The 103,418-nt window shown below is 64.1% G+C and carries 104 protein-coding genes and 2 pseudogenes (1 of these 106 running past the window's edge); 50 read left to right on the top strand and 56 right to left on the bottom strand.

Annotated elements, in window-relative coordinates:
* From ACQ5ID_RS08325 to cydC, 3 genes are all read left to right on the top strand, one after another.
* Positions 1-1,015 carry the 3' portion of a M20/M25/M40 family metallo-hydrolase gene (locus tag ACQ5ID_RS08325; RefSeq protein WP_429911986.1) on the top strand. 437 nt of this gene lie to the left of the window's left edge, so only the last 1,015 of its 1,452 coding nucleotides appear in the window; the start codon falls outside the window, past its left edge; it ends in the stop codon at positions 1,013-1,015.
* Between the two features lie 98 nt (positions 1,016-1,113).
* Positions 1,114-2,799, top strand: coding sequence for a thiol reductant ABC exporter subunit CydD (gene cydD, locus ACQ5ID_RS08330; protein ID WP_429911987.1), 1,686 nt, complete (start codon positions 1,114-1,116; stop codon positions 2,797-2,799).
* A complete protein-coding gene (gene cydC / locus ACQ5ID_RS08335; RefSeq protein ID WP_429911988.1) occupies positions 2,796-4,529 on the top strand; it encodes a thiol reductant ABC exporter subunit CydC in 1,734 nt (577 codons plus the stop codon). The genes cydD and cydC overlap by 4 nt, the downstream gene beginning before the upstream one ends.
* A gap of 3 nt (positions 4,530-4,532) precedes the next feature.
* Here the strand turns inward: cydC and ACQ5ID_RS08340 are convergent, their stop codons facing one another.
* The gene (locus ACQ5ID_RS08340) at positions 4,533-4,769 is read right to left on the bottom strand and encodes a hypothetical protein (RefSeq protein ID WP_429911989.1); all 237 of its coding nucleotides are present in this window, start codon (positions 4,767-4,769) and stop codon (positions 4,533-4,535) included.
* 153 nt (positions 4,770-4,922) lie between these two features.
* On the opposite strand from ACQ5ID_RS08340, the gene ACQ5ID_RS08345 reads away from it, so the two are divergent.
* Positions 4,923-5,873: a radical SAM protein gene (locus ACQ5ID_RS08345; RefSeq protein WP_429911990.1), complete on the top strand. Its 951-nt coding sequence runs from the start codon at positions 4,923-4,925 to the stop codon at positions 5,871-5,873.
* 6 nt (positions 5,874-5,879) lie between these two features.
* Here the strand turns inward: ACQ5ID_RS08345 and ACQ5ID_RS08350 are convergent, their stop codons facing one another.
* Positions 5,880-6,881, bottom strand: coding sequence for a 2'-deoxycytidine 5'-triphosphate deaminase (locus ACQ5ID_RS08350; protein WP_429911991.1), 1,002 nt, complete (start codon positions 6,879-6,881; stop codon positions 5,880-5,882).
* Positions 6,882-7,034: 153 nt separating this feature from the next.
* Between ACQ5ID_RS08350 and apaG the strand changes: the two genes are divergently transcribed.
* The 3 genes from apaG (at position 7,035) to ACQ5ID_RS08365 (ending at position 10,370) form a co-directional block, all read left to right on the top strand.
* Positions 7,035-7,427: a Co2+/Mg2+ efflux protein ApaG gene (gene apaG / locus ACQ5ID_RS08355; RefSeq protein WP_371393473.1), complete on the top strand. Its 393-nt coding sequence runs from the start codon at positions 7,035-7,037 to the stop codon at positions 7,425-7,427.
* Positions 7,428-7,451: 24 nt separating this feature from the next.
* Positions 7,452-8,906, top strand: coding sequence for a TrkH family potassium uptake protein (locus ACQ5ID_RS08360; protein WP_429911992.1), 1,455 nt, complete (start codon positions 7,452-7,454; stop codon positions 8,904-8,906).
* Positions 8,907-8,990: 84 nt separating this feature from the next.
* The gene (locus ACQ5ID_RS08365; RefSeq protein ID WP_429911993.1) at positions 8,991-10,370 is read left to right on the top strand and encodes a TrkH family potassium uptake protein; all 1,380 of its coding nucleotides are present in this window, start codon (positions 8,991-8,993) and stop codon (positions 10,368-10,370) included.
* A gap of 10 nt (positions 10,371-10,380) precedes the next feature.
* On the opposite strand, the gene ACQ5ID_RS08370 is transcribed toward ACQ5ID_RS08365, so the two are convergent.
* Genes ACQ5ID_RS08370 through ACQ5ID_RS08380 form a run of 3 tightly spaced genes read right to left on the bottom strand, consistent with a single transcriptional unit; the run spans position 10,381 to position 13,437 of the window.
* Complete coding sequence (locus tag ACQ5ID_RS08370; RefSeq protein WP_429911994.1) at positions 10,381-11,349, bottom strand: Hsp33 family molecular chaperone; 969 nt, start codon at positions 11,347-11,349, stop codon at positions 10,381-10,383.
* Positions 11,350-11,371: 22 nt separating this feature from the next.
* Positions 11,372-12,556 (bottom strand): aspartate aminotransferase family protein, encoded by a 1,185-nt coding sequence (locus tag ACQ5ID_RS08375; protein ID WP_429911995.1) that lies wholly within the window; start codon positions 12,554-12,556, stop codon positions 11,372-11,374.
* Positions 12,557-12,591: 35 nt separating this feature from the next.
* Positions 12,592-13,437 carry an ABC transporter permease gene (locus ACQ5ID_RS08380; RefSeq protein WP_429911996.1) on the bottom strand — a complete coding sequence of 282 codons (846 nt, stop codon included), beginning with the start codon at positions 13,435-13,437 and terminating at the stop codon, positions 12,592-12,594.
* A gap of 243 nt (positions 13,438-13,680) precedes the next feature.
* Here ACQ5ID_RS08380 and ACQ5ID_RS08385 point away from each other — a divergent pair, with 243 nt between their 5' ends.
* Positions 13,681-14,238, top strand: coding sequence for a GcrA family cell cycle regulator (locus tag ACQ5ID_RS08385; protein ID WP_429911997.1), 558 nt, complete (start codon positions 13,681-13,683; stop codon positions 14,236-14,238).
* 74 nt (positions 14,239-14,312) lie between these two features.
* Here ACQ5ID_RS08385 and phoB read toward each other — a convergent pair whose 3' ends face one another.
* The 6 genes and pseudogenes from phoB to ACQ5ID_RS08415 form a co-directional block, all read right to left on the bottom strand.
* On the bottom strand, positions 14,313-14,999 hold the full coding sequence (gene phoB, locus ACQ5ID_RS08390) for a phosphate regulon transcriptional regulator PhoB (RefSeq protein WP_429911998.1): 687 nt from the start codon (positions 14,997-14,999) through the stop codon (positions 14,313-14,315).
* An 11-nt stretch (positions 15,000-15,010) separates the two neighbouring features.
* On the bottom strand, positions 15,011-15,727 hold the full coding sequence (gene phoU, locus ACQ5ID_RS08395) for a phosphate signaling complex protein PhoU (RefSeq protein WP_429911999.1): 717 nt from the start codon (positions 15,725-15,727) through the stop codon (positions 15,011-15,013).
* A 53-nt stretch (positions 15,728-15,780) separates the two neighbouring features.
* A pseudogene (gene pstB, locus ACQ5ID_RS08400) lies at positions 15,781-16,610 on the bottom strand (phosphate ABC transporter ATP-binding protein PstB).
* Positions 16,604-18,343 carry a phosphate ABC transporter permease PstA gene (pstA, locus tag ACQ5ID_RS08405; RefSeq protein ID WP_429912000.1) on the bottom strand — a complete coding sequence of 580 codons (1,740 nt, stop codon included), beginning with the start codon at positions 18,341-18,343 and terminating at the stop codon, positions 16,604-16,606. The pseudogene pstB and the gene pstA overlap by 7 nt, the downstream one beginning before the upstream one ends.
* Positions 18,336-20,039 (bottom strand): phosphate ABC transporter permease subunit PstC, encoded by a 1,704-nt coding sequence (gene pstC, locus ACQ5ID_RS08410; RefSeq protein ID WP_429912001.1) that lies wholly within the window; start codon positions 20,037-20,039, stop codon positions 18,336-18,338. The genes pstA and pstC overlap by 8 nt, the downstream gene beginning before the upstream one ends.
* A 130-nt stretch (positions 20,040-20,169) precedes the next feature.
* Entirely contained in the window at positions 20,170-21,609 is a 1,440-nt protein-coding gene (locus ACQ5ID_RS08415; protein ID WP_429912002.1) for a sensor histidine kinase, read from the bottom strand.
* A gap of 190 nt (positions 21,610-21,799) precedes the next feature.
* On the opposite strand from ACQ5ID_RS08415, the gene ACQ5ID_RS08420 reads away from it, so the two are divergent.
* The 7 genes from ACQ5ID_RS08420 (at position 21,800) to ACQ5ID_RS08450 (ending at position 30,633) form a co-directional block, all read left to right on the top strand.
* Positions 21,800-23,170 (top strand): efflux transporter outer membrane subunit, encoded by a 1,371-nt coding sequence (locus ACQ5ID_RS08420; RefSeq protein ID WP_429912003.1) that lies wholly within the window; start codon positions 21,800-21,802, stop codon positions 23,168-23,170.
* A 27-nt stretch (positions 23,171-23,197) separates the two neighbouring features.
* Positions 23,198-24,478 (top strand): efflux RND transporter periplasmic adaptor subunit, encoded by a 1,281-nt coding sequence (locus ACQ5ID_RS08425; protein WP_429912004.1) that lies wholly within the window; start codon positions 23,198-23,200, stop codon positions 24,476-24,478.
* Between the two features lie 27 nt (positions 24,479-24,505).
* Positions 24,506-27,715, top strand: coding sequence for an efflux RND transporter permease subunit (locus tag ACQ5ID_RS08430; RefSeq protein WP_429912005.1), 3,210 nt, complete (start codon positions 24,506-24,508; stop codon positions 27,713-27,715).
* A gap of 133 nt (positions 27,716-27,848) precedes the next feature.
* Positions 27,849-29,936, top strand: a complete 2,088-nt coding sequence (locus ACQ5ID_RS08435) for a M13 family metallopeptidase (RefSeq protein WP_429912006.1) — start codon at positions 27,849-27,851, stop codon at positions 29,934-29,936.
* 146 nt (positions 29,937-30,082) lie between these two features.
* A complete protein-coding gene (locus ACQ5ID_RS08440; protein ID WP_371393448.1) occupies positions 30,083-30,214 on the top strand; it encodes an entericidin EcnAB in 132 nt (43 codons plus the stop codon).
* A gap of 82 nt (positions 30,215-30,296) precedes the next feature.
* A complete protein-coding gene (locus tag ACQ5ID_RS08445) occupies positions 30,297-30,425 on the top strand; it encodes an entericidin (protein ID WP_371393447.1) in 129 nt (42 codons plus the stop codon).
* Positions 30,426-30,504: 79 nt separating this feature from the next.
* Positions 30,505-30,633: an entericidin A/B family lipoprotein gene (locus ACQ5ID_RS08450; protein WP_429912007.1), complete on the top strand. Its 129-nt coding sequence runs from the start codon at positions 30,505-30,507 to the stop codon at positions 30,631-30,633.
* 81 nt (positions 30,634-30,714) lie between these two features.
* On the opposite strand, the gene ACQ5ID_RS08455 is transcribed toward ACQ5ID_RS08450, so the two are convergent.
* Positions 30,715-31,029, bottom strand: a complete 315-nt coding sequence (locus ACQ5ID_RS08455) for a hypothetical protein (protein ID WP_429912008.1) — start codon at positions 31,027-31,029, stop codon at positions 30,715-30,717.
* Between the two features lie 148 nt (positions 31,030-31,177).
* On the bottom strand, positions 31,178-31,498 hold the full coding sequence (locus ACQ5ID_RS08460; protein WP_429912009.1) for a hypothetical protein: 321 nt from the start codon (positions 31,496-31,498) through the stop codon (positions 31,178-31,180).
* A 320-nt stretch (positions 31,499-31,818) separates the two neighbouring features.
* On the opposite strand from ACQ5ID_RS08460, the gene ACQ5ID_RS08465 reads away from it, so the two are divergent.
* Complete coding sequence (locus tag ACQ5ID_RS08465) at positions 31,819-32,826, top strand: calcium/sodium antiporter (protein WP_429912010.1); 1,008 nt, start codon at positions 31,819-31,821, stop codon at positions 32,824-32,826.
* Between the two features lie 5 nt (positions 32,827-32,831).
* Here ACQ5ID_RS08465 and ACQ5ID_RS08470 read toward each other — a convergent pair whose 3' ends face one another.
* The 11 genes from ACQ5ID_RS08470 to lgt all read right to left on the bottom strand — a co-directional run bounded on the left by ACQ5ID_RS08470 (position 32,832) and on the right by lgt (position 41,223).
* Complete coding sequence (locus tag ACQ5ID_RS08470; RefSeq protein WP_429912011.1) at positions 32,832-33,038, bottom strand: hypothetical protein; 207 nt, start codon at positions 33,036-33,038, stop codon at positions 32,832-32,834.
* 6 nt (positions 33,039-33,044) lie between these two features.
* Positions 33,045-33,917 carry an enoyl-CoA hydratase-related protein gene (locus ACQ5ID_RS08475; protein WP_429912012.1) on the bottom strand — a complete coding sequence of 291 codons (873 nt, stop codon included), beginning with the start codon at positions 33,915-33,917 and terminating at the stop codon, positions 33,045-33,047.
* Entirely contained in the window at positions 33,914-34,318 is a 405-nt protein-coding gene (locus ACQ5ID_RS08480) for a DUF3224 domain-containing protein (protein ID WP_429912013.1), read from the bottom strand. Before ACQ5ID_RS08480 ends, ACQ5ID_RS08475 begins: the two co-directional genes overlap by 4 nt.
* Positions 34,319-34,465: 147 nt before the next feature.
* Positions 34,466-35,563: a redox-regulated ATPase YchF gene (gene ychF, locus ACQ5ID_RS08485; RefSeq protein ID WP_429912014.1), complete on the bottom strand. Its 1,098-nt coding sequence runs from the start codon at positions 35,561-35,563 to the stop codon at positions 34,466-34,468.
* An 85-nt stretch (positions 35,564-35,648) separates the two neighbouring features.
* Complete coding sequence (locus ACQ5ID_RS08490; protein ID WP_429912015.1) at positions 35,649-36,038, bottom strand: type II toxin-antitoxin system VapC family toxin; 390 nt, start codon at positions 36,036-36,038, stop codon at positions 35,649-35,651.
* The gene (locus ACQ5ID_RS08495) at positions 36,035-36,286 is read right to left on the bottom strand and encodes a type II toxin-antitoxin system VapB family antitoxin (RefSeq protein ID WP_429912016.1); all 252 of its coding nucleotides are present in this window, start codon (positions 36,284-36,286) and stop codon (positions 36,035-36,037) included. Before ACQ5ID_RS08495 ends, ACQ5ID_RS08490 begins: the two co-directional genes overlap by 4 nt.
* A 69-nt stretch (positions 36,287-36,355) precedes the next feature.
* Positions 36,356-36,955, bottom strand: a complete 600-nt coding sequence (gene pth, locus ACQ5ID_RS08500; protein ID WP_429912017.1) for an aminoacyl-tRNA hydrolase — start codon at positions 36,953-36,955, stop codon at positions 36,356-36,358.
* Positions 36,956-37,079: 124 nt separating this feature from the next.
* The gene (locus ACQ5ID_RS08505) at positions 37,080-37,721 is read right to left on the bottom strand and encodes a 50S ribosomal protein L25/general stress protein Ctc (protein WP_429912018.1); all 642 of its coding nucleotides are present in this window, start codon (positions 37,719-37,721) and stop codon (positions 37,080-37,082) included.
* A gap of 154 nt (positions 37,722-37,875) precedes the next feature.
* Positions 37,876-38,808 carry a ribose-phosphate pyrophosphokinase gene (locus ACQ5ID_RS08510; protein ID WP_429912019.1) on the bottom strand — a complete coding sequence of 311 codons (933 nt, stop codon included), beginning with the start codon at positions 38,806-38,808 and terminating at the stop codon, positions 37,876-37,878.
* A gap of 116 nt (positions 38,809-38,924) precedes the next feature.
* Positions 38,925-40,052, bottom strand: coding sequence for a class I SAM-dependent methyltransferase (locus ACQ5ID_RS08515; RefSeq protein WP_429912020.1), 1,128 nt, complete (start codon positions 40,050-40,052; stop codon positions 38,925-38,927).
* A 271-nt stretch (positions 40,053-40,323) separates the two neighbouring features.
* A complete protein-coding gene (gene lgt / locus ACQ5ID_RS08520; protein WP_429912021.1) occupies positions 40,324-41,223 on the bottom strand; it encodes a prolipoprotein diacylglyceryl transferase in 900 nt (299 codons plus the stop codon).
* Between the two features lie 114 nt (positions 41,224-41,337).
* Between lgt and ACQ5ID_RS08525 the strand changes: the two genes are divergently transcribed.
* From ACQ5ID_RS08525 to proC, 3 genes are all read left to right on the top strand, one after another.
* A complete protein-coding gene (locus ACQ5ID_RS08525) occupies positions 41,338-41,643 on the top strand; it encodes an accessory factor UbiK family protein (RefSeq protein ID WP_429912022.1) in 306 nt (101 codons plus the stop codon).
* 102 nt (positions 41,644-41,745) lie between these two features.
* On the top strand, positions 41,746-42,246 hold the full coding sequence (locus tag ACQ5ID_RS08530) for a YbjN domain-containing protein (protein ID WP_429912023.1): 501 nt from the start codon (positions 41,746-41,748) through the stop codon (positions 42,244-42,246).
* Positions 42,247-42,257: 11 nt separating this feature from the next.
* Positions 42,258-43,118 carry a pyrroline-5-carboxylate reductase gene (proC, locus tag ACQ5ID_RS08535; protein WP_429912024.1) on the top strand — a complete coding sequence of 287 codons (861 nt, stop codon included), beginning with the start codon at positions 42,258-42,260 and terminating at the stop codon, positions 43,116-43,118.
* A gap of 9 nt (positions 43,119-43,127) precedes the next feature.
* On the opposite strand, the gene ACQ5ID_RS08540 is transcribed toward proC, so the two are convergent.
* From ACQ5ID_RS08540 to ACQ5ID_RS08570, 7 genes are all read right to left on the bottom strand, one after another.
* Positions 43,128-44,441, bottom strand: coding sequence for an ATP-binding protein (locus tag ACQ5ID_RS08540; protein WP_429912025.1), 1,314 nt, complete (start codon positions 44,439-44,441; stop codon positions 43,128-43,130).
* Between the two features lie 10 nt (positions 44,442-44,451).
* Positions 44,452-45,168, bottom strand: coding sequence for a response regulator (locus tag ACQ5ID_RS08545; RefSeq protein WP_429912026.1), 717 nt, complete (start codon positions 45,166-45,168; stop codon positions 44,452-44,454).
* A gap of 97 nt (positions 45,169-45,265) precedes the next feature.
* Positions 45,266-46,627: a protoglobin domain-containing protein gene (locus ACQ5ID_RS08550; RefSeq protein WP_429912027.1), complete on the bottom strand. Its 1,362-nt coding sequence runs from the start codon at positions 46,625-46,627 to the stop codon at positions 45,266-45,268.
* A gap of 106 nt (positions 46,628-46,733) precedes the next feature.
* Positions 46,734-47,321: a CDP-alcohol phosphatidyltransferase family protein gene (locus ACQ5ID_RS08555; RefSeq protein WP_429912028.1), complete on the bottom strand. Its 588-nt coding sequence runs from the start codon at positions 47,319-47,321 to the stop codon at positions 46,734-46,736.
* A gap of 10 nt (positions 47,322-47,331) precedes the next feature.
* Complete coding sequence (uvrC, locus tag ACQ5ID_RS08560; protein ID WP_429912029.1) at positions 47,332-49,206, bottom strand: excinuclease ABC subunit UvrC; 1,875 nt, start codon at positions 49,204-49,206, stop codon at positions 47,332-47,334.
* A 71-nt stretch (positions 49,207-49,277) separates the two neighbouring features.
* Positions 49,278-49,697: a dihydroneopterin aldolase gene (gene folB / locus ACQ5ID_RS08565; protein ID WP_429912030.1), complete on the bottom strand. Its 420-nt coding sequence runs from the start codon at positions 49,695-49,697 to the stop codon at positions 49,278-49,280.
* Positions 49,698-49,735: 38 nt separating this feature from the next.
* Complete coding sequence (locus ACQ5ID_RS08570) at positions 49,736-50,083, bottom strand: 6-pyruvoyl trahydropterin synthase family protein (RefSeq protein WP_429912031.1); 348 nt, start codon at positions 50,081-50,083, stop codon at positions 49,736-49,738.
* 110 nt (positions 50,084-50,193) lie between these two features.
* Here ACQ5ID_RS08570 and ACQ5ID_RS08575 point away from each other — a divergent pair, with 110 nt between their 5' ends.
* The 3 genes from ACQ5ID_RS08575 to ACQ5ID_RS08585 all read left to right on the top strand — a co-directional run bounded on the left by ACQ5ID_RS08575 (position 50,194) and on the right by ACQ5ID_RS08585 (position 53,807).
* Entirely contained in the window at positions 50,194-50,958 is a 765-nt protein-coding gene (locus ACQ5ID_RS08575; RefSeq protein WP_429912032.1) for an SDR family oxidoreductase, read from the top strand.
* An 84-nt stretch (positions 50,959-51,042) separates the two neighbouring features.
* Positions 51,043-52,287, top strand: coding sequence for a multidrug effflux MFS transporter (locus ACQ5ID_RS08580; protein ID WP_429912033.1), 1,245 nt, complete (start codon positions 51,043-51,045; stop codon positions 52,285-52,287).
* A 68-nt stretch (positions 52,288-52,355) separates the two neighbouring features.
* Positions 52,356-53,807, top strand: coding sequence for an esterase/lipase family protein (locus ACQ5ID_RS08585; protein ID WP_429912034.1), 1,452 nt, complete (start codon positions 52,356-52,358; stop codon positions 53,805-53,807).
* Here the strand turns inward: ACQ5ID_RS08585 and ACQ5ID_RS08590 are convergent.
* Complete coding sequence (locus ACQ5ID_RS08590) at positions 53,804-54,697, bottom strand: 23S rRNA (adenine(2030)-N(6))-methyltransferase RlmJ (protein WP_429912035.1); 894 nt, start codon at positions 54,695-54,697, stop codon at positions 53,804-53,806. The two genes, ACQ5ID_RS08585 and ACQ5ID_RS08590, sit on opposite strands and share 4 nt — an antisense overlap.
* 131 nt (positions 54,698-54,828) lie before the next feature.
* On the opposite strand from ACQ5ID_RS08590, the gene ACQ5ID_RS08595 reads away from it, so the two are divergent.
* Positions 54,829-56,328: a S10 family peptidase gene (locus ACQ5ID_RS08595; RefSeq protein WP_429912036.1), complete on the top strand. Its 1,500-nt coding sequence runs from the start codon at positions 54,829-54,831 to the stop codon at positions 56,326-56,328.
* Here the strand turns inward: ACQ5ID_RS08595 and ACQ5ID_RS08600 are convergent.
* The 8 genes from ACQ5ID_RS08600 to ACQ5ID_RS08635 form a co-directional block, all read right to left on the bottom strand.
* Positions 56,325-56,984: a hypothetical protein gene (locus tag ACQ5ID_RS08600; RefSeq protein ID WP_429912037.1), complete on the bottom strand. Its 660-nt coding sequence runs from the start codon at positions 56,982-56,984 to the stop codon at positions 56,325-56,327. The two genes, ACQ5ID_RS08595 and ACQ5ID_RS08600, sit on opposite strands and share 4 nt — an antisense overlap.
* A 42-nt stretch (positions 56,985-57,026) precedes the next feature.
* Positions 57,027-57,557, bottom strand: coding sequence for an adenine phosphoribosyltransferase (locus tag ACQ5ID_RS08605; protein ID WP_429912038.1), 531 nt, complete (start codon positions 57,555-57,557; stop codon positions 57,027-57,029).
* Between the two features lie 62 nt (positions 57,558-57,619).
* Positions 57,620-58,504, bottom strand: coding sequence for an S-methyl-5'-thioadenosine phosphorylase (locus tag ACQ5ID_RS08610; protein ID WP_429912039.1), 885 nt, complete (start codon positions 58,502-58,504; stop codon positions 57,620-57,622).
* Positions 58,504-59,112 carry a GrpB family protein gene (locus ACQ5ID_RS08615; protein ID WP_429912040.1) on the bottom strand — a complete coding sequence of 203 codons (609 nt, stop codon included), beginning with the start codon at positions 59,110-59,112 and terminating at the stop codon, positions 58,504-58,506. The genes ACQ5ID_RS08610 and ACQ5ID_RS08615 overlap by 1 nt, the downstream gene beginning before the upstream one ends.
* A 105-nt stretch (positions 59,113-59,217) precedes the next feature.
* Positions 59,218-60,021, bottom strand: coding sequence for a cytochrome c1 (locus tag ACQ5ID_RS08620; protein ID WP_429912041.1), 804 nt, complete (start codon positions 60,019-60,021; stop codon positions 59,218-59,220).
* A gap of 14 nt (positions 60,022-60,035) precedes the next feature.
* On the bottom strand, positions 60,036-61,322 hold the full coding sequence (locus tag ACQ5ID_RS08625; RefSeq protein WP_429912042.1) for a cytochrome b: 1,287 nt from the start codon (positions 61,320-61,322) through the stop codon (positions 60,036-60,038).
* Between the two features lie 14 nt (positions 61,323-61,336).
* Positions 61,337-61,954, bottom strand: coding sequence for a ubiquinol-cytochrome c reductase iron-sulfur subunit (petA, locus tag ACQ5ID_RS08630; RefSeq protein ID WP_429912043.1), 618 nt, complete (start codon positions 61,952-61,954; stop codon positions 61,337-61,339).
* 234 nt (positions 61,955-62,188) lie between these two features.
* Positions 62,189-62,698, bottom strand: coding sequence for a PaaI family thioesterase (locus ACQ5ID_RS08635; protein ID WP_429912044.1), 510 nt, complete (start codon positions 62,696-62,698; stop codon positions 62,189-62,191).
* Between the two features lie 105 nt (positions 62,699-62,803).
* On the opposite strand from ACQ5ID_RS08635, the gene ACQ5ID_RS08640 reads away from it, so the two are divergent.
* Positions 62,804-63,421, top strand: coding sequence for a TetR/AcrR family transcriptional regulator (locus ACQ5ID_RS08640; RefSeq protein WP_429912045.1), 618 nt, complete (start codon positions 62,804-62,806; stop codon positions 63,419-63,421).
* 228 nt (positions 63,422-63,649) lie between these two features.
* Here ACQ5ID_RS08640 and ACQ5ID_RS08645 read toward each other — a convergent pair whose 3' ends face one another.
* Entirely contained in the window at positions 63,650-65,098 is a 1,449-nt protein-coding gene (locus tag ACQ5ID_RS08645; protein WP_429912046.1) for a sulfotransferase, read from the bottom strand.
* Between the two features lie 181 nt (positions 65,099-65,279).
* Here ACQ5ID_RS08645 and hemF point away from each other — a divergent pair, with 181 nt between their 5' ends.
* Positions 65,280-66,188 carry an oxygen-dependent coproporphyrinogen oxidase gene (hemF, locus tag ACQ5ID_RS08650; RefSeq protein WP_429912047.1) on the top strand — a complete coding sequence of 303 codons (909 nt, stop codon included), beginning with the start codon at positions 65,280-65,282 and terminating at the stop codon, positions 66,186-66,188.
* 13 nt (positions 66,189-66,201) lie between these two features.
* Here the strand turns inward: hemF and ACQ5ID_RS08655 are convergent, their stop codons facing one another.
* The 5 genes from ACQ5ID_RS08655 to ACQ5ID_RS08675 are packed head-to-tail and all read right to left on the bottom strand — an operon-like array spanning position 66,202 to position 70,475.
* On the bottom strand, positions 66,202-67,689 hold the full coding sequence (locus tag ACQ5ID_RS08655; protein WP_429912048.1) for a hypothetical protein: 1,488 nt from the start codon (positions 67,687-67,689) through the stop codon (positions 66,202-66,204).
* On the bottom strand, positions 67,689-68,933 hold the full coding sequence (locus ACQ5ID_RS08660; protein WP_429912049.1) for a CCA tRNA nucleotidyltransferase: 1,245 nt from the start codon (positions 68,931-68,933) through the stop codon (positions 67,689-67,691). The genes ACQ5ID_RS08655 and ACQ5ID_RS08660 overlap by 1 nt, the downstream gene beginning before the upstream one ends.
* Positions 68,917-69,282 carry a hypothetical protein gene (locus ACQ5ID_RS08665; RefSeq protein ID WP_429912050.1) on the bottom strand — a complete coding sequence of 122 codons (366 nt, stop codon included), beginning with the start codon at positions 69,280-69,282 and terminating at the stop codon, positions 68,917-68,919. The genes ACQ5ID_RS08660 and ACQ5ID_RS08665 overlap by 17 nt, the downstream gene beginning before the upstream one ends.
* Before the next feature lie 15 nt (positions 69,283-69,297).
* Complete coding sequence (locus ACQ5ID_RS08670) at positions 69,298-69,930, bottom strand: CoA pyrophosphatase (RefSeq protein ID WP_429912051.1); 633 nt, start codon at positions 69,928-69,930, stop codon at positions 69,298-69,300.
* A complete protein-coding gene (locus tag ACQ5ID_RS08675; protein ID WP_429912052.1) occupies positions 69,930-70,475 on the bottom strand; it encodes a DUF1285 domain-containing protein in 546 nt (181 codons plus the stop codon). The genes ACQ5ID_RS08670 and ACQ5ID_RS08675 overlap by 1 nt, the downstream gene beginning before the upstream one ends.
* A 103-nt stretch (positions 70,476-70,578) precedes the next feature.
* Here ACQ5ID_RS08675 and ACQ5ID_RS08680 point away from each other — a divergent pair, with 103 nt between their 5' ends.
* From ACQ5ID_RS08680 to ACQ5ID_RS08700, 5 genes are read left to right on the top strand one after another with little or no spacing between them, the layout of a single operon-like run.
* Positions 70,579-71,577 (top strand): AAA family ATPase, encoded by a 999-nt coding sequence (locus tag ACQ5ID_RS08680; RefSeq protein ID WP_429912053.1) that lies wholly within the window; start codon positions 70,579-70,581, stop codon positions 71,575-71,577.
* Positions 71,578-71,588: 11 nt separating this feature from the next.
* The gene (locus tag ACQ5ID_RS08685; protein ID WP_429912054.1) at positions 71,589-72,476 is read left to right on the top strand and encodes a DUF58 domain-containing protein; all 888 of its coding nucleotides are present in this window, start codon (positions 71,589-71,591) and stop codon (positions 72,474-72,476) included.
* A complete protein-coding gene (locus ACQ5ID_RS08690; RefSeq protein WP_429912055.1) occupies positions 72,476-75,229 on the top strand; it encodes a DUF4159 domain-containing protein in 2,754 nt (917 codons plus the stop codon). Before ACQ5ID_RS08685 ends, ACQ5ID_RS08690 begins: the two co-directional genes overlap by 1 nt.
* Complete coding sequence (locus tag ACQ5ID_RS08695; protein WP_429912056.1) at positions 75,226-77,280, top strand: hypothetical protein; 2,055 nt, start codon at positions 75,226-75,228, stop codon at positions 77,278-77,280. The genes ACQ5ID_RS08690 and ACQ5ID_RS08695 overlap by 4 nt, the downstream gene beginning before the upstream one ends.
* Before the next feature lie 50 nt (positions 77,281-77,330).
* Entirely contained in the window at positions 77,331-78,671 is a 1,341-nt protein-coding gene (locus ACQ5ID_RS08700) for a mechanosensitive ion channel family protein (protein WP_429912057.1), read from the top strand.
* Between the two features lie 8 nt (positions 78,672-78,679).
* On the opposite strand, the gene ACQ5ID_RS08705 is transcribed toward ACQ5ID_RS08700, so the two are convergent.
* Together ACQ5ID_RS08705 and ACQ5ID_RS08710 are read right to left on the bottom strand one after the other, a co-directional pair.
* Positions 78,680-79,246, bottom strand: a complete 567-nt coding sequence (locus ACQ5ID_RS08705) for an HNH endonuclease (protein ID WP_429912088.1) — start codon at positions 79,244-79,246, stop codon at positions 78,680-78,682.
* Between the two features lie 275 nt (positions 79,247-79,521).
* Complete coding sequence (locus ACQ5ID_RS08710) at positions 79,522-80,196, bottom strand: alpha/beta hydrolase (RefSeq protein WP_429912058.1); 675 nt, start codon at positions 80,194-80,196, stop codon at positions 79,522-79,524.
* A 111-nt stretch (positions 80,197-80,307) separates the two neighbouring features.
* Between ACQ5ID_RS08710 and gluQRS the strand changes: the two genes are divergently transcribed.
* Positions 80,308-81,219: a tRNA glutamyl-Q(34) synthetase GluQRS gene (gluQRS, locus tag ACQ5ID_RS08715; RefSeq protein ID WP_429912059.1), complete on the top strand. Its 912-nt coding sequence runs from the start codon at positions 80,308-80,310 to the stop codon at positions 81,217-81,219.
* The gene (locus ACQ5ID_RS08720; protein ID WP_429912060.1) at positions 81,212-82,165 is read left to right on the top strand and encodes a DMT family transporter; all 954 of its coding nucleotides are present in this window, start codon (positions 81,212-81,214) and stop codon (positions 82,163-82,165) included. The genes gluQRS and ACQ5ID_RS08720 overlap by 8 nt, the downstream gene beginning before the upstream one ends.
* Here ACQ5ID_RS08720 and ACQ5ID_RS08725 read toward each other — a convergent pair.
* Positions 82,140-82,766: a TetR/AcrR family transcriptional regulator gene (locus tag ACQ5ID_RS08725; protein ID WP_429912061.1), complete on the bottom strand. Its 627-nt coding sequence runs from the start codon at positions 82,764-82,766 to the stop codon at positions 82,140-82,142. The two genes, ACQ5ID_RS08720 and ACQ5ID_RS08725, sit on opposite strands and share 26 nt — an antisense overlap.
* Positions 82,767-82,986: 220 nt before the next feature.
* Between ACQ5ID_RS08725 and ACQ5ID_RS08730 the strand changes: the two genes are divergently transcribed.
* The 6 genes from ACQ5ID_RS08730 to ACQ5ID_RS08755 all read left to right on the top strand — a co-directional run bounded on the left by ACQ5ID_RS08730 (position 82,987) and on the right by ACQ5ID_RS08755 (position 87,183).
* Positions 82,987-83,193 (top strand): twin transmembrane helix small protein, encoded by a 207-nt coding sequence (locus ACQ5ID_RS08730; protein ID WP_429912062.1) that lies wholly within the window; start codon positions 82,987-82,989, stop codon positions 83,191-83,193.
* A 23-nt stretch (positions 83,194-83,216) separates the two neighbouring features.
* Positions 83,217-83,789: a cob(I)yrinic acid a,c-diamide adenosyltransferase gene (locus ACQ5ID_RS08735; RefSeq protein ID WP_429912063.1), complete on the top strand. Its 573-nt coding sequence runs from the start codon at positions 83,217-83,219 to the stop codon at positions 83,787-83,789.
* Between the two features lie 130 nt (positions 83,790-83,919).
* On the top strand, positions 83,920-84,522 hold the full coding sequence (locus ACQ5ID_RS08740) for a YceI family protein (RefSeq protein ID WP_429912064.1): 603 nt from the start codon (positions 83,920-83,922) through the stop codon (positions 84,520-84,522).
* 291 nt (positions 84,523-84,813) lie between these two features.
* Entirely contained in the window at positions 84,814-85,563 is a 750-nt protein-coding gene (locus ACQ5ID_RS08745) for an electron transfer flavoprotein subunit beta/FixA family protein (protein WP_429912065.1), read from the top strand.
* Between the two features lie 2 nt (positions 85,564-85,565).
* Positions 85,566-86,507 carry an electron transfer flavoprotein subunit alpha/FixB family protein gene (locus ACQ5ID_RS08750; protein WP_429912066.1) on the top strand — a complete coding sequence of 314 codons (942 nt, stop codon included), beginning with the start codon at positions 85,566-85,568 and terminating at the stop codon, positions 86,505-86,507.
* Positions 86,508-86,667: 160 nt separating this feature from the next.
* Positions 86,668-87,183 (top strand): hypothetical protein, encoded by a 516-nt coding sequence (locus tag ACQ5ID_RS08755; RefSeq protein ID WP_429912067.1) that lies wholly within the window; start codon positions 86,668-86,670, stop codon positions 87,181-87,183.
* Positions 87,184-87,315: 132 nt separating this feature from the next.
* Here ACQ5ID_RS08755 and ACQ5ID_RS08760 read toward each other — a convergent pair whose 3' ends face one another.
* Positions 87,316-87,924: a TlpA family protein disulfide reductase gene (locus ACQ5ID_RS08760; RefSeq protein ID WP_429912068.1), complete on the bottom strand. Its 609-nt coding sequence runs from the start codon at positions 87,922-87,924 to the stop codon at positions 87,316-87,318.
* A 29-nt stretch (positions 87,925-87,953) separates the two neighbouring features.
* Between ACQ5ID_RS08760 and argH the strand changes: the two genes are divergently transcribed.
* From argH to ACQ5ID_RS08775, 3 genes are all read left to right on the top strand, one after another.
* Positions 87,954-89,375, top strand: a complete 1,422-nt coding sequence (argH, locus tag ACQ5ID_RS08765) for an argininosuccinate lyase (RefSeq protein WP_429912069.1) — start codon at positions 87,954-87,956, stop codon at positions 89,373-89,375.
* Between the two features lie 3 nt (positions 89,376-89,378).
* Positions 89,379-89,603, top strand: coding sequence for an LPS translocon maturation chaperone LptM (lptM, locus tag ACQ5ID_RS08770; RefSeq protein WP_429912070.1), 225 nt, complete (start codon positions 89,379-89,381; stop codon positions 89,601-89,603).
* 89 nt (positions 89,604-89,692) lie between these two features.
* Positions 89,693-92,131 (top strand): DUF4175 domain-containing protein, encoded by a 2,439-nt coding sequence (locus ACQ5ID_RS08775; RefSeq protein WP_429912071.1) that lies wholly within the window; start codon positions 89,693-89,695, stop codon positions 92,129-92,131.
* A 10-nt stretch (positions 92,132-92,141) separates the two neighbouring features.
* On the opposite strand, the gene ACQ5ID_RS08780 is transcribed toward ACQ5ID_RS08775, so the two are convergent.
* Entirely contained in the window at positions 92,142-92,840 is a 699-nt protein-coding gene (locus tag ACQ5ID_RS08780) for a DUF3426 domain-containing protein (RefSeq protein ID WP_429912072.1), read from the bottom strand.
* Positions 92,841-92,954: 114 nt separating this feature from the next.
* Between ACQ5ID_RS08780 and ftsE the strand changes: the two genes are divergently transcribed.
* The 5 genes from ftsE to ACQ5ID_RS08805 all read left to right on the top strand — a co-directional run bounded on the left by ftsE (position 92,955) and on the right by ACQ5ID_RS08805 (position 97,100).
* Positions 92,955-93,677 carry a cell division ATP-binding protein FtsE gene (gene ftsE / locus ACQ5ID_RS08785; RefSeq protein ID WP_429912073.1) on the top strand — a complete coding sequence of 241 codons (723 nt, stop codon included), beginning with the start codon at positions 92,955-92,957 and terminating at the stop codon, positions 93,675-93,677.
* Complete coding sequence (locus ACQ5ID_RS08790) at positions 93,674-94,564, top strand: cell division protein FtsX (protein WP_429912074.1); 891 nt, start codon at positions 93,674-93,676, stop codon at positions 94,562-94,564. The genes ftsE and ACQ5ID_RS08790 overlap by 4 nt, the downstream gene beginning before the upstream one ends.
* A gap of 75 nt (positions 94,565-94,639) precedes the next feature.
* On the top strand, positions 94,640-95,254 hold the full coding sequence (locus tag ACQ5ID_RS08795; RefSeq protein WP_429912075.1) for a YdcF family protein: 615 nt from the start codon (positions 94,640-94,642) through the stop codon (positions 95,252-95,254).
* A gap of 20 nt (positions 95,255-95,274) precedes the next feature.
* Entirely contained in the window at positions 95,275-96,003 is a 729-nt protein-coding gene (locus ACQ5ID_RS08800; RefSeq protein WP_429912076.1) for a lysophospholipid acyltransferase family protein, read from the top strand.
* On the top strand, positions 96,000-97,100 hold the full coding sequence (locus tag ACQ5ID_RS08805) for a DUF2125 domain-containing protein (protein WP_429912078.1): 1,101 nt from the start codon (positions 96,000-96,002) through the stop codon (positions 97,098-97,100). The genes ACQ5ID_RS08800 and ACQ5ID_RS08805 overlap by 4 nt, the downstream gene beginning before the upstream one ends.
* Here ACQ5ID_RS08805 and hisC read toward each other — a convergent pair.
* Entirely contained in the window at positions 97,090-98,181 is a 1,092-nt protein-coding gene (hisC, locus tag ACQ5ID_RS08810) for a histidinol-phosphate transaminase (RefSeq protein ID WP_429912079.1), read from the bottom strand. The genes ACQ5ID_RS08805 and hisC overlap by 11 nt on opposite strands.
* Positions 98,178-98,957, bottom strand: coding sequence for a class I SAM-dependent methyltransferase (locus ACQ5ID_RS08815; RefSeq protein WP_429912080.1), 780 nt, complete (start codon positions 98,955-98,957; stop codon positions 98,178-98,180). The genes hisC and ACQ5ID_RS08815 overlap by 4 nt, the downstream gene beginning before the upstream one ends.
* A gap of 110 nt (positions 98,958-99,067) precedes the next feature.
* Here ACQ5ID_RS08815 and gloB point away from each other — a divergent pair, with 110 nt between their 5' ends.
* The gene (gene gloB / locus ACQ5ID_RS08820) at positions 99,068-99,832 is read left to right on the top strand and encodes a hydroxyacylglutathione hydrolase (RefSeq protein ID WP_429912081.1); all 765 of its coding nucleotides are present in this window, start codon (positions 99,068-99,070) and stop codon (positions 99,830-99,832) included.
* On the top strand, positions 99,832-100,290 hold the full coding sequence (locus tag ACQ5ID_RS08825; protein ID WP_429912082.1) for a cupin domain-containing protein: 459 nt from the start codon (positions 99,832-99,834) through the stop codon (positions 100,288-100,290). The genes gloB and ACQ5ID_RS08825 overlap by 1 nt, the downstream gene beginning before the upstream one ends.
* Positions 100,291-100,300: 10 nt before the next feature.
* Here the strand turns inward: ACQ5ID_RS08825 and ACQ5ID_RS08830 are convergent, their stop codons facing one another.
* Positions 100,301-100,981: a DUF4908 domain-containing protein gene (locus ACQ5ID_RS08830; protein WP_429912083.1), complete on the bottom strand. Its 681-nt coding sequence runs from the start codon at positions 100,979-100,981 to the stop codon at positions 100,301-100,303.
* Between the two features lie 137 nt (positions 100,982-101,118).
* Positions 101,119-101,841 carry a beta-ketoacyl-ACP reductase gene (locus ACQ5ID_RS08835; RefSeq protein ID WP_429912084.1) on the bottom strand — a complete coding sequence of 241 codons (723 nt, stop codon included), beginning with the start codon at positions 101,839-101,841 and terminating at the stop codon, positions 101,119-101,121.
* A 196-nt stretch (positions 101,842-102,037) separates the two neighbouring features.
* On the opposite strand from ACQ5ID_RS08835, the gene phaR reads away from it, so the two are divergent.
* Both phaR and ACQ5ID_RS08845 read left to right on the top strand, forming a co-directional pair.
* Positions 102,038-102,628, top strand: coding sequence for a polyhydroxyalkanoate synthesis repressor PhaR (phaR, locus tag ACQ5ID_RS08840; RefSeq protein ID WP_429912085.1), 591 nt, complete (start codon positions 102,038-102,040; stop codon positions 102,626-102,628).
* A gap of 159 nt (positions 102,629-102,787) precedes the next feature.
* Complete coding sequence (locus tag ACQ5ID_RS08845; RefSeq protein ID WP_429912086.1) at positions 102,788-103,099, top strand: hypothetical protein; 312 nt, start codon at positions 102,788-102,790, stop codon at positions 103,097-103,099.
* Positions 103,100-103,244: 145 nt separating this feature from the next.
* Here the strand turns inward: ACQ5ID_RS08845 and ACQ5ID_RS08850 are convergent.
* Positions 103,245-103,418, bottom strand: a pseudogene (locus ACQ5ID_RS08850) (hypothetical protein); the annotation flags it as partial.

A 103,418-nucleotide genomic window follows, 5' to 3' on the forward strand; every position in this document is an offset into this window, starting at 1 on the left:
CGCGCTCGACATGAAGGGCTTCCTCGTGATGCTCATCGCCGCGATGGAGACCCTGCTGGAAGAGGGCTTCACCCCGGAGCGCACCATCCATATCGGGCTTGGCCATGATGAGGAGGTGGGCGGCACGGGAGCGATTGCCATGGCAGAGCGGCTGGAGACGCAAGGCCGCCGCGCCTGGTTCGTGCTGGATGAAGGCGGCACCTCGCTTGAGACCTTCCCGATGACGGACGGGCCTGTCGGCCTGATCGGCGTTGGCGAGAAGGGCTTTCTCTCCGTCGAGATCACCGCGCGGGCGCGCGGCGGGCATTCCTCCGCCCCGCCCCCGGAAACCGCCATTGGCCTGCTGTCGCGCGCGGTCAACGCCATTGTCGACAATCCGTTCGAGCACCGCATCGACCATCCCGTGCCGGACATGATGCGCGCGCTCGCCCCGGAAATGGACGGAATGGCGGGCTTCGTGATGGCGCGCCCGGTCCTCTTTGGCTCGGTCCTGCGCGGCCAGATGATGGAAGATGACGCGACCAGAGCCACGATCGGCACCACCATCGCGCCGACCATCATCACCGGCGGCACGGTCGCCAATGTGCTGCCGCAGGAGGCGCGCGCGACCATCAATCTGCGCCTGCACCCGCGCGACAGCGCTGAGAGCGCGCTTGCCCATATGCGCGGCGCGGTCCGCCATCTCGACGGCGTGACGATAGAGCCGGTAGGCCGTATCTCCGATGCGCCGCCGATCAGCGCCACCTCTGGCCGGGCATGGGAGATCATTGCGGGCGCAGCGTTAAGCCATCTGCCCGAAGGCGCGCCGGTCGTGCCGAACCTCCTGACGGCGGCCACGGACTCGCGCGCCTTCAAGGATGTGGCCGACCATATCTACCGCTACGCGCCCATGCGCATGGAGATGGATGATCTCTCGCGCATTCACGGCGATAATGAGCGCATCCGCATCGACGCCCTGCCCGGCATGGTCAGCTATTTCCGCACCGTGATCTCGCAGGCCGGGATGGAGGGGTAGCGCCCCTCTGGCAATTCTGGGCGGCTTCGCTAGACAAAGGCCCCTGAGACGCTGCGCCGCAGGGCGCGGGCGAGCGATATGCGTGATTAACGAGGCCGATGAGCAATCCTGCCCTCACAGCTGAAGACCGGCGTGCGCTGGGCGGCCTTCTCTCCACATGGGGGCAGGCCGGGCGCGGACCGTCGCTGGCCGCGAGCGCGGCAGGCATTGCGCAGTACGGCCTCTTTATCGGCTTTGCCGGCTTTGCCGCCAGCGCGATAGCCAATCTCGTCAATGGCGAGGATTTTCTCACCCCCGCCCTGTTCGCTGCCCTGTTCGCGTTTGCCCGCGCAGGCGCCCAAGCCTTCGAGACGCGCGCAGGCTTTGAGGCTGCTGCGCGGGTGAAGGCCCATGTGCGGGGCGAGGCGGCGCGCGCGCTCGCCGCCAAGGGCCCCGCCTTCACCGAACGGCTGGAGACGGGCGCAGCCGGCTCCGCCCTCACCGACGCGGTGGAGAAGCTGGAAGGGTATTTCGGGCGCTACCGCCCGCTCATGCCGGTCATCGCGGGCGCGCCCATATTGATGGTCGCCGCCGCCTTCACCCAGAGCTGGGTGGTGGGGATGCTGTTCATCATCACCGCGCCCCTGTTGCCGCTTTTCATGGCGATTGTCGGCGGCGCGGCGGCAGCGGCCAGCAAGGACCAGATCGCGGTGCTCGCCCGCCTCGCCGGGCGCTTCAATGACCGGCTGCAATCGCTCGCTTTGCTGAACGCGTTCAACGCCGCGCCGCGCGAGCGCGAGGGCCTCGCCGCTGCATCAGAAGATTTCCGCCAGCGCACGATGAAAGTGCTCCGGCTCGCCTTCCTCTCCTCTGCGATTCTGGAATTTTTCGCGGCCCTCTCGGTCGCGGCCATCGCGGTCTATGTCGGCTTCTCCCTACTGGGGGAGATGCCCTTCGAAACCGGCGAAACTGTCACCCTGCGCGAGGGGCTGTTTGTCCTTATCCTGGCACCGGAATTCTACATGCCGCTGCGGCGTTTATCCGCCGCCTATCACGACCGCGCCGACGCCGAAGCCGCCGCCGGGACTATAAAACCCCTGCTGGAATACCCGAAATCGGGTGTTTCCATAGTACCGTCCGCCCCCTTTCATACCTCACCCTCTCTGGACCTTACCCGCGTCTCGTGCGTGTACGAAGGTGGGCGCAAGGGGTTGAATCCCATCACGCTTTCGATTCCGGCGGGAAAGGTCAGCGTTTTGTGGGGTCCGTCGGGCTCGGGCAAGTCCACACTCCTCAAAATCCTGATGGGTTTTGCGCCTCTATCCTCCGGCGCGGTGCGGATAGACGGCGAGGCGATGGAGGCTCCGCTGGCCGGGCGCGCAGGCTGGATTGGCCAGAACCCGCGCCTGTTTCACGGCTCTTTGCGGGATAATATCACCCTGCATGACGGCTCTATCCCGGCAGAGATGATTGAGCGCGCGGTGGCAGAGGCCGGCGTCGCGGACTTCCTTATCCACCTGTCGGACGGTCTCGACACCCCCCTTGGCGAACGCGGATTTGGCTTGTCTGGCGGGCAGATACAACGAGTAGCTCTCGCGCGGGCGCTCGCCCGCGACATGAAACTTGTCCTCATGGACGAGCCGACCGCCCATCTCGATGGCGAGGCGGAGGCCCGCTTCCTGGAAGCACTTCTCTCCAACAAAAATGGGCGGACAATCCTCATCGCTACCCACAGCCCGGCCGTGCGCGCGATTGCCGACGAGGTGTTCGAGATCGCCGAGTTGCAAGAGGGCGGAGCGCCATGAAAACGCTCGCCTTTTTCCTTGCCCTCGCCCGGCCTGACCGCTGGTGGCTGCGCGCCGGGGCCGTGCTCGCCATCCTCACTTTGCTGGCCGGAATCGGACTTTTATCCCTGTCGGGATGGTTCATAACCGCCGCCGCTATCGCCGGTGCGGCGGGGCTGGGGCGCAGTTTCAACTATCTTTTTGCATCGGGCGGTGTGCGCGGATTTGCCATGGCACGTACCCTCGGGAGATATGCCGAGCGGCTGGCCACGCACGAGGCCACTTTCCGTATCCTCGCGCGCCTGCGCCTGTGGGTGTTTGACCGGGCCGCACCGCTAGTGCCTGCAGGGCTGGGCGGCTTGCGCGCAGGCGATCTTCTCTCGCGCGTGACCGGCGATGTCGATGCGCTCGACGGGCTCTATCTTCGGCTGGTAACCCCGGCGCTATCCGCGCTTTTTGGCGCGCTGGCAGTGGTGCTTATCCTCGCATTCACGGCCCCGGCGGCGATATTGCCCGTGATCGGGCTTTTTATCCTCTCTGGTGTGGGCCTGCCTCTCCTCGCGGCAAAACTTGGCCAGTCCGCCGGAGAAAATGTCACGCAGTCTGCCTCCGATACCCGTTCAGAGGCCGCTGACCTGATCGCCGGCATGGCAGAGCTCAAAGCCTATGGCGCTGAAACGGAAGTGCTTTCGCGCCTCGATAGGGCCAGCGACAGCTGGATCTCCGGCCAGCGCCGCCTTGCGGGACTGGCGCTGATGAATACCGCCGTACTCGCCTTTGCCGGTCCGGCCAGCTTCGTGGCCGGTTTCCTCAGCGCGGCGGCATCGGGCGCATCGCCGCCTTTGGCTGCATTGGCAGGCTTTATTGCCTTTGGATTATTCGAGGCGGCCGCCCCGCTTGTCCTCGCCGGGGAGCAGTATGGACGCACGCTCTCTGCCGCCAAGCGCCTGAAAGCGCTCGATGATCTGCGCCCTGCAATGGAAGAACCGGACACGCCTCTCCCCCTGCCCGATGGCCATGATGTGGTGTTCAGCTCGGTCGGATTTACCTATCCCGGCGGCCAGTCCCGCCCCGCCCTGCAAGATGTCAGCTTCACCCTGCCCGAAGGCGGGCGGGTAGCCCTTGTGGGCGCTTCGGGGTCTGGAAAGTCGAGTATTATCCGTTTGCTGATGGGCTTTTATGCTCCGGATAGCGGGGATATCCAGCTTGGCGGGACTGATCTTGCCGCCCTTGGCCCTGCGCGGACAAGGGAGCGTCTATCCCTTGTCGATCAGCGCGCCGATCTGCTCTCCACCACGGTGCGGGCGAACCTTCTGCTGGCCCGCCCCGACGCGACAGAAAGCCAGCTCTGGCAAGCCCTTGAGCAGGCCAGAGCCGCCGATTTCGTGCGCGCTCTGCCCGATGGATTACTGACCTGGATTGGCGAGGAGGGCCGCCTGGTATCCGGCGGACAGGCAAGGCGCATCGCGCTCGCCCGCGCCTTCCTGCGTGATGCGCCCGTCATGCTACTCGATGAGCCGACCGAAGGGCTGGACAGCCGGACAGAGGCCGAATTCCTCGACGCGCTCGATGCCTGGCTGGATGCAGACCCGCGCCGCTCTGTCCTCATCGTCACCCACCGCCCGGCCTTGCTGGCGCGGGCGCGCGAGGTGCTCGTGATGGAGCATGCCCGCATCGTCCAGACCGGCAGCGCAGACGCGCTGGCGGCTGAAGACGGAGCCTTCAACCGCCTGTTTGCAAAGCGGCTTTAGCCGCTACTCGCTGCGCCAGAACATCCACCAGGGATCAGGCTCAGGCTGGTGAATGCCCAGCCATTCGCGCACCTGCAGTATGGCAGGCGACAGGCGTTCCCACGCCGGGACATGGCCAATTATCCATGCATCCGCCGCCGGCCAGAACACCGAGAGCAGGAAAGCGCCAAGGAAAATCGTGACCACAATGGTCAGGATAGGCTTGAACACATCCCCGATAAATTTGAACAGACCGCCCATAAGGACCTCCCCCTGTCTATCTCTCCACCCTAACCGTTTCCTGGCTGAATGGGGAGTGAAAGCCGGAAAACTCCACGCGCTTTGCCATGGCCCAGCCGCCCTGCTAGCGTCCAGCGTTGATCCGCCACCGCACACCGGCACGTAGAAAGCCTTATGACCCAGACGCTTGCCGCTTCCAGCCCTGCACCCTTCACCGACCCGGATATCACCGCGAAGGGCGAGGTGCGCGCCAGCGTGACGTTTGACAGATTGCAGACGCTCTGGGTGCTGACCGGTACTTTGTGCAACATCGCCTGCACCCACTGCTATATCGAAAGCTCGCCGGATAATGACCGGCTTGTCTACATAAGCCCGGACGAGCTGGAGCCCTATCTGGACGAGGTGAATGCGCTGGTCTCAGGGCCCATCGAGATCGGCTTTACCGGGGGAGAACCCTTCCTCAATCCCCAGATGGCGGGGCTGGCCGAAGCGGCGCTGCGCCGCGGGCATCGCGTCCTCATCCTCACCAATGCCATGCGGCCGATGATGCGCCCGCGCGTGCAGACCGAGTTGCTGGATCTGCAGGCCCGCTATCCGGGGCAGATAACCCTTCGCATCAGCCTCGATCACTACACATCAGACGTGCACGATGCAGAGCGCGGAGAAGGCGGTTTCGCTGCCACGCTTGAGGGCATTAACTGGCTGAGTAAAAACAGGTTTTTGCTCGCTCTGGCAGGCCGCCAGATGACCGAAGAAACCATGGCGCAGGCGCGTACCGGCTATGCCGCCCTGATCGCGGCGCACGGGTGGGATATCGATGCGGCCAATCCGGCTGAGATGGTGATCTTCCCGGAGATGGACCCGGAAGGTTCTCCGCCGGAAATCACCGTCGATTGCTGGGGCATTCTGGGTAAAAATCCGGCCGATATCATGTGCGCGTCCAGCCGCATGATCATCAAGCGCCGGGGGGCTGAAAAACCCTCCGTGGCCGCCTGCACCCTCCTGCCCTATGACCCGCAATTTGAACTGGCGCAGACCCTCACCGAGAGCCTTAACCCGGTGAAGCTGAACCATAAATTCTGCGCGCAATTCTGCGTGCTCGGCGGAGCAAGCTGCTCAGCTTAGGACAGCTTAAGCCTTGAAATGCTTGCCGAGTTTCAGGCCCTGACCCTGATAGTTGGAGCCGTTCACGCCATAGGCTGAACCGATTTTTCCTGCCATCGGCTCATGGACCAGACGGGCCACGGCCTGACCATGTTCCAGGATGAAAGGCACGTCGCGCCCCCTCACCTCCAGCACGGCCTTTGCCGGTGCGCCCAGGCCGAAACCGGGATCGAAAAACCCGGCATAATGGGCGCGGAATTCCCCTATTTCCGGCGCAATCGGCGCCATCTCGGCCGCATCGGCGAGCGGTATCTCTACCGCTTCGCGTGAGGCCAGAATGTAGAACTCCCCCGGATCGAGCACGATCTGCCCGCGCGGCGCATAGAGCGGTTCCCAGAAATCGAGCGCCGCATGCGCGCCAATCCGGCTTAAATCCACCAGCGGGCTATGGCGCTTGGCCCGCCAGCCGACAGGCGCATTGCCCGCCGCCTGCAGATCCACGCTAAGCACCTGGGAAAGCCCGGCTTTAAGCGCGCCCCGGCGCAGCCGCACCTGCACCAGCCGGTCGCCCGGACGGGCAAGGATGGAGAAGGTGCGCGGGGAAATTTCCACCCAGAGCGGACCGGAATAGCCCGCTGGCAGCTGGTCGAACGCGGCTGAATTATTCCCGATGACACGGGTAAAGACATCCAGCCGGCCGGTGGAGCTTTTCGGGTTCATCGCCGCGCTCAAATCTCCCGGCAAAGAGAGGCTCTCCATCAGCGGGACAAGATAGACGCAGCCCGTCTCCAGCACCGCTCCGCCCGTCAGCTCGATCTCGTGCATGACAAGGCCGGAGGCCAGACAGTCGTCCACGGTCCTGTTGGGGCCCGGCAGGAAGCTCGCCCGCAGGCGGTAAGCCTTTGTTCCAAGGCGCAGATCAAGGCTTGCAGGCTGTATCTGGCCGTCCTCGATATCCGGCGCGGCAATGGCTCCGGAGGAGACCAGAGCGGCAAGGTCGAGATCGGTCAGGATACCGGGCTTGGACATGGGAAAGGCGCGACTCACCAAGAGGGATAGAGGGCGCACCGTTCCGCATGGCGGCTGGGTTTGCAATGGCGCTGGCAGGCTTACCTGCGCGAAACCCCTTGAGCGTTGGCACCAGGAGGTGTCTCATCCTGTCCAGAGGAGTTTTACACCGCCATGTACATGCTGGAGACCGAAGGCGTCATCATCCGTGTCGAGCCGGATTATCTGGAAACAGAATCCGAGCCGGACGAGAACCGCTATATCTGGTCCTATACCGTCGAGATTGAAAATTCGGGCGCTGCTCCGGTGCAGCTGATGACACGCGAATGGCGGATAACCGATGCCAAGGGCCGCACCCGCGTGGTCAAGGGCGAGGGCGTGATCGGGGAAAAGCCGGTTATCGCCCCGGGAGAGTGCTTCCGCTATACATCGGGCGCGCCCCTGCCCACGCCGTCGGGCTTTATGAGCGGCCAGTACGAGATGCGCCGGGCGGACGGAGCCATGTTCAATGCCGCCATTCCCTCCTTTGCGCTCGACAGCCCCTTCATGCCGGCCACGCTGCATTAGGCTGGCGCGCCGAAAGGCTGCCGCGTGAGCATCTATACCCGCACCGTCATCTTCATTCTGGGCGTGCTGCTCGCCGCGCTGGGCGCAGCCATGCTGGTGCCGGCCATTATCGATCTCAATGTGGATGCTGAATCGGCGCACGCCTTTTTCGGTTCGGCGGTGCTGTGCGGATTCATCGGCGGCATCATGACGCTGATGGGCCGGGGTGACGGGTTCGATCTTGATGCCAGAGGCGCGATCCTGGTCACGTCCGGCTCGTGGATTGTGCTGGGTCTGGCCGCATCTATCCCGCTGCATCTGGCCGGTATCGGCATGAGCTGGACCGATGCCATTTTCGAGTCCGTCTCCGGCATCACGACTACAGGGGCAACCGTGCTGTCCGGCCTGCAGGACCTGCCCGCAGGCGTATTGATCTGGCGCGCCATCCTGCAGTGGATTGGCGGCATAGGCATCATCGTCACGGCGATGGCTATCTGGCCGGTTCTGGGCATTGGCGGCATGCAGCTTTTCCGGCTGGAAAGCTCTGACAAGGTGGACAAGGCGCTGCCGCGCGCCGGCGAGATCGCGGGCGCGGTGGGTCTGATCTATCTGGTGCTGACCTTTGCCTGTTTTATCGCCTATGGCTTTGCCGGGATGAACGCATTTGATGCGGCAGCCCATGCCATGACGACGGTGGCGACAGGCGGATTTTCAACCAGCGACGCCTCGATCGGCGCGTGGGCCCATGAGGGCGCAGATCTCGTGGCACTGGTCTTCATGATATTGTCCGCCCTGCCCTTCCTGGTGTTTCTGCGCGCGCTGCAAGGGCGCCCGGACCGGATACTCAACGATCCGCAGGTGCGCGCCTTCCTGATCCTGGTATTTGTCGCCTGCGCGGGCCTGACACTGCTCCTGCTGGCCAACGATGTGGATACTGGCGAGCTGCCCGCCTGGCGCGCGGCCGCCGTCAACGCGGTCTCGGTGATGACCGGCACCGGCTATGGCAGCGCGGATTTCGCCGCATGGGGCACCATGCCGGTCATGGTCTTCTTTATCCTGATGTTCGCAGGTGGATGCGCAGGCTCAAGCACCTGCTCGATCAAGGTATTCCGTCACCAGATCGCGGCTTCCGCGATGCTCACCTATCTGCACCGCTATGCCCGCCCGCGCGCGGTGCGCTCGGTGCATTACGATGGCAAACCGGTGCCGGAAGCAACCGTGCGCTCGGTGCTCGGCTTTGTGTTCCTGTTCTTCGGAGCGTTTGCCGTATCGGCAGTCCTGTTATCACTGATCGGGCTGGACCCGGTGACGGCGCTGTCAGGCGCTGCGACCACCATCGCCAATGTCGGCCCCGGCCTTGGCGACATCATAGGCCCGGCCGGCAATTTCCAGCCTTTGCCCGATGCCGCCAAATGGGTGATGAGCTTCACCATGCTGGTCGGCCGGCTGGAAGTGCTGACCATGCTGGCCCTGTTCACGCCCGCCTTCTGGCGCGGGTGAGCGATATGTCTGGACACAGCCGGCAGAAGGTATAAAACGCGCGCCGCTTGCCGGGGCATAACCGGCGTTGCAACGGGGTCTGCGTTGGCAGATTCATCTTCCAGCCTGAAACGGCGCGCGCTTCGCGTCTGGGCAGGCATCTGGGTGCCGGTGAAGCTCTTCTTCAAGAAAGCGGATGCAGCCCAGCTCCTTCTCGCAGGGTATCTCTTTTACATGCTGGCAGGCTGGGGACTGTTGTCTCTGCCCATCGCCCAGGCGGTGCCGGTCAGTGCGCTCGACAATTTGTTCATTGCCTCGTCAGCCGTCTCCACGACCGGGCTGGTGACCGTCGATCCCGGCAGCAGTTACACCCTTTTCGGTCAGATTATCATTCTGCTGCTGATCCAGCTGGGCGGCATCGGCTACATGACCTTCGGGTCGTTTCTCGTGCTGTCCTTGTCGCACCGCTGGACGCGCTTTCGCGAAACGGTGACACGCGCTGCCTTCCCGCTGCCCTCAGACTTCGACGCGGCAAGGTTCATCCGCCGTGTGGTCTATTTCACGCTTGCCGTAGAGGCTGTGGGCGCGTTGCTGCTATGGCCAATGTTCGCCGATGCCGGTGTCGATAATGCGCTCTGGAGCGCGATATTCCATTCTGTCTCGGCCTTCTGCACCGCCGGATTCAGCCTGTTTCCCAACAGTTTTGAAGACTTCACCGGCCATGCAGGGATCGTCTTCACCATATCGGCGCTCAGCTATCTGGGTGCTATCGGTTTCATCGTGATGACGACGCTTTTTGAGCGGCTGACGCGCAAGCGGAAGTCGCTGGGGTTCACATCAACGGTGATCCTGTCGATCACGGCGAAGTTTGCTGTCATCGGCACGGTGATCCTGTTTGTCGCCGAACCCGGCATCGCTGCACTCGAACCGGCGGAACGCCTGATGGCGGCTTTCTTCCAGGTCATGACGGCAAGCACGACGGTGGGGTTCAACACCGTGCCTATTGGCAATCTTGGAATGGCTGTGCTGATGGTGATGTTCTTGTTGATGATTTTTGGCGCATCTCCGTCAGGAACGGGGGGCGGCCTGAAATCCACTACGCTGGCGGCACTAGTGGGCCTGATGCGTAGCGTCTTCAAGCGCCGCGACACCATCACCTATATGGGCCGGGAGATTTCCGAGGACCGTGTCCACCAGGCGAGCGTCAGCTTCGGATTCTACTTTCTTGTGTTGGCCATCGCCCTGTTCGTGCTGTTTCTCACCGAGGCAGGCGCGAGCTTTGAAATGGTGGTGTTTGAGGCGATTTCGGCCCTCGGGACGGTTGGCTTGTCGATGGGACTGACCGGCGAGCTGAGTGCGCTGGGCAAGCTCATGGTCATCCTGCTCATGCTGATCGGACGGGTTGGCATTCTCACATTCGGCCTCGCCATCGTGGCGCGTGACCGGAACGCGGCAGATAAATCGGACAACGAGCTGGTAATGTAGCCAGAAGGCCCTACCCCGCAGCGTCGATCTCGGCTTCGGTGAAGCGCCAGTCGCGATTGCAATACTCGCACGTCATCACGACCGCACCGTCCTTGATCATGTCGTCACGGTCCTCTGCCGGGAAGCCCGCCAGGATGCGCGCCAGCCGCTCACGCTCGCACGTACAGCGCTTCAACACAGGCTTTGAGGGCTGCAGGCGCACGCCGTCCTCATGGAAGAGCCGGTAGAGCAGGCGGCCAGATGAGACGCCGGGGTCCAGCAATTCGTCGTCTTCAACCGTATCGAAAAGCACCTGCGCATCAGCAAAGGCATGCGCATCGTGACCGCGCGCATCATCACCGGCAATGCGCTGCAATATCGCGCCGCCCGCCCGCCAGCGTGTCTTGCCGCCGCTGAGCATTTCCTGTCCAACAGCCAGACGGATGCGCGTCGGAACCTGTTCGGACTGGGCAAAATAATGCTCCGCACACGCCGCCAGCGTCGGGCCATCCAGTGCCACAACGCCCTGATAGCGGTCCATGTCCGAACCCTGATCGATGGTCATGGCGAAGGCGCCCGAACCCAGCAGGCGCTCGGCGCCGGGGCGCGGGCCGTGCTCGGCCTCCAGCGCGGCCACGCGCTCCGCATCATAGCGGGCAAAACCGCGCACGCCTTCGCCGACGGCATAGTCGGCCACAACAAAACTGACCGCGCCCTCGCCGCCCAGCCCGCCGGGATTGGAGTTGGCACCGCTGGCCTGCACGATCAGGCGGCCTTCAAACTTGAGGGAATCCCCGATCAGCACCGCCAGCAATACCGCCTCGCCCAGCAGGGCTGCGACGGCAACCGGCAGATCATGCGCGGAGAGAATTTCGTCCACGACCGGGCCGAGCCGCACCACACGGCCCGATACGGGCCGTTTCTCCAGCTGGAAAGCGGCTACAATATCATCCTTCCGGCCCAGAGCATCCGGGCCGGAGCCAAGCGTGTTCTCGTCCATGCTGCGCCTTGCGTATTTTCGCCTAGCCCTGTTCAAGCACGGCGAGGGCCTTGTCCAGCGCCTCTACCGCCTGACGGGCGTGAGCTTCCTCAATGATGAGCGGCGGAGCCATACGGGCCACATTATCACCCGCCGCACCGATCAGCAGATGGTGATCGCGCGCGTGCTTTGCCAGTGTCTTGTTCACATAGCCCGTTTTCAGCTTCAGACCGACCAGAAGACCCTTGCCGCGTACCTCTTCAACCTTGGCAGAATGGGTATCGGCCAGGCCATGCAGCTGCTGGTGCAGGAAATTGGACACGTCCACGACATGCTCCATGAAGCCCGGCGCAGTCAGCTCGTCATAAACGACATTGCCGACGGCCATGGCCAGCGGATTACCGCCAAAAGTGGAGCCATGCGTGCCGACCACCATGTGGGCACCGGCCGCCTCTGTCGTCAGGCAGGCCCCCATCGGGAAACCGCCGCCTACCCCCTTGGCAACGGCCATGATGTCGGGCGCAGCGCTGCCCGCCCATTCATGCGCCCACAGCTTGCCGGTACGCCCTGCCCCGCACTGCACCTCGTCATAGATCAGCAACAGGCCATGCTCGTCGCACAGCTCGCGAAGCCCGCGCAGACACACATCCGGCAATGCGCGCACGCCGCCCTCGCCCTGAACAGGCTCGACAAGGATGGCAGCGGTTTCTTCGGTGATGGCGGCTTTTACAGCGTCGTGATCGCCGAAGGGAACGGAGTCAAACCCTTCCATGCGCGGGCCGAAGCCTTCCAGATAGGCCGGATTGCCGCCCGCATTGATGCCGCCATAGGTGCGGCCATGGAAGGCGCCGGTGAAGGTGATGATGCGGTAGCGGTCAGGCCGGCCATTGACGAAGTGATAGTGGCGCGCGGTCTTGATCGCGCACTCGATCGCCTCGGTGCCTGAATTGGTGAAGAAGACGCGGTCGGCAAAGCTGTTCTGGCAGTATTTCGCCGCCAGCTCGTGCTGCCCCGGCACGGTGAACATGTTGGAAGTGTGCCAGAGCTTGTCGGCCTGACTTTTAAGGGCAGCAACAGCCTTGGGATGGGCGTGGCCCAGCGCGTTCACCGCGATACCGGAGATGAAATCGAGATACTTCTCGCCACTGCGCTCGATCAGAAAGACGCCTTCGCCGCGCTCGAAAATCTGCGAGGGCGGGGCATAGGTGTCAAAAAGCGGTGTCGGCATGGACGTCTCTCCGGCAAAAAATAGTGAAGGATAATCTAGGTTCTCAGCCGCCAGCCGGACCGCAACACGCCATAGCACGCGACGAGAAGCGCGGCATTGATGACCAGCGTCATGGCGACACCAACTGCGATATTGCCGTCGGCATAACCGATGAAGCCGTAGCGGAATCCGTCAATCAGATAGAAGAACGGGTTGGCATGGCTGATGGTCTGGAACGGCTCGGGCAGGATCGAGATCGAATAGAACGTGCCCGACAGGAAGGTCAGCGGCATGATGATGAAATTGGTGATGACGGCGAGGTGATCAAATTTCTCCGCCCACACCCCGGCAATCACGCCCGCCATCCCCAGCATGGCCGCAGCCCCGACACCAAAAAACACGATCGCCCACACATGGGACACCGGCACGGACGCAAACGGCATGATGACCAGCGCAGAGGCGGCCGCGACCATCACGCCGCGCGTTATCGCTCCGCCAATGAAGGCCGCCGCCAGCTCGCCCGCAGACAGAGGCGGCATCAGGAAGTCGACCGTATTGCCCTGCACCTTGGCCACGATCAGCGAGGAGGATGAGTTGGCAAACGCGTTGTTCAAAAGCCCCATCATCACCAGGCCGGGGGCCAGAAAGACTACAAAGGGAAGCCCGCCCGGTGCCTCGCGCGTGACCCCGATGGCGAGCGAAAACACCATCATGTAGAGCAGGGTCGTGGCGACCGGGGCGGCTACCGTCTGGAAGCTGACCTTCAGGAAGCGGCGCACTTCCTTCTTGTAGAGCGTCCACAGGCCCAGCCAGTTGATCGCGCCGATCGCGCGCGGCTGCGGCGGCACCGGCCCGGCAAGGCTGGTCTTCACCGCATCGCTCTGGCTGGACGTGTCTGGCATGACCGGACCCTTTTCGCCTCGTTCTGGCTGGTTGCTGGAACCCCTCTAGCACGGTCTGGCGGCGCGATGCGAGTGCACAGCACGGAAGTTTTCCACGTCCGAATCAGCGCCGCATCTTGTGCTCTCAGAACCCGCCGATACTGTATTTCGTGTCTGACCCCAAGATATAGGGTGTGCCGGCATGGCCGCCATCAATCCCTTGGGGTCCAATACTGTAGCGTATAAGGCGAGGAGCGCACCGCCATGGCATGGACTGACGAACGGGTGGAAACCCTGAAGAAACTGTGGGCAGACGGTCTGAGCGCCAGCCAGATCGCCAAACAGCTAGGCGGGGTAACCCGCAATGCCGTGATCGGCAAGGTGCACCGCCTTGGCCTGTCCGGCCGGGCTGCGCCCTCGCGCCCGACCCGGCGTGTGGCTGCGCCCAAGCTGGCACCAAGGCCACGTACGGCCTCCACTCCATCGCAGGCAAATGCGAAAGCCAAGACGGCCAATGGCAGCGAGCCGGCTATTGTGCGCGCTCCGGCCCCTGCGCCCGTTCCGGTGGAGCCGCATGTCCTGCCCTCTGGCGATTACGCCACCGTGCTTACCTTGCGCGAAGGCATGTGCAAATGGCCGGTCGGTGACCCGGCTGATGCATCTTTCCGCTTCTGCGGCCACAAGACCACACCGGGTCAGGCGTATTGCGAAGCCCATTCGCAAATGGCCTACCAGCCCCAGGCCAAGCGCAAGCGCAAGCCGGCTGAGGATGCGCGCGCTGTACTGGACAGTCTGGCATCCGGGCGGCGGGCGAATTTCTAGCACCTGCAACCTCGCCAATTAGAAAAGCCCGGCTCAATGAGCCGGGCTTTTTCGTCACGGCATGGCACCCGGACCTATTCCGCGTTCAGCGCATAGCCTGCGGAGCGAACGGTGCGGATCGGGTCGGTTTCGCTGCCGCTATTGAGCGCCTTGCGCAGACGGCCCACATGCACATCGACCGTGCGCGCTTCCACATAGACATCCGAACCCCACACCGCATCGAGCAATTGCTCGCGCGAGAACACCCGGCCGGGATGCTGCATGAAATAGTCGAGCAGGCGGAACTCGGTCGGACCCAGATGGATGTCCCGTCCGGCCCGCGATACGCGGTGCGCCACACGGTCAATCGCAATCTCGCCGACGACCACCTTGTCATCGGCAAGGCCCGGACGGATACGGCGCAGTATGGCCCGCACCCGTGCGAACAGCTCGTTCATCAGGAACGGCTTGATGATGTAATCGTCAGCGCCGGTATCAAGGCCGCGGATACGGTCGGCTTCCTCGCCGCGCGCTGTCAGCATGATGATCGGGATATTGCGCGTCTCCTGACGCCCGCGCAGGCGGCGGCACACCTCGATGCCCGATACTTTCGGCAGCATCCAGTCCAGCAGGATGATGTCGGGCTGGCGCTCATCGACAAGGATCATCGCCTCCTCGCCATCGGCGGCCACCGTGACGCGGAAACCTTCCTTCTTCAGATTGTACTGAAGCAGTTCGGCCAGCGCATCTTCATCCTCAACGACCAGAACATGCGGTTGCATGGCAGTGTTCCCTAGCTTGCGCCGCTTTCAAGCGGCGTGCCCTTGGGCCGTTCGGCCGTAAGCTCGCTGCCCGTAACGGCATAGTGAACCAGCTCGGCGATATTGGTGGCGTGATCGCCCACCCGCTCGAGATTTTTGGCAATGAAGAGAAGGTGCGTACCCGGACCGATCAGCTGGGAGTCTTCCGCCATGCAGGTCAGAAGCTCGCGGAAGAGCGAATTATAATGCTCATCGACATCATCATCGCGTTCCCAGACACCGACCGCGCCGGCAATCTCGCCGCTCACATAAGCGTCGAGCACTTCATGCAGATGGCGCTGGACCAGCCGGCCCATGCGTTCGACAGACTTGGTGAGCGCCAGCGGCTCCGCCTCGTTGAGCGCGCGCGTGCGCCGGGCGATATTCTTGGCCAGATCACCGACGCGTTCCAGATCGGTCGATATCTTCAGCGCCGCGATGCAGACGCGTAAATCCCACGCCAGAGGCTGGCGCAAGGCCAGAAGGCGGATGATCTGCCGCTCCACGTCGCGCTGCAGCACATCGATGCGCTTGTCGCGCTCGGCGACTTCCAGGGCGAGATCGCTGTCGCGGGTGATGATGGCGTCAATCGCATCGGAGATCATGCTTTCGGCCAGTCCGCCCATGGTCGCAACCGCGGCGGAAAGCTGTTCGAGCTCCTCGGAGAAGGCTTTGACGATGTGATGACCGTGCTGTGCCGGGCTATTCATGGCGATTACCTTTTTGCGGAGCAAAAGCGCTCCATGGTCAGGCGGCCGGCTGCTTACCCGAAGCGGCCGGTAATGTAGTCCTGCGTGCGGCGGTCACGCGGGTTGGTAAATATCTCCTCGGTCGGTCCGTACTCGACCAGATGCCCGAGATGGAAGAAGGCCGTCATCTGTGACACCCGCGCAGCCTGCGCCATGGAGTGGGTCACGATGATGAGGCAGTAATTCTCCCGCAGCTCGTCAATCAGCTCCTCAATGCGCGCGGTGGCGATCGGGTCCAGCGCCGAGCAGGGCTCGTCCATCAGGATCACTTCCGGGTTAACCGCAATGGCGCGCGCAATGACCAGACGCTGCTGCTGGCCGCCGGAGAGCGAGTTTCCGGGCTGGTCGAGCCGGTCGGCCACCTCATCCCACAGACCTGCCTTTTTGAGCGAGGTTTCGACAATACCGTCCAGCTCATCCTTGCCGGACGCCAGGCCGTGAATACGCGGCCCATAGGCAACATTGTCAAAAATGCTCTTCGGGAACGGGTTTGGCTTCTGGAACACCATGCCTACCCGCGCGCGCAGCAGGACAGGATCAACGCCGCGATCGTTTACCTCTTCACCGTCAATCCGGATCGAGCCGTGAACCCGGGCCGTATCGATCGTGTCATTCATACGGTTGATGCAACGCAGGAAAGTCGACTTGCCACAGCCCGACGGACCGATAAACGCCGTTACCGAGCGGTCACGGATATCCAGATTAATGCCGTGCAGCGCCTGTTTCTCGGCGTAGAACACCTCCACGCCGGAGGCAGCCACCTTCACGGGATGGCTGCTCTCGGCGGGGTGGTAGACCGTGTTGCCGGTGTGCGTGGGGGCGGCAGAATCTGCCATCTCACCATCTCCGTTCGAAACGGCGGCGCAGGATGATTGCAACCGCATTGAAAATGATCATCAGCGTCAGCAGCACCAGAATGGCGGCGGCTGTACGCATCTCGAAAGCGCGCTCGGATGCGCCCGACCACAAGAAGACCTGGACCGGCATCACCGTCGAAGGCTGGGTAAGCCCTGACAGGCCAAGCGAAGGCGCATCGGCCACAAAGGCTACCATGCCGATCATCAGGAGGGGCGCGGTCTCGCCCAGCGCCTGCGCCAGCCCGATGATCGAGCCTGTCAGTATGCCCGGCATGGCCAGCGGCAGAACGTGCTGGAACACCGCCTGGGTACGCGACGCGCCAACGCCCAGCGCCGCTTCCCGGATGGAGGGCGGCACCGCCCGCAGCGCCGCGCGCGAGGAAATGATCACAGTGGGCAATGTCATCAGCGCCAGCACGAAGCCCCCGACCAGAGGCGCGGAGCGCGGCATGCCGAACGTGTTGATGAACACCGCCAGACCCAGCAGGCCGAACACGATGGACGGCACGGCAGCCAGATTATTGATATTGACCTCGATAAAGCCCGTCAGCCGGTTCTTCGGCGCGAACTCTTCCAGATAGATCGCTGTACCGACACCAATCGGCACGGCCAGCAGCATGGTGACCAGCATGGTCAGTATCGAACCGATAAACGCACCCATCACGCCGGCCAGCTCAGGCTCGCGGCTATCGGCATTGAGGAACAGATTGGTGTTGAAGCGGCGCTCCACCATGCCGCGCTCTTCAAGCGCCCTGGCGTAGACAGCCTGCTGATCGGTGATGCGCCGCCCTGCCGACGGTGTCTCGATGACCCACTCGTTCCAGCTGCCCGACGGCTCTGCGCTCTCCAGCGGCAGGAGAACCCGCCCCTCGGCCTCGCGGCCATCAGCAGTCAGGGCCGAAACGGCAACCACCCCGCCATTGACCCGGATCAAGAGGCTCGCCGTACGCGGGCCAAGCGCGATACGGGATTCAGGATCGATCACGGCGTCAAACCGGGCCGCCTCATCGCGCGCACGCCGGGCTGCCGCCAGCCCCGCTTCACGCGCATCACGGCTGGCAGCGTTTGCCGCTTCGGCTTCCAGGCGCGCAGCGCGGGTCAGCAGCACATCGCGCTGTGAACTGGCCTGCTGGCGGATGCGCGCAATGGCATTGGCAAAGGCAGGCGTATCCGATGACAGGGTGACATTGCCTGCTACGCCGTCGGCCTGGATAGTGCCGCTGCCCGCCGAAATATGCTCATCGACGGTGATGCCCTTCAGATAGAGATCGATCTCGTGATTGGCGGGCATTGTGACATTGATCGTGGTGCCGACCAGCGACGGATCGGCAATGACACGGTGCATGACCGACGCCGCGTTCAGCCCGCTATAGAGCCCGAAGAGCTCGCGCAGATCGCTGCGCGAGGAGGCGGCCGGAAACTCCGATTGCAGGGCGCGCTGGATAAGCTGGTTATAGCTGCCCCGGCGCAGCGAGGCTTCGCTCATATCGCCGCGCGGGTCGGCAACGCTCTGCTCCAGCGTTACCGGCAGGGTAATGACATAATTGGTGAAGGCACCGCTTGCCTGCAGCGTGATAGTGCCCAGAAGCACACCCAGAAATGTAATGGCAAGCGCAATTGCGCCCACGCCAAAGGCGCGGAACCGGCCTTCGGCACGGTGCCGGCGCGCGAGCCGCTGGCGGACCGCTTCGGCTATCGCTGGGCGGGGCGCGTCAGTCATATTTTTCCCGATAGCTCTTCACCACGCGCAGCGCGATGATGTTCAGGATCAAGGTGAGCACGAACAGGACCAGACCCAGCGCAAAGGCGGAGAGCGTCTTGGGACTGTTGAACTCCTGGTCACCGGTCAGAAGCGTGACGATCTGGACGGTGATGGTCGTCACTGACTCAAGCGGATTGGCCGTCAGATTGGCCGCCTGACCCGCCGCCATCACCACGATCATGGTCTCGCCCACCGCGCGCGACACCGCCAGCAGCAGCGCGCCGACAATGCCCGGCAAGGCGGCTGGAAGAACAACATGGCGGATGGTTTCAGACTTGGTCGCGCCCATCGCATAGGCACCATCACGCAGCGATTGCGGCACGGCGTTGATGACATCATCGGACAGCGAGGACACGAACGGGATGATCATCACGCCCATCACCAGACCGGCCGACAGGGCGCTCTGGGTCACCGCATCCTCATAGCCGAGGAAGAGCGCAAAATCGCGCAGGAGCGGCCCCACGGTCAGCAAGGCAAAGAAGCCATAGACCACGGTCGGAACGCCGGCGAGAATCTCCAGCACGGGCTTGGCCCATGCCCGTACCCGGCTATCGGCGTATTCCGACAAATATATCGCGGCAAACAGGCCGACCGGCGCTGCGACCATCATGGCAATCAGCGTGATGAGGGCCGTACCGGCAAATAGCGGCACCGCGCCGAACGAGCCGGACTGGCCTATCTGGCCGGGACGGATGGCGGTCTGGGGGCTCCACTGCGTACCGAACAGGAAGTCGAACACCCGCCAGTCGATGGAGGCAAAGAAGCGCAGGCTCTCAAACAGCAGCGAGAAGACGATGCCAAGCGTCGTCAGGATCGCAATCAGCGAAGCGAGCGCAAGCGCCGCAGAGATGACCCATTCAACCCGGTTGCGCGCCCGGAATCGCGGCGCCAGATGGGTGCGGGCAAAGACCAGACCCGCCAGAGCCAGGGCCAGCGCGCCAAGGCTTGCACCCCACAGAATGCTCGAATGAACCGGGCTCAGCCCATCGGCAACGGCGCGCAGCTCCGGCGTGTCACGGCTCGACAGGCCATCACCAAAGGCCAGTGCCCGCGCATCGGCGAGAAAGACCTCGCGTTCCTGAACAGGCAGACGCGAGAACTCGAACCCGGCGCGTGCCAGCGCATGATCGTCTGCTTCCGGTACAGCCTGCAGGATGTCACTGGCGATAACGTCCTCGCGGGCATCACGGGTAAAGCGCGCATCGTCCTGTGCGAACTGAAATTCATCCTGACGCGCGCGCAAGGCCGCCACGGCGTCGGACTGCACGCCTTCAGCGGCAATCACGGCTTCTGCTTCATCGCGAAGTGCGGCCATTTCACCGTCAAGCCGGGCAATCTCAGCGATCGCATCAGACCAGACTTCATCGCTGGCCAGAGCCAGCTCATAGCGCGCCTGCAGCGGCTCGGCGGCCCGCTCCATCTGGCCAAGCACAATCGTGTTGACGAGCATCGTGCCGGCCAGCGCGTAGGCGGCGAGGAAGGCAAAGCCCGGCAGGCCCGCCCACAGCGCTACGTAGTAGCCGTGATAGCTGGGCAGCGAGTGGAGGCGCTTATCGTCCTGTTCGGCAAGCGCAAGCGCACGGCTGCGCCCGGCAAGAAAGCCGGTGGCCGTGAGCACGAGCAGCGCCAGTGCCGTGAAAAGGGACAATTGCATCTACGACCTCGTACGGCAGATGCATTGCTAGCCACACCTGCCGGTTAGCGGCGCAAACTGGCGCGGATCGATCACCCAAATATGACGGTTGGATTACAGTTTTGCGACAGCGCCGGGCGCAGCCGGGGGATTACTCCGCTTCCGCCTCCGGCACACTGGCCGCCACAACGGGCTGGGCCGGGCTGGCAGCCTTCACCGTTTCTGCAGGTTTGGGCAGGAACACCGAAAAGACCGAACCTGTATCTGGCGCGCTTTCCACACTGAACCCGCCCCGGTGACGGGTAATGATGTGCTTGACGATGGCCAGGCCCAGCCCGGTTCCCGCCGTCGGGCCGCTCTTCTGCCCGTCGACCCTGTAGAAGCGCTCAGACAGGCGGGGCAGGTAGCGCCGGTCAATGCCTGCCCCGTGATCGCGCACGCGCAGCACGCCATAGCGCTGGCGCGGGTCAATGGGCGGACCGGCCAGCAGCAGGCGCGCGCTTTGCGGTGCCAGTCGTTCAGGTGCGTGCTCGGCGACATCCCGGGCGCAATTGTCCAGCGCCTCGATAGCGACCACAGCCCCTTCGGGCGAATACTTGATGGCATTCTCGACGAGGTTCTCCACCACCTCGTAAACCTGGTCACGATCACCCGTGATCCGGGCGGGTTCATCGGGAAGTGACAGCTCGAGCGTGATGGCGCGCGCATCGGCCATGGGCCGCAAACTGTCCACCACATCGCGTGCGATGGATGCGAGATCTGCCTCGCCCGATGGTGGCAAATGCTCGTTCATCTCCACCCGGCTGAGCGAGAGCAGATCATCGATCAGGCGGCGCATCCGGTCGGTCTGCTCACGCATGATGGTCAGGAAGCGCTCCCTTGCCTCGTCATCGTCACGCGCAGGCCCGCGCAAAGTGTCGATAAAGCCGGACAGAGAGGCCAGAGGCGTGCGCAATTCGTGACTGGCATTGGCCAGGAAGTCGGCGCGCATGCGCTCGGCCCGCTTTGATGAGGTTTCATCAGCCAGCACCAGCATCGCACGCCACGGCATCGGCCCGGCTACCGGCATGCGCAGCGGTTCCACAAAGGCGCGCACATGGCTTTCAATCGGCGCAAGGCTGGCATATTCCACAACCGCGCCGCGTTCCCCGCGCAGGGCCGCGCTGACCGCTTCAAGCACACGTGGCTGACGCAGCGAGTTCGACAATAGCCCCCCTTCAGCGCCAAGAGCCAGAAAGGCGCGCGCGGCCGGATTGGCGCGCTCTATGCGTCCGCCCGGACCGATCAGAAGGACCGGGACGGCGATCTTCTCCAGCATGACATCGGCAGACTCAAGCTCGCTGGAATGGACCGGGCGCGGCATCTGCACCGCAGACCGGGGCGAAACCCGGGTCACGGCTGTGAGAAAATAGACAAAGGCGAGCGCGGAAAAGGCGAGCGATGCGGCCAGCCATGCGCCCGGCGCAAGCACGCCGCCGACCAGCAGAACAAGCAAAACCAGCAGACCCAGCAGCGCCGTTATGACAATATCACGCCGCCGGGGCCGGTCCGGCGTGGCAGGTGTTCTGGCCGCTGGTTTCTCGTTTGCCATCTGCCGGTCTTAGCACGGGTTTTTGACGGCTCAATGTGAGCCGCGCACGAAATCTCGCACAGGGGCGACAAGATGAATTTTCTGTAATTCGAGATATTTTTAGCGTTTTTCGATAAACTTTTGTTGACATTCGCATAGTCGCCTCTAGGGTGCCGCCATCTTGAACCATCATCAAAAGAAGGAATCCCGGGTGCTCCGGTATAGCCTCATACTCTCCTCCTCCCTGATCGTTGTGGCGTGCGCTGGCACGCCGCAGCTCTCCGTCGCGCCCGATCTGGCCCTGCCGGACACCTATGTCAGCGCGCCTGACGCTGCCGGCCCGCAGGAAACTGACTGGGTTAGCGCCCTTGGCGATGAGGCTCTCGCGGGCCTCGTCGCAACCGCGCTGGCAAGCAATCCGGATCTGGCAGCCGCACGCGCCAATACAGAAGCCGCAAGAGCTTCGGCGCGCGCTGGTCAGGCCCCGCGCCTTCCCTCCGTCGATATCGGTACGACGGCAACGACCCGCCCCGCCGGCGAGGTCTACTCAGCCGGGCTGGACGTCAGCTGGCAGGCCGATGTCTGGGGGCGTATCTCCAATCAGGCCCGCGCCAGCGCGCTCAGCGCTGAAGCTGCCGAGGCCGATTATGCCGGCGCAGAGCTGTCCATTGCCGCCAGTGTCGCCAGAGCCTGGTTCGCTCTGACCGAAGCCCGGTTGCAGCGCGAGCTGTCAGAGCGCGATGTCGATACCCGCCAGCGCCAGCTGGACATTGTCGAGCGGCGCTTTGTCCGCGGTGTTGTGCGGTCTTCTGATGTACGTACGGCGCGATCCGCGCTTGCCAGTTCGCGCGCCACGCTTGCCCTTCGCCAGCGCGCCGAACGCGAGACCGCCCGCAACCTTCAGACCCTGCTGGGCGCCTACCCTGATGGAGATGTTGCGCCGGGCGCCGAGCTGCCAATGCTCGCCCCGCTGGCCTCTCCGGGTACACCGGGCGCGCTTATCAGCCGCCGTCCCGACATCGTGGCCGCTGAATTCCGGCTGGCTGCGGCGGGCTTTTCCGCCGAAGCAGCCCGCAAGGCGCTCTACCCGTCACTGTCGCTGACCGCTTCCTATTCGGGGCAGACGAGCGAATTTTCAGACCTGTTCTCCGCCTCCACCCTGGTGGAAAGCCTGACAGCGTCGCTTACCGCCCCGATATTCCGGGCAGGCGCGCTGCGTGCTGAACGCGACCGGACCGCTGCCTTGGCACGCGCTCAGGCCGCGTCTTACGTCAACACCAGCCTCACCGCCCTGCGTGAGGTTGAAAATGCGCTGACCGCCGACGGCCTGCTGGCCGACCGGGTATCGGCGCTGGAAACAGCAAGGGAAGAGGCGCAGGCCGCCCTTCAACTGGTCGAGCGTCAGTATGCGAGCGGGGTCGGCACCATTTTCGAACTCATCGATGCGCAGACCCGCCTCATCCAGGCCGAAGCCCAGCTGATAACGGCCCGGCGCGAACGCATCGACAATCGCATCGCCTTGCATCTTGCCATAGCCGGACCGTTCAGCGCGCCGGCCGGGCTCATCCCGTCAGAACAATAATAAGAATACGTCTTCAAGAGGTTGGTCATGTCAAAAACTACCGGACGCTTCCTGCTCATCGGCTTGCCGATACTCATTATCGCGGGATTTGTTGCCCTGTTCGTCATACTGGGCGCCACCCAGCCGCGGCCCGAGCGTGAAACGCCGGTACCCCGGCCCGCCGCCGTCTTCGTGGCCGAGGCTGTTCAGAGCCCGGTCCGTCTCATGGTCAGCACGCAAGGCGAGGTGTCTCCCGTCACCCAGATCGGCCTGGTCGTGCAGGTTTCCGGGCGCATCGCCTATGTGAACCCCAGCTTCACGCAAGGCGGGTTCTTTGAGGAAGGCGAGGTGCTGGTGCGCCTGGAGGACGAGGATTACCGCCTCGCCGTGATCCGCGCCGAAGCACTGGTGACACAGCGCCGCCAGGCCCTGATCCGCGAGGAAGCCGAAGCCCAGCTCGCGGCCGAGGAATGGCGCGCCATCGGTGACGGTGACGCGTCTGCCCTGACATTGCGTGAACCGCAACTGGCAGACGCCCGCGCCCAGCTGGCCGGTGCGGAGGCATCGCTGCGCGAAGCCCGGCTGGCACTGGCGCGCACCCGCATTACCGCTCCGTTCAACGGCCGTGTCCGCGAAAAGCTGGCAGACCTCGGCCAGTATGTTGGTCCCGGCGCGCGGATTGGCGAGATATTCTCCACCGACACCGCCCAGGTGCGCCTGCCCTTTACCGATAGCGAGCTTGGCCGGGCCGGTATCCCCGTTGCCTTCCGCGCAGACAGCTTCGAGACCGCCCCTGCCATCACGCTGGGCGCCAGTCTCGGCGGTGCCTGGCGCGAATGGGAGGGCCGTATCGTGCGCACTGACAGCAGCATCGATCCGCAAACCCGCACGCTCTACGCCATTGCCGAAGTGGCCGATCCTTTTGGTGCAGCTGCTGAAGCTGCCGGCGCGCCTCTCGCCATGGGTCTGTTTGTCGACGCCCAGGTACCCGGACGCGCGCTCGAGAGCGCGATCACCCTGCCACGCAGCGCATTGCGCGGTGCTGACCAGGTACTGGTCGCCAGACCGGATGGTACCTTGTCGGTGAGGACGGTGCAGATCGTCGAGAGCCGCCCTGAAAGGCTGGTCGTCGCCAGCGGGGTCGAGGCCGGTGAATATGTCGTCACCTCGCCGCTGCGCGGCGCTGCCGAAGGGATGCGCGTGCGCGCACTCGACGGCAATGGTGAGCCGATATTCCCCGATAGCGAAGATGCTGAAACGCCCGGCGCAAACGGCGACCCGCAAACCACCGGCACTGACACTGCCTCGTCTGTAGCCAGCGCTGACTAGAACGCCGCTGCGAAGGATCTGAAAATCATGGTCGAACGTCCCGACGAAAAGCCCCATCGCGGCCTGCTGGCCTGGTGGGCCGGCAATTCCATTGCTGCCAACCTGCTGATGGTCATCGCCCTGGTGGGCGGCATCATCGGCTACTCGCAGATCCAGCGGGACGATAACCCCGCTGCCTCGTTCGCCGGGGCCACTGTTTCGGTGGCCTGGCCGGGGGCCTCGCCGCAGGAGATCGAAGAACAGATCATCCTGCGCATCGAAGAGGCGATGACGGCTGTTGACGGCGTGCGCCGCATTACCGCGACAGCGGTGGAAGGCAGTGGCTGGGTCAATATCGAAGGCAACAGCACGGTTGACCCCAAAGTGTTCCTCGACGCGGTCAAACTGCAGGTGGATTCCATCAACAACCTGCCGGTCGACGCCTTCCAGCCGCGCGTCGTGCAATGGCAGGCGCAAAGCCAGATCGCCGGCATCGCCATTCACGGCAATATCGACCGGCGCGAGCTGCAGCGTATTGCACGCGAAATCCGCAACGAGCTGTCAGCGGCCATACCCGATGCCGCCGCAGTGAATGTCCAGGCGCGCCTGCCCGAGGAGGTCTCGGTTGAGATCTCCGAAGAGAATATGCGCCGCTACGGCATCACGATTGCCGAGCTGTCACGCGCCATCTCCACCAGCTCGCTCAACCTGTCTGCAGGTTCGGTACGCACCGATCTGGGCGATGTGCGCTTTGCCGCGCGTCAGCTGGCAGATACCGCCGACGAGTTCGGCAATATTGTCGTGCGCCAGACCCCCGGCGGCGGCGTCATCCGCGTGCGCGACGTCGCCACGGTGATTGACGGACTTGAGGACCGCCCCTTCCAGGCGACCTTCGACGGCGAGCCGATGGTGCTCCTGACGCTGATGTCGACCGGCAATTCTGACGTTATCGACGTCTCAAACCAGCTCTCCGCCTATATCGAACGCAAGCGGCGTGACCTGCCGGAGACCGTTTCCATCTCGGAATGGTGGGACGGGGCCGATCAGTTCAACTCGCAGCTGACCGTCATCGGTAGCTCGGCCCTGCTCGGCCTCGCGCTCGTGCTGGTCATCCTGATCCTGTTCCTGCGTCCGATTGTGGCCTTCTGGGTGACGATCGGTATCGCGACGGCCTTTGCCGGCGCCTTCATGCTGCTGCCGCTTATCGGCGTGACACTCAACTTCCTGTCACTGTTTGCCTTCCTCATCGTGATCGGGGTTGTCGTCGATGACGCGATCATTGTCGGGGAGAATATCCACAACCGGGTGGAACGCGGCGAAGAGGGCCTGACCGCAGCGGTGGTTGGCGTCCAGATGGTGGCCAAGCCGGTCGTGTTCGCGGTCATCACCTCGATGATGGCGTTCGCGCCCTGGATGATGCTGTCCGGGCCGGAAGTGCAGTTCACCCGGCAGATATCGCTGGTGGTGATCGCGGCGCTGACCTTCTCGCTGATCGAAGCCTTCCTGATCCTGCCTGCTCACCTGGCGCATATCCGGCCGCAGGAGCCCAAGGGCATTTCAGGCCGTTTCATCCGCTTCCAGGCGAAGATTGCTGACAGCCTCGTCTGGTTCTCCCGCCACGCTTACGGGCCGTTCCTGGCGCTGTCCCTGCGCCATCGCTATGCGACATTTGCCGTCTTTATCGGCCTGTTCGCGCTGGCAATCGTGCTGATGAACACGGGCAGGGTGCCGTTCCGCTTCATGCCGGAAATTGAAAGCGACCTCATCCGGGTGAATATCGTGCTTGCCGAGGGCACGCCCTGGCAGCGCACCGATGAAATCCGCGAACGGCTGGAGGCGGCGCAAACCGTGATCCAGAACGCATACCGGGAAGAATTTCCAGGCGAGATAGACGTTATCCGCAACCGCTCCACACTGGCCACGCAAGGCCAGATCCGGGCGTGGATCAATCTTGCGCCGCCAGAGTCGCGGCCCGGACGGCTCGCCTCCGCCGACATTGCCCAGCGCCTGCGTGACGAGCTGGGTGCGATACCCGATGCAGAGGAAATCAACTTTGACGCGACACTCAACGAGGTTGGACCGGCCATCGACTTTGCCATCAACCATCCCGACATCGACATTTTGCGCTTGGCCGCCGACGAGTTGAAAGAGGCACTGCGCGGCTTCCCGGCGACCTATGATGTCGTCGATAATCTGCAGACGGCCGCGGACGAACTGCGCCTGGTCCTGCGCCCCGACGCGCAGGCACTGGGCCTGACACTGACCGATGTCACCCAGCAGGTTCGCCAGGCCTTCTATGGCCAGGAGGTCCAGCGCCTGCCGCGTGGCGGCGAGGATGTCAGGGTGATGGTGCGCTATCCCAGAGAGGCGCGCGAGAGCCTTGATGCCATAAATCAGGTGCGTATCCGTACACCCGATGGCCGCGAAATACCGCTGGCTGCCGTCGCGGACGCGGAGTTTGCCCCCGGCATCAACCGCATCCAGCGCCGCGAACGCCAGCGCACGGTGCGCGTCAGCGCCGAGGTCAGCGATCCTGATGCGGCACGCGCCATTCGCCGCCAGATAACCGAGGAGTTCTTCCCCGAATGGCAGGAACGCTATCCGGGCGTGTCGGTCGGTGCCATCGGCCAGGCCGAGGGTGAGGCGGAGTTTCTTGGCGAAATCGTGGTCCTGCAGATCATCATGATCGGCATGATGTACGTGCTGCTGGCGGTTGCCTTCCGCTCCTACGCCCAGCCCTTGCTAATTATGACAGCCATACCCTTCGCCTTCGCCGGCGCGGTGTTTGGCCATATGTTGCTGGGCGTGCCCTTCGCGCTGTTCTCGATGTTCGGTGTCGGGGCCGCAGCCGGTATCGTCATCAACGACAATCTGGTGCTGGTGGACTTCGTGAACCGGCTGCGCGAACGCGGCGTGGGTGCCTTCCAGGCTCTCGTGGATGCGGGCGTCCAGCGGTTCCGGCCCATCCTTCTGACGACCGTGACGACCTTCATCGGCGTGCTGCCGATGATTGCGGAACGCTCCACTGCGGCGCAATTCCTCAAGCCCATGGTCGTATCACTCGGGTTTGCCGTGATCTTCGCCCTGTTCCTGACCCTGTTCATGGTGCCTGCGCTCTACGCGATCGGCGTGGACATCAAACGCACCGTGCTCTCGCTCTGGACGGGCGAGAAGCGGGCCGGCATCGGGTCGGGCTATGAAGGCGATACCAGCGGCACTGACGTCGATATCGGCCAGGTCCAGCAACCCGCCGAATAGACCTGCAACCGGCCATGGCGGAGCGCACAAACTGCGTCCCGCCATGGCCATCAGGGTCAGTGCCGCCTAGCTTTTCGCTAGTTATCAAGGACGGACCGGCCTTCTTGTAACCGGTCCGAAAGGGGAAACCGAGATGAAACACTTCCTTCTGGCAGGGTGCTGCATGGCCGTGCTGATGGCATGCGACACACAAGGAACAGCCAGTAGTGACGGCGCAGACGATGCTGTCGTGGCTGAAACCACTGAAGCGCCTGGCGAGCCGCGTTTTGGCACGTTCGGCTTTGACACGGCCGGCATGAACGCTGACGTCGCGCCCGGTGATGATTTCTTCGCCTACGCCAACGGTGTCTGGGCCGAAACCACCGAAATCCCGTCCGACCGCGCGCGCTATGGCGTGTTTGACATGCTGGCTCTGGAAGTCGAGCAGCAGGTGCGCGACGTCGTTCTGGAAGCGGCTGAGTCCGGTGGCCCGGCCGGCTCCAACGCGCAGCTGATCGGCGATCTCTACGCCAGCTGGATGAACGCCGACGCCATCGAGGCGCGTGGCCTGGACCCGGCCCGGCCCTGGCTCGACACTATCGCAGCAGCGGAGAGCTTCGAGGACATTGCCGCTCTCATGGCGCAACGCGACTATCACGCGCCTTACTGGGTAGCGATCAGCCCCGATCCGGAAAATCCGGAAGTCTATGTGATGCGTACCGGCCAGTCGGGCCTGGGCCTGCCCAGCCGCGACTACTACCTGCTCGACACCGGACGCTTCCCTGAATACCGCGATGCCTACCGCGCCTATATCGCGCAGATTTTCCAGCTGGCCGGCATGCCGGACGGCGAAGCACGCGCGCAGCAGATCCTCGATCTTGAAACCGCGCTGGCTGAGGCGCACTGGACCCGCGAGGATTCGCGCGATGTCACGCTGACCAATAACCGCATGAGCGTGGAGGACTTCTTCGCGCTGGCACCGGAGCTGAACCTGCAGGCGGCGCTGGAGACGCGTGGCCTGCCGGCCGAGGGCGAGATTGTCGTTGCCCAGCCAAGCGCGATTACCGATGCCGGGGCGCTTCTGGCGCAGGCCGATACAGAGCTTCTGCAAGCCTGGCTGAGCTTCCACTTCATCTCGGCGCGGGCATCCTGGCTGCCGTCCGCCTTCGATCAGGCGAACTTCGAGTTTTTCGGGCGCACGCTCAGCGGCACCGAGGAACAGCGCACGCGTGAACTGCGCGGTGTGCAGCTGGTCAATGGCGCGCTCGGCCATCCGGTCGGACAGGTCTATGTCGAGCGTCACTTCCCGCCGGAGGCCAGCCGCCAGATGGATGAGCTGATCCAGAACCTGGTGGACGGCTTCCGGGGCCGCCTGGAACGTCTTGAGTGGATGGATGAGGAGACCCGCGAACAGGCTCTGACCAAGCTGTCCACCTTCGAGCCGCGCATCGGCTATCCGGAAATCTGGAATGAGTATGACGGGGTGGAAATCCGGTCCGAGGACCATTTCGGCAACCGCCAGCGCCTGTCCGATTTTGCCTGGGCAGAACAGCTTCGCCGCTTCCCCGATCCGGTCGACCGGCGCCTGTGGAGCTGGCCGCCGCAGATCGTCAACGCCAGCTATAATCCGCTGATGAACCAGATCACCTTCCCGGCGGGCATTTTGCAGGCACCCTTCTTTGACATGAATGCCGATCCGGCAATGAATTATGGAGCCATTGGCGCCGTCATCGGCCACGAAATCGGCCACGGCTTTGACGATAATGGCCGCCGTTTCGACGCCGAGGGGCGCATTCGCGACTGGTGGACGCAAGAGACCAATGACCGCTTCGTGGAGCGCTCTGACCGCCTTGTGGAGCAGTATAACAGCTTCTGCCCCTTCCCCGATGAATGCGTGAACGGCCGCGTGGCGCTCGGCGAGAATATCGGCGATCTGGGCGGCATGCAGATGGCCTATGAGGCCTATCGCAACTATGTCGCGGAGAACTATCCGGACGGCGAAGCGCCGGTGATTGACGGCTATACCGGCGATCAGCGCTTCTTCCTGGCCTGGGCGCAGGTCTGGCGGACCCTGTTCCGCGACGATGCGCTGCGCGCCCAGCTGGCCACCGGCCCGCACTCTCCGGGCATGTACCGCGTCAATGGCGTCGTGCGTAATCTGGACGCCTGGTACGAGGCGTTTGGCGTAACCGAGGAGCACGAGCTCTACCTGCCGCCAGAAGAGCGCGTACGCATCTGGTAGTACGGGCAGACCCGCCCGATATGGCAAACGCCCGGCCCGCTGCGGCCGGGTGTTTTGCTATTGCCCGGCAGGAGGCGCGTTAGCCTTTTGTCCACCATCGGCAGGCAAAACGGAACGAGGGACCTGTTTTTCCGGGAATCAAAGCAATGACGAGAGCGCTTGCATCTGCCCTGCTTGCCGGAGCGCTGCTGCTCGCCCTGACCGCGTGCAATACGATTCAGGGCGTTGGCCGCGACATCACCCGCGTCGGCGAGTTTCTTGACGACGTGACCCAGTAAAAGGGCGGGGCCAAATCCGGCCTCTGTGCGTATACTTCCAGCGTGCCTGGCCGCTCATGGCCTTCATTATGGAGATCACACGATGAAACGGATGCTTATGGCAGCTGCCCTGTCCATGCTGACGCTGGGCCTTTCAGCCTGCAACACCATTCAAGGTGTCGGCCGTGACATAACCCGCACCGGCGAGGTGCTTGAGGACGTCACGAGCTGATCTGGGAGCCAAATCGCGCATCGGGCGTTACCGGTCTACACGCGGCATCACAAAGCCGGTTGTAGACAGGAGACATTCGATGCGTGAGACCCTTCAGATTATGAGCGTGGCCGTCATGGTTTTCGTCCTGGCTGCCTGCAACACGGTCCAGGGTGCAGGGCGGGACATCCAGCGGACCGGCGAAGCCATCGAAGACGCGGGCAACTAGGCCAAAAAGCGTTTTCCATAACCCACGAAAGAGGGCGGCTCCAACGGGCGAGCCGCCCTTTTTTCTGGCCGGGTCCCGCGGCTAGTCCCGGCGCATAAGCGGGCGCACCGCAATCGTGAACGAGGTCGCAAACAGGGCAATGATCACCCGGGCGATAATCGTGAAGAACACCAGCGTAAACTGCGGTTCACTGGTCCACTGGCGCAGTGCCGCCCGGTAGGTCGGCGGCAGATCGGTACTGGTAATGAAGCGGTAGACGACGCCCGACGCGTCCTGAACCACCAGCAGCCATGACGGCTGAAACAGCGCAAAACTGACCAGCAGGATCGGTGCCAGAATCGCCGACAGGGCCAGCGTCATGGATGCGGAAAACGGGCGCAGAAGCAGGCGGTTCATGTCAGATAACTCCCTCAGACTGTCCGGGCTGGCGGCAATCATCCCCTCATGCCGCTCATCCGTCCCTTGCCCGCAGCTTAACAAACATGAAAGGACCCGTCGCCTGTAAAGACGACGGGTCCTTCAATACGCAACTGACCGCCTGAACCTACTCGGTACGGGTAATAACCATTTCCGAACCGTCGGCGCTCCATTCGTCTGTCGTCACACTCTCACCAACCTCGCCTGGCTCGAACGGATTGCAGACCGGCTCAGCGTCCGTGGTAATGCAAAGTGTGCCGTCCTCGAAGGTCCAGCTGCCTTCCTGACCCAGCGTGTTGGTCATCGATCCATCGGCGTGAAATGTCGTCGAGTAGGTGACATCCGCTGATGGGATGCTGATCTCGTAGACATGGCCATCCGGCCCGTCAGCGAATGACAATCCGGCAAGGCCCAATGCGGCCACAACACCTGCTGCAAACGTTTTCATGCTTTCCTCCCCGACTGGTTTCTTTTTTACCGTTCCACCTGGACGGCGTGCGCTTATGGTTAACACACTGACCGGCGAGTCAACCGGAAACAGGAAATTGCGGTACGGCGGACTGGTGTGAGTATGCAACGCACGCTATAGACGGCTTGAAACAGTCCAGCTTGCCCGGTGGCGGGCTGCAGAGCAGACAATTGGAGCAGACCTCATGGCCGCACTTATCGCCCTTGGCCTTTGCTTTGGCCTTTTCGCGCTTTTCAACCTGATCGAGTTCAAGCGCCTCGATTAGGGCCTGAAGGACAGCCCCCGGCTCCGGAGCGATCATGTCCGCCACGCTTCTTGATGTGCTGCTACTGATTGTCGGCATCATCATCATTCTGTTCGGTGGCGACTATCTGGTGCGCGGCGCGACCGCCGTGGCCAAGCGTACCGGTGTGCCATCGCTGCTGATCGGCCTGACAATTGTCGCCTTTGGCACCAGCGCGCCGGAAATGGTGGTCAGCGTATTTGCCGCGATTGCCGGTTCGCCGGGCCTTGCCGTGGGCAATATTGTCGGTTCCAACATCGCCAATATCTTCCTTGTGCTGGGCCTGCCTGCGCTGATCGCGGTGATGGGCACCACTGCCAAGGGCGTGCGCACCAATGCACTGATCGCGCTGGCCGCCTCCCTGCTCTTCATCGCCCTGTGCTGGGACTGGGAGGCAAATGCGCCGGGCGCGCTGAGCCTTCTGGAAGGCGCGGTGCTGACCGGCCTGATAATCGCCTATATCGTCTATCTCGGCTTCGTGGCCATGGGTTCACGTGACGATCCCATGGTGGCCGAGCTGACCGGCGTGGACTCCATGGAGGGCCTGCCCAAATCCGCGCTCGGCATCGGCTTCAGCCTGATCGTCGGCCTTGTTGCCCTACCCATCGGGGCCAATCTGATCGTGGAAGGCGGCGCGAGCCTCGCCGTCACGCTGGGCGTCTCTGAAGCCGTCATCGGACTGACGCTTCTGGCCATCGGCACATCGCTGCCCGAACTGGCCACATCGGCCGTTGCCGCCATACGCCGTCAGGCCGACATGGCGATCGGCAATGTCATCGGCTCCAACATCTTCAACATCTTCGCCGTGGGCGGCATTACCGGCCTGGCCGCAGGCGGATTTGCCGGCGGCGTATCCATTGATCCCGGCTTCTTCCAGCTGGATTTGTGGGTGTTCCTCGCCAGCGCGGTCTTCGTGACGGTGCTGGTGTTTTCGCGCAGGCCCATGGGCCGCACGACCGGCGCAACCCTGCTGCTCATCTATGCGGCCTATATCGCTGCCCTGCTGTATTTCACGCTCGGCTAGCGGCCTTAACGGTCCGGGCCGATCCGGTAGTGCTGGCCTATCACCATGAGCGTGCCGAGCGCGCCAGCGATCAGTAGCCCGATCCCGGTCCACAGCTCCCAGCCCATCAGTATCACGGCCACAAGACCCACAATTCCCAGATCGAGCGGCAGCGTCCAGATCAGGATGCGGCGAAAGAGCTCGCGTTCAGAGGTGTTTTTCCCGTCCGCCATGACAGCTCAATACTCCGGTTCAGAGCCGTAGGGCCAGCCCGGCGGCAGATCTGCGGGCATCTGGCCGGGGAAGGCGGGGGAACGCTTCTCCAGAAAGCTCATCACGCCCTCACGTGCGTCCTCACTCATGCCCCGGCGCAATATCGCCCGGCTTTCCAACCGGTGCGCGTCCATGGGATGGGATGCGCCCAGCATCTGCCACGCCAGATAGCGGTTCATCGATACCGATACCGGGGCCGTGGTCTCAACAATCAGGCGCGCGCGCTCATAGGCGCGCTCCAGCACCTTGTCTGCTGGCACCAGCTCGCTGACGAGACCCTTCTCCAGCGCTTCTTCGCTCATGAAGGTGCGCCCCGTCAGCCCCCAGTCAAGCGCCGTCTCGATGCCCACCACGCGCGGCAGGAACCAGCTGGCGCAGCCATCCCAGGCAATACCGCGCTTGGTGAAGGGATAGGCCATCTTGGCGCCTTGAGCGGCGATGCGGATATCCATGGGCAGGATCATCGTCGCGCCAATACCGACCGCCGCGCCATTAATGGCCCCGATCACCGGCTTGGCAGAATTGAAGATGCGCAAATTCAGCATGCCGCCGGAATCGCGCCATTTGGGATCGGTCTCGTCGAACGCGCCGCTGGTGGCGGCCTGGGCGACAGCGTTGAACGTCTCCGCGCCGGTAGAGAGATCCGCGCCTGCGCAGAACGCTTTGCCTGCGCCCGTCACGATCACACAGCGCACATCCGGGTCAGCATCGCTCACATCAAACGCGGCAATAAGCTCGCGGCCCATCTCGTGGGTGAAGGCGTTCATCGCCTCCGGCCGGTTCAGCGTGATAAGCGCGATATGGTCCGCGACGGCGTAGGTGATGGTGGAATAGCTCATGGATGCTCCCCGGACGGCAGTGTGTACTCCAGCGTGTAATTATGTGCGCCCTCAACGATATCGAGCAGAAACTCGCCTGCAATGCCGGTGAGCCCACCTGCGCCTGAACCCGGCACGATGGTGATGGAGAGCGATTGCGCGCCCCCATCCATCACCCCGCGATGGACCAGCGAGAATGCCCCTTCCCGCCCCTCAAGGCGCCCTTCCAGACGCTCGATGAGCACATAGGCACCTGACCCGGCTTGCGCATCGAAAAGGCCCAGCATCTCGCCTGAGGCGCCGCCTTCAAACCCGCCGGTGAACGTTTTGGTGATCGCATAGCGCGTGTGGTGGCCGGGCTCTGCCTCGCCTTGCGGCTCCAGCTGAACGGTGAAACTGCCGGTAGCGGTGTGGGTGGTCATGGCTGCGTCCTCTGCCTGCGCGGCAGGAAAGAGGAGGCAAAGCGTTGCCGCCAGACCTGTCAGCTTCCAGATCATCCTTCCCTCCCGCCTGTTTTTCTTGCGGCAAGGATGGGCGGCGCGATGAAATGTGTAAAGCGGCGGAGCAATCTAGACGTTGAACTTGAACAGCAGCACATCGCCGTCCTGCACAACGTACTCCTTGCCTTCCTGGCGCAGCTTGCCGGCCTCGCGCGCACCCGCCTCGCCACCCAGCGCCACATAATCGTCAAAGGCGATGGTTTCAGCCCGGATGAAGCCCTTTTCAAAATCGCCATGGATCACGCCCGCCGCACGCGGAGCCTTCCAGCCCTTGCGGATCGTCCAGGCGCGCGCCTCTTTCGGCCCGGCGGTGAAATAGGTCTGCAGGTCCAGCAGGCGGTAGCCGGCATGGATCAGACGGTTGAGGCCCGGCTCGGCAAGCCCCAGCGATTCCAGATATTCGGCGCGCTCATCCGCGTCCAGCAGGGCCAGCTCGGCCTCGATCTTGGCAGAAATGGTCACGCAGACCGCGCCTTCTTCGCCCGCACGCTTTTCCACCGCCCGGCTCATTTCATTGCCGGTCGCGGCGCTCTCCTCGTCCACATTGGCGATGAAAAGCACCGGCTTGGAGGTGAGCAGCTGGAGCATGCGCCATTCGCGGCGCTGGTCGTCTGGCACCTCGGCAAAGCGGGCGGGCTGGCCTTCGCGCAGCTTGTCCAGAGCAATGTCGATCAACGACACTTGCGCCTTGGCGTCCTTGTCGCCGGACTTGGCCTTCTTCTCCACATTGGCGCGGCGCTTTTCCAGGCTCTCCATGTCGGCGAGCATCAGCTCGGTCTCGACCGTCTCGAAATCGGCCAGCGGATCGACCTTGCCAGCCACGTGGGTCACATCGTCATCGACAAAGCAGCGCAGCACGTAAACGACGGCGTCCACCTCGCGGATATTGGCCAGAAACTGGTTGCCAAGCCCCTCGCCCTGGCTGGCCCCCTTCACGAGGCCGGCAATATCCACAAAGCTCATCCGGGCGGGAATGATATTGGCCGAGCCAGCAATGGCCGCGAGCTTTTCAAGGCGCGGCTCAGGCACCGCCACATCGCCGACATTCGGCTCGATCGTGCAGAACGGATAATTGGCCGCCTGCGCCGCCGCCGTCTGGGTGAGCGCGTTGAAAAGCGTCGATTTGCCCACGTTCGGCAGGCCGACAATACCGCATTTGAAGCCCATGGATGGCCCCTGTCTTTTAGAAGGATTTACGAAGCTGGCGTGGGGTTAGACGCGTGGGGGTCCAGCGTCAATGGAGCGGATGTTGTCAGGCGCGGATCACGTCTGTATGCGCGAAATCCCCGCCCTTGAACAATAGAGGTTCGCCGGTGCTTGTCGCCAACGCATAGGCAAAGCAGTCACCCAGATTGAGCTGGGCAGGATGACCTGACCCTTTTCCGTAAAGCCGGTAGGCCCGCCGCGCAATCGCCCCCTGTTCGGCATCAATCGGGATCAGCGCAAGCCCCAGCTCGTCCACGAGGCTGTCGAACGCCGCCACACTGTCGGGTACGCCCTGCCGCTCCACGCGGATCGTCACTTCCATCCAGTTGATGACGGACATTTTTGGCCTGGGATCAGCGATGATCTGGTCGAGGAAGTCCGGTCCCTCAGCCTCGCGCAGGACAATGGCGAGGACGGCAGAGGCGTCCACGATCATTTCGGCAGGCCGATCTCGTCATAGTAGAGGTCACCATGATCAGCGGAGTGACCACTGCCCTCCATCCCGGCCGCCACACGTTCTACCAGCGCCCTGATGCGGTCCTGACGGGCTGCCTCGCCGCGTTCGGCGCGGGCAATTTCAGCCTCCAGCGCGGCACGCACGGCATCCGTGATCGTCTGGCCCTTAAGCTCGGCGAGCTTGCGGGCCAGCGCATCGGTTTTCGGATCCTTGATGCTCAGCGTCATGGGGCAACCTATATCGCGAATCAGGTTGCCTGGCGAGTCTGGCGCCGCGAAGGCATCGCTATTGAGCGCTTACTCTTCCGCCACGCCCGGAGCGGGAGCAAGATGCGTCACGCGGGTCTGGAAGGCGTCAAACTCACCGCCTGCCAGCAGCGGGAAGCTGCGGGCGATGGCATCGGTCAGCGCTTCAAACCAGACGGCATCAGCCTTGGGAAAATCGGAGAGCACATAATTGGTGACCATGTTCTTGTCGCCGGGATGACCAATGCCGATGCGCCCACGCCGGAAATCCGGGCCGATATGGGAGGCAATCGAGCGGATACCGTTATTGCCGCCATGCCCGCCGCCAGCCTTCAGGCGGAACTTGCCGGGCGCCAGATCCAGCTCGTCATGGAAGACCGTCACCGCCTCCGGGCCGACCCGGTAGAAATCCGCCGCCGCGCGCACCGCAAGCCCTGAATTATTGTAATAGGTCAAAGGCTTCATCAGCAGGGCCTTTTTCGGCCCGGCAATGGTCTGCACCAGACCCTCGCTGATCGCGGCCTGAAACTTCTCCCGCCACGGGCCAAAGCCATGCATGGCGGCAATTCCATCCAGCGTCATGAAGCCCGCATTATGGCGGTTCTTCAGGTATTTGCTTTCCGGATTGCCCAGACCGGCAATGATCAGCATGTCATGCCCCTTGCGAGCCTGCCCGGCGCTGGCCGGTCATGAAAAAGGCGGCTGCAGGTCATCCCGCGCCGCCTTTTTAAGATATCAGACGCCCGGCGGCATGGAGCCGCCAGCGCGAAGGCGACTATTCCTCGTCGCCCTCGGCCTCGTCCGCTTCGACTTCCGTCTCGGTATCTTCGCCTTCGACCTCATCCTCGATCACAGCGCGCGAGCCTTGCACGGTGGCGACGGTGAAGTCCCGGTTGGTGATGACCGGTTTCACACCGTCAGGAAGCGTGACGCTGGAAATGTGGATGGAATCGCCAATGTCGTAGCCGGAAAGGTCGACAACGATCTCGCTGGGGATATTGCCAGCCTTGCAGCGGATCTCGATATCGTGGCGCACGATGTTCAGAACGCCGCCGCGCTTGATGCCCGGAGATTTCTCGTCATTGATGAAGTGCACCGGCACGTTCAGCGTGATGACCGAGTTTTCTTCCACACGGTAGAAATCGATATGGACCGGCTCGTCCGTGACGGGGTGGAACTGGATGTCGCGCGCGATGACGGGCTGGCGCTCGCCCTTGTGCTCGATATCGACCATGTTGGCGATCAGCTTGCCCGTGCCGATGGCTTTCACCAGCTCGTTGCGCTTCACGCTGATGGCGACAGCGCCGCGCGGGCCACCATAAAGGATACCGGGAACCAGGCCGGAGCGGCGCGCTTCGCGGGCGCCGCCAGTGCCGGTGCGCTCACGCACCTCAACGGAAACAACAATATCACTCATGGGGTCCGGTCCCTGTGGTAAATTCTGGTTTCAAACGCGTTCGCCGCCTGCAGGCGGGCGGCGCTCAAGCGAGCGCGGGCTATTAGCCGGTTTTTGCACGCCGCGCAACAGGGTGCAGTGAGTCTTGTTGGCCCTGCCCTCTTGCGGGCAACACCTAGTCAAACAGCTTGGAGACGCTTTCCTCGTTGGCGATGCGCCGGATCGCCTCGGCCAGAAGCGGCGCGATGGAGACGGCGCGCAGCTTGGAGCAAGCGGCTGCCTTGTCGGTAACATCGATGGAATCGGTCACCACCAGTTCCTTCAGCACCGAATCCTTGATCCGGCTGGTGGCCTTGCCCGACAGAACGCCGTGCGTGATATAGGCGGAAACCTCGGCAGCGCCCTCATTCTTCAGGGCGGCAGCGGCATTACACAGCGTGCCGCCACTATCGATGATGTCGTCAAAGATAATGCAGCGGCGCCCCGCCACATCACCGATAATATTCATCACCTCGCTCTCGCCAGCCTTCGGGCGGCGCTTGTCGACAATGGCGATGTCAGCGCCGAGGCGCTGGGCCAGCGCGCGCGCACGCACCACACCGCCAACGTCCGGCGAGACGATCATCAGGTCTGATGTGTCGTAATGCTTGCGGATATCCTGCTCGAAGACCGGCGTGGTGAAGAGATTATCGGTCGGGATATCGAAAAAGCCCTGTATCTGCCCGGCATGCAGGTCCAGCGTCAGCACGCGGTCGGCTCCGGCCTTGGCGATCAGATTGGCCACCAGCTTGGCGGTGATCGGCGTGCGCCCGCCGGTTTTGCGGTCCTGCCGTGCATAGCCAAAATAGGGGATGACAGCCGTGATCCGCCGCGCACTGGCCCGCGAGAGCGCATCCATGCAGATCAGCAGCTCCATCAGATGGTCATTGGCGGGCTTGGAGGTCGACTGGATGAGGAACACGTCCTCGCCGCGCATGTTTTCCTCAACGCGCACAAACAGCTCGCCATCGGCGAAGGTCTCGATCTCGACATTGGAGAGCGGCGCATCAAGATAATTGGCTATGGCACGGGCCAGGGGCCGGTTTGCGTTGCCGCTCATCAGTTTCATTGCGAAGAATCCCCTCGGACGCTGGCCGTGATGGGCGCGCTCATAGCAGACCCCAGGCGGTATCGAAAGCGGCTGCCAGCGTGTTTGTACACCGCGCGCCATGCCCCGTACACGGATTATCCGGGCCATGGCTCCAGACCGGGCGGGGCGGGCATGCCCGGCGCGCTAAGAGCTATCACCTTGAACAGAACGCCCATCTCCTCGTCCGCCGTCAGCCGGTGAAGCTGACGCGCGATTGTGCCGCGCTGGTCTGGCCGGGATGCGGCCAGCGCGGCGGCGCGCTGTTCCATGCCCAGACTTTTCAGGAACGCGCCCTGTTCCACCGGACCATACACATCCAGCCCCGCGGCACGGGCGCGCTGCGCCAGCGTGTCGAAGTCCACCCGCGCGGTCAGGTCCGCTGTACCCGGCGCGTCCAGCGGGTCCACTTTCTGATGAGCGCGTATCGCCTGCAGCGTATCGCCCGGCTCGGACACCGAAGGTCCGTAATCGATGAACAGGGCATGGCCGGGATGGTCTGCAAAGCGCGCAGCCAGCGCGTCCACCACTTGCGCATCGCCGGGGCGCAGCTCCACCAGCGCGCCGTCAGGGTTTGCGCGCAACGCCTCTGGTATGAAGGGGTCGTCCTCAGCGATGACCGGCCCGGTCACGAAGGCAAGGCGATCCTCATCATCCGGGTGCAGCCCCACGCAGCGTTCACGCCACTGACCCTCCACCCGCACGGCCTGACGCACAGGCAGGCAATCGAGAAACTCATTGCCGAAAATGATTCCCGGGCCTGCCGGAACGGTTTCGAGGCTTTTGGCCCACCCCACCGGCACGCCCGCCCTCGCCAGCGTCTGGCCCTGCACCATTTTTAGCGCGGCGCTGGCCTCGACCAGGCTGACTTTCAGGGCATCGGCAAAGCCCGGCACGGCCCGCGCAGCGCGCAGCGTGTCGGCCATCATCGTGCCCTTGCCCGGTCCCAGCTCGGCCAGAACAAGGCTTTCAGGCGACCCCATATCCTGCCAGCACTGCGCCGCCCACAGGCCCAGAAGCTCGCCAAACATCTGGCTGATCTCCGGCGCGGTCACAAAGTCCGCCCCCGCCCCGATAGGATCGCGCGTCGCGTAATAGCCAGCCATCGGGTCAAAGAGCGCCTCCATCATAAAGACAGAGACCGGCAGCGGGCCTTGCGAGGCGATGCGCGCGCGCAAGTTCGATGCGATGCGCGCCGCCGGGTTGAAATCATCCGCTTCAGTCACCGTTAGGGCCTGTCCTCATAAAGGTTTCGGGCGTGACGCGTGGCGGATTTAGTTGCTGACAAGGAGAGACGGCTGCCGTGGAGCATCCCTCCACAAGGACGGCTCGACGCGGTCAGGGGCGAAATCCGCCGCGCCTCGAAGAGGTATGGCGAAAATCGTTCACTCTTGCGTCGCAGTCCCCCGAAAGGGGAATGCCCTTCCATCGGGCCTGCTCCTGATAGTGAACCATTTTCGCGCATATCACGCTCCAAACCCTTTATGAGGACAGGCCCTAACCCGCTCTGGACCGGGATTTCTTGCGCTCAGGGCGCGCCTCGCCTGGCGTGGAAACAGGCGGTGCCTTGAGCGCACGCCAGATGAGATAGACACCGGCGGCAATCATCGGCACGCACAAGAGCATGCCCATGGTGACATAGCCCTGCAGCGCATCGGGCATATGCCGGTCCGGCTCGCGGAATATCTCCACGAACGCGCGGAATACGCCATAACCGGCAAGGAACACGCCGGTGACAAGACCGGGCCGGGAGAGCGCCCGGAAACGCCAGATCAGGAAGGCGATGAGCGCCAGCAGCACCGCGCCTTCCAGGAACGCCTCATAGAGCTGGCTGGGATGGCGCAGCGCGCACAGCGGATCATCGGCAAAGCGCATCGCCCAGGGCAGGTCAGGCGCGGGCCGGCCCCACAGCTCGCCATTGATGAAATTGGCCAGACGCCCCAGCAGGAGGCCGATGGGCGTCGCCGCCGCGACGGCATCCGATACGTTAAGGAGTGGGATTTTCCACAACCGTGCGGTGACGATCATGGCCAGCATGACGCCGATCAGACCACCGTGGAAGCTCATCCCCCCTTCGGTGATGCCGGTGATGACCCAAAGCGGACGCTCCCACAGGGCGCTCGTCTGGTAGAAGAGGACATAGCCGATACGGCCGCCCACAATGACGCCGACCATCACCCACAGCATCAGCTCCTCGACATAGGCGCGGTCCATCGGCGCGGCCTTGGGGCTGGCATGTGTAGTCCACAGGCGCGGCCGGGCAATCAGCTTGAGAACGTAAAACAGGCCGAGGAAAAACCCCGCGATATAGGCCAGCGCATACCAGCGCAGCGCAAACGGGCCGATCTCGAAGATGACAGGATCAATCAGGTCGAAACTCGCGGGGCACAGGGCCATGTGGCGTATCGTCTCCAGAGCGGCGTTAACGGTGAAATCTGCGGGGCGGACATTGCGTTGGACGGGCCGAAGGGCCTATATCCTGACCTCTATACCAGCAAGGACCGTCTTGTCATGCAGACGCGCAACCCCGTTTTCACTGATCTGGCCGACCTGATGACCGATGCCTTTGGCGCGGCCCGTGCCGCGGGCGATGAGGCGCGCTCGGTTTTCCGGGCGCAGGCCGAACGCGTGGCTGCGGACATGGATCTGGCGTCCGGCGACGAAGTGCGCGCCTTGCAGGCAATCATCGCCCGGCAGGGCGAGGAAATCGAATCACTCAAAGCCCGTCTGACCGCGCTGGAGGGCAAAAAGCCTGCTCCCTCGCGCGCGGCGGCGGCGTCGAAGCGCAAACCCGCTTCGAAAAAGGCTTCCAGCTGAACGGCTTAATTTCAAACCCTTGCACACCGTTGCGCAGTGTCCCCGGAGCGGCTTACCGTCGTTCAACGGGACGATACCGGCATGTGCTCTGAGGGAGGCGCAATGATGGATCTGCATACCGAAACCTACATTCAGACGATTGATCCGCTGGAAAGCGTGGAGCAGGCGGTGATCGCCGAGCAATACGCCTATGAGCGCGATGATACCGAGCTGCACATGGCCGTACCCGGCGAATGGCGCGACCATCAGGTCTGGTTTACCTGGCGCCCTGAACTGGACGTGCTGCATGTGTGCGCCAGCCTCGAGCTGAAAACGCCGCAGGCGCGCTTCCGCGAGGTTTGCGAGCTTGTCACCCGTCTCAATGAACGCCTCTGGCTTGGCCATTTCGATGTCTGGGCCGAGGATGGCTCGGTCGTGTTCCGCCATGCCCTGTCGCTGGCGGGCGGCGAAACGGTGAGCCCGGCGCAGGCCGCTGCCCTCATCGTGGCAGCACGTGAGGCGGGTGAGCGGCTCTATCCGGCTTTCCACTACCTTGTCTGGGGGGGCAAGAGCGTTGAGGAGGCCGTGGCCGCCGCGATGTTTGACACGGCCGGAGAGGCGTGAAGAGCAGAGACATGCCCGTTATTGATGAACCTACAGGCAAGGTCGCGCTTATCGGCGCTGGCCGGATGGGACTGGCTTTAGCCGCTGGCTGGCTGCGGGCGCGCCGGGGCGGACTGGATTCCGGCACGCTTATCATCGTCGAGCCCAACCCGTCAGATGAGCTTGAAGAGCTTGCCAGCAAGTACGCGATCAAGGTGGTACCCACGCTGACCAAGGCCGCCGCCTCAGGTCTCGACCGCGTGGTGCTGGCGGTAAAGCCGCAAGCCCTGCCTGCGCTGGGTGAGGATCTGGCCGGAAAACTGCCCCGCGATGCGCTGATTATCTCCATCCTCGCCGGAGCGGGGTTGATCGGCCTTGGCCGCCTGTTTCCCGGCCATCCCATTGTGCGCGCCATGCCCAACACGCCCGGTTCCATCGGCAAGGGCATTTCCGTCGCGATCTCCAATGTCGAAGCCGATCCGGCCCATTTCCGTGCGGCTACAGATGCCTTGCTGAAAGTGCTCGGCAGCGTGGAATGGGTTGAAGACGAGCGCATGATGGACGCCGTGACGGCCGTCTCCGGCTCCGGCCCGGCCTATGTGTTCCTGATGTGTGAGGCACTGGCCCGCGCTGGCGAGGCCGAGGGCCTGCCCGCAGACCTCGCAGAGAAGCTCGCCGTGGCCACCGTGGCCGGGGCTGGCGCTCTGCTGGAAGACGGCCACAAGCGCAAGACGGCAGACGCCGCAGCCTTGCGCCGCGCTGTCACCTCACCCGGCGGCACCACACAGGCCGCGTTGGATGTGATGATGGCCGGTGGCGGCCTGCCCATGCTGGTGCGTAATGCGGTGTCAGCCGCCGAACGCCAGTCACGCAAGCTCGGCAGCACGTTCTAGTATCCGGCTCTAGGCCGGTATCCATAAAACGGCCTTCAGCCCGCCCAGCTCGCTCTTTTCCATAAACACGTCGCCGCCATGCGCGCGGGCCGCATCACGGGCGATGGCGAGCCCAAGCCCGACCCCGGTCTTGTTGCTGTTGCGCGACGGATCAAGGCGGCTGAAGGGCCGGAAAGCCTCTTCGTACAGCTCTGGCGGAACGCCCGGCCCGTCATCCTCGACCCGGAACTCGATCCGGCCGCCGGTATCAACCAGCGAAAGGGCCACCGTCTGCCCGTGCGCCACCGCGTTATTGACAAGGTTCGAGACCGCCCTTGTCAGCGTGCCGGGCCGCACTTCGCGCGTCAGAACCTGCGGGATGTCCAGCGCAATCTCATGACCTGCGCGCCCGGCCTTGGCCGCCAGTGTCCGGCACAGCTCTGCCAGATCGGTATGTTCGCTTTCCTCGCCGCTCTGGCCGCGCGCAAAGGCCAGATACTCGTCCAACGCCATTTCCATCTCGGCAATGTCCTGGATCGCCGCCTCACGATCCGGGCCGGCCGGCATCATGGCGAGCTGCAGACGCAGGCGCGTCAGCGGCGTGCGCAGATCATGGCTGACACCTGCCAGAAGCGCCGTCCTCTGCTCCACATACCGCACAAGCCGCTCACGCATGTCGATGAAGGCGGTCGCAGCCTGACGCACCTCGCGCGCACCAGCGGGGCGGAAGCCCGCCGTATCCTGCCCGCGCCCGAAGGCTTCGGCGGCAGCGGCAAGGCGCTGGATGGGTTTGGCCTGATTGCGGATGAAGATGATCGAGACTGCGCTGAGAAGCGTGGACGCACCGACAATCCACAAGATGAAGATATGGCCCGTAGTGGCAAAGGCACGCTCGCGCGACGCGATGAAGCGCAACACGCCTGCATCCACCTGCACGCGTATGTCGACATATTCAGGATAGCGCGTGGTATCGAACCAGAACTCGTTATCCAGCCGGGCGGTGAGTGCCCGGCGCAGGGATCTGTCGAGCGCCCGGAAGAAGGCTGTCCGCCGGCTTACGGGCAGAACATCACCCTCGCGCAGATCAACTGACAGGCCGACGGTTTCAAACGCGAGATTGGCAACCGGATCAATTCCTTCCGGCCCTGCGCGTTCAACCAGCGCGGTGATCATCGCCACGTCGCCTGCAACGCTTTCCGACAGGCGCGCCGTCACAGTCTGCCAGTGTTCCTCGAAAAAGGACCAGGTTACCGCCACCTGCATGATCGCAACCGGCAGCACGATGATAAGCAGTGAACGGCCAAACAGGCTCGTCGGCAGATAGCGCTTTAACCCGAACCGCATGAACCCGCGCTCACTTTCCTGCCGGTGCCTCAAAGACCGGCTCGGCCACCAGCTTATAGCCTTCACCGCGCACCGTCTGGAGGAAAACAGGATTTTTCGGATCGTCCTCGATCTTGCGGCGCAGCCGCGTCATCTGCACGTCAATGGCGCGCTCGCCAGCGCCGCCGGCAGCACGCTCAGACAGAAGATAGCGATCAACAGGCTCTCCGGGCGACTGGGCCAGCGCGCTCAGCAAGGCCGCCTCCCCGCCCGTCAGGCGCACACGGGTCTCACCCTGCATCAGCTGGCCGGTTTCCAGCTCGAAAATCCAGCCGCCGAACCGCACACGCTTTGCCCCCTGCTTCTTGGGGATCATGCGCCGCAATATCGCCTGTACGCGCAAGATCAGCTCTTCAGGTTCAAACGGCTTGGCCAGATAGTCATCCGCCCCCAGTGACAGCCCCTTGATGCGGTCTTCAGGCTCGCCGCGCGCAGTGAGCAGCAGAATCGGGCAATCATGCGCCTGACGCACGGCGCGGGTCAGCTCAAACCCGTCCATGCCGGGCATCATCACGTCCAGAATGAGGATGTCGAAGCTGAGCGAACGCAGCATGGACAGCGCCTTGTCGGCGTTGGGCGCCGCCGAAACGCGAAATCCGCGCTCGCGCAAAAAGCGGCTCAGAAGCGTGCGGATACGGTCATCATCATCGACGACGAGTATATGGGTTTCAGGTGGCAGGCCGGTCATCCTCGCTCCGCTTTGCCAGCAAAGTCTGAAGGCAAGGATGGACCGGTTTGGCCATGCCACAAAGTGGCAGGATGTTACGCAGCATTTCAGTCCGGCTTCACGCGGCGCGGATGCGCTCCAGGAAGCGGCTGACATCACCGCGCAATTGCTCGGCCTGACGGCCCAGCTCACCTGATGCATTGACCACCGCGTCTGCTGACTGGCTGGTCTCACGCGCGCCGGACAGCACTTCGGTGATGGTCTGGGAGACCATGCCGGAGCTTTCGGCTGACTGGTTGGTATTGCGCTCGATCTCGGCTGTTGCCGCGCTTTGCTCCTCAACCGCAGCCGAGATGGACGCCGACACGCCGGTCACCTGCTCGATGGAGCCGGACACCGCCTCGATAGCCTTCACCGCTGCATTGACCACCTCCTGCACGCTGGTGATCTGGCCGGAGATTTCCTCGGTGGCCTTGGCGGTCTGCGCAGCCAGAGACTTCACTTCGGAGGCAACAACGGCAAACCCCTTGCCGGCTTCACCTGCGCGCGCCGCCTCAATGGTGGCGTTGAGGGCCAGCAGATTGGTCTGTTCGGCAACCGTCTCGATCAGGCTGACAATCGTGCCAATGCGTTCGGCGGCGGCAGAAAGCTCCGCCATGGTTTCGGCTGTGCGCCGGGCCTCGTCACGCGCCTGGGAGGACGCGCCGGCCGCCTCGCCGGCCCGCTGGGATATCTCGCCAATGGCGCGGGTAAGCTCGCCTGCGGCCTGCGCCACGGTCTTGGCCGCGGTGCTGGCTTCTTCGGACGCAGCGGCCACGCTGGAGGAACGCTCTGACGTGCCTTCAGCCGTTTGCGCCATCGCCTTGGCTGTCGTTGACAGCTCTTCGGATGCTGCCGCTACGGAAGACACAATAGCCGAAACCGTCTTTTCAAACTCGTCCGCGAGCGCGTCGCGTTCAGCCGCCTTGGCCGTCGCCGCACATGACTCGATGGTGGACATGCACAAATCCATATCCAGCATGGTCGCTTTGACAAGCGTATCCAGAACAGCCTCAAGCTGCTCTTCCTTGCCACGATTGCGAATCGGACTTTTGCCCGACAGCGAGCGGCGGGTAATGGCTCGCACCAGCCCGCCAAGAATTTTTGCGTACCCGCCAAAATACCAGGCAGGTTTCAGGCCGAGGCGCGCATGCGTCTCGCCAATACGCCTTACTGAGTCCAGATAGTCCTGCCCGTAATCAGCCGCACAGATGCGCAGCCAGTGCTCAAGCTGCTTCTGGCGGGCATGGCTGCGCATCTCCGCACTCTTGAACATCACGTCCACTTCAGGGTGCTTGGAGATATCCAGATAGAACTGGTCCAGGATCGCGGGCAGCTCTGCTTCAACCAGCGGCCTCGCAGCGCGCAACCGCTCACGGTCAGCATCCGAAAAGCTGAGAAATTCGAAACGTTCGGTCAAGTCGACAATCGCCATGCTCATGGAAACACTCCGCCTTTTCAGGCGGCTGAGCCGCACACTCGACCGCCATGGTGAAGAAACCATGAACGTAGTTAACAACTACTAAACCATGTGACATAAAATATGCCTACTTCAGGTTGTTTTTTAGCGCTGCCCGCAGATAGGGTATCGCGCTCCACACCGTCAGCGCCGCACACAGCCACACCCCGCCCACCCAGATATAGAACCAGTCCGCCACATCAACGAAACCCATCGCTATCAGAACGAAGGGAAGGGCCACCACAATCATGGTCAGGGCTGTCTTGGCCTTGGCATCATTGGTGACGGCATAGGCCCCATCGCTGCGCGGCGGCCCAGCCAGGCGCACGCCCGTGACGATGATATCGCGCAGCAGGATGATACCGACCGGAACGGCCAGCGCCGGATTGCCTCCGGCGATGAGCGTGTAGGCCACCAGATAGGCACCGGTCAGCACCTTGTCGGCTATCGGATCGAGCAGGGCGCCAAGTGAGCTGGCTGCGCTGAAACGCCGCGCCAGCCATCCATCAAGCCAGTCGGTGAGCGCTGCCGTCACGAAAATCAGTCCGGAAAGCACTGCGTAGAAAACGGCTGTCTCCTCCAACGCCGCGCCTGCGCTCTGCAAGAGCAGCCACGCGCCCACGATACCGCCAACGCCGCGCAGCACCGTGACCAGATTGGGAATGTGGCGCAGCATGGTCTGGCTCCTAACCCTGCTCGTGGAAATGGTCGTAGATCTTGCGGGCCAGCGCCTTTGAAACGCCTTCGACAGCCTCAAGATCCGCAAGGTTCGCCCGCGAGACAGCCCGCGCCGATCCGAAATGCTTTAAAAGCGCCGCACGGCGTGAGGCCCCGATCCCGGCAATATCATTGAGCGGATTGTCCTTGATCGCCCGGCTGCGCGCGGCCCGGTGGCCGGTGATCGCAAACCGGTGAGCCTCATCGCGCAGGCGTTGCAGATAGTAGAGCACCGGGTCATTGGCCGGCAGGCGGAAGGGCGCTTTGCCCGGCATGTAGAAATCTTCGCGGCCTGCATTCCTGTCCGGCCCCTTGGCGACAGCGGCCAGCGGAATATCGGCCATGCCCAGCTCCTCCATCACGGCCATCGCCGCTGAAAGCTGGCCCTTGCCGCCATCGACCAGAACGAGACCCGGCACGGGCGCGCCTTCTTCGCGCTCTTTTGCCAGCCGTGAGAAGCGGCGGCGGAGCATGGCGGCCATCATGGCAAAATCATCGTTCGTGGCCGCATCCCCGCCCTTCATGTTGAAGCGCCGGTACTGGGATTTCTCCAGCCCTTCCGGGCCAGCGACAATCATCGCGCCCAGCGCATTGGAGCCCTGAATGTGGGAGTTGTCATAGACCTCGATCCGCTCCGGGCGGGCTTCAAGGCCAAACACGCGCGCTACGCCATCGAGAAGCTGGGCCTGACTTTTGGATTCCGCCAGCGTGCGGCCCAGCGCCTCGCGCGCATTGGTCATCGCCTGATCGACGAGCTGGGTCTTGCCGCCGCGCTGGGGTTTACGGATTTCGACCGCGTGGCCCGCCCTCAAGGACAATGCCTCGCCCAGCAGTTCGCGCTGGTCAGGCTCGTGGGAGACCAAGATGAGCGCGGGCGCAGGCTTGTCCTCATAGAACTGCGCAATGAAGGCGCCGAGCACGTCTTCAGGCCCCGCCTCGGCATCATGGCGCGGATAGAAGGCGCGATTGCCCCAGTTCTGGCCCGCCCGGAAGAAGAAGACCTGCACACAGCTTTTCCCGCCCTCCTGATGGACGGCAATGACATCGGCTTCCTCTATCCCGTCAGGATTGATGCCCTGACTGGTGGTGACGGCGGCAATCGCGCGCAGCCGGTCCCTCAGCCTGGCCGCACGCTCGAAATCCAGTGCTTGCGATGCCTCCTCCATGTCGGCCTGCAGGCGTTCACGCAAAGCGCCCGAACGCCCGCGCAGGAACTCGCGCGCCTCGCCCACCAGCTCATCATAGCGCTCAGGACTGATGAGATCGACGCACGGCCCGGCACAGCGCTTGATCTGGTAGAGCATGCAGGGGCGCGAGCGCGCCTCGAACACGCTGTCAGTGCAGGTGCGCAACAGGAACGCTTTTTGCAGCGTGTTGAGCGTGTGATTGACCGCGCCTGCCGAGGCGAAGGGCCCGAAATAATCACCCTTCATCTTGCGTGCGCCGCGATGCTTGGTCAGCTGGGCAGAAGGGTGTTCGGTGCGGATGAGGATGTAGGGAAAGGATTTGTCATCGCGCAATATGATGTTGAAGCGGGGCTTTAGCCGCTTGATGAGATTGGCTTCCAGCAGCAGCGCCTCGGTCTCGGTCGCCGTGACGACAAACTCCATGCTGGCCGTCAGCGCGATCATCAGCGCGATGCGGTTATTATGCCCGCCGGACTTGGCATAGTTCGACACGCGCGATTTCAGCTGGCGCGCCTTGCCCACATAGAGCACCTCGCCATCGGCGCCATACATGCGGTAGACGCCGGGCTTCATCGGCAGGCGCTTGACGTAATCGGCAATCACCTCCGGCCCGGAACGCGCGTTCGCCTCGCTGGCGCGGCCGGGCGCGTCGTGCATGTCGGTGGGCGGTGTATCAGGTCGGTTTGCGCGGGCCATGACCCAACAGATAGGCGAGAATCGCGCCCTCGTCAGCGCCAGCGCTCATAGCTGACACCCACTGAAGCCGCATCATCGAGCGCGGTCAGCTTGTCGACTTTAAGCGCGATACGCACGATACGCGGATCGGAAAACATCGTGTCGGCCAGCGCCTGCGCAAGATCTTCGAGCAATTCGTGATGCTGGCGGCCCACCACCTGACGCACGGTTTCTGCCAGCGCCGCATAATTGACCGCATGGCCCAGATCGGCCTCCGGGTGAACCGCTTCGCTGGCAACTTCCGCTTCCAGGCTGACGGTGATCGGCTGCTTGCGGCCATGCTCGCTGGCATAGACGCCCACTTCCGCCTCAAGGCGCAAGCCCTCCACGCGCACGCTCAGCCGCTCACCGGCAAGGGCGTGTTCGGAGCGGGGCCGTGCCGCCGCGTCGGCAGGGGCAAGCGTCGGTTTCATGTAAGGTTTCCGTCCCGGTATCGGCAGGTGAATGCGGCTCAGACGAGCTCTCGTACCACTTCATAGCCGAGAGTGGGCCGGGCAACCGAAACTTTTCTCAGTCCGGGCCAGAGCGGAGTGAGGCGCTGCGCCACAAAATCGGCAATCGCCTCCATGGACGGACCAGCCAGTCCCTCCACCTCGTTGAGGAGGGCATGGTCCAGCGGCGCAGCCGCTGTGGACAGATCCTCGCGCAGCCGGTCAAGGTCTTCCACGCCCGGCTCGGCCTGCACCCAGGCACGCACCAGATAGGAATGACCGTGGATCTGGCGGCGCGCATCATCCTCCGCCCCGAACGGGGTGAAGTGTGCAGCTTCGATATTCACCTGGGCAGAAATAAGCATCATGGCGCGCGCTCTATACTGCGAAGGGCGGTGCAAGGTAAGCCCTGCCCGCAGGTCGGGGCTTTCAACCGCGCCCGCAAGGTATAGTTTCGCGCCAGATGCAGGAGCATGACATGGCAAAAGGCAAGGGAACAGCGCTGGTAACCGGCGGCGCAAAGCGCATCGGGCGGGCTTTTTGCGAAGCGCTGGCCGAGGACGGCTATGCAATCGCCATCCACTGTAATCGCTCAACCGATGATGCAGAGACACTGGCACGCACCCTTCGGGCCAAGGGCGTAAAGGCTGGCGTGTTCGCCGCCGACTTTTCCGATGGTGCAAACGCCGAAGCGCTGATGGAGGAGACCACCAATGCCATGGGGCCGGTCAGCCTGCTCGTGAACTCCGCCTCGATCTTTGAAGAAGATAGCGTGGAGACGGTGAGCGCCCAGAGCTTCCGGGCGCATATGGAGGCCAACACGCTGGCGCCTGTCCTGCTCTCGAAGGCGTTCGCGGCACAAGCCCCGGAAGGCGCGATGATCTTCAACCTGCTCGACTACAAGCTCTTCAATATCAACGCCGATTTCTACTCCTACACCATCTCCAAGGCAGCGCTGAAAGCCGTGACGGAGATGCTGGCACGCGCACTTGCCCCGCGTATCCGCGTCAATGGGGTGGCACCGGGCCTGACCCTGCCCAGCCCCTATCACGACGAGGCCACATTCGAGCGCCTGCACAATGACAATCCGCTTCAATGCGGACCGACGCCGGACGATCTGGTGCGCACGCTGCGCTGGTTCCTCGCCACGCCCTCGGTGTCGGGGCAGATCGTGTGTGTCGATGGCGGCCAGCATTTCGACCCGCGCCTGACGCGTGACGTGTTCGGCGCGCTTGGCAGCTAGCGGCTCGACGGAACCCTCCGCACTGCCTAACTAGAGGGTTCGGGCGTGGCTGGTCTTGCGTCCCTCATCTTGTGGACGAATACCGTGGCCCTCTCCTCCCCCGATCCGAAGCGCCCGACGCTTGGCATGGCCGAGCTTATCGCGATGACGAGCGCGCTGATGGCGCTCAATGCGCTGTCCATCGACATCATGCTGCCTGCCCTGCCCGATATTGGCCGGGCCTTTGATGCGATGGGCAATGAGCGCCAGCTGGTCATCACCTCCTATGTGCTCGGCTTTGGCCTAGCGCAGATATTCTACGGGCCGCTGGCCGATGCGCTCGGCCGGCGCACGGTTTTGCTGATCTCGCTGGGCGCGTACTCGCTGGCGACGCTGCTGTGTCTGGCCGCGCCTGACTTTGGCTGGATGCTGGCCGCACGCGCGCTGCAGGGCGCAGCGGCTGCCGGTACGCGCGTGATTGCTACCGCCGTCGTGCGTGACCTCGTTTCCGGGCGCAAGATGGCGCAGATCATCTCCATCGCCATGACCTTCTTCATGGCCGCGCCCATTCTCGCGCCGGGTCTGGGCCAGGCCATCCTGCTCATCGCCAGCTGGGAATGGATTTTTGCCGCCCTGCTGGCGGGCGGCGCGCTGCTCTGGGGCTGGATGCTGGTACGCCTGCCTGAAACGCTCAGCCCCGAGAACCGCATCCCGGTACGGCTCGGATCAGCGGCGAAGAATTACTGGCTGGCAGCCAGCAACCGCATCACGCTCGGCTACATGATGGCCGCGGCCTTCATCTTTGGCGGGCTGTTTGCCTTCATCGCGACGTCCGAGCAGGTGATGGGCGAGCTTTACGGGCTGGAAGTGTGGTTCGCGCTCGCCTTTGCCGGCATCGCGGCGGGTCTGGCCGTTGCCAACATCATCAATGCGCGCATCGTCCAGCGCTATGGCATGCGCCGGATTTCCCACTGCGCCATCATCGCCTTCATCATCATCAATGGCGGGCATGCGCTCTATGCGCTGATATCCGAGCCGCCCTTCTGGCTGTTCTACCCGCTGCTGACGCTGGGCATGATGCTGTTCGGGATGATGGGGGCCAATTTCTCTGCTCTTGTCATGGAGCCTGCAGGCAAGCGCGCGGGCACAACGTCCGCGCTCTACGGATCGGTGACAGCGATTGGCGGGGCTGTCCTTGGTTCGCTCATTGGCCAGTCCTTCAACGGTTCGGTCTTTACCCTGCTGGCGGGCATGGCAGGGCTTGGCGTCGCCGCCCTCGTGATCGTGGCAATTACCGAGCGTGGTCAATTGTTTGGCGTAGGTGAGACCGAGCTGGACGCCCCCGGCTAGCGGAAATCTGTCCGCAGGGGGTGTTTTCAGGCATAATATGGGCGGGTTCACCGATGCGGAGACCCGCCATGCCGACCCGTCACGTACTCACTGTTCACGGCTGGAGCGCCCGCGACACATCGATGCAAAAGCTCGCCGGATTCCTCGGCGGGCAGGGCTTTGCCGTGGAGCATGTCTGGCTGGGCGGCTACCCCTCCATGGCCGACGAGGTGCATCTGGCCGACAGTGCTCGGCGGCTGGGTCAGCTTGTCAGGGAGATGCAGGCCGATGGCAGGCTGGGTCCGCACTTCCATGTCGTCACCCATTCCACCGGCGCGCTGGTCGTGCGCCAATGGCTCGCCTTCGAGCATGCCAGCGGCGGCGCGCCGGTTGATAATCTCGTCATGCTGGCGCCGGCCAATTTCGGCTCGCCGCTGGCGGTGATGGGCCGCTCGGCGCTGGGGCGGCTGATAAAGGGGTTTGGCAACAGATTCCAGACCGGCACCGAATTCCTGCACGCGCTGGAACATGGCTCCGAGCTGCAGGAACGCCTCTCCCTCTCTGACCGGCTATCGCGCGATGGCGACCGGAAGAGCGTGTTCAGCGAGGCAGGCACACGCCCCTATGTCATCACCGGCCTCGATGTCTTCCGGCCGATGGGCATTCTGGGCGAAAGCGCGTGGGACGGCACGGTGCGCGCCGCCAGCGCCCATATCGACCCGCAAGGCGTGACGGTTGATTTCAGCCAGCGCGGCGATGACGGCCTGCCCTCGCGGCGCTTATGGACACGGCGCGGGCCGGACAGCACCGCCTTTGCCGTGCTGCCCGACCGCCACCATCTCAACATCACCGAACCCTCAGAGCGCGGCGATACCGGCGCAGGGCGCCTCGGACGGATGATCCTGCAGGCCCTGCGCACCGATGACGCCATTGGCTACCGCCAGGTCCGCGATGACTGGAAAGCGCTCAACGCCGCCACCCGCACCCTGGTCCAGCCCGGTGCCGGAGCCAGCCGCGCCAGTCTCGACTCCGAAGAGGAGCTGGGTCCGGACGCCTTTAACGAGCATTACCAGATCGTGTTCTCGGTACGCGATGATACCGGCCTGCCGGTCAATGATTATTTCGTCTGGCTGACCATGCCCACCGAGAACGAACTCGCCTCGGGTCTGGGTGCATCCGTTTCAAAGCCCGAAGAATACGCGCTGCGCCACGTGCTCAAGAAAGTGCATGTGAACCGGCGCGATGCCTCGCGGCGCGTCTTCCATATCGACCGGCGCGAGCTGATGAAGCAGGGCGGGCTGAAATCAGCGATGACGCCGGCCCGCCTGCCCCTGCTGGCTGCGGGCCTGTCCGCCCCGGCACCGGGCAGGCTCATCAGCTATTTTGAACGCGGCGATGCGATGGGATCGGGCCTCATCCCGCTGCGCAGCCTGACCGGCGACGGAGAACAATTCCTGAAACGCTATGCCACCCATTTCATCGAGGTCATCGTGCCAAGACAGCCCGATGAGAGCGTGTTCACGGTGCGCGCGAGTGGCTAGCCTGCCCAGCTCGCCGCCATCTCGTCGGTCACAATGCCATCGAGGCGCCAGCCTGCGCCCTCACCCTGTCTGAGCACCTCGCATAGCCAGGGCATCAACACCAGCAGATCGGCTTCCAGCGTGTGGGGCGGGTTGATGATGACAAGGCCCGCACCAGCGAGCTTGCCCTCGCTTTGAAGATCACGCACCCACATATCGGCGCGCAGAATGGATGACGGCTCCACATCGCGCTCCGTGACCAGCCACTCGGCCAGCCCCTCATCGAACCGGTCGAGCGACCAGAGATCCTTCATCGGCCGCCAGAAGATGAAGGTGCCTGTCGGCCAGCGCTCCAGCCCCTTCATCGCAGCCTCGGCAAGGCGCACGAACTCGTCGCGGCCTTCGAAGGGCGGATCGATGAGGACCAGGCCCCGCTTCTCGCGCGGCGGCAGCAGGGCCTTGAGCGCCTTGTAGCCGTCGCGCTGCTCCACCTTCACCCGCGCATTGAGCGCATAGCGCTTGTCGAGCGTCTTGGAATCCGCCTCGTGCAACTCGCACAAATGCACCCGGTCCTGCGGACGGATCAGCCGCGCGGACACTTCCGGGGAGCCGGGATAGGCGGTGAGGTCTGCGCCCGTATTCATCGCCTTGATGATACGCAGCAAGGGCGTGAGCACGCGCTCCACATCGCCGGGACAATCCGCCTCCATCACACGGCCAATACCCTGTTGCCATTCCGGGCTGCGCCGGGCGGCATCGCTGGTCAGATCGTACGCCCCGATCCCGGCATGGGTATCGATGACGGCAAACGGCTTGTCCTTGCGTTTCAAATGCTCAAGGCACAGCGCCAGCACGCCATGCTTGAGCACATCGGCAAAGTTTCCGGCATGAAAGGCGTGACGATAGTTCATGGGATGAGCTTCTAGGCGGGCAGGCGAGGCCACGCAATTGTGAACGCACAGGTCCATTGACGCACCGGGCATCACCGCTAGCCTTCCCGGCGGAACACACGGCACGAAGCCGGTTCGGGGAGATCACACACATGATAAAACAGTTTGCAGCAGGGCTTGCAGCCCTTGTCCTTGGCGTTTCCGGCGCTGCCGCACAGGCGCCCGACACGGCCAATGATCCGCGCGAGCCGCGCGTGTTTGAAAGCCGCGGCGAAGTTACCGCCAATGGCCAGCGCGTGCGCTACCGGGCCATCGCCGGCGAGACCTTCCTGCGCGATGAGAACGGCGCGGCAACGGCGGCCATCTTCTCCACCAGCTATATCCGCGAGGGCGTGTCTGACCCGCGCACCCGGCCCGTAGCCTTCATCTTCAATGGCGGGCCGGGCTCGGCGTCGCTCTGGCTGCATATGGGCGTGTTCGGCCCGGTTCATCTGGTCCTGCCCTCCGAGGCCGAGGACGATGGCGCAGCGCCCTATGATATCCGCTCCAACCCGCACTCACTGCTCGATTCAGCCGACCTTGTTTTCATCGACCCGGTCGGCACCGGCTATAGCCGCACGCTGGGCGATGCCGATCCGGCCCAGTTCTGGGGCGTCAATGAGGATGCGCGTTCTCTGGGACAGTTCATCCGCATCTGGCTGACCGAGAACCGGCGCTGGAACTCGCCCAAATACCTGATGGGCGAAAGCTATGGCACGACGCGCATCGGCGCGCTGATGAACGAGATGGAGCTCGGCTGGAACAATGTCGCCTTCAACGGCGTGGTGCTGATCTCGGTCGTGATGGAGATGGCCAATGCCCGGCCCGATAATCCGCTGGGCCTGACCGGGCTGCTGCCGGGCTATGCCGCCACCGCCTGGTATCATAACCGCGTGGACCGCTCCGCCTGGAATAATGATTTCACCGCCTTCCTGCGTGATGCGCGCGACTTTGCCACTGACGAGTTCCTGCCCGTCCTCCTGCGCGGACATGATGTGGACGAAGCCCGCTTCAACGCCACAACCATCCGCATGGCGGAGCTGACCGGCCTGTCCACCGACTATCTGCGTTCAGCCAGCCTGCGCGTGCCTTTGAACCGCTTCCGCACCGAGATATTGCGCGAGGACGGCCGCAGCGTGGGCCGGTTTGATTCCCGCTTTGCCGGGCTGGAGCCGGACTCACTGCGGGAGAACCCCGAAGGCGATCCGTCCGGCTATGGAATCTCGGCGGGCTACACGGCGGCCATGCGCGAGCACTATACCCGCAATCTCGGCGTCAACATTCCAGACACCTATGTGACGCTCGGCGGCGTGCGCGACTGGAACTGGAATGCGGGCGAGGCCGGGGGCAACAACTCCTACCTCAACACCTCGATCTGGCTGGAGCGCGCCATGCGGCAGAACTCCGATCTGCGTGTGCTGGCCACCAATGGCATTTACGATCTCGCCACGCCCTTCTTCGGCACCGAGATGACCTTCAACCGGCGCACCTATGACCAGGACCGTGTGACGCTGACCTATTACGAGGCCGGGCACATGATGTATCTGCACCACCCGTCCATCGAACAGCTCGCCCGCGATGTGCGCGAGTTTGTGGCAGCGGGTGCGCGTTAGCGGCGCGGCTTCCGCGTAAGGTCCGCGACCGCCGCAAGGCCGGTCAGGACCAGAAAGACGGCCATGCTTGTCATGGCAAGTTCTTCTGCGCTGGCAGGCGGTTCACCCAAGAGGTGGATCGCCTCCAGCGCGAAGAGTACCGCCACCAGCACAAACGGCCAGATGCGCCCGATCAGGCCCTTCGCCTGTGTGACGCGCAGGTAGAAGATCAGCCCGGCCAGAACGAGCGCCACCTCCAGCCCCAGCGCCAGAGGAAGATTGTCCCACAGGCCAAAGCCCGCCATCGGCCCGCCCGGCCAGAGCAGCAGGTCCGGCGCGTGCACGATCAGATCCAGAAGCCAGTGGGAGAAGCTGGCACCCGCCACCAGCAGGCCGCCAGCCAGGCGTGCTTTCCGGGCGATGAGCCCATAGGCCAGACCCAAAAGGGCCGACAGCGCGAGCGCGCCCGGCAATGAGTGCGTATAGGGCATGTGGTGCAGGTCGAGCGGGCTCATCGCGGTAAAGCCCGGCACGATGCGCACCTGCTCGATCCCGGCAAGGATCAGCACACCCCACACCACGTCGATGAATTGCACCGCGAAGAACAGCGCCCAGAGCGGCACGGTTCTGACGAGCGCTGGCGCAGCCAGAGCCGGACCATAATGGCCTATGAACATGGTGCGCCCTCCCCTGATCGCCAGACCGGGGAAGAATAAGACCTAATGCCCGTCGAAGGCCACAAGAGTCGCGACCGGCACGTCCAGCGCGCGCAGGCGCTCCACGCCGCCCAACTCTGGCAGATCCACCACGAAGGATGCCCCTTCAACATGCGCGCCGGCCCGGCGCAGCAGCTTTACCGCCGCTTCTGCCGTGCCTCCGGTGGCAATGAGATCGTCAACCAGCAGGACACGCTCACCGGCGGCAACCGCGTCGGTGTGCATCTCCACCTCGTCCGTGCCGTATTCCAGCTCATAAGACTGGCCGATCGTGTCGAAGGGCAGCTTGCCCTTCTTGCGGATCGGCACAAAGCCGATGGAGAGCTGGTGGGCGATGGCCCCGCCGAGAATGAAGCCACGCGCCTCGATACCGGCAATCCTGTCGATCTTGGTACCCGCGTGTGGCGCGATCATCGCGTCAATGGCCGCCCGGAAGGCCCGCGCATCGCCCAGCAGGGTGGTGATGTCGCGAAACATGATGCCGGGCTTGGGATAGTCCGGGATCGTACGGATCGCTGCCTTGATATGGTCCATGAAGCCCCCCCTTGGGCCGGCTGGAATGACGGGCACATGGTTCGTGCCTGCAGGAAGCCGCGTCAAGCGCGCGATAGCACGCGCCCGGCAATGGTGGACAGCCGGGCGACCAGATCAGGATCACGGTGTTCAGGCGCGGTGATGATGGCGTGATCGAGCACGCTTCCAATCCCGGCCGGGTCGGGCGTGCGCTCCTGCCCGGCCATCACCGAGGTGAGGGCTGAAATCAGGTCATGGGCGCGGCCGCTGTTTTCGCCCATCACTTTGAGGATATCGTTGATATCAACATCGGAATCGGCTTCCCGCCAGCAATCATAGTCGGTGACCATGCACACGCTGGCATAGGGTAGCTCCGCTTCACGCGCGAGCTTGGCTTCGGGCATGTTGGTCATGCCGATCACATCCACACCCCAGCCGCGGTAAAGGCGGCTTTCGGCGCGGGTGGAAAATTGCGGGCCTTCCATGGCGAGATAGGTGCCGCCCTCAACGACATTCTCCACGCCTGCCTTGCGCGCGGCGTCGGCGGCCATGGCAGACAGGCGCTTGCAGACCGGGTCGGCCATCGGAACATGAGCCACGCAGCCCGGCCCGAAGAAACTTTTCTCGCGGGCATAGGTGCGGTCCACATACTGGTCCACGACAACGAAAGCGCCCGGTGCCAGCTCCTCCTTCATGGAGCCGCAGGCCGACAGGGACAATATATCCGTCACGCCTGCCCGCTTCAGGGCATGGATATTGGCCCGGTAATTGATCGCGCTCGGCGACAGGCTATGGCCCTTGCCGTGACGGGCGAGAAACACCAGCTCCACGCCATTGAGCCGTGCGCGCACCAGCTGGCCGGACGGCGAACCCCAGGGCGTTTCCACCGTCTGGCGGCGTACATCCTCCAGCCCGGACAGCTGATAGAGGCCCGACCCGCCGATAATCCCCAACACCCAGCCCGTCATTACTCGGCACTCCTCCAATAGGCATCGGGCGCGCCGGGCACCCAGCGAGTAAGCTCTGCCCAGCTTTCCGCGCTGCGCAGCGCAATGGAAATGAAGGGACGCTTGATCGCCTGATACGCATCACGATCTTTGCGGGTTTTAACCGCAAGCGCCATCTTGAACTCGCCATAATCGCGCCGGGAGGGCACGTCATCGCGCAGAAAATCGCGCAGCAGCAGGGCATTGCGTGCAGCAGCGGCTCCATTGCGGCGGATATGGATATGGACGCGGCGCGCGCCCTTGGCTTCGCGGAAATAGAGCTTGCGCCAGTCATCCTCGCCCAGCGCGGGCGGGCTTTCCGGGTGGGGCGGGTCGTAGGTATTGCTGTCGCGGAAACGGTAGCCGGCTCCCAACATAGCCGCGATGATGCCCTCGTCCTCAAGACGCATCACCAGGGCCTGAATGTCTATAACATCCTTCGCCGCCAGCCCGGGTACGGCTGTGGATCCGACATGATCTACGCGCAGCGCGAGCGGTCCAAGCGCGGCTGCCACGGCCTCGGCGTGGCTGAGACCTTCCTCCACCCAGCGGGGCTCGTAGGCGATGACGTCGATCGGATCTTTCTTCATGCCGTCCTGCCAGCGCTACCGGGCGTAAAAACGGGCCGTCCCGGTATCAGGACGGCCCGTTCCAGCTTATTGCAGGGGCCTTGCGAGGCAAGGCCCGTCTGCTGGCTAGTGTTCCACCTTCGACCAGACCTGCCGATAGGTGAAGAACAGCAGGCCGCACAGGATGACGAGATAGGCCAGCACCATCAGGCCGAGGCGCTTGCGCTGTTCCATGTGGGGATCAGACGCCCACGCCAGGAACTCGGTCACGTCATTGGCCATCTGCTCAACGGTGGCTTCCGTACCGTCATTATAGGTCAGCAGGCCGTCTTCGAACTGGGGCGGCATGGCGATCAGCCCGCCGGGGAAGTACGGGTTGTAGTAGAGGCCAGCACCAACGGTGACGCCTTCCGGCGGCTCTTCGCCATATCCCATCATCAGCGAGCGGATATAGGGCGCGCCATAGTGGCGGGCACGCGTGATGATCGACATGTCCGGCGGATAGGCGCCGTTATTGGCAGCCCGGCCCTGCGCCTCGTTGGCATAGGGTGACGGGAAGCGGTCGGACGGACGGCCGGGACGCTCGAACATGTCGCCAAACTCGTCGGGACCGTCCTCGACGATGTATTCGGCGGCAATGGCGCGCACGACCGGATTGTCGTTCGGATTGGGATAGGCCGGATCGTAGAAGGGGCCACCGCGCTGGCCCAGATGGCGCAGTGCCAGATGCTCCAGGCCATGGCAGGCCGCACAGACCTGGTTGAACACGTAGAAGCCGCGCTGGACCGCGCCCCGGTCGAACGAGCTGAACGGCCCGTCAAACGAGAAGCGGTGGTCTTCCGGCTTGCGGTATTCACCAGCAGCCGAGGCCAGGCCGACAGCGGCCAGAGCGCCGGTAGCGGCAACGAAAAGGGTGCGGATCAGACGCATTGTTCCATTCACTCCTATTCAGCCGGAACCGCGGCAGGCGCGGGTTTGGATTTACTGCCCAGGACCGATTCCTCAATCGAGGCTGGCCGCTTTGATGGCTTCTCCACGAAACCCAATATGGGCAGGATGACGAGGAAGTAGGCAAAGTAGTAGATGGTCAGCACGCGGCCCAGCAGCAGGAAGTCAACGCCAATGGCGCCCAGACCCGGCACCGGCGTATCAGGCAGTTCCGCACCGGCCCAGCCCAGACCCAGGCAAGCCACGATGAAGAAGCCGAAGAACCAGCGGGCCAGCGGGCGATAGCGCATGGAGCGCACTTTCGAGGTGTCGAGCCATGGCAGCACGAACAGGATGCCGATAGCACCGAACATCAACAGCACACCGCCAAGCTTGTCAGGCACTGCGCGCAGGATGGCGTAGAAGGGCAGCAGATACCATTCCGGCACGATCAGCGCAGGCGTGACCAGCGGGTCGGCGGGAATGAAGTTGTCGGAGTGACCCAGCGCGTCCGGCCAGTAGAAGACGAAGAAGGCGAAGATCACCATGAACAGCGCGATGCCGAACCCGTCCTTCGACGTGTAGTAGGGATGGAAGGGCAGCGTGTCGCGATTGGACTTCACCTCGATTCCGGTCGGGTTGTTATTGCCCGGCACGTGCAGCGCCCAGATGTGCAGGCCAACAACGCCCGCAATCAGGAACGGAATGAGATAGTGCAGCGAGAAGAAGCGGTTCAGCGTGGCATTGCCAACCGAGAACCCGCCCCACAGCCATTCGGTGATCGGGCCGCCAACAAGCGGGAAGGCACCCAGCAAATTGGTGATCACCATCGCGCCCCAATAGGACATCTGGCCCCAGGGCAGCACATAGCCAAGGAAGGCAGCGGCCATCATCAGCAGGTAGATGACAACGCCGAGAATCCACAGCAATTCGCGCGGTGCCTTGTACGACCCGTAATAGAGGCCGCGGAAGATGTGCATGTAGACGGCCAGGAAGAACATGGACGCGCCCACGGCGTGGATCGAGCGGATCAGCCAGCCATAATTCACATCGCGGTCGATGCGCTGAACACTGGCAAAGGCATGGTCGATATGGGGCACGTAGTGCATGGCCAGCACGATGCCGGTGATGATCTGGATCATCAGGCAGACGGTCAGGATGCCGCCAAACGTGTACCAGTAATTGAGGTTACGCGGTGTGGGGAAATCCACGAAGGAGTCCCAGCCCAGCCGCACGATCGGCAGGCGCGCATCCAGCCATTTGGTAAAGCCGGTTTTCGGTTCGTAGGTCGAAGGTCCGCTCATCGCTTGTTTTTCCCCTAGCCGAGACGCAGCACTGAGGCTGAGGTGAAGGTCATGACAGGCACGGAGAGATTCTCCGGTGCCGGCCCGCGGCGGATACGCCCCGAGGTGTCGTAGTGAGAGCCGTGGCACGGGCAGAACCACGCACCGTAATCACCGGCGCCTTCGGTCGGCACGCAGCCAAGGTGGGTGCAGTTCGCGCTGGTGACGAGAAGCGAGCTGCGCAGCGCATCTTCGATCTCAACACCGTCGGCGACCTCGGCCGTCATGGCAGAGCGGTTCTCGTCGGTTGCCGGCACGCCGTCGCCCAGATTGAAATTGCGGGCATCCCGGTCCGGGAGGCTGGCAATATCGACATTGCGCGCTGATTCCACTTCAGCGGCGGTGCGCCTGCGCACGAAGTGCGGGCGCTCGCGGTAGATGACCGTGATCTCCTGGCCCTCTTCCAGCTCGCCGATATTCACCTCGGTGGAGGCCAGCGCGAGCGTGTCGGCCGCAGGGTTCATCTGGTCGATGAAGGGCCAGATCGTAAACGCGCCACCGACGGCAAGCGCGCCGCCCGTTGCAATGTAAATGAAATCGCGGCGGCTTGGCTCCTGGCCATGGGCGCCGGTGTTTTCAACAGCTTCTGTCACGCGCAGACCTCTCTCACGGCGGCTGGCAACGTCGTCTACGCCACCTGTATGGCGTAAGTCTGCACGCAGCCGCAAGGCCCGCGCAGACACGTCGTTCCCATTGATCTAGCGCGACAGGCCGGCCCCGCCCTTGCGTCTCAACGCCGCAGCGTCCGCCCCGTCAACGCTTTCTGGTGCGGCGGGATTAGAATGAGAACCGCAATTTTTCAACCAGATTATCTGCGTGAAAGCGTCTCAGCCTGCCGATTTGGCAGGTGGGCGGTCCAGCGCTGCGGCTCCGGCCGGCAAAATGACCGCGCTGGCAACCGCGATCAGCTTCTCCTCCCCGGCGTTTACAGCGAAGATGTCAGCGCGCGTCACCACCTGGCGTTTGCCCGCCTTCACGACGTGCCCGCGCGCTACAAACGCCTCCCCAATGCCAGGCGAGAGATAGTTCACCGAGAACTGGGCCGTCAGCACGTCGCCAATTGTTGTGGCGGCAGCATAGGCGCTGACATTGTCAGCCAGAAAGGCGATCAGCCCGCCATGCAGGAAGCCATGATGCTGGACCATGTCGTCACGCCGCAATGTCATGCGGGTTTCGACATGGCCATATTCCACCCGGACGATTTCCAGCCCGGTCCAGCTGGTAAAGGGCTGCATTTTCACGATTCCGCGAAACAGCGCTGCGTCCACCAGCGGTGCCGGGGGTGCCTCATCGGCCGCAAGCCCGCGCAATTCCGCCCCGTCCTGACCGTCCTGCATCACATCTCTCCAATTAGACCGACCGGTCTACATATTGACGATCCAAGATCATCTGTAAAGAGTGCTGCCAGCTTGCAGCGCGAATCACCGAGGGACATCAAGACAGTGAGCGGGACGCCATCCACACGCGAACGCCTGATTGCCACCGCCGCCCGCCTGTTTCAGGAGCGCGGCTATGCGGCAACCGGCCTGAATGATGTGCTCGCGCAGGCGGGCGCACCCAAAGGTTCGCTTTATCACCACTTTCCCGACGGCAAGGAGGGTCTCGCCGTAGCGGCTGCCCTGATGGCGGGGGAGCGTTTTCTGGCGACGATTCACAAGGATGCTGGCGATAGTGCGGACAGCGCGGACATGCTCATCCGCTTTGCCGCCCGGCTTGCCGGATGGCTGGAGCAGTCCGGTTTCCGGCTGGGCTGTCCGGTCGCCACCCTGACGCTGGAACAGGCGGCCGTATCGCAAAACCTCGCCACCACATTCTCAGCCGTTTTTTCAAGCTGGCAGGATGCGCTGGCGCAAAGACTGCAGGCCGATGGTGTCGGCGCGGCCCGCTCTCAGGCGCTGGCGCAACTGGCGCTCGGCGCCATCGAAGGCTCGCTGATCCTGGCGCGGGCGCAGCGCAGCACTGCACCCCTGACCCAGACCGCTGAAACGCTCGCCGGCATTTTCGCCAGCGAGGCGGGCGCTAGGGCCTGTACTCATAAAGGGTTCGGGCGTGACGCGTAGCGGATCTGGTGCCTGACAAGGAGAGACGGCTGCCGTGGAGCATCCCTCCACAAGGGCGGCTCGACGCCGTCAGGAAGAAAATCTGCCGCGCCCGAGAGGGGTATGGCGAAAATCGCCCACTATTACGTCGCAGCCCCTCGAAAGGGGAAAACCCTTCCATCGGGCCTGCTCCTGATACTGAACGATTTTCGCACATATCACGCTCCAAACCCTTTATGAGTACAGGCCCTAGTCCAGCGTAAAACCGGCCCGCAGCAAAGCCTCGCGAACCGGATCGATCCGCACGCCGGCACGCTGGTGCACGCCTGCAGGGTCGGCTTCCAGCGCGCCGCGCCTTTGTGCGGCGGCATCAGCGGCAATATCGGCATCGACACCGGTGAAGAACGCGATCCGGCGCACCTCGTTTTCGGTGTCGGCGATCAGATCCTCATAGCGCACCGTCAGGAAGCGGCCCGGAAACAGGCCTTCCCAGTGCGCCACCAGCCGGTTGTGGGCTGCCAGTGCGCGGGCAATATCATCTGCGTGATAGGTCCAGTGCCGGGCGCGCTGATACCGCGTCTTCAGGATCGACCATGCCTGATCGAGCGGATCACGGCTTATGCGCACGAACCGCGCCGCAGGCAGGCAAAGTCCGATAGCCCCGCCAGCCAGTTCGCTCAACGATGTCGGATCAATCCAGCGGCGCACATCGCCGACAATTTCCTGAGCGTATTCCAGATATGCCGCGCCCACCCCGGTCAGCACATTGCCCTCTCCGGGCGCAGACAGGGCCGCATGGAGGTGTTCGCGCGTCTGATCGCCCAGCGGCGCAGCGCTCATCCAGAACAGCGAATTGGACCGCGGCAGCGCCGCCACATCGGACGGTGCGGAAAGCACCGAGGCCAGCCAGCTCGCCCCGCATGATGGCGGCGCGACGATGAAGACGGGCCGGCTGTCGATCAGCCCCGCCTCTTCATTGGCGCCCGTGAAACTGGAATCGTACACCTCCAGTATCCGCCTTACCCCCTCCTCATGCTGGTCCATGTCAAAGGGAGCCGAGGCACGGTAGAAGGCGGCCGCCTCCGCGACGCGGCGCGAGGCGATGTCGTACTCGCCAATATCCTCGTAGGCTTTCGCCAGCGCATAGGACAAAATACCCCTGTCGCGCGCGCTGACATCCTCACCGACGGAAACGCGTGCCTGCTCAAGCTGGGCCAGATCGTCTTCGCCCGGCACGAAGGTTTTGGCTTTCACCAGCCCCTCCCAGGCCAGCGCATCCATACCGTTGGCGGCAAGAGCCGTGCGGAACAGGGTCTGCGCTTCGCTTGTCAGGCCCAGATCCAGCAATATGCGTCCTACACGCCGGTTCAGCCCGGCGTCACGCGGGCTGGCCGCCAGCAAGGGCTGCAGGGTCTGCAAGGCTGAGCGATGGTCGCCGCCAAAGGCATAGGCGCTCGCCAGCCAGATATGGGACTGGACATCATCGGGCACCTGCTCGACCAGCTTGTGACAGGCACCAAGCAGGCTGGCGATATCGCCCGCCTCGTTCATGATACCGGCGACCTCGCTCCAGCGCGAACCCAGATCGGGACCGGCATTGACGAGCGCGCGCGCCTCGACAGACATGGCGAGCAGATCCTCGCGCGAGACAGCATTATACAGGCCCGCTAGCGGGTCATCCTGTCGCGGCTGAAGCATGTCAGCTCCGTTCGGCTGGTGCCAGGCTGGCAATTGGCTGCCGCAAGCCCCCTGCTGCGGCTCTTGTGAAACTAGCCAAGCTTGACCGCGGAGGCCAGCCTGCGGCACTGCGTCACTTGCGCTTGTGGTGTTAAGTGTCTTTTGTGTCGCCCGAAAAGCCATGATCCAAGAAGGGTTATTCATGTCCTCCCAGACCGCCCCCTCCCCGATTGCCGCCGCCACGCTGGAAACCCGGCGCGAGGAAGCCCGCATCTGGTTTGAGGGCCTGCGCGACAGGATCTGCGCGGCGTTCGAAGCTCTGGAGGACGAAGCCCCTGCCGATCTCTATCCGGGTGAGCCCGGCCGGTTCGAGCTGACGCCCTGGACGCGCGGCGACGGAGCCGAGGATCTGGGCGGCGGCGTCATGGGCATGATGCGCGGACGCCTGTTTGAGAAGGTCGGGGTCCACTGCTCCACGGTCTATGGCAGTTTTTCGCCGGACTTCGCCAAGCATGTAAGGGGCGCAGCCGAAGACCCGCGCTTTTTCGCCACCGGCATCTCGCTGATCGCTCATATGCGCAATCCGCACGTGCCTGCCGTGCACATGAATACGCGCTTCATCACCACGACGGTGAGCTGGTTCGGCGGCGGCATGGACCTCAACCCCACGCAGGACTATCAGCGCAGCGAAGCGTTTGAGGATGCGAAGGATTTCCACGCCGCCGCAAAAGAGGCGTGCGACACCCACGACCCGGCCTATTTCGCAAAGTTCAAAAAATGGTGCGACGAGTATTTCTGGCTGAAGCACCGCTCCGAGCCGCGCGGCGTCGGCGGGATTTTCTACGACCATCTCGACAGCGGGAACCACGATGCTGATTTCGCCTTCACCCGCGATGTCGGCGAGGCGTTTCTGGAGATTTATCCCGAAATCGTGGCCCGGCGCATGGATACGCCGTGGACCGAAGCTGATCGTGAAGAGCAGCTGATCCGGCGCGGGCGTTATGCCGAGTTCAACCTGCTCTACGACCGGGGAACGAAGTTTGGTCTGGAGACCGGCGGCAATGTGACCTCGATCCTGTCATCCATGCCGCCAGAGGCCAAATGGCCGTAGAAAAGCTGCCAGCCTAGCCTAACAGGCCACGCTGCGCGGCCATGATGCCAGCGTAGAAAGACAGCGCCATCGCGCCGCCAAGGATGAGAATGCGCACGGCCCACTGGCTGATACGGCGCATCATTTCGGCGCGCTGCGCCTCGCGTACCCTGAAATCCACAAAGCCGGCGAACCGCCCGCCACTGCTTTCGGTACGCAGGTCCGGCTTGTCAGCACCCGCCGCATAAACGCCAAGGCGCGCCATCAAGTCGACGACCATGCGCGCAACCACCTCATCCTCAACCAGCAGCTCGTACTTGGCACCGCGCGGCGCACCGACAATGCGCGCATATTCCTCCGCCTCGCTCTCCGACGGTCCCATCAGGACCAGACGCGCCAGAAACTCCGCCAGCGGTGCGCGCTCCAGCATGGCCTTGCGGTCGGCCGCCCCCGGCAGGGCGCGCGGCAGGTCATGGCCGGAGATCAGGTATTCGCTCAGCTTGCGCAGCCGCCACGCCGCTGCCTCGGGCGAGAGCTCGCGGGTATGGGTGACGCTGTGGGAGGGGCCTGCCCCTTCTGCAATCCGCGCCCGGCCCTGCACAGGGCGCCGGCCAGACTTGTACTTGACGAACGGGCCCAGAATGGAGCCACGAAACGCCTCGGCGCATATGTCGAAAGCGGCCCGCGCAACATCCACAGCCTTGCGGTAGCCAGCTTCCGTCAGCGCAGGGTCAGTGACCAGCAGGCGGTCGGCAGTGGCAAGTTTGGCCGCCGCCTTTTTCAGCTTCTCGCGAATTTCCTCGCGGCGGGCCTCGGCGCCCGGCGGCAAGGGCGCCAGCGCCGTGCTTTCCTCGCCCACCACATAGTTTTCGCCCAGGCGCGCATTGAGCTGGCGGCGCAAGGCTTCGTCCGTTTCCGACCACAGCGAATGCAGCACGGCATCGAAAGGATTGTCCCGGTCGGCAGGCCAGGTCTCGCGGCGCCAGCGGCCCATGACCAGCATCCAGGGCGAGCGGCCATTGGCGAGGCGCGAGTTGAGATCACGCGCAAATTCGGTCTTCACGCTATCGGCCAGCGCCGCATAGTGCGTCTCGACATAGTCCATCAGCAGCACGCACGACCACATGGCGAACCGGTCGGCACCGATCGGTTCCCCGTCGGGCGGCTGGATGGACTGGGACGCATCGGGCGTTGTTGGCGGCATCAGCCAGTCGAGGCTGGGCCGGCGGATCACACCGGCCAGCGGATTGGCGACCTGTTCATAGAGGTCTGCCAGCGCGAGACGCGGCCCGTCGGGCAATGTCCCCGCTCCCCGCCCGCCAAGGCTCTGGGTGACAGCCACCCGGACCTGATGGCGCAGCACCAGTTCGCGCGTGACGTGTTCATTAGCCTTAACGCTGCTTATCTCGCCGCGGCGCTGATTCAGGAAGCGCTCCACCGCATCATAATCGTGCAGCTGGAGCTGATCGTCATAGAGACCCGAGCCGATGCGGTACTGGAAGCGCCGGGAGAACACGTCCATCAGACACCCCCCTCCTTGCGCGCTATGGCCAGCAGGTCTGCCCTGTTGAGCACGAAATCGGCTTCGACCCAGCGCGCTTCCAGCTGTTTCATCAGCCGGCCAAGCGCGGGGCCTGGTTTGAACCCGGCCGCAAGAAGATCGGCGGCTTTGAGCGGAAAGGCCGGGCGCTGCCAGCGGCTCACGGCATCGAGATCGCGTGAGAGCGCATCACGGCGGCCCTCACCGCGCGCAGCCGCCAGCATGAGCTGATCCTCCACCGCCTGGCGTCCCTGCTCATAGAGGGCGGCACGCAGCGCCATACGATCCATGCCAGGGTGCACGCCCACGCGCCGGGCGGCGGCGATGAGCCGCGTCCGTTCAGCGTTTGACACCTTCATGGTGTCGCAGAGCGCGTCTACCCTCATAGCGTCTCCCCCCGCCAGAAACGCCGCCACCCTCAGTAACGGATCGGCCGGACGGGATTCCTGCGTCTCAAGGGAGTGTATGCTTAAGAAAAGGTTGAAGTCGATAGAATCCGGTAACACTTCGTTAAGAACGTTGCCTTCCTGCATCGCTTCGAGAGCCGCGCGCGGGTCAGGCGCAGCCAGCAATTTCTTCAGCTCCATCCACACCCGTTCGGCAGACAGCTGGCGCATTCCGGCCCGCAAGGCGGTGCACGCCGCATGACCTTCCGCATCGAGAGGCGTGCGCGCATACCAGGCGTGGAAGCGGTAGAAGCGCAGTATGCGCAGATAGTCTTCCTCGATCCGCGCGGCTGGCTCGCCGATAAAGCGGATACGCCCCCCAAGCGCATCCTCAATCCCGCCAGCGGGATCGAAAAGCGTGCCGTCACGGCCGGCATAGATGGCGTTGAGGCGAAAATCGCGCCGGCTCGCATCCTCACTCCAGTCGGTCGAGAAAGCGACAACTGCGCGGCGGCCATCAGTGGCGACATCCTTGCGCAGGCTGGTGACCTCAAAGCCCCGCCCGCCGGACACCGCTGTAACCGTCCCATGCTCAAAGCCGGTAGGTACGGCGCGGATTGCGGCAGCCTCCAGCGCGGCCATGGTTTCGCCCGGCGTCAGCACTGTCGCGATATCGGTATCGCTCACCGGCGCGCCAATCAGCGCGTTGCGCACACACCCGCCAACATAGCGCGCGCCGTCCGGAGCGGCCGCCAGCAGGGCATCCATGACCGCCAGCCCGGCCGGATCGGTCAGCCAAGGGTGATCCTCCGGCCTTAGCCGGTCAGCCATGCGCCCCATCCCCGGCTGGCTCCTGTTCCTCCTCCGGCGGCGCTTCGCGGCGCGGCTCTACCGGATCGATGCGTCCGGGCACCACCCTCCCGTCTTCCAGCGTCGGCGGACGGAACTGACCCGTCTGAGCGCCGCCGCCAAAGGCCGTCCCGATGGCAAGCGCGAGAATGCCGGTGATAGCGAGACCCGCGCCGACCAGTGCCAGGACCTGCAAGGGCGCGGGCGGCAGGTCGCTGGCGGTCTCACCTTCATCGCCTGTAGCCGTCCCGGTGCCGCGCGCGGCCCTGATCCCGCGCCAGGTGTAGTACCCGGCAAACGGCAGAAGGAAGAGCACGGCAACGGTCAGAAGGAAGCGCATCTCAGGTAAAACCCTTTAGCGGAACGTATTGAACCGGTCGGCCAGCGCCTTCAGGAGCCCGGCCGTCGCCCCCCAGATATAGCGCCCTTCATGGGGCATGGCGTAGTATCGGCGCAGCTGTCCGGCGAACATGCGCTCTTCGAGCACATGGTTGGCGGGATTCATCAGAAAGTCGAACGGCGTTTCGAAGATTTCTGCAACCTCGCCCGGATCGGCGCGAAACCGTGCTTTAGGTTCGACCAGCCCCACAAAGGGGGTGATCTGGAACCCGGTTACGGTCTCATAAGGGTCAAACCGGCCAATCAGCCTTACCTTGGAGCGCGGCAGGCCGATTTCCTCTTCGGTCTCGCGCAAGGCCGCATCAGCCGCCTGCTCACCCATGTTCAGCCGCCCGCCCGGAAAGCTGATCTGGCCAGCATGAGACGACAGATGATCGGCACGCCGGGTCAGCACGACACTCAGCCCCGTCTCGCGCATGACCAGCGGGGCCAGCACGGCCGCCGGACGCAAGGCACGCCCTGTGGGCGACGGTGCCCCGTTCAGATCGCCGTCCCCGCGCGCAGGCACAGGCGGAGAGCCCTCAACCGGATCAAGCGCCCGGCTGAGACGCTCCACAAGGCTGTTCACGTGGTATGGATCGTCCAGCATCAGTCCCGGTCCAGCGGTACGAACACACCATCACTCCAGACGCCTGTGGCTTTGCGGCCATCGGGTGCCTGGCCCTCAACGGCCAGATTGGCCATTTCGTAGAAGACCGGCCGCGTCAACAGGGCTTCCAGCCGCCCGCGCACATGCACATAGGGTTCCGGCTCGCCGTCTTCGCCAAAGGCAATGCGCAAGGGATGGTCCGGCCCGGCAATGATTGCCTCGTCATGGTCGGTGGTAAAGACCAGCTTCTGATCCCTGCCCTTGCCCAGCACATCCATACGCACGGCCAGAAAATGACCGGCCTCCACCGTGATGCGGATTTTCTCCGCCGGTGTAACGAGATAAGTCTCGCCATCCTCGTCCTTGCGCAGAATACGCGCAAACAGGCGCACCAGCGCCTCCCGGCCAATGCGCGTGCCTTCATGCCACCAGCTGCCATCGCGGCGGATGACCACATCCATCTCGCCGCAATATTCGGGATGCCAGCGGTCAACCGGCGGCAGACCCTTGCCAGCGTCACGTGCCGCCTTGAGCAGGGACTGCATTCCATCCGTATCCGAGCGCTGTGAACCCATGGACACCTCAAGCTTCAGCGGGGCATGCTGCACCGTCAGGGGCTACAGCAATACGAACCAAGGACATAGGCCGATGACCACGCCAAAGGAAGATGTCACCCAGCTGGCCGCCCGCGCTGACGCCGCCACCGCACGCCTGACCGAGGTCCGCGCCTCCATCGCCCGCTCCATATTCGGCCTTGAAGACGTGGTGGAGCAAGCCTTGTGTGTGCTGCTGTCGGGCGGACACGGGCTTCTGGTCGGCGCGCCGGGCCTTGCCAAGACCCGCCTCGTCCACACGCTGGCGATTGTTACCGGCCTTGATGACAAGCGCGTGCAGTTCACGCCCGACCTGATGCCGGCCGACATTCTGGGCTCTGAAGTGCTCGAAGAAGATGCCGGCGGCAAACGCTCCTTCCGCTTCATACCGGGGCCTGTCTTTACCCGCCTGCTGATGGCAGACGAGATCAACCGGGCCAGCCCGCGCACGCAGGCCGCCCTGTTGCAGGCCATGCAGGAAGGCTTCGTCACGGTTGCTGGCGTGCGCCACGATCTGCCCAAACCCTTCCACGTGCTGGCCACGCAAAACCCGATCGAGCAGGAAGGCACCTATCCGCTGCCCGAAGCCCAGCTTGACCGCTTTGCCATGCAGATCGACGTGCCCTATCCCGGCCGCGAGGCCGAGCGCGCCATCCTGATCGCCACTACCGGCACAGCCGAAGATAGCGCGCTGCCGGTTCTCAACGCGCAGGAGCTGACAGAGCTGCAGGCGCTGGTGCGCGCCATGCCGGTGGGCGAGCAGACGCTGAGCGCCATTCTGGACCTGCTGGCGCGCGCCCGCCCGGACGGGTCTGCCGACGCTGAAGTGGCCGACGCTGTTGCCTGGGGGCCGGGTCCGCGCGCCGGTCAGGCGCTTATGCTGGCCGTGCGCGCACGGGCGCTGGTTCAGGGCCGCCTCGCGCCCTCCACCGAAGACGTCGCGGCGCTGGCCGGACCGGTCCTCAAACACCGCATGGCACTGACATTTGCTGCGCGCGCGGACGGGCTGAATGTCGACCGGCTTATCGCCCGCCTTGCCGCCGAGGCGGCCTGACGGGCGCGGGGATGACCATCCGGCACACGAAAGCCCTGCGCCGGGCGGCCGAACAGGCCGCCGCGCCCTTCCCGGCCCTGCTGGCCGAGGCCGAACGTATTGCGGCCAGCGTGGCGCTGGGCACCCATGGCCGCCGCACGCCGGGCCATGGCGAGACTTTCTGGGAATATCGCCGCCACCGCACCGAAGATGGCGCGCAAGCCGTGGACTGGCGGCGCTCGGCACGCGGCCAGCATCTGTTTGTGCGTGAAACCGAATGGGAAGCGGCCAACGCGGTCTATCTGTGGCGCGATGGATCACCCGGCATGGCGCTGGGCTCGAAAAACCTGCCCCTGAAAAAAGACCGCGCTGCCGTCTGCCTGATGGCGCTGGCATCCTTGCTGAGCCGGGGTGGAGAGCGCATCGCGGCACTGGGCGAGACCGGACGCGCCCGCGCCGGACGCACCGGGCTGGACATCACCGCACGCGCGCTGGCCGAAGGGCCGGGAGCGGCCAAGTCTGTGGAACAGGCCGACATTGTGCGCCATGCCCGCATCGTGCTTGCCGGCGACTTTCTGGACCCTCCCGAAACCTGGGGCGCACGCCTGGCCCGGCTGAATGCCAGCGGGGCGAGCGGGATATTGCTGCGCATCATCGACCCGGCAGAAGAGGATTTCCCCTTTGCCGGACGCACACGCTTCGCCGAGCCATCGGGGCATTCAGCGCCGCTTGTGCTGGGCCGCGCCGAAGATGCCCGCGAGAATTACCGGCACGTCTGGGCCGAACACGGTGACGCGATTACCGCCATGGCCCGCAAGGCAGGCTGGACGCTTCTCACCCACCGGACCGACCGGCCCGCAGGCACAGCTGTTCTCGCCCTTCATCAAGCACTCGCGCCGCGTGCGATGGAGCGCACCTGATGTTCAGCCTCGGGCCGATAGGTTTTGCAGCACCTCTCGCGCTGATCGCGCTTATTGCCCTGCCGCTTTTATGGCTGCTTCTGCGCGCGACACCGCCTGCTCCGCGCCACGTGGTCTTCGCGCCCTTGCGCCTGTTGCAGCGTCTGGCGCAGACGCCCCAGACACCACAGAGCGCGCCCTGGTGGCTCATTCTGTTCCGCCTCATGGCCGCCACCATCATCATTCTGGCGCTGGCCCAGCCGGTCTGGCGCCCTGCCGACACGCGCAGTGTTGATGCCCCGCTGCTTCTGGTCATCGATAATGGCTGGCAGAGCGCTGCCAACTGGCCGCGCACGCTGGCGCAGGCACGCGCCTATGCACAGGCCGCCGCGGCAGACGGGCGACAGGCGGCCATCCTTCTGACCGCCAGCGCAGAACCACCCGAATTTACCGCCGCCAGCACGATCCAGTCCCGGCTGGAGGCTGCAAGCCCGCAAGGCTGGGCGCCTGACCGCGCGGCGGCGCGTGACGCGCTTCTGGCCGCACTGGAGAACGGCGGCGCGCCTTCACGCTTCGAGACACGCTGGCTTGGCGACGGCATTGCCAGCGAGGGAGACGCGGCTCTCGCCCGCGCCCTTTCCGAACGCGGACGCCTGACACTCAGCCTGCCGGGCGCGCAGGATGAGATTGTGGCGCTGGTCAGCGTCAATGCGGCAGCAGACGGGTTTGAAGCACGCCTGTTAAGGTCTGGCAGCGGCGCAACACGCCAGATTGACGTCAGCGCCATCGGCCAGGACGGGCAGGTCATTGCCCGCGCGCAAGCCCGCTTCGATGACGCAGTCAGCACCGCCTCCGCATCGGCGCGCCTGCCGCTGGATTTGCGCAACCGGGTGCGCTCTGTCCGGTTGGAAGGGGTAAGCTCGGCAGGCGCAATCCATCTGCTCGACGATAGCTGGCAGCGCCCGCGTATCGCCCTGATCGAACCGGAAGGCGGCGATAACCGTCAGCCGCTATTGTCCGATCTGCACTATGCCAGCCAGGCCCTTGCTCCCCATGCCGAGCTGGTGCGCGGGCCGCTGGAGCAGGTGCTCGAAGACGAACCCTCCGGCCTTGTCATGGTCGATCCGGCCCGCAGTGAAGACCCGGCTCTGGCCGAATTTGTGGAAGGCGGCGGCGTGCTGATCCGCTTTGCCGGTCCGCGTCTGGCCGCGCGTAGCGATGATCTGCTGCCCGTCCAGCTTCGCGCTGGCGGGCGTCTGCTGGGCGGAGCGCTGAACTGGGAAGAACCGCAACGCATCGCCCCCTTCCCCGATGACAGCCCGTTCGCGGGCCTCTCCGTCAGCGAGGATGCGAGCGTGCGCAGTCAGGTACTGGCCCAGCCCGAAGCCGATCTGGACCGCCGCGTCTGGGCGCGTCTGGAAGACGGCACCCCGCTTGTTACGGCTGACAGGCGCGGAGAGGGCTGGATCGTCCTGTTTCACGTCACCGCCGGGCCGGACTGGTCTGACCTGCCGCTGACCGGCACCTTCCCGGCCATGCTGCGCCGGGTAATCGCGCTGGCCGAAGGGGCTGGCGCGGGCGGGGCGGGCAGTGATGGCAGCTGGCAGATTGAACGCGCACTGGACGGGTTTGGACGCCTTGGCGCCCCCACCGGCCAGCCGCGCGCCATTCCCGCCGGCGATTTCGGATCAACCGCCCCATCGCCGGACACGCCGCCGGGCATATGGCAGCTCGGCGCAGCCAGTGCGGCGCTCAACGCCACCGGCCCGGACACACGCCTTGATCCGATTGCGCGCAACCTGCCCGGCGCGCTCTATGAAATCCGCGACGGGCTGCGCGAACAGCGCCTTGCCGGCCCGCTCCTCGCCTTCGCCCTCTTAATGCTGCTGGCCGATATCATCATCGCGCTGGCCTTTGCCGGACGCCTGCCAGCGATACGCGCATCGCGGACCATGGCAGGGCTTGGCGTCATGCTGGCAATATCGCTTGCCTCTCCGCCAGCGCTTGAAGCGCAGGACACCCAGGCGGACACCGTCGAGGCGCTCGACCGCGCGCTGGTTGTACGCTTTGGCTATATCCGCACAGGTAACGCGGAAACAGACCGGATCAGCGAGGCGGGGCTGGCCGCGCTGTCATCGGAAGTGACCCGTCGCAGCTCCATCGAGCCGGAAGCCCCGCGCGGCATCGACCCCGACGAGGACGAGCTGATCTTCTTCCCGCTGATCTACTGGCCCGTCAGCGCCGATGCCCGCCCGGTCTCCGAGGCGGCAGCGGCCAGCATCAACACCTATCTGCGCTCCGGCGGAATGATCATTTTCGATACGCGTGATGGCGGCGCGGGCACGCGCGGCGGCGCGCATCCCGGTCTTGAACAGGTCATGCAGGGGCTGGAAATCCCGTCACTGGAACGCGCCGGCGAAGACCATGTGCTGGGCCGCACCTTCTACCTCCTGCGCGATCTGCCCGGACGCCTGGCGGGCGGTGATGTCTGGGTGGAGTCCAATCCCGATGGTACGGCGCGCGACGGGGTATCGGGCATCATCATCGGATCAGCCGACTGGGCCGGGGCCTGGGCGCGTGGCGAGAACGGCATACCGCTTCTGCCCGTAGAGGGCGGCGAGCGTCAGCGCGAGATGGCCTACCGGGTTGGCGTGAACATCGCCATGTACGCGCTCACCGGCAATTACAAGACCGATCAGGTGCATGTGCCCGCCATTCTTGAGCGCCTCGGACAGGGAGGCCGGCGCAGTGCGCCCCGGCCGCTGGAACCATGAGCGCATCCAGCCTCGTCCTCGCCCCGCTGGTATCGCAATGGATACTCGCCGCCCTGTGCATCGCGCTGCTGGCGGCCTCTGCCTTTGCCGCCTGGCGGGGCCTTAAAGGATGGGTCTGGCGGGTGCTGGCCGGGCTCGCCGTTCTGGCTGCGCTGGCCAATCCGGCGCTGGTGCGCGAAATCCGCGATCCTTTGAGCGATATTCTCCTTGTGGTGCGCGATAATTCGGCCTCGATGGAGATCGGCAACCGCGCGGCCAGTGCCGCCAATGCCAACGCAGCCCTGCAGCGCTTTGCCGACGCCGATGACAGCCTGGACATTGTCGAGGTGGAAGGCGGGGCGACGCCCGATGGCACGCGCCTGATCGATACGCTTCGTAGCGGGCTGGGCGATATTCCAAGAAACCGGCTGGCGGGCATTGTCATGCTGTCGGAGGGGCAGGTCCATGACGTGCCCTCCGATCCCGCCTCGCTGGGCCTTGATGCTCCGCTGCACCATTTCGCCATCGGCGATCCGCGCGCCACGGACCGGCGCCTGATCGTGGAGGAGGCCCCGCGCTTTGGCATTGTCGGCGAGCCGGTGCGTTTCCGCCTGCGCGTGGAGGATGAGGGCGCACCGGCAGGAACCGCGATGCTGACCCTTCGCCTTGATGGCGGTGATCCGATCCGGGCGCGCGCCACGATTGGGGAGACGGTCAATGTCGAGGCGATAGTACAAAATCGCGGCGCGAACGTGATCGAGATCGAGGTGGAGCCCGGCCCGAACGAACTCTCGCTCATCAATAACCGCGCTGCCGTCAGCGTTACCGGCGTGCGTGACCGGCTGCGCGTGCTGCTCGTGACAGGCGAGCCGCATAATGGCGCGCGGGCCTGGCGCAACCTGCTGAAATCCGACCCGTCAGTGGACCTTGTGCACTTCACCATTTTGCGCCCGCTTGACCGGGGCGATGGCGCACGCCCCGATGAGCTGGCGCTGATCGCCTTCCCGGTGTTCGAGCTGTTCGAGCTGCGTCTGCACGAGTTTGATCTGGTCATTTTCGACCGCTACCGGCGGCGCGGCATACTGCCCGCCAATTATTTCCAGAACATCGCGCGCTATGTCGATCAGGGCGGCGCGCTGCTGATCACGGCGGGGCCGGACTATGCCGGGCCGGATTCCATCGCCCGCTCCCTGCTGGCAAGCGTGCTGCCCGCCCGTCCTACGGGAGCCGTACGCGAAGGCGCTTTCCGTCCGCGCATCTCCACAGCGGGCGAGCGCCATCCGGTGACCGCGCCTCTGGCCGGTCAGGAAGGCGAATGGGGTCACTGGTACCGCTATGTGGGCGGGCAGGCTCTGGCCGGTGAAACCCTGCTGGACACACCGTCAGGAGACCCGCTTCTGGTGCTCTCAAGGCAGGGCGAGGGACGCGCGGCGATCCTGCTCTCCGACCAGTCCTGGCTGTGGGCGCGCGGGCATGATGGCGGTGGGCCCCATGACGAGCTGTTCCGCCGCGTCGCGCACTGGCTGATGAACGAGCCGGAGCTGGACGAGGAGCGGCTGACCGCCACCCTCTCAGATGGCGTGCTGACCGCCACCCGCACCACGCTGGCAGGCAGCGCGTCAGACCTTTCCATCACCTGGCCATCGGGGCGCGAGGAGAGCGTGGCGATGGAAGAGGCAGGCCCCGGACGCTTCACCGCCAGCACGGAGACGGGCAATGAAGCGGGGCTGATACGCCTGCGCTCCGGCGATGCGACAACCGTCATCTCCGCCGGCCCGCTGAACCCGCGCGAATATCTCGATCTGCGCGTCACGCGCGAGGCGCTGGCCCCGCTGGTGCGGGCGACACGCGGTGGCAGCTTCATGCTGGGCGGCGGTGAAGACCCGCAAATGCCATCCCTGCGGCGCACCCGCCCCGATGGCCTGCAGGCCGGACCCGGCTGGGCCGGGCTGCAGCGCAACGGGGCCTATACGGTGGCGGAGTCGCAGCGCACGCCGCTGGCACCGGGCCTGCTGCTGGCCGCGCTCATTCTGGCCCTGCTGGGCGCAGGCTGGTGGCGCGAGGGCAAGTAGGCCGCCCGCGCGGGCTTGCCCCCGTCCGAACCCCCGCCTAACGTCCTGATATGGCTGCAACTGAACCCGCTCCTTTCTCCACTGAATGGACGACTGCCCTGATCGAGCGGGCGCAGGGCGTGCTGGTAGAGGCGCGCGACGCCTTCCTCACACCCGAAATCGGCCTGCAGGCAGCCGCCATACTCGCCGTGTTCGCGGTCAGCTGGATCGCGCGCGCGCCGGTGCGCACCATGATCGAGCGCGCCTTCGGCTGGCAGTTCATGGCGCGGGTCAATTCCGGCGTGCGCGAGCTGATCGTCTCGTTTATCCTGCCCGTCATTGCCTTCCTCATTCTGACCCTTGCCCGGATCGGGTTCGATCAGGCCGGGCTTGGCAGTTTCGCCATCAACATGGCGGCCAGCCTGACCGGCGCATGGGTGCTGATCCGCATTCTGACTGCCTTCATTGCCGAGCCGTTCTGGTCGCGCACCGCGGCAACCCTGATCTGGATTGTTGCAGCGCTGAACATTGTCGGGCTTCTGGGCCCGCTGATGGCCTTGCTCGCCTCGGTGGGCTTTGATGCCGGCGACAGCCGTATCTCGCTCCTGACCGTCGTACGCGCCGCGATATTGCTCGCCGTCCTCTACTGGGTCGCCAGCCGCCTGTCGAAACTGCTGGCCGCGCGGGTGGAGCAGGTGCCAACCCTCACCCCGTCCGCGCGCCTGCTCATCACCAAGAGCGTGCAGATTGCGCTGCTGGTCGTGGTGGTCGCCGCAGCCCTGTCGATTGCGGGCGTCGACCTCTCGGCGCTGGCCATCTTCTCCGGCGCGGTGGGCCTGGGCATCGGGTTCGGCCTGCAGAAGATTTTCTCCAATCTCATTTCGGGGCTGATCCTCCTGATGGACCGCTCGGTGAAGCCCGGCGATGTCATCACGCTGGAAGAGACCTACGGCCGGGTGAACGCGCTCGGCATGCGCTTTGCCAGCGTGGTCACGCGCGACGGGCTGGAACACCTGATCCCGAATGAGGAATTCATCACCACCAAGGTGATCAACTGGTCGTTCTCCGATGAAGCGGTGCGCGTCAAGCGGCCGGTGGGCGTCGCTTACGGCACCGATGTGCCTCATGCCATGCAGGTGATCGTGGATGCCGCCAACTCGGTCGAGCGTGTGCTGAACAAGCCGGAGACACGCTGCCTGCTGCGCGGGTTCGGCGATAACTCGATTGATCTGGAAGTACGCTTCTGGATCGCGGACCCGCAGCAGGGCGTCAACAATGTCTCGTCCGAAGTGCTGCTGGCCATCTGGAAGGCGTTCCAGGCCGAAGGCATCCAGTTCCCCTTCCCGCAGCGCGATGTGCACATCGACACCCGCGAGGCTCTGCGGGTGCGGGTGGAGAAGGGGGACGGGTAAATTCCCCCCTACGGCTCCAGCTCGACATCCCAGTAGAGATAATCCAGCCAGCTTTCATGCAGGTATTTGGGCGGGAAGCGCCGGCCCTGCCCCTGCAGCTGATGCACGCTTGGCCTTACGGCAGGACGGCGCATGGGCATGCGCGCCTGTTCAGGCGTGCGCCCGCCCTTCTTCAGATTGCAGGGCGAACAGGCCGCAACGATATTCTCCCATGTGGTGCGCCCGCCGCGTGAGCGCGGGATCACATGGTCAAAGGTCAGCAGGTCAAGCTGTTTCGAGCCGCAATACTGGCACTGGAAACCATCGCGCAGGAACACGTTGAACCGCGTGAAAGCGGGCGGGCGGTCCTGGGTGACGAAATCGCGCAAGGCCACCACAGACGGCGCGCGCATGGCAAAGGAAGGAGAGCGGATGGCGGTCTCATACTCCGAGACCACATCGACCCGCTCAAGGAACACCGCCTTGATGGCTTCCTGCCACGGCCAGGTCGATAGCGGATAATACGAGAGCGGCTGATAGTCCGCATTCAGGACCAGGCAGCGCAGATCTTCCGGCGCAACTTTGGACACGCGCATCATACCGACGCCTCCTGATGAGAGGGCGGCGCAGGGCCTGACAAACGCCCCGCACCGGCATCACCGGCACATGTCTGGCGTTCTCCACCCCAAAGCCTATGGCGCTGAAGCGTCCTGAAGACGCACCTCCCTCGCTCAATCCCTGACTCGTCAAACGAATCAGCAAATCCGGCACGTTGAGCAGACTTTACTCCAACTCGTGCAACAGACCTATGACGCTCGCGCCACAGGTTTGTGCCGGACACTGTACCACCGGTTGGAGGAGACGGGGAGGCTCAGGCCGCAAGCGTGGAGCGATAGCGCCCCGCCAGAGCCGCTTTCAGGAAGCGCGCACCCAGCTCCAGCCCGTCCGGGCCGATGGAGTGGGGCAGGCCTTGGCTGATATGAAACTCCGCGCCATGCCCGGCGGCGGCAAGCTGCTGCGCCGCCAGCAGCGAGAAGCCGACGGGCAGCACATCATCGCGGTCACCATGGATCAGCATGACGGGCGGTTTGGAGACCATCTCGTCTTTCAGAGTCTCACCACCCGCCAGCGCGCCGGAATAGCCCAGTATCCCGCCAATGGCCGATGGCTGGCGCAGGCCCAGATGGAGCGCGAGCATCGTGCCCTGGCTGAAACCGACCAGCGCGAGGTCTGCGTGGGTGAGATTATGGCGGCGCAGCTCCGAGGCAATGAACTGGTCGGCAACCGGCCCGGCCATGCGCACCCCGGCCTCCATCGCCGCCGGATCAAGACGCGAGATCGGGAACCATTGATATCCGCCCGGCGCGCCCGGCACCGGCTCTGGCGCATTGGGCGCTACCCAGGCCGTGTCGGGAAAGTCAGCCGCCCAGTGCTGGGCAAGCCCTGCCAGATCAGCGCCGTTGGAGCCATAGCCATGAAACAGGATGACAAGCTTTTTCGCCTGTCCTGAACGCGCAGGGATACGCGGGCCATCAAGCAGGATCATCGGGGCTGATCTCCAAGCGATAAGGAGCGGGAAAGGCTGGCGATCATGCGCAGGCAAGCTCCGCTGACAACCCCCTCGCGGAATTTGCGCACATTTGCTTAAGGTGCGCCCATGACCGGCTTTGTCACCCGCTTTGCCCCTTCACCAACGGGCGGCCTGCACCTGGGCCATGCCTTTGCGGCGCTGTGCGCATCTGATGCCGCAAAGGCCGCTGGCGGAAGGTTTCTGCTGCGCATCGAGGATATCGACACCGAACGCTGCAAGCCCGAGTTCGAGGCGGCAATTTTTGAAGACCTTGAATGGCTGGGCCTTGAGTGGGAAGAGCCCGTCCGCCGCCAGAGCGAGCATCTGGACGATTACACGCGCGCGCTCAGTCAGCTTCAGGATAACGGCCTCGTCTATCGCTGCTTCCGGACCCGCAAGGAGGTGCTGGCCGAAATCGCCAGCGCCCCGCACCTTGCTCCACATGGCCCCGAAGGCCCCGCCTTCACCAGCACCCCTCTGCCGCCCTCGCGGGAAAAGCGGCTGCTCGAGGACGGACGGCCCTATGCCTGGCGGCTGTCGATGGCTGCCTGCCGGGACCATTTGGGCGGCACCTTTGACGCGTTGAACTGGCGCGAGGAAAGCCTTGATCCGCCACACACACTTACGCCTGTCCCAGCACGGCCGGACCTGTTTGGCGATGTAGTGATTGCCCGCAAGGATGCAGGCACCAGCTACCATCTGGCCGCTGTCCATGACGACGCGCTGCAGGGGATTACCCATATCGTTCGCGGGATTGACCTGCGCCCGGCAGCGGGCCTCCACCGGCTGTTACAGACCCTGCTCAGCTATCCGGAACCCGCCTATCGCCATCACCCCTTGCTGGCCGGCCCTGACGGCAAACGCTATGCCAAGCGCGACCGGTCCGTGACGCTGCGCCATTTACGTGAAAGTGGCCATGAACCGGGCGATATTCGCCGCCTTATCGGTGAGCATGCCGCGCGCGGCGACATGATTGAAAGTCCACCTGCCTATGCCTGATCCCGCCAGCCCGCCCGTCGCGCCTGCCGCCACAGCCGAATCTTCCCGCGCCGCCATTCTGGCGGGAACGCTGGCCGTACTGGCCGGCGCATGCGTGATCGGGTTCGCCGCCATCCTCGTCAAGGCATCCGACCTTGGGCCGCAGGCCACCGCCTTCTGGCGCCTCACGCTGGCCCTGCCCGCACTGGCGCTCTGGCTGGCGCTGCACCGGCATGGCAAAGACACCCCGCCAGTACAGCCCCGCATGCGCCTGATCGCGCTGGCAGGCGTGTTCTTCGCGATGGATCTGGCTTTCTGGCATGTCGGCATCAACATCACGACGGCGGCCAATGCCACGCTGCTGGCCAATCTGACGCCCATACTGGTGGCGCTGTTCTCATGGCTGATTTTCCGCGAGACGGTCACGCGCGGCTTCATCATGGTCTGCGCGGTCATGCTGACCGGCGCGGCGCTGCTGGCAGGCGGTAATCTGACCATCGATCCGGACAGGCTGACCGGCGATGTGTTCAGTGTGCTGACCGCATTTTGGTATGCCGCCTATCTGCTGACCGTGCGCAAGGCGCGCGACGGCGCCAGCGCGCCGCGCGTCATGTTTCTCTCCACCCTCATCGCCGCGCCGATTGCGCTCGCGATAACGCTGGCATTCGGCGAGCCTTTGCTGCCCGAAAGCTGGCAGGGCTGGGTGCCCCTAATCCTGCTGGGCGTCGTGGTACATGCTGGCGGACAGGGCGCGATCATATTCGGGCTGGGACGCATCCCGGCACCGGTCGCGGCCCTGCTATTGCTGATACAGCCGATTGTAGCAGCGGCGGCTGGCTGGGTTCTCTTTGACGAGGCCCTTAGCGGGGTCCAGCTCCTGGGCGCGGCCATTATTCTGGCCGGTCTGTACGTCGCCCAGCTCAAAGGCGCTGCGCGGCATCCTAACGTGCCGCGAGACCCTGAATGACCAGTTCCAGCCGGGCGCGCATGAGCACGGAAGCCGTCGACCGGTCCAGCCCTTCGCCACGCGCGCGCCTGACAATGCCGGCATAGCAATCCTCGATGAAGCGGGTTGCGTCGGCAGGCTTTATATCGCTGCGCAGCTCACCCTTCTCGATCCCCTTGGCCAGCAGGCGCTCAACCGCTCCCCAGGCAAGAGACATCTGGGCCGAAGCTTCCTCATAACTTTCACCAGTCCACAGCCAGGTGTGCGCGATGGCAGCGGCAAACAGCTCCTCATGGCGCAGCTGGGCCTCCATGATGACCTGAACCAGCGCGCTGAGCCGGTCGAGCAGATTGCCCGACAGCGCGGCCTCCAGCCGGTCTACCGAATCGCGGATCGCCTCATACTCGTCGCGCAGGATCAGGATCAGAAGCGCGCTTTTCGTCGGAGCAACATTGAGAACCGTACCGGCTGACACCTTGGCCGCATCCGCGATGGCCTTGATCGTCGCGCGCTCATAGCCGTCATCGAGAAACACCTGACGGGCCGCTTCGATAACGTGATTATGGGTTTCCTGCTTGCGGGCATCGCGGCGGGTAAGCCGCCGTCCGGAATCATCACGCATTGCGCCAGCCTGAAACTGCTTGGTTACAAATAAGACAAGCGCGTCAGTTCACCGGCAGGGTTCACTGAGCGCGTGGTAAGTTTCGCTAAATGAGCAGCTTTGTGCTGCAACTGCAAGCAATTCGCACGCGGGCCGTGTAATTGACCCGCGCGCAATTGCCTCACCGGAGGCTGACAGTGCGCGATTGTGAAAATACCCGCGCCGCATTATCTCAGTCGGCATGGCAGGTTTTCTCGATATTCTCCTGTACATCCTCATGGCGGTGGTCTTCGTGACCCTGTGTGTGGGGATATACGCACTTATGCGGGGCGGCGAGTTCGGCCGGTCCTGGTCAAACAAGCTGATGCGCGCACGCGTACTGTTCCAGTTTCTCGCGGTTCTGGTCATAGTGGCCGGGTTCTGGGCCAAGGGCGCTTTTGGCGGCTAGGTCCGCAAGACCGGAGCACCCAAATGGTCCGCCTGACAAAAATCTACACCCGCACCGGCGACAAGGGTACGACGCGGCTCGGCGATATGAGCATCGCGTCAAAGCATGATCCGCGCGTGGAAGCCTATGGGACGGTCGATGAGGCCAATGCGTCGATAGGGCTTGCCATAGCAGCGCTGGAAGACGGCGCGCTGAAAGACACGCTGCTGCGCATCCAGAACGAGCTCTTTGATCTCGGCGCGGATCTGTGCGTGCCGGACAGGGGGCAAAAGCTCGAATGGGAGCCCTTGCGCGTCACGCCGCAGCAGGCCACCCGGCTGGAAGCGGACATTGATGCGTTCAACGCGAAGCTTTCCCCGCTCGAAAGTTTCATCCTGCCGGGTGGCTCGGAAGCCGCTGCCCGGCTTCATCTCGCCCGCACCATAGCCCGGCGCGCGGAACGCAGGGCGGTGGAACTGAAAGACCTTGGCGAGCCGGTCAGCGAGGCCGTCATCATCTACCTCAACCGCCTGTCGGACTTCCTCTTTGTGGCAGCCCGCATCGCCAATGATGAAGGCCGCGCCGACGTGCTCTGGGTGCCCGGCAAGACGCGGTAGACCGGCTATTTCCGTTCCGGCAACGCGGTATTTCACTCACCGCACTGGAAATTGCCCCCGCCCACTCCCTATGTCTGGTCCTGCGGCGTGTGGCCGCACGCCAAGGTTCAAACAACCGGAGACAGGCCTGATGAAAACCGTATTTGCTGCTGCCTCGCTGGCGGCCTTCCTTGCTGCGCCGATGATGGGCGCTACCGCCTTTGCCGAGCCGGTCGCCTACGAGTTCGACCGCTCCCACACCGCCATCCGCGCGACCTGGGATCATCTGGGCATGTCGCGCCAGTCCATCTACTTCACCGATTATGAAGGGGTGCTGCTGCTCGATCTGGAAGAGCCGGAAAACTCCACCGTCGACGTGACGTTCAACCTCTCCGGCGGTTTCTGGGTCGGTGCCGATCAGGACGGTTTCGAGGCTCATCTGGAATCCGATGACCTGTTCAATACCGCCGAATACCCGACCGCCCGCTTCGTTGCGACCGCGTTCGAAACCGAGGATGGCGAAACCGGTGTAATGACCGGTGATCTGACCCTTCTGGGTGAAACCCGTCCGGTATCGCTGGACGTCACCCTGAACTTTTCCGGGCCGCATCCGATGAACCAGCGCCAGACGGCAGGCTTCTCCGCCTCCGGCACGCTCGTGCGTTCAGAATGGGGTCTCGGCTATGCAGCCCCGTTCGTGTCTGACGAGATCGAACTGTCTATCGAGACCGAGCTGAGCGTCGCCAGCGAATAGTCTCCGGTTCCTGAGATCCCGGCCGCGTCAGCGAGCCGGGACCTCAGAGGGAACTGGCTTGCACCAACCCCGGATGCGCGCTTGGCGCGCTCCGGGGTTTCAGTTTTCCCTGGCTGCCCCGCACCTCTCCTGCCTGTCTCCGGGAGACACTTTTTGCACCTGCGTTGACACGACGCGTGGGCGAAGGCAGTTTCCGCGCCTATTTTGCCCTGCACCATGAGCGGCAAGGATCAGCAAGGCGCTGGCTTTTCCGTTCATATCAATCGCAACCAGAGACAACCGGAGCGGCCGATGAAAATCCTCGTCCCCGTCAAGCGGGTGGTCGACTATAATGTGAAGGTCCGGGTCAAACCTGACCAGACCGGCGTCGATCTCGCCAACGTGAAAATGTCCATGAACCCGTTCTGCGAGATTGCCGTCGAAGAGGCGATCCGCATGAAGGAAAAGGGTCTGGCCGAAGAGATCGTTGTGGTCTCCATCGGCCCGGCAGGCGCGCAGGAAACCATCCGCACCGCCCTTGCCATGGGCGCCGACCGCGGCATTCACGTGACCACGGATGCCCTTGTCGAGCCGCTGGCGGTCGCGAAAATCCTGGCGAAAATCGCCGGTGAGGAGAACCCGGACATCGTCATCCTTGGCAAGCAGGCCATTGATGATGACGCCAATGCGACGGGTCAGATGCTGGCCGCTCTGCTCGGCTGGCCGCAAGGCACGTTTGCTTCCAAGGTGGAAAAGGACGGCGACACCCTCAAAGTCACCCGCGAGATTGATGGCGGCCTGCAGACCGTGTCGTTCGGCCTTCCCGCGATCGTGACCACCGATCTGCGCCTGAACGAGCCGCGCTATGCTTCGCTGCCCAACATCATGAAGGCCAAGCGCAAGCCGATCGACGCCAAAACGCCCGAAGATTACGGCGTTGACCTCACCCCCCGTCTCGAAGTGCTCAAAGTGGCCGAACCGCCCAAGCGCCAGGGCGGCATCAAGGTCGAGTCGGTTGCTGACCTTGTCTACAAACTCAAGAACGAAGCAGGAGTGCTGTAACCATGGCCACGCTCGTTATTGCTGAACACGACAACAAATCGCTCAACGAAGCCACGCGCGCAGCCGTTACGGCGGCGAAGAAAATCGGCGGGGACATCCATATTCTGGTGGCCGGTCAGGGCGCGAAAAGCGTCGCTGATGAAGCCGCCAAGGTGGACGGCGTTGCCAAGGTGATGCTGGCGGAGTCCGACGCGCTGGGCCACAAGCTGGCCGAAGCGCTGGAAAGCCTCGTCCTGTCGGTGGCTGATGGCTATGGCGCGATCCTCGCCCCGGCCTCGACCGTCGGCAAGAACTTCATGCCCCGCGTGGCGGCCAAGCTCGACGTGATGCTCATCTCCGACATCACTTCGGTTGAAAGCGCCGACACCTTCATCCGCCCGATCTATGCCGGCAACGCCCTGACCACCGTGAAGTCGAGCGACAAGGTGAAAGTCATCACCGTGCGCCCGACCACGTTTGAAAAGGCCGGTGATGGTGGCTCTGCCAGTGTCGAGACGGTGTCCGCTCCCGACGCGGCCGCCAAATCCGCCTTTGTCTCCGAAGAGCTTTCCAAGTCCGACCGCCCGGAGCTGGGCGCGGCCAAGATCGTCATTTCCGGCGGGCGCGGCATGGGCAATGGCGAGAATTTCGCCATTCTCGAAAAGGTCGCCGACAAGCTGGGTGCCGCCGTTGGCGCCAGCCGCGCGGCGGTCGATGCGGGCTTCGTGCCGAACGACTATCAGGTCGGCCAGACCGGCAAGGTCGTCGCCCCGCAGCTTTATATCGCCGTCGGTATTTCCGGCGCGATCCAGCACCTGGCGGGCATGAAGGATTCCAAGGTGATCGTCGCGATCAACAAGGATGAGGAAGCCCCGATCTTCTCCGTGGCCGATTACGGCCTCGTCGCCGACCTATTCAAGGCCGTGCCGGAGTTTGAAGAAGAGCTGGCCAAGATCGGCTACTAGGCCCTGCCGTCTCGCACATGAAAAGCCCCGGAGCGCGCTCCGGGGCTTTTTTCTGGCACCCGCCAGACAGTTCAAATTGCAGCGCTCTTTGCAGCTTCCTTTGCCTTTTGAGCGTTATCGGTTCCATACTGAGCACCTCGAACATCAAAGGAGTGCCCTCATGGCGATCAGCCGCAAGGACGAAGCCCGTTTTCTCGGCAAGGACGAAGCCGCTCTGGTCGAAAAGTCCCACCACCCCGATATTACCAGCGTGGATGACAAGGAGCTGTCCAGCACCATCAAGCTGATCCGTGAGCGCCGCGACCGGGCGCGCGAAATCGGTCAGCGCCAGCGCCGGGAAATGCGCGGCAAGGCCAAACCGCAGGGCGCAAAGGCCGCTGGTGACAATGCCGGCACGAAGCAGAAAATGGCGGTGCTCGCCCAGGCCCTCAAACGCCTCAATTCCGAGCAGACCCGCCGCCAGCAGCTCTCAGCCCGCAACGCCACCGCTTCGGGCATGAAACGCGCCATGGAGCTCAAAGCTGCCGCGAGCGCGCCCAAGCGCCCGTCCAGCAAGACCGCCGACAAGGGCATGAAGGCAAAGCCCAGCAAGAAGAACGAGCAGATCACCGATCCGCGCGAGGTTGGCCGGGTCAGCCAGCAGATCAAGAAGGCTCAGGCCAAGAAGGACAAGTAGGAGCGCTATCCCTCCATCATTGCGGCTTCTCTTTCGTCGTTCCCGCGCAGGCGGGAACCCAGTGCCATCATCACATTCTGAGCCCTATGATCTCTGGATCCCCGCCTGCGCGGGGATGACGATATGAGGGCCCTAATACCGCTCCAGAGCGGCCTCGATGAGGGCGATGGCGTCATCGCTGGCCCAGGCCGCTTCGCCCGTCAGGCGGCCAATCTCGCCGCCATGACGGTCATAAAGAATGGTGGTCGGCAGACCGCGTGAGCCTGCTGCCATGGCCAGGCGAAGCGCCGGATCGTGATAGAGCGCCAGATGCTCCAGAGCGTTTTCTTCATAGAAAGCGCGGGCCTCGTCCATGGTCCGGTCCATGGAAATCGCCATCACCTCGAAATCATCCGAGCCGAGCCTTGCCTGCAGTTCGTCTAGCTCTGGCATTTCCACCACGCAGGGCGCGCACCAGGTGGCCCAGAAATTGACCAGTACCAGCCCGCCGCGCCGGTCCGCCAGCGTCATTGCCTCGCCCTCGCCGGTGACGATGCGGCCCAGCGGCTGGGCCGGCGCTTCGTCCAGCGTGACGAACCGGCTCATCTCGCCGCGCGCATAGCTGTCAAGCGGACCCGGCGTGGAACTGACAAGCGCGGTGGAAATCACGTATAGAACCCCGGCAAGGCCGAGTATCGCAGCCGCGATAATCGCGCTAGTGAGGCCCCGGGCCTTGAGAAAGGCCTGCAAGCGTTCGACCATGATATCCCTTTCAAAAAGGCAGTTTGTCCATGAGCACGTCTGATACCCCGAAATCCCGGCTCGGCTCTGGCACCGATATGTGGGGTGGACGCTTCTCTGGCGGCCCGTCTGCAATCTTGCAAGCCATCAACGCCTCGGTGGATGTCGATCAGCGTCTGGCAGAGCAGGATATTGACGGCAGCCTGGCCCACGCAGCGATGTTGGCCGCGTGCGGCATAATTTCAAGTGAGGATGCCCGCGGCATTTCTGCCGGTCTGGAGACGATCCGCGCCGATATCCGCGCCGGAAACTTCACCTGGTCGGCGGCGCTGGAAGATGTGCACATGAATATCGAGGCCGCCCTGAAGGAGCGCATTGGCGCGCCCGCAGGCAGGCTGCACACCGCCCGCTCGCGCAACGATCAGGTGGCAACCGATTTCCGGCTCTGGCTGCGCGAGGCGTGTGCGCGCATGGAGGACGGGCTTCGCGCCTATCAGCGCGCTCTGGTGGCGCAGGCGACGGTCCATGCCGACTGGGTAATGCCGGGCTTCACCCATCTGCAGACCGCCCAGCCGGTCAGCCTTGGCCATCATTTGCTGTGCTGGGTGGAAGCCGCAGAACGCGATATCGGCCGGTTTGCCGATGCCCGCGCGCGCCTCAATGAAAGCCCGCTGGGTGCGGCCGCGCTGGCCGGCACCGCCTTTCCGATTGACCGGGAGATGACGGCCAAAACGCTCGGCTTTGACCGGCCCATGGCCAATTCGCTCGACGCCGTATCCTCGCGCGATTTCGCGCTGGAAGCCTTGAGCGCGGCAACGATTGCTGCGGTCAACCTCTCGCGCTTTGCCGAAGAAATTGTCTTGTGGACCTCGCGCCGCTTCGGCTTTGCACGGCTGACCGATGCCTTCTCGACAGGCTCGTCCATCATGCCGCAAAAGCGCAATCCCGATGCGGCAGAACTCGTTCGCGCCAAGCCGGGCCGGATTTCCGGCGCGCTGCAGGGCCTCATCATCGTGTGCAAGGGCCTGCCGCTCGCCTACTCAAAGGATATGCAGGAGGACAAGGCGCTGGTCTTCACCGCCTTTGACGATCTCGAACTGGCGATAGCGGCGATGGCCGGCATGGCCGCTGACCTCTCCTTCAACCGCGAAGCCATGGAAGAGGCGGCCGGTGAAGCCTATTCCGATGCCACTGATCTGGCCGACTATGTGGTGCGCGAGCTGGGCCTGCCCTTCCGCGATGCCCACCACATCGCAGGCAGTGTGGTGAAAGAAGCCGAGGCACGCGGTGTTTCACTGTCTGAACTGCCGCTTGAGGTCCTCCAGGCCATCGAGCCGCGCGTTGACGCGGCGGTTTTCAACGTGCTCACTGCCCGGGCATCTATGGAAAGCCGGACCAGCTATGGCGGCACAGCGCCGGTACGCGTTCGCGAACAATGCGCGCTGTGGGCCGAGCGGCTGGCACAGGAGTAAGCCATGAAAACCACATTTTTGACCCTTGCAGTGTGCGTGGCGGCGACAAGCCTCGCCGCCTGCGGCAATCGCGGTGCGCTGGAGCGGCCCGGCCCGATATGGGGCGACCCGCAGGACGTGCCTGTACAGGACGGTGTACCCGGCGAGGATGACAGCGTGCTGGACGGCGAACGCCCCGAGCAGCGCATGCCCCGGATACCCGGCGACGATCCGTTCGACGACGATTAGCCCGCGCCGTTTGCTGAACCCGGCTCTGGTGCATGTCGCGGATGCGCCGTGCCTGCTGGCGCGTTAGGCTCGCCAGCGCGATGACACCCTTGGCCGTACATCTTGCCCGCCTCACCTTGCTGTGGGAGCGCGCCGCGCCGGTCCTTGCCTGGCCAGCGGCCATGCTGGCGCTCTATGGCGTGCTGGCGCTGGGCGGGCTGATCGAGCGTATGGGCGATCCCTGGCGGGCCGTTCTGGCGCTGGGCCTGCTGGCACTGGGAGCGGCTTTTGCCACGCCTGCCGTGCGGACCTTCCGCTGGCCGGAGCGGAGTGACGCCCAACGGCGTGTCGAAGCCGATAGCAGGCTTTCGGGCCGCCCCTTCGAAGCACTGGAAGACGAACCGGCAACCGGCGAGAGCATTCTCTGGCTGGCCCACAGGGGCCGGATGCGCGAGGCCCTCCGTCAGGCACGCACGCGGCGCCCGCGCGCTGCCTGGGCCACGCTGGATACGCATGGCGCCCGCATCAGCGCCGCCATCGTGCTGCTCACCGCTTTTCTCTACGCGGGCGATATGGCAGCCGTGCGGCTATCTGACGCCTTTTCGCCAACGCCTCTGGCTGGCGGCGGTGAGCGCGCCGTGGCCGAATTCTGGATAGAGCCGCCGGACTATACCGGCAGGCCCGTGCAGTTTCTGCGCGAACGGCGCGAAGCACGCGTGCCGCAAGGATCGGTACTGGCCGCACGCATTACCGGCCTTGCCCGCCAGCCGCGTATATCGGGCGGCGAAGCGCTGATTGAGGAAATCGGCCCCGGCGTTCACCAGCTGCACATCACCGTCGATGAGGACAGCGCCATCATGGTGCGCAGCGGCGCGTTCAGGGAGCGTCTTGACCTTGAGGTGATAGAGGACACGCCGCCACGGCTGGCGCTGGTGGCCGAACCGGAAAGCGACGGTCAGGGCCGGCTGATACTGGAATTCAGCGCGGTCGACGATTACGGCATCGAACGCTACCGGCTGCAGCTCGCACGCGATCCCGGCGATGAGACCAGCCCGCCTGAGGATGGCTGGGACACCATCGACATTCCCCCCGGCGCGATCGTGCCAACACGCGGGGAAAACCGCTATCGCGCCACGGTGGAAACGGCGCGCCATGTCCTTGCCGGTGAACGCGTGCTGGTGCGGATGGAAGGGATTGACGGGGCGGGCCAGTCCGGCGTGACCGGACCGATATCCCTGCGCCTGCCGCAGCGCCTCTTCCTGGATGCCATGGCCCGCGCGGTCGCCTATGAGCGCCGGCTGTTTCTGGACGGTCTGGGCGATTACGCACCCTATCCCGACACCCATCCCCGCCGCAGCGCAGACCCGTACTGGCCCTGGCTGGATGACGAGCCGGACCTGCGCCTGGAACGCGCGCCGGTGAGCGTGCAGCGCCTCGCACGCGCCCTCGACGCGCTGGGCGATGCACCGGCCAGCCATTTTGACGACCGGATCGTGTTTCTGGGCCTTCGCACCGCCATGCATCAGGTGCGCCGGGCCCGCGAAATCGATGAGCTCGGCCATATCGAGGAAGATCTCTGGCAGATCGCCCTGCGCGCCGAGCTCGGCACGCTGGCAGACGCCGAAGCGGCTCTCAGAGCGGCCGAGCGCGCGCTCTCCGACGCTCTGGCACGCGGTGCTGACGAGATGGAGCTGGCGGCCCTGTTTGAACAGTTCGAGGAAGCGACGCGCAATTATATCGCCGCCTTGATGCGTGAGGCGATGCAATCCGACCAGCTCGCCAGTGGCGGCGGTCAGGGCATGGATCTGAGCGCGGACATGCTGCAGGAATTGCTCGATGCGCTGCGCGAGGCGACGGAGCTGGGCGATACTGAAGGCGCGCGCCGCGCACTGGCCCAGCTCGCCGAGCTGTTACGCAGTATGCAGATCATGGCGGGCGGGAGCGGTCAGGGTCAGAACGAGAGCGCGCTGGGACGCGCCTTGCGCGAAGCGCTCGAAGAGCTGGGTGAGGTCATTGGCGAGCAGCGCGGCCTGACCGACGAAACCTACGAACAGTCCCGCTCTGGCGACCTTGCCGAAGGGCGTGAGGGCGAGGAGGGCCGCGCGCTGGCCGAACGTCAGGACGGCCTGCGCGGGCGTCTGGCCGAGCTGCTGGAAAACATGCCTGACGGGATGAGCGAAGAGGGCGAGCGCGCCTTTGATGAAGCCGCCCGCCAGATGGACGAGGCCAGCCGCGCCCTGCAGCGCGGCGACGGCGAAGGGGCGCTGGCCGCGCAGGACGAGGCTTTAAGCGCCTTGCGCGAAGGCGCTGCCGAGACCGCAGAGAGGCTGCAGGCGGAAAACGAGGCCACTGGGCGCGGTCAGGCTGACCGTGATCCGCTGGGCCGCGATACTGATGGCGGCGGCGTTGGCGGGGACACCGAAGTGCCATCCGAGATCGAGCGCCAGCGCGCGCGAGACATACTTGAAGAGCTGCGCCGCCGCGCCGGTGACGGGTCACTCACCCCGGAAGAACGCGCCTATATCGAACGCCTGCTGGACCGGTTCTAGGGCCTGTACTTTACCCTTCCGGGGCGAAGATCACTTCCAGCTCCGCCGCCCCCTCAGGCGGATCGCTGAGCACCGAGCGGAAGCTTTCCTCGCCGCGTGCAGGCAGGCTGAGCGAATCGAGCATCACCACCCACTCGACAAGCACACTCCCGTCCTCACCGGTGATGACGGCGCGCAAGGGCAGGGTTGGCCGGTCACGGCCCGTCGTATTGGCCACAACACCTTCAATGACCAGAGCGCCCTCCTCTTCCTCTGAGGGGCTGGCACGCAGATCGCGCACCTCAAGGCCGAGCGGGTTTACCGGCACACCGATAGCCGCATAGGCGCTGGCCGTGCGCGGGAAGGTGTCCACGATATCGACCCGGAACAGCCAAGCCGCGCCGAGAAGCAGGACGCAAGACGCGGCGACAACGGCCCAGCCTGCGCCTTCCACCGTCTGCCGGCTGCGCTGGCGGCGGGTCTCGGCGCGCTTGCGCACCACTTCATGGGGTTTGACCGCCTCGATACCGCCAACAGGCCTGGGGGCCGGGTCTGCGGGCAGAGGTTCCTTGCGCAAGGTCGGCTTGGCCGGTTCTTCCAGCGTGAGCGCCTCTTCATCCGCCTTCCAGCCATGGCCGCACGCAGCACAGCGCACACGCCCCTTGCGCAGGGCGATGGCCTCAGGGTCAACCCGGTAGCGTGTGTCACAGCTTGGGCAGGTAACGATCATGGACGCCGACCTCTCATCTCCTGCATAGTCAGATTCGCGTGGCTCCCGTATGCGGGAGTAACACCTGTTCGCTCTTGTCTTCCCACACGCCCCTTCCGGGAACCCGCCCGTCTCATGGATCAGCCCTCAAACGCCAGCAACCCGACAGACGAAGCCGGACCCGGTCCGGCTGTCCGCTTTGACAATGTCGGCATGCGCTACGGGCGCGGGCCGGAAGTGTTAAGCGACATTTCCTTTGATTTACCGCGTGGAAGTTTCCAGTTTCTGACCGGACCGTCCGGAGCGGGCAAAACATCGCTGCTAAGGCTGATTTACCTGGCTGAACGGCCCTCGCGCGGGCTGGTCTCCCTGTTCGGCGAGGATACCAGCGTCATGGAGCGCGGTGCCCTGCCCGCCTTCCGGCGGCGCATCGGGGTGGTGTTTCAGGATTTCCGCCTGCTGCAGCATTTGAGTGTTTTCGACAATGTGGCCCTGCCCTTGCGCGTTGCCGGCCAGAATGTGCGCCAGTATGGCGAGGACATTGTGGAATTGCTCAACTGGGTGGGGCTCGGCCACCGCATCGATGCGCTGCCCCCAACGCTTTCCGGTGGTGAGCAGCAGCGCGCCGCCATTGCCAGAGCCGTTGTCAGCCGCCCGGAAATCCTGATCGCTGACGAGCCCACCGGCAATGTCGACCCGGATATGGCAAGGCGGCTCCTGCGCCTGTTTGTCGAGCTGAACCGGCTGGGCACCACGGTACTGATCGCCAGCCACGATATCGCCCTTATCCGCTCGGTGAACGCGCCGGTTCTCGAACTGGCTGAAGGACGCCTCAATCGCAGGGCGAGAAGCGCATGACAAAGCCGCGCCGATCAGCCCCGCTACTGCCCGGCGAGGCCGGGCGCGACCTGCCCTTGCTGGCGGTCTGCGCGATCCTGGTTTTTCTCGCCTGCCTGTCGGTTATCGGCGCGGCCGGTGCCTGGCGGGCGGCGGGCGGATGGTCTGACCAGCTGGTTTCGGAGATGACCCTGCAGGTGCTGCCAGCAGATGAAGGAGACGGCGACGCGGCGGCGCGCGATGCTGGCACGCTGGCCTCTGGCCTTCCCGGCGTCATCGATGTCGAAGTGCGCGCCCGCGCCGCGTCCACGGCTCTATTGCGGCCCTGGCTGGGCAACACCACCCTTCCCGACGATTTCCCGCTGCCCCGTCTGGTGACGCTGCGGATCGATCCGGAGAACCGGCCTGCGTCCGGGGCGATAGAAGCCCTGTTCGCCGATGCCCCCTACCGCGTGATCGTGGACGATAACCGGCTATGGGCGGGTGCGATTGCCCGCGCTTCGGCGACGGTACGCTATTTCGCCGCCGGGCTGGTGCTGCTCGTATGCGGGGCAGCGGCCGCCGTGATTGTGTTTGCCGCCCGCGCCGCGCTGTCCATGCGCCGTGACTTGGCAGAGGCGCTGCATCTGGTCGGCGCGCCTGACAGCTTCATCATTGCGCTTTTCCAGCAGCGCTTCTTCATGCTCGGCCTGAAGGCGGGCGCAGTCGGATCGCTGCTGGCCCTGCTGGCTGCCTTGTGTCTGAACCTCGCCGGTGGCAGCGCCGCGTCGCTCTTCTTCCTGCCCAGCCTTGCGCCGGGCTGGTGGATTGTCATCATCGTGCCGGTGGCTGCGCTGGTATCCGGCCTTATATCCGCTATCGCGGCACGCCTGACGGTCAGCGCCGGACTGAAAGCGCGCTGGCCATGACCGCGCGCAATTGGCAGGCAGGCCGGACAGGGCCATAGTCTGGTCACACCGGCACCCAGAGGAGAGACGCAAGACATGAAAGCCGCCTTCTCCGTCATCCGCTTTGCCGCCTTCGCCCTGGTGATTGCGGCCGTTGTCGGCTTTGCACTGTTTGTGCGGGCGGGGCTGTCTCACGTGCAGGACGCGCCTGCCAGCGGCGATGCCATTGTGGCGCTCACGGGCGGTGAAGGCCGGGTGGCAACAGGCGTTTCGGTACTGGCGCAGGGCCATGGCGCGCGCCTGCTGATTTCAGGCGGCAATCCTGAAGTGACCATGGATGCCATCCGCGCCGCCGCCGGTGCGCCGCCCGAACTGTTCGATTGCTGCGTCGATATCGGCGTCGAGGCGGCCAACACGGTGGGCAATGCCGAGGAGACAGCGCGCTGGGCGAGCACGCACGGCTATCAGCGCCTGGTTATCATCACCTCCGACTTTCACATGCCGCGCGCCCTTCTGGAGCTGAAAGCGGCCATGCCCGAGCGCGATCTGATACCCTATGGCGTTGCCACACCGCCGCCCTGGGCCAATACGCGCGCCGCGCGCCGCTGGCTGCAGGAATATCTGAAGCTTTCCGCCGTTTATGCGCGCGAAACGGTGCGCGCGCCCCTTGGCGGCACGCACCGGCAGCCCGTAGAACCCGGTGAGGGTTAAACACTCAGGACAGGTCCGGCGTGCACGTCATCGGTTCAGCAATTTTCACCATCTGGATGTACGGCCTCATGGCGGTGATGGGGCTTGTGTGCTCGCCCCTGCTTCTGGGGCCGCGCAGCTGGGCTCAGCGGTGTTTTGCGGTCTATCGCTGGCTGGTCTTTGGCGCTTTGCGGGTGCTGTGCGGCATTCGTTTCGAGGTGCGCGGGACTGAGCACATCCCGTCCGGCCCGGCCCTGATTGCCTCCAAGCACCAGTCCATGTTCGAGACGCTGGCCTTCTGGCACATACTGCCTGACCCGGCGATCATCCTGAAGAAAGAGCTCAAATACCTGCCCTTCTTTGGCTGGTATGCGATGAAGCTGAAAAATGTGGCCGTAGACCGTTCGGCCGGTGCGAGCGCGCTCAAGGCCATGCTGCGCGCCGCGCGCGAACGCGCGCATGAAGGCCGCCAGATCGTGATCTTCCCGCAAGGAACCCGCGTTCAGCCAGGCGCGCCGGAGAGCTACAAGCCGGGCGTGGCCGGGCTTTACGGCGCGATGGAGGTGCCTTGCGTGCCTGTTGCGCTCAATTCAGGGCTTTACTGGCCGCCTTCGGGCTTTGTACGCAGGCCCGGCACCATCATTATCGAGTTTCTGCCGCCCATACCGGCGGGCTTGCCACGCGCCCGGTTCATGGAAGAGCTTGAAACGCGCATCGAGACCGCCTCGGCCGCTTTGCTAGAATCCCCGCAAGGAAACGCTTCTGCATGATCCGTGATTTCAGCACCCCCGCGCCTGCGCGCCGCTCCCGCCTCAGCCTGATCCTGCCCTTTGCGGCGTTCGGCATCCTTCTGGCCGCTTATGGCGGTTACTGGCTGTGGATGTCGGGCGAGATCCGCAAGACGGCAGACAGCTGGGTGGAGGAGCGTGAGAGCGAAGGCTATGTCATTTCGCTCGACCAGCTATCGGTCAGCGGGTTTCCGTTCCGCTTCACGGTAACGGCGCGAGCGCCGGAAATCATCGCACCGCCGGAGGATGGTGGCTGGCGCATGGCCATGCCGCAACTCTCGGCGAGCGCCCTGCCCTATAATCTCTCCCACTGGATTGTCGCGTTCGCGAGCCCCGCTGAGCTGGACCTTCAGGGCGATGAGGACACCAGCGCGCTTCTGGCAACCGCATCGCGCGCACGCATCAGCCTGGCCTCGGGCCGGGCGGGTACCGTGCGCGCGGGCGCAGAGCTGGAGGCATTCCGCCTGATCGCCCGCGAAAGCGGGGAGGTCCTGGTCGAGGCGCTGGACCAGCTGGTCCTGTCCAGCGAGCTGGTGGAAGACGACCAGATGCGCATCCGTCTTGAGGTGCGCGGTCTGGAACTGGGCCCGGATCAGCTTGACGAGCGCACGGTCAGCGCGTTTGGCCGCCGCATAGAGCTGATGCGTACCGACACCACGCTTTCACACTGGAGCGCGCTGGCCGCAGATGCCAATCTGGCCAGCTGGAGCGATAGCGGGGGCCGGGCCGAAATCGCGATGGCAACGCTGCACTGGGGTCATGCGCGCCTGGGCGGTGAAGGCACTTTGGGCGTTGACGCCCTGCTGCGTCCTGAGGGCCGCCTGTCAATCCTCGTAGCAGAGCCGGAAAGCCTTGTTGCCGCCCTTGTGGCAGGCGGCGTGGCAAGCCCCAGCGATGGCGAGGCGCTGCGTCTGGCCCTGATGATGGCCCCGCGCCGGGATGAAGGCGTAGCCCTGCCCTTCCGCTTCCAGCAGGGCGGTATTTTCCTCGGCCCGGTGCGCATAGGCGAGGCAGGCCCGCTGACCGGCCAGCTGCCGGTCATGCCCGAACTGCCCGACACAGATGACGCTAGCGAATAGGCTGGCCCATGAACTCGGCCAGCGCCTCGGCCACGCGCCGGTTATCATCATCAAGGCCAATGGAGATGCGCAAGGCGTCCGGCAGGCCGTAGGGTTTCACGTCCCGCACGATCAGACCCTTCGAGGTCAGGAAGCGGTCCGCATCATCGGCGGTCTTGCCCAGTGCCTGCGGGAAATGCACCAGCACGAAATTGCAGACCGACGGTGTGACCTCAAGGCCCGCGCCGCGCAAATGCTGCGTCAGGAAATCCACCCAGCGCGCATTGTGTTCTTTCGAGCGCGTGATGAAAGCAGTGTCGGCAATGGCTTCGATCCCCGCCTCAACGGCCGGCACGCTGACATTGAACGGGCCACGCACCCGGTTGAGGATGCCGATTATCTCCTCGCGGGCGTAGGCCCAGCCGAGACGCAGCCCCGCCAGCCCGTGAATCTTGGAGAAGGTGCGCGTGACGATGATGTTGTCATACTGGTCCACCAGACCCATGCCGGACTCAAAGGCCGGATCATCGACAAATTCGCCATACGCCGCGTCCAGCACCAGAAGGCAGTCCGCCGCCAGCCCCTCGCGCAGCCGGATAATGTCGTCGCGCGGCACCCAGGTGCCCGTCGGATTGTTCGGATTGGCCAGAAACACCACGCGCGGCGAGTGCTCTCTGGCCGCCTCCAGCATGGCATCGATATCGGTGCGGTGGCCGTTCTCCGGCGCGCTGACAATGCTGGCACCGCTCTGCATGGCCACCAGTCGATAGACCAGAAAGCCGTACTGGCTTTGCAGAACCACATCATCAGCGCCAAGCCAGGCCCGGCCGATCAGCTGCAATATCTCGTCTGAGCCCGCGCCGCATACGATCCGCGCCGGATCAATGCCTTCCGCCTTGCCGATAGCCTCGCGCAGGCGCATGACGCTGCCATCGGGGTAGACATGCAGCTTCGTGGCCGAACCGGCAAACGCCTTCGCCGCTTTCTCGCTGCACCCGAGCGGGTTCTCGTTCGAGGACAGCTTCACCGCCCCGGCCGGTGCAGGAAGACCGGGCTTGTAGGGCTTGATGTCGAGAATGCCCGGACGGGGATCAGGGATCATTGGCTCTTGTCCTTCGCGGTAAGGGTGCGGCTGGGTTCGGGCGGGGATAGCGCAGCACCGGGCGCAGCATCAAGGGCCTTGCGCCGCACCGGCACGGCCGCCCCGGTGGGACGGATCGCGCCAACATGCTTGACTGCCTCAACCAGTATCAGCCCGCCAAATCCCGGCCAGAAGCGCTCACCGGCCGATTCAAACAGGCCAGACAGGCGCGGGCCGCAGAACATGTTCCAGGGCGGCGCGTAAAGCGCTCTGGCCCAAGCTATGGGTTCAAACAGCGCGCCTGTCAGAAGCCGGGTGAGCTGGCCGCGCGAGAAAGGCCGGCCATGGCCAAAAGGTGTCGCATCCACACGCGCCCACGCGCCCGCGCGGTGGGCCGCCACGATGACAAGGCGTCCTTCAGGGGCCAGCACACGCCAGAGCTCACGCAGAAGACGCTGCAGATCATCAGCCTCTTCCAGCGTGTGAACGGCCACGATCCGGTCAAACATGGCTTCGGCGAAGGGCAGGCGCGTTTCCTCGCCCAGTACCGATGCGCACCGCTCGCCATGACGGTCTGGCCAGGCAATAGCGCCCTGTGCGGACGGCATGAAGGCCACGGCGCGCCGGGCCTTCTCGCGGAACGGCTCCAAATACGGCCCGGCAAAGCCGTAGCCAAGCATGTCCAGGCCCGACACCTCCGGCCACAGCGCCTGCAGGCGCCGATGCACCATGGTGCGGGCCGCCTCGCCTCTCTGGGATCGGTAGAACCTGTCAATCTCGATCGCTTCGGTACGCATGACGCTCCTGATGCCGGTACGGGCTCGCCCCGGAGTTTCAGGATGATAGGTTGGACGATGCAATTGTGTAAGACGGGGCGTAAGCGCTGCGCAGCCAGGGATGTCACACCATGCTCGAAATCCGCCAGATTGCCTGCCTTGAGGATAATTACGGCTTCCTGATCCGGTGCAGCAAAACCGGGCAGACAGCCAGTATCGACACGCCAGACGCCAAGGCGTTGACGCAAGAGGCAGGGCGCGCCGGCTGGCATATCCATGAAATCTGGAACACTCACCACCACTGGGACCATGCCGGCGGCAACGCGGATATTGCGCAGCATTTCGGTGCCCGCATCACCGCGCCGGCTGCAGAGGCAGACAAGATCGGCCATGTCGATACGCCCGTTTCACCGGGCGATTTTGTACGCCTTGGCGCGCTGCAGGCCGAAGTGATTGATACAGGCGGGCATACGCTGGGCCACATCGCCTACTGGTTTGAAAGCGAGCGCGTACTGTTCAGCGGGGATGCGCTTTTTGCGCTGGGCTGCGGACGTCTGTTCGAGGGAACGGCGCAGCAGGCGCAGGCCGGTCTTGCACGCCTGCGCGCGCTGCCGGACGACACAATTGTCTATTGCGCCCATGAATATACCGCCGCCAATGCCCGCTTCGCGCTGAGCATCGATCCGGACAATGCGGCGCTTCAATCCTATGGGACAGAGGTGGAGGCCACACGCAAGGCAGGCAAAGCGACCGTCCCGTTCCCGCTGGACCGCGAGAAAAGCACCAACCCGTTCCTGCGCTGGGATGATACCGGCCTGCGCCGCCGTCTGGGTCTTGAAAATGCTAGCGACGCGGATGTCTATGCGGCCGTGCGCAGCGCAAAGGACCAGTTCTGATGAAGTCGATCAGTGGCGATCTGGGCGCGAATGAAATCATCCGCATGCTCGCCATGCAAAAACACCCCGAAGGCGGCTGGTACGCGGAAACCTTTCGCGACGACGCCAATTCGCAAGGACGCGCGCATTCCACCGCGATCTACTTTCTGCTGGCCGCCGACGAGGTTTCCGCCTGGCACCGGGTGGACGCCAGCGAGGTCTGGCTCTGGCATGCCGGAGCGCCGCTGGTGCTGACCATGTCGGGCGACGGCGTGAACGCGAGCAGCGTGCGGCTGGGGGCTGATCTGCGAGCCGGTGAACGCCCGCAAGTCGTTGTGCCTGCCGGTCACTGGCAGACCGCAGAAAGCCTCGGCGCATGGACGCTAGTCAGCTGTGTTGTGGCACCGGGATTTGAATTTTCAGGCTTTGAGCTGGCTGCAGCAGACTGGCGCCCCGGCAAACATAACGCCGCGCCGTGACTGCTGGCCTCTAGCGTCCCCGGTCCAGCGCGCGGCGAATGAATTCCGAAGAGGGGCGCCCCGCATAGCCGCGCCCCGTGGCAATGGTAATCTCCAGCGCTCCGTTCGCGTACACGGCATTGGCACGCGATCCGGTAAGGACGCGGATCGATTGCAGATCGCGCAAGGCGCGCCGGTTCGCCCGTTCCACACCCAGCTGTGCCAAGCGTAGCGTATCCACCAGATAGGCGTTGTCGGACGGGCCGAGCGAGGGGACTTCCACAACTACCTGATGGCGGTTCAGCCGCGTGACGAAATCGGCCAGTTCGCGCGCGGCACGTTGTAGTTCGGTAACGCTTGCAGGGGAGGCAACCAGCGTGTGCGCCGGACCGATCAGTTCGACGATCACCCCGTCCGGCGCATCGGGCGGGAAGAAGGTCGCGCCGCCAAGATTGGACAGGCGGAGCAAAGCCCGGTCCGTGTCGGTCAGCATCACCTCGCCGCCGCCAGAAGCACGATTGGTGTAGACGGCATAAACCTCCAGCGTCCCTTCCTGCCAGAGCAGGGCCGGCACCGTGGAGCGGTCAAGCACAAGCCGGCCACGCCGGTCGGCCCGCTCGTACCAGACTGCGGATGCTTCAATCGGCTGATCCCGGCCCGTAAGGCGCGAGAACGGATTTTGCTGACCAAGCCCGTCGCTTGCCAAAACCACCCAAGCCCCGGCGGCAGCAAGCATAAGGGCGACATATCCCCTGCTCATGGGGACAATCTCGCCGCAAAAAGGGGCAGTTTCGCGGCGAAACTACCCCTTCCGCGATTTACGGGCACTTTTCTGTGCATTCGAACAGGTCAGACCAGATACTGGCCGCCATTTGCCGTCAGCGTGGCGCCGGTGATGAAGCCTGCCTCATCAGATGCCAGGAAAGCCACACAGCGGGCGATCTCCTCCGGTTCGCCCAACCGGCCGACCGGGATTGTTTCGATGATCTGCTCGCGTACCTTCTCCGGCACAGCCATGACCATGTCGGTTGCGATATAGCCAGGGCAGATCGCGTTCACCGTGATGCCCTTGCGCGCGCCCTCCTGGGCCAGCGCCTTTGTAAAGCCGATATCGCCCGCCTTTGCTGCAGAGTAATTGGCCTGCGCGAACTGGCCTTTCTGGCCGTTGATGGACGAGATGGTGATGATGCGGCCAAAGCCGCGCTCACGCATCCCGTTCCAGACCGGATGGGTCATGTTGAACACGCCGGAGAGATTGGTCTCGATAACCTCGCGCCATTGCTGCGGTGTCATCTTGTGGAAGGGTGCATCGCGCGTGATCCCCGCATTATTGACCAGAATGTCGACCGGGCCATGAGCCAGCTCCACCCGGCCAATCCCGGTCACGCACGCCTCGTAATCGGCAACCGACCATTTATAGGCCGCAATGCCGGTCTCCTTGCTGAATGCCTCGGCGGCAGCGTCATTGCCTCCATAATTGGCCGCCACCGTATACCCGGCCTGCTTGAGTGCCAGGCAGATGGCCTTGCCGATACCCCGCGTTCCTCCCGTCACCAGAGCGGTGCGTGCCATGAAATCCCTCCCTATAGCCCTCTTGATCGGAGCTGTTTATTGTGCGCAGCAAAAGCGCAGCACGCTTGCAGCATGAAGCAGACCGCGCAATGGTCTTTCTTAACGCGAATCCGCCTGTTGTCGAGGGCGTGCACGCGATAATTCTGACACCGCACGGGAAACGATGCGGTGCAACAAACCCAGGGGGAGACAAAGCGTGAGTGCAAACACAAAGACCGGCAAGATTACCATCAAGAAGTACGCTAACCGGCGTCTCTACGACACGTCCGCCAGCCGGTACGTGACGCTCGATCATCTGCGCGAGCTGGTAAAGGACAATGCCGAGTTTGAGGTCGTCGATGCCAAGACCGGCGAGGACCTGACGCGCGGCGTTCTGGCCCAGATCATCTTCGAGGAAGAGGCCAAGGGAGCAAACCTTCTCCCCGTCGAATTCCTGCGCCAGCTGATCGGCTTTTATGGCGACTCCATGCAGGCTTTCGTACCCGGCTATCTGAAAATGTCGATGGAAGGACTGATGCGCCAGCAGGACGAGCTGCGCGAAAAGATGACCGGCGCGATGAGCTCGCCAGCCGGCTCAATGGCTCTTCTCGAAGAACAGACGCGGCGCAACATGGCCATGTTCGAGCAGGCCATGAAAGTGTTCAGCCCCTTTAATGCCGCCGGGCAACAGGAAAGCAGCGCCAGCGCGCCTCCGCCCGCAACAAAAGACAAAAATGACGACGTGAAGGCCCTGCGCGACGAGCTTGAGGCGATGCGCGCCAAGCTCGACAAGCTGGCAGGCGGGTAAGGCGCAGGCGGGCGGGCCTTAGTGTTTCATTAAGGAACACGCCCGCGCCGCCATCGCGCGCAAACTGCGCCAAATCGGCTTGTTCTGGAGGGTTAAGGCCTGGTTTACAAAGGTTTATGAAGGGTAAAGACTGGCCCCGTTCTTGCGCGGACATTGCGCATGAGCGAGCCCGTCACACCCATATCCGGCGCCTATCCGCCCCCGGCTATCATTGTCCGCAATGATGGCGCGACGGCGCGGACACGCCCGGAGGCGCTTGCGCCGGTGGCGGCTCCGGCCACCGCTTCAGTACGCATGGTTTCAGGTCAGGCCGTGGCATTGGCGGGTAGCGGCTGGGTACCCGTGCTGCACACATCGCAGCGCCGGGGGCTGCGCGCCGACGAGACCGAACGCCGCCGCTACCGTGCAAGCTATGCCAGCGCGGCAGACGCACCGGCCCGGCCCGCGCCGCGCATGGAGCAGCGCGCATGAGCCGCGCACAGCCCGTTGCCTTGCGTGTCGCTGACGGCGTTCTGGCGCTGGGCGTCTTTTTTCTTTTTCTCTAGCTGGCCACGAAAAGGAAGGGCCGCCCCGGCATGCCCGGAGCGGCCCTTCATGCTTGTAGTTCCGTCAGGTGTCAGGCGTCGCCGCCAACCGCCAGGTCACGGCGCGCCGCGACAATGGTGACGATGAAGCCTGCCACCGTATCCAGCAGCGCCATCAGCACCAGCAGGAAGAAGGTGGATGATGCAAACTGCGGGACGAGCAGGAAAAGCACCAGCCCCGCAATAAACACCAGCATGGACATGCC

The sequence above is a fragment of the Glycocaulis sp. genome, assembly GCF_050485565.1.
Classification (GTDB): Bacteria; Pseudomonadota; Alphaproteobacteria; order Caulobacterales; family Maricaulaceae; genus Glycocaulis.

Coding starts and splice junctions, on each gene's coding strand:
- ACQ5ID_RS08705 (WP_429912088.1), bottom strand. CDS start 79,246: ATGCGCGTGTCCAAAGTTGCGCCGGAAGATCTGCGCTGCCTGGTCCTG.
- phoB (WP_429911998.1), bottom strand. CDS start 14,999: ATGCAACCGCATGTTCTGGTCGTTGAGGATGAAGATGCGCTGGCCGAA.
- ACQ5ID_RS08540 (WP_429912025.1), bottom strand. CDS start 44,441: ATGCGGTTCGGGTTAAAGCGCTATCTGCCGACGAGCCTGTTTGGCCGT.
- ACQ5ID_RS08375 (WP_429911995.1), bottom strand. CDS start 12,556: ATGCCGACACCGCTTTTTGACACCTATGCCCCGCCCTCGCAGATTTTC.
- ACQ5ID_RS08665 (WP_429912050.1), bottom strand. CDS start 69,282: ATGCGCTTCCTTCTGACCGTTGCCGTGCTCTTCCTTCTGCCGTTTGCC.
- ACQ5ID_RS08835 (WP_429912084.1), bottom strand. CDS start 101,841: ATGGCACGCACCGCTCTGGTGACGGGAGGAACGCGGGGTATCGGCAAG.
- ACQ5ID_RS08805 (WP_429912078.1), top strand. CDS start 96,000: ATGATCCGTGATTTCAGCACCCCCGCGCCTGCGCGCCGCTCCCGCCTC.
- gloB (WP_429912081.1), top strand. CDS start 99,068: ATGCTCGAAATCCGCCAGATTGCCTGCCTTGAGGATAATTACGGCTTC.
- ACQ5ID_RS08755 (WP_429912067.1), top strand. CDS start 86,668: ATGGCGATCAGCCGCAAGGACGAAGCCCGTTTTCTCGGCAAGGACGAA.
- ACQ5ID_RS08730 (WP_429912062.1), top strand. CDS start 82,987: ATGGCAGGTTTTCTCGATATTCTCCTGTACATCCTCATGGCGGTGGTC.
- ACQ5ID_RS08575 (WP_429912032.1), top strand. CDS start 50,194: ATGGCAAAAGGCAAGGGAACAGCGCTGGTAACCGGCGGCGCAAAGCGC.
- pstC (WP_429912001.1), bottom strand. CDS start 20,039: ATGCAATTGTCCCTTTTCACGGCACTGGCGCTGCTCGTGCTCACGGCC.
- ACQ5ID_RS08825 (WP_429912082.1), top strand. CDS start 99,832: ATGAAGTCGATCAGTGGCGATCTGGGCGCGAATGAAATCATCCGCATG.
- ACQ5ID_RS08465 (WP_429912010.1), top strand. CDS start 31,819: ATGTCCGCCACGCTTCTTGATGTGCTGCTACTGATTGTCGGCATCATC.
- ACQ5ID_RS08345 (WP_429911990.1), top strand. CDS start 4,923: ATGACCCAGACGCTTGCCGCTTCCAGCCCTGCACCCTTCACCGACCCG.
- ACQ5ID_RS08815 (WP_429912080.1), bottom strand. CDS start 98,957: ATGCGTACCGAAGCGATCGAGATTGACAGGTTCTACCGATCCCAGAGA.
- ACQ5ID_RS08470 (WP_429912011.1), bottom strand. CDS start 33,038: ATGGCGGACGGGAAAAACACCTCTGAACGCGAGCTCTTTCGCCGCATC.
- ACQ5ID_RS08605 (WP_429912038.1), bottom strand. CDS start 57,557: ATGGACCATATCAAGGCAGCGATCCGTACGATCCCGGACTATCCCAAG.
- ACQ5ID_RS08720 (WP_429912060.1), top strand. CDS start 81,212: ATGCCTGATCCCGCCAGCCCGCCCGTCGCGCCTGCCGCCACAGCCGAA.
- ACQ5ID_RS08585 (WP_429912034.1), top strand. CDS start 52,356: ATGCCGACCCGTCACGTACTCACTGTTCACGGCTGGAGCGCCCGCGAC.
- ACQ5ID_RS08385 (WP_429911997.1), top strand. CDS start 13,681: ATGGCATGGACTGACGAACGGGTGGAAACCCTGAAGAAACTGTGGGCA.
- ACQ5ID_RS08745 (WP_429912065.1), top strand. CDS start 84,814: ATGAAAATCCTCGTCCCCGTCAAGCGGGTGGTCGACTATAATGTGAAG.
- ACQ5ID_RS08550 (WP_429912027.1), bottom strand. CDS start 46,627: ATGAGCATGGCGATTGTCGACTTGACCGAACGTTTCGAATTTCTCAGC.
- ACQ5ID_RS08380 (WP_429911996.1), bottom strand. CDS start 13,437: ATGCCAGACACGTCCAGCCAGAGCGATGCGGTGAAGACCAGCCTTGCC.
- apaG (WP_371393473.1), top strand. CDS start 7,035: ATGTACATGCTGGAGACCGAAGGCGTCATCATCCGTGTCGAGCCGGAT.
- ACQ5ID_RS08625 (WP_429912042.1), bottom strand. CDS start 61,322: ATGAGCGGACCTTCGACCTACGAACCGAAAACCGGCTTTACCAAATGG.
- ACQ5ID_RS08530 (WP_429912023.1), top strand. CDS start 41,746: ATGATGGATCTGCATACCGAAACCTACATTCAGACGATTGATCCGCTG.
- ACQ5ID_RS08425 (WP_429912004.1), top strand. CDS start 23,198: ATGTCAAAAACTACCGGACGCTTCCTGCTCATCGGCTTGCCGATACTC.
- ACQ5ID_RS08445 (WP_371393447.1), top strand. CDS start 30,297: ATGAAACGGATGCTTATGGCAGCTGCCCTGTCCATGCTGACGCTGGGC.
- ACQ5ID_RS08685 (WP_429912054.1), top strand. CDS start 71,589: ATGACCATCCGGCACACGAAAGCCCTGCGCCGGGCGGCCGAACAGGCC.
- ACQ5ID_RS08595 (WP_429912036.1), top strand. CDS start 54,829: ATGATAAAACAGTTTGCAGCAGGGCTTGCAGCCCTTGTCCTTGGCGTT.
- ACQ5ID_RS08440 (WP_371393448.1), top strand. CDS start 30,083: ATGACGAGAGCGCTTGCATCTGCCCTGCTTGCCGGAGCGCTGCTGCTC.
- ACQ5ID_RS08735 (WP_429912063.1), top strand. CDS start 83,217: ATGGTCCGCCTGACAAAAATCTACACCCGCACCGGCGACAAGGGTACG.
- lgt (WP_429912021.1), bottom strand. CDS start 41,223: ATGGCCCTGTGCCCCGCGAGTTTCGACCTGATTGATCCTGTCATCTTC.
- ACQ5ID_RS08760 (WP_429912068.1), bottom strand. CDS start 87,924: ATGGTCGAACGCTTGCAGGCCTTTCTCAAGGCCCGGGGCCTCACTAGC.
- hisC (WP_429912079.1), bottom strand. CDS start 98,181: ATGATCCCTGATCCCCGTCCGGGCATTCTCGACATCAAGCCCTACAAG.
- ACQ5ID_RS08475 (WP_429912012.1), bottom strand. CDS start 33,917: ATGAGCTATTCCACCATCACCTACGCCGTCGCGGACCATATCGCGCTT.
- ftsE (WP_429912073.1), top strand. CDS start 92,955: ATGGATCAGCCCTCAAACGCCAGCAACCCGACAGACGAAGCCGGACCC.
- ACQ5ID_RS08610 (WP_429912039.1), bottom strand. CDS start 58,504: ATGACGGGCTGGGTGTTGGGGATTATCGGCGGGTCGGGCCTCTATCAG.
- ACQ5ID_RS08370 (WP_429911994.1), bottom strand. CDS start 11,349: ATGGACGAGAACACGCTTGGCTCCGGCCCGGATGCTCTGGGCCGGAAG.
- ACQ5ID_RS08495 (WP_429912016.1), bottom strand. CDS start 36,286: ATGACGCTGAGCATCAAGGATCCGAAAACCGATGCGCTGGCCCGCAAG.
- folB (WP_429912030.1), bottom strand. CDS start 49,697: ATGAAACCGACGCTTGCCCCTGCCGACGCGGCGGCACGGCCCCGCTCC.
- pstA (WP_429912000.1), bottom strand. CDS start 18,343: ATGACTGACGCGCCCCGCCCAGCGATAGCCGAAGCGGTCCGCCAGCGG.
- ACQ5ID_RS08480 (WP_429912013.1), bottom strand. CDS start 34,318: ATGACCACCCACACCGCTACCGGCAGTTTCACCGTTCAGCTGGAGCCG.
- ACQ5ID_RS08620 (WP_429912041.1), bottom strand. CDS start 60,021: ATGCGTCTGATCCGCACCCTTTTCGTTGCCGCTACCGGCGCTCTGGCC.
- ACQ5ID_RS08460 (WP_429912009.1), bottom strand. CDS start 31,498: ATGAAAACGTTTGCAGCAGGTGTTGTGGCCGCATTGGGCCTTGCCGGA.
- ACQ5ID_RS08590 (WP_429912035.1), bottom strand. CDS start 54,697: ATGAACTATCGTCACGCCTTTCATGCCGGAAACTTTGCCGATGTGCTC.
- ACQ5ID_RS08700 (WP_429912057.1), top strand. CDS start 77,331: ATGGCTGCAACTGAACCCGCTCCTTTCTCCACTGAATGGACGACTGCC.
- ACQ5ID_RS08455 (WP_429912008.1), bottom strand. CDS start 31,029: ATGAACCGCCTGCTTCTGCGCCCGTTTTCCGCATCCATGACGCTGGCC.
- ACQ5ID_RS08350 (WP_429911991.1), bottom strand. CDS start 6,881: ATGTCCAAGCCCGGTATCCTGACCGATCTCGACCTTGCCGCTCTGGTC.
- ACQ5ID_RS08675 (WP_429912052.1), bottom strand. CDS start 70,475: ATGCAGTCCCTGCTCAAGGCGGCACGTGACGCTGGCAAGGGTCTGCCG.
- argH (WP_429912069.1), top strand. CDS start 87,954: ATGAGCACGTCTGATACCCCGAAATCCCGGCTCGGCTCTGGCACCGAT.
- ACQ5ID_RS08790 (WP_429912074.1), top strand. CDS start 93,674: ATGACAAAGCCGCGCCGATCAGCCCCGCTACTGCCCGGCGAGGCCGGG.
- ACQ5ID_RS08690 (WP_429912055.1), top strand. CDS start 72,476: ATGTTCAGCCTCGGGCCGATAGGTTTTGCAGCACCTCTCGCGCTGATC.
- ACQ5ID_RS08505 (WP_429912018.1), bottom strand. CDS start 37,721: ATGAGTGATATTGTTGTTTCCGTTGAGGTGCGTGAGCGCACCGGCACT.
- ACQ5ID_RS08660 (WP_429912049.1), bottom strand. CDS start 68,933: ATGGGGCGCATGGCTGACCGGCTAAGGCCGGAGGATCACCCTTGGCTG.
- ACQ5ID_RS08655 (WP_429912048.1), bottom strand. CDS start 67,689: ATGGACGTGTTCTCCCGGCGCTTCCAGTACCGCATCGGCTCGGGTCTC.
- ACQ5ID_RS08555 (WP_429912028.1), bottom strand. CDS start 47,321: ATGCTGCGCCACATTCCCAATCTGGTCACGGTGCTGCGCGGCGTTGGC.
- ACQ5ID_RS08680 (WP_429912053.1), top strand. CDS start 70,579: ATGACCACGCCAAAGGAAGATGTCACCCAGCTGGCCGCCCGCGCTGAC.
- ACQ5ID_RS08795 (WP_429912075.1), top strand. CDS start 94,640: ATGAAAGCCGCCTTCTCCGTCATCCGCTTTGCCGCCTTCGCCCTGGTG.
- cydD (WP_429911987.1), top strand. CDS start 1,114: ATGAGCAATCCTGCCCTCACAGCTGAAGACCGGCGTGCGCTGGGCGGC.
- lptM (WP_429912070.1), top strand. CDS start 89,379: ATGAAAACCACATTTTTGACCCTTGCAGTGTGCGTGGCGGCGACAAGC.
- ACQ5ID_RS08490 (WP_429912015.1), bottom strand. CDS start 36,038: ATGATCGTGGACGCCTCTGCCGTCCTCGCCATTGTCCTGCGCGAGGCT.
- ACQ5ID_RS08780 (WP_429912072.1), bottom strand. CDS start 92,840: ATGATCGTTACCTGCCCAAGCTGTGACACACGCTACCGGGTTGACCCT.
- ACQ5ID_RS08570 (WP_429912031.1), bottom strand. CDS start 50,083: ATGATGCTTATTTCTGCCCAGGTGAATATCGAAGCTGCACACTTCACC.
- cydC (WP_429911988.1), top strand. CDS start 2,796: ATGAAAACGCTCGCCTTTTTCCTTGCCCTCGCCCGGCCTGACCGCTGG.
- ACQ5ID_RS08740 (WP_429912064.1), top strand. CDS start 83,920: ATGAAAACCGTATTTGCTGCTGCCTCGCTGGCGGCCTTCCTTGCTGCG.
- ACQ5ID_RS08615 (WP_429912040.1), bottom strand. CDS start 59,112: ATGAAGAAAGATCCGATCGACGTCATCGCCTACGAGCCCCGCTGGGTG.
- ACQ5ID_RS08845 (WP_429912086.1), top strand. CDS start 102,788: ATGAGCGAGCCCGTCACACCCATATCCGGCGCCTATCCGCCCCCGGCT.
- ACQ5ID_RS08725 (WP_429912061.1), bottom strand. CDS start 82,766: ATGCGTGATGATTCCGGACGGCGGCTTACCCGCCGCGATGCCCGCAAG.
- gluQRS (WP_429912059.1), top strand. CDS start 80,308: ATGACCGGCTTTGTCACCCGCTTTGCCCCTTCACCAACGGGCGGCCTG.
- ychF (WP_429912014.1), bottom strand. CDS start 35,563: ATGGGCTTCAAATGCGGTATTGTCGGCCTGCCGAACGTGGGCAAATCG.
- ACQ5ID_RS08750 (WP_429912066.1), top strand. CDS start 85,566: ATGGCCACGCTCGTTATTGCTGAACACGACAACAAATCGCTCAACGAA.
- ACQ5ID_RS08600 (WP_429912037.1), bottom strand. CDS start 56,984: ATGTTCATAGGCCATTATGGTCCGGCTCTGGCTGCGCCAGCGCTCGTC.
- ACQ5ID_RS08525 (WP_429912022.1), top strand. CDS start 41,338: ATGCAGACGCGCAACCCCGTTTTCACTGATCTGGCCGACCTGATGACC.
- uvrC (WP_429912029.1), bottom strand. CDS start 49,206: ATGCACGACGCGCCCGGCCGCGCCAGCGAGGCGAACGCGCGTTCCGGG.
- ACQ5ID_RS08710 (WP_429912058.1), bottom strand. CDS start 80,196: ATGATCCTGCTTGATGGCCCGCGTATCCCTGCGCGTTCAGGACAGGCG.
- ACQ5ID_RS08430 (WP_429912005.1), top strand. CDS start 24,506: ATGGTCGAACGTCCCGACGAAAAGCCCCATCGCGGCCTGCTGGCCTGG.
- ACQ5ID_RS08340 (WP_429911989.1), bottom strand. CDS start 4,769: ATGGGCGGTCTGTTCAAATTTATCGGGGATGTGTTCAAGCCTATCCTG.
- phoU (WP_429911999.1), bottom strand. CDS start 15,727: ATGAATAGCCCGGCACAGCACGGTCATCACATCGTCAAAGCCTTCTCC.
- ACQ5ID_RS08635 (WP_429912044.1), bottom strand. CDS start 62,698: ATGCAGGACGGTCAGGACGGGGCGGAATTGCGCGGGCTTGCGGCCGAT.
- ACQ5ID_RS08695 (WP_429912056.1), top strand. CDS start 75,226: ATGAGCGCATCCAGCCTCGTCCTCGCCCCGCTGGTATCGCAATGGATA.
- ACQ5ID_RS08435 (WP_429912006.1), top strand. CDS start 27,849: ATGAAACACTTCCTTCTGGCAGGGTGCTGCATGGCCGTGCTGATGGCA.
- proC (WP_429912024.1), top strand. CDS start 42,258: ATGCCCGTTATTGATGAACCTACAGGCAAGGTCGCGCTTATCGGCGCT.
- hemF (WP_429912047.1), top strand. CDS start 65,280: ATGTCCTCCCAGACCGCCCCCTCCCCGATTGCCGCCGCCACGCTGGAA.
- ACQ5ID_RS08450 (WP_429912007.1), top strand. CDS start 30,505: ATGCGTGAGACCCTTCAGATTATGAGCGTGGCCGTCATGGTTTTCGTC.
- pth (WP_429912017.1), bottom strand. CDS start 36,955: ATGCTGATCATTGCCGGTCTGGGCAATCCGGAAAGCAAATACCTGAAG.
- ACQ5ID_RS08415 (WP_429912002.1), bottom strand. CDS start 21,609: ATGGCAAACGAGAAACCAGCGGCCAGAACACCTGCCACGCCGGACCGG.
- ACQ5ID_RS08645 (WP_429912046.1), bottom strand. CDS start 65,098: ATGCTTCAGCCGCGACAGGATGACCCGCTAGCGGGCCTGTATAATGCT.
- ACQ5ID_RS08670 (WP_429912051.1), bottom strand. CDS start 69,930: ATGCTGGACGATCCATACCACGTGAACAGCCTTGTGGAGCGTCTCAGC.
- ACQ5ID_RS08510 (WP_429912019.1), bottom strand. CDS start 38,808: ATGAAACTGATGAGCGGCAACGCAAACCGGCCCCTGGCCCGTGCCATA.
- ACQ5ID_RS08545 (WP_429912026.1), bottom strand. CDS start 45,168: ATGACCGGCCTGCCACCTGAAACCCATATACTCGTCGTCGATGATGAT.